We start from the raw sequence: 115,343 nt of genomic DNA on the forward strand, positions 1-115,343 counted from the left end.
GCACCTGCCGTAAAGCTGATTGCCCAGACGAGGCATGAAGCCATGAAAATGTACTCATTATCCATATTGGCACTGCCGAAGCTGCATTAAGAGCTGTTGAAAATTCGTCAGTAGGGGAATTGTTGTTGTAAAGGTTGCTTGTCATGAGGAAACTGTAGGGAGTGCTTGTCAAAAAGTAAGTGTCGTCATTTTTTATATATTAATTGACGGATAAGGGTGGCAAGCTTGGATTAACTGTATATACTCACAGGTACTGTCTATTTATACAGGGTACCTACGATGGACCAAGTGACCCCCGTCTGACTGAAATGATTCAAGACTTTATAGCCGAATTTGGCATGCCACCGACACGCGCCGAGCGGAATCGGTTAACGCGGCTGAAGACCACCTTCGTGCCCTGCAGAGGAGGTGCCATCTGATCGCCCGGTGCATCTGTTAGGGACTCCCTGTGCCATCAGCTGGGTTGCCGCTGGTTGGGCGGGTTGCGGCGGCAGCCCCGATTCTGGCTGACACATCGGACCGTATCGACCCTGCGCTGTTCTGCATCACCTGCTGCGGGTGTACGGCATGAGCATGAAGAACTGGGCACTCTCCTGTTCCGGCGATCTCGTTGCCGTACACCGCACGCCGGAAGTGCGCAGCGGAGATCGTGGTCGCCCGCATCGGAGACGAGGTACGGCGGCTACCGAGGGACGGCAGTGGTTTGGCCGCTGCCGGAGAACGAGTAGTTTGAACCTATCCAGCGTGCAGGCGATGGTCATCGAAGGCGTCGTGGTCGGGGTCAATTCCATGGCCTGTCGCTGACTGAACCTGAACGCCAACGCCCGGTATGAGCGATGACTCCAGGAAACCGTAGCCCGCGCCTGTGGCGAGGGCGGGGCACAGGGCAGGCCCTCCGCCACAGGGTACCCACGCTTTGCAGACCGAGCAGGGCCGGGCGCAGGCCGCGGATGCGCTGACGAAATCCTGCTGGAACAGTACGGGGCAGCGGTGAACTGAAACTGCTGATGCCGGCGCTGGCGCGTCAGCGGGGTGGCGCGAGTTGGATCGCACGCCGTTTTAGCCAGCAGCCGCCCGCCTTGAGCAATGGGGCATGACCGGGAGGGGGAAGTGACGGCGGCTACCGTGGGCGGCTGAGCAGCTTTAAGTTGCGTAATTGCGCGCAGTCTGTTGGTCAGATTGTTTTGCAGTACGTGGCCAGTCGTCGCCTGCAGCTTGCGCCGAACAGGCAAGAGCTGGGCTTATTGCCTTCCGCTCCCTGCCGCGCGCGGCGGCTTTGCGGATAGAGCTGCGGCAGGGCAATGGCGGCACGGATATCCACATTCTGAAAAGCGCGGTGGTATTTCTGAACCCGGCCGTCATTCAGGAGCCTATGCCTGCCGGGGCACTGTCGTGGCGGTTCTCAAAGTCTGCCGTCGGGCCCGACGCCCGCTGTAAAACGTAGACCGGAGTAACAAGTTCTGTCACTGCTGGAGGCCGCCGCTATCGCCTTTACAACGCCAGCCGCTGCTGCGCACGACACCTGACGAGCTCTGGCTCACGGTGATTGCCACTCGAGTTCTGAACGTTGCTGATGACCTGCCTCTGTACGCGGTCGAAGAGCGGCAGGGCAGTACCGGAGATTCTGCAGGCCAGCGTAACGGCGGTGCATCCGGGCTGTCCGTAGATGCGGCACTGGCGCTGTTGCCTGAGCTGCAACTCGAAGAACGCGATGCTATTCGTGAGCACGAGTTGTTGCAGGAACTGGCGGCCTGGGGCTGAACCATCGTTTGTCGTCGTCGAAGCGCCATCGTCGCCGTCACGAGCCAAGCAGCTGTTGTGCGGTTTGAAGCGCCTGCGCAGCGAGATCGTAAAGGCACTCGAGGCGCAAGGTTACAGTGCCTTACCAGCGATTGCGCTGATGCCGCCGGGCGGCTCACCTGGCACGGGCGGGCAGCCGGGTGTCGCAGGGTCACCAGTGACAAGCTGAACAAGAGCGGTGCGCTGTCCTGCCTGGACTGCCGGAAACTGAGCGCCTCTTTGCAGGCCATCCTGGTTGTCGCAGATGCTGCGTCTGCCACGCGGGGTCTACTGCAACTGCTTGCTGGAACTGGATCGGGAGCCGAAAATTTCGCGTGCTGCAATCGTTCGTTGACGGTGAACACAATGACCGCGCCTGGTTGCTGAATGCCTGTGAGCAGTTGCTACAGTAGCTAGAGCGGTTTCTGTTGACGCGGGACATGGAAGTTCGTCGCTCTGCTCTTTCTGACTCCCAGGGACGCGGCCACAGTGCTGACGCTTGGCAGCGCCAGAGCGGAGCGGTAGCAGTGCCCTCTGGCTACAGCTGCTGAACATCCGCTTTGAACAGACTGAATTACCCGCAGGGGTCGCGATTTTGTTTAGAGGCGGCTGATGGCGAGTCACTCACAGCGACAAGCGCATCACTGGGTTTCAGTTCAGGCCCCGATGACGGTGCCGATCGATCACCTTATCGAGCAGTCAGGTGCACGGTATCGATACGGTGGCCGAACACCGGCCGGACAGCCCCTGGCGTCGGCTCATGGAGCGTGTGCCACGCTGCGCAGCACCATCTCGCCGGACCGTTGTTACGGCGTCGGCAATGGCCGACCGGAAGCCTTGCCTCGCAGGGACCGGTCTACCTGGGCCCCGCTTCAGCTTGAACACGGGCCGGAACGGATTGAAAGCGGCTGGTGGGGACGAGGCCAGCTCTCCGCGATTACATCCGGCCGGTACCCTTCCGTGATCGAAGGAGGTGGCTGGTATGTGCACCTTTTCGTGATGAATGCTTATGCAGAACTGCAGCTCAACAACTTCAGTTTTCTGCGTGGCGCTTCGCACCCTGAGGGACGGTCGTACCGCGGCCCGAATCCGGCCATTAGATGGGAGCGTCTGTCTCCGGGTACGGGCGCACACGGCGGCAAAAAAGCACGGTCTGAAGAAAGTGCTATTCGGCGCGGGGTTCGGTTGACGTGCGGACTGCAACTCGTCGCTTTGGCGAGGACGAGTAGCAATCGCGGTCGCACAGGGCCGCGGATAAACTATGTAACGGTGCGAGCCATTTCGCTGATGGCCTGCCGGCTGTCTCTTCTGTCGCTCTGAGTTGTGAGCCTGTCACTTGCTCGAGAGGATCTAATGGGTATGTGTTGCGGGGGCGTGCGGGTGGCGCGGCCGACGGCCTGGATAGGGAACGTTTGGCGAGCCTGCAGGCCGTGGGTAAAATTGGAGTCTTGTGCTCGTCGCCTGTGGTGATGTCCATATGATTGCCGCGGGTGTTGCTTTTTGCAGGGAATCAACGGCCATTCGCGAAGGGGTAACGGTGGCGAATGCGGGTTTTTCCCTGCACGCCAATTGTGAGTGTTACCTGCGGCCAATAAATGCTGAAGCGAATTCTCCCACCCGGCGGCATCGCTGACCGAGAGTGTACGTATAGCCGAACGCGTTAATTTCTCGCTGGATGAACTGCGTTACGAATACCCGCAAGAGCTGGTGCCAGACAACGAAACGCCGGCCAGCTGTGCAACCGAAGCCGGGCACACGCTGGCCGGACCGGTACGCCTGAGCAACAACCATTGTCGAACACGAACTTGCCTCGATGTGAACGAACCCATGGGGGACGGTGCACGAGGGGGCATCGTTGCATTCGCACGTTCGCGAAACATCCTGTCAGGGTCGCGGTTCGGCGGCGAATTGGAGGCCGCGCTCTTGCTTGGATTACGGAGGTGGACCTGGTGAATCGCTGGTCGAGGAAAACCGACGAACCGCTGGATATTGATGTCGACTTCGAACACGAACGCCGTGAAAGGGCTATTCAGTAGGATCACAAGGAAGCGGCCGCTAATGCGCCGCACCGGCGGCGAACCGTGATGACCGCGCACGCAGTGGATTACGCGATATAGGGAAGGCGCTCGGTTTGTCCGCTTTGCAGCGGCGGACGGCAACGAGGTCGACGACAGCCGCGTACGTGAAGGGGCCTCGATCATGATCCGGCGGCTGTTGTGGTTGACGCGACAATTGCTGGCTTCCCCCGGCACCTGTCACAGCATGTCGGTGGTTTCGTTATTGCGAACGGTCCGTTATCCGACCGTGCCGGTTGAAAATGCCTTGATGCCGGATCGCACTGTGATCCAGTGGAAGAAAAATGACCTGGAAGAGAAAGTCGATGTGCTGGGTCTTGGCAGTGCCGACGGCTATCCGCTGCAGCTTTGACCTGATCCACAAATTCGATGGGCGGCGCTACACACTCGCCAGTGTCCCGGCGGATACTGCTCGTTTCGATATGGTGCAGGATCGGCCGTGTTCCAGATTCGAAAACGGTGCAGTTGCCACGACTCCGTCCACGCAGTTACTACGATCTCGTCATTGAAGTGGCTAATGCCTGGGACCGATTCAGGGTGAGATGGCGCATCCCTACCTGCGGCGGGAGGCGGAAGAAAGTGGTTGATTACCCGAGTGGGAAGAAGGTACGTGGAGCGCAACGTCCGGGGTGCCGATTTTTCAATAGCAGGTGATGCAGCTCGCTGTGGTTGCTGCCGGGTTTACGCGGCGAAGCTGATCAGCTGCGCCGTGCGATGGCAGCCTGGAAACGCCGCGGCCGGGCCTCGGGCCGTTCGAGTACAAGCTAATCAATGGCATGCGTGAACGCGGGTCACGAAGAGAGCTTCGCCCTGTTGACAGATCCTGGGCTTCGGTGAATACGGTTTTCCAGAGTCGCATGCTGCTAGTTCAGGTTCCTGTCGGCTGTAGTGCTATGAACCGGCTGCGTTTTGCTGTGCTTTGCTGAACAGCCGATGGGTTTCTACTCCGCGTCGCAACTACAGGATGTGCGTCGCCATGGTGTCGAGGTTCGGCCTGTGGACTTTGTCAGGATTGCAGCCTCGAGTGTGCCGCCAACGGGGAGCCGCGCTTCCTTGGGCTTGCGGCAAGGTCAAAGGCCTGCCCGAGACGGCCGGACGCTTGCACAAGCGCTCGAAATCGTCCTGCTTTTCGTAACTAGGACATGGCAGGGCGGGTTGGTTTGCAGCGCAACGAGTTACTGCACGGCCGCGGCGGGCGCCGACCGCGCTGGATGGTCACCGTCACCGCGCGCGCTCGCAGGTGTCGAGACCGCACCACAGCTTCGCTGACCTCGAGCGCTATGAACCGGCAGCGATGCTCAAAAAACCCACGGAAGGACAGGACCGGCGGCCGACTACCAAGAGTCCGGACTCTCAGATCCGGTCGGCGTTGTTACGAAAGCGCCTTGTCGACGCACGCTATCTCTAGCGATCTCGCCGGTATACCGAGTGGTCGGCATGGTCCGTGTTGCAGGGTTGGTTATTTCCGAAGCAACGGCCGGGTACCGCTGGTGGCGTAACGTTGTCACCCTGGAAGATGAGTCAGGAAACTGGATTGTGTGGAAAAAAACGGCAGAGCAACAACGGGAGGGCGCGGTCGAATGCGCGCCATGGGCGTGGAGGCGGAACTGCAGATAGAGGGAAGGCGATTTATGTCATAGCCTGCGGCTGATTATAGCACGAGTTACTTGGTGATCTGAACAGCCGGATTTCCGCTAATTCGAAACGTAGCTGCTGTCAGTCAGAGATCGCCGTACATGTCGAAAGAGTAGGTGTCGTCAAGGTTGTGACTTTCCTGGATCTCTTCAAGCCGGCGACGAATCTCCTTCTTGCGCATGACATCGTCAACGCCGGTCTTCTCCATTTCCGCCATCAGCTTCTCGACGTTCACTTCCATGGAACGATCCAGGTCGCTATCTTCGTCCGAGCTGTCGCTCGACATTACAACCGTTTCTGTGCCGTCGAATTCTTCGACATCGTCGTCGTCATCGACTTCTGCGGTTCTTCGTTTTCCAAGTCGCTGTCGCGTTTCTTTCCCGGACTGGATTCCGCCCCTCGACTCTAATCCACTTCATCAGGGTGACGTTCATCAGCTGTATACCCGAATCTTGCGGAGGCGCGCAAGATCGTGTTCGGGTCGGCGAAGCAGTGAAATACGTGTCGGTAAGCATTTCACTCGCTGTGTATTGCTTGCTCAGGACCCGATCAGGTTGTTGATTTCAGTATCGGCAAGAGAATTGCGAGCGAACGACGCCACCAGTGTGATGATAATGACCATCAGCGGCGGCATGATGCCCAGACGTGCCGCAATGAGGCCATCGACCTCCCGTTCCCGACCGAGTCGCGGCGCCAGGCATCTCTTCGAGTGCCGCTGGCGATCAAATGCGTCATCATTCGCGGATACGGCCTGCCAGAGACTTGCTGACGCCTTCGCGAGCGCGCAGGCTCGCTTCTTCAACGGCTTCACGCATGGGCAATGTCGACCACGACCTGCGAGGCTAGACGCAGGGAATCGTTGAACCGCCGCTACCGGAGCGGCTCAGGGGTCAAAAGCGTGGAGCAATTCAGACCGCGAGTCAGACGGCGATACGGAAGCCGCAGCAGAACACGGGCGGTACTGACGCTTTGGACCTTCTTTCTCCAGCAGCTTGCCGAAGACAGTGGCGACGACGCCGGCGACGATCAGCGCAAACCAGTGATCCCGCAGAAAAGTCGCGGGTCGCACGGATGGATCTGGTTAGTAACGGAATCGCTGGTCGTAGCTTTCGAAAACATAGACGACCTTCGTAGGCGAGCATAAGCCATGATGGCAACCGCTGTGACGATGGGATAAATAAGCGCATTGCGGACTTGCTGTTGCAGGACCTGGCGGGATTGGGCGAATTCAGCCAGCCTCTCAGACGGCCGTTCGGGTCGCTGGTATATATGTACAACTCGGGAGTTGCCCGCCCGGAAATCGCCGAGCCTGTCGCCAGCGTGTACCCTTCCATGACACGTGCGCGCGCACACCCAGCAAGAGCTCTTGATGCGCGGCGTTTCGCTCTGCTGATTCACTGCCAGTAACGCTTCCTCCAGCGGACCGGATCGTGCCAGTGTAGCGAGCTGGCGGGTGAGTAACGCAAGGTCCGGTGCGGAGATGCCGCGATGTATTCCTGGCGCACGGTTTTCTTGTCCGTCTTGGACGCGATCTCCGTTACCTTGACCGGCAGCAGTTGTCGCGCAGCAGTTGCCGGACATGTTTCGGCGTGTCGCCTTCCGGTCTTGTCGATGGCGACGAGTCGAACGCACCATTAGTCTGTTCCTGGCTTGCTAATCTGCGCGGGTGACGTGCAGAACTTCTTCGAGTGTTGTCTCGCCATCCAGTACCCGTCGACGACCGTCATCGCGAATACTCGGTGCTATGGTTCGTGCGTGCTTTTCAGCTCGCCGTCGCTTGCGCCGTCGTGAATGGTACGCATAGCGTCATCGACGCCGATGACTTCGTAAATGCCGGTACGGCCATGAAGCCCAGCGCTGGCTCACGGTCGGTGGTTCAGCCGGGTCAAGCGTCGAACATTCGTACTCACGGGCGTACGGCGTTTTGGTTTTCGGACTAGCACGCGGACCGGACGTTGCGCAATAACTCCGATGAGACTGGACGAAAGAGGAAACGGTTGATTGGTATGCAATGTGGACAAGACCAGGTGCCCGGTAAGCAGTGGCCTGAACAGCAATTTCCGCTGTCTCCAGATCATGAATTTCGCTGAACCATGCATCCTGCCGAAGGATCGCACGCACTGAAGGTCATGTCAACTTTGGTATTGACCTGTGACTGGCCTATGCCATCGATGAAGTACTCTATCGGGTTTCAACGGTCATGATGTTGCGACTGTTGTCGTTAATTCGTTCCAGTGCAGCGTATAGCGTGGTGGTGGCCCAACCTGTTGCGTAACAAGAATAATGCCGTGAGGCTTGTGAATCAGATCGTCCATCAGCTTCCACTCGCCATGCCCAGTGACTTCAGGCTTCAGCTGTTCGTCGAGTAGTCGTAGCACCACTCGTTCACCGTGTCCAGGGGATGGTGGAACTGCGTGCCCTGCGATACGCAACGATATCTGTCCGTCTGGCAGGTGTTTTTGGTAGTCGACATGACCTTCATTCGGAAACGACGAGTGGTGCCAGGGCGCGACGAGTTTGTAGGATTTCCTGAACACGCCATCAACCCTGCAAGCGCATCCTGCTGTTAAAGCGGTTCTCATAAGGTTCAATGTGCACGTCAGAGGCGTTTTCTTTGACGGCTTCGGTAAACACGGCGTTGATGAAGCGGATAATCGTGCGTCATCGTCGCTCTCGAGCAGTCGTTCCGCAGTTCCTGTGCCACCCCAGAAATCGGTGTGGCTCATTGAGGTTGCCGACCATTTGCATGGCTTTGTGACTGCCTTGCTCGTAAACTTCGTTGCAGCAACGTGTCGAAAGCGGCCGGTGTCACTTTGTCAATCGGGACCCCTCTTGCGGACAACTGTTCGAGTTTGGGACGCCGGCAAGCGTTGCGCCAGCACGGTAGGCCGCTGGAGCGTGTCGCCTTCATCGGACCGAGGAGATGTGTGTCGCTTCGCGAAGGAGAGGGCAGAATCTTGAGATCGCCAACCTGCGGACCGCGGCGATGTCTTCTTCCAGAAACAGTTCCGGTCTTTCTTCCATCGTGTGCTTATCAGTCTTGCGAATCGTTGTCAGACGATTCGTCGGGCAGCGGCCGGTCGTAGCTTTCAAGAGGCGGAATTACGGGGCGTTCGACGCCGCGCATTCGGTTTACGCCACCGCCACCCCACTATGTTCCGAGGATAGTTGTATTTGGCGTCGGTCTCGACTGCCGTCTGGGTGTCGTGTAGTAGGGCGAATGAAGACCATCAGGTTGGTCTTGACCTTAGGTCGCTGCGATTTCGAAACAGTGCTCCGACGACCGGCAGGCTGCCTAAAATGCAAGCCGTCTTCAATCAGACCGCCAAGCACCAGAATGCCGCCGTCTTCAACGATTACCGTTGTTTCGATGATGCGCTCGTTGGTCACCAAGTCCGCGGCGCCGCTTGTCGCCGCTCAGGCTCGAAATTTCCTGTGATATCTTCAGGAGTACGGCGCCGCCTTCATTGATCTGTGGAGTAATCTCGCTCTGACCATCTTCGTTCGCGTCGAACGAAGCAGTTGCACTTACTGCATTTGAGAACGAGCCGGTCAAGAACGGCACTTCTTTACCGACGTTGATGCTGGCTTCTTCGTTGTCGGTCGTGATGGTTTGGTGTGGAAATTATGTTGGTGTCAGCATCGCCTTCAAGTGCGTTCAGGATGGCGGCGAAACTGGTGCCGCGATCGCTGATCCGCCCGACCCCCGTTGTTTACCAATAATGCGTCAGCACTCGTCGGTGTATCGCCGCCCAGCAAGCCGCCAGATCGACAGGATCCGCTACCGGCATTCGAAAAGCGTGTGGCGCCCACGAGGCGCTCGCTGCCATGCCCATCGATGGCCCAGGCCGCGCAGTCCGACGCCTCGCTCCGCTGCTCAGCGACCACGGCCTTCGACCAACGCCTGTGCGCGCCGGGTGGGCGATCAAGGGTTGCATTAGCGATCGCATCATCTTTGGCGGTGCGTTCATGATTAATCATCGGCTTTGCCGATGCCCAAAGTTGTCGCAACTCCCGATGATCTGGAGGCGCTGCCCGGGGAGTGCCGGCTTGCTGTGCGAAATGCTGCTGCAGCTTGCCAGATAGTTCGGCACGCACCCGGCTGACTGTGGTGTGTCGCTGCTGTCTTCGGAAGGGTGTGTCAAAGACGGGCAATCAGCGCCCGCAAGCGCAATCGGGGCCCCGCTGTTCGAGCATCGGGCAACGAGGCTGGTGGTCACGGGCATGCCGTCCGTGCGCGGTGTTTGGGTTAGTGCTGTCAGGCCCCCGGACCATGATGCGGATGCGTGTGATAAAGACACGACTTCAATGTCTTCGTCGTTTGACTGGTCAATGTGCCGATCTATGCTGATGATGCGTGCTACTAATTGTGTGTGTGAAATTATCAGACGTCGAGTGGGGGTGCGCGGGAAGACGCCCGTACTGCGGAATCAGCCGAAGTATGGGAACCAGTTGGGCGGCCGCCCCTGTTGCACCTGTATTACCTGAGTGACTACATGTCATCGGCACCGGCACCCTTGCTCGGACAGGAGCCGGATAATTGGCGAGCACTGGCATTAGGCAGGATTTTGACGAACCTCCTACGTACTGCTACGTAGCCATGCACTTCGAGATTGAATGCTTCGTAAAAACTGCCGGGGGGGTTGCCGACAGCATCGTTACTTTGGCGTCACTCCACTCAATCAGGAAGTTTTTGCCCGTCACTTTCCCGAGATCGTATCTTTGTAATTGGGCCGTGTGACAGTAAGTGTCGGGCTTGTGTGCGGACAGGCGCTCAGTGCCAGCAACAACAGACCAACGGTCCGCCACCCTCTGCCGCGTCCGCTGACTTTGTTCAAACTAGTCCCTATTGGTCGTTGAGTTGTAGCTGATTGGTATTCAGTACCAGCGTTTGTGGCTGGCCGTTGCGTTCAACGGTTACCGATACCTGTTCGGCTGTACCCAAATTCTGGAATATTTGCATGGCTCGTCCGGCGCTGCCGCACCGTCGATGTCTTTTAATCAGGTCACCGTCGGGTACCAAGCGCGGAAACCGCCGCCGGTCTGGGGTACAGACTCATAGCCGTCGGTCAACGAAATACGGTGTCGTGTCGAATGACGTCGGCCAGCTTGGTCATCTGCGTCACATTTTGAATGCTTTGCGTGTCGTCCTCAAGCGCCTCCCTGGTTAACGGCGGCGACGTTTTCGCCGGCTCCGCGGTGCAAGAAATTCTTTCGGCAACTTGAGGACTTCAAGTGCGCCACTTCGATTGAGAACCGACGCGGTCAGTAGGAACCGCATGGAGCGTAGCTCCCGGCGCCACCGTATCCCCGAATGGCTTTTTCTCTTCGTTGCGGTTGTCGGAGATAATGGCGGATAGAGTCAGCTTTCAGCCGGAGCGATGGTGCCTTTCAGGATCAAACTAAGGTTGGTCTCTGCAAGGTCTTGCGTCTCTAACCCGCGAACGGGGGCCTGCTCTGCATTCGCTTCCCCAAACAGGTGATTAGTTGGACGTCAGCCGATTGGGCGCCTTCGCGCTGTTACACTGATGGCAGGGGCCGTACATGTTCGGGTCGCGGTACCGGTGCGGAACCAGCAACCAAAATCAGATGCGGAATGCGAGCAATACCACGATCAGCACGAATGCGAGCCAACGTGACGTCGCCATGTAGAACAGGTGCTGTCTAAGTTTGCTGAAATCGGACCCACTTTGCATTCAATGTCATAACCGGTATCGGGGCGCTGCGTTCCGGGAAGGCGGGCGTGTTTGCCTCCCAGATATAAACGCAAGCCGGGTGATGATACGGTTTAAAACCAGCCGCTAACAAGCCCGCGACCAAATACTATATGGCGCAAGTATATATCGTCACTTGTTCATACTTGTAAGAAGCAGAACCCCGGCGGCTCAGAGTGGCGCTAATGACGAATTTTGCGACCCAGGGTTTAAGTACGCCGGGAACGGCCCAATACAAACGCCTATCCGGATTACCGGGTCATGAACAGGTGCCCGGGCCGCCAATCAACCACTTAACAATGAAGTCTGCACGATAGAATGGACCGAGAACGACGACCCTTCACCGTTGCACGATGATGACCTCGCGGTCGAAGAGCTTCGCGACCTGAAATCAAGCAGCCACCGTTGTACTGCGTCCTGCTACTTAACGACGACTACACACCAGTGCAGTTCGTTGTCGAGTTCTGGAATCGGTGTTCAGGATGGAACGGACGGCGGCGACAAGGGTCATGTTAGAAGCAGGGGTGTTTGCGGCGTTTTTACTTACGAGATTGCCGAGAGCGAAAGTTGCGCAGGTAGTGAGTATCGCGCAGCAGCAACAGCATCCTTTGTTGTGTACGATGGAAGGCGTCGATTTTTTCCGAGGTTGGGCGCTCGAACTAAAACGAAATAAACACACAATGCTAAGCAGTGAACTGGGGTTTTCCTCAACGAAGCGTTCCAAAACGCGCGTGACAAGAGGCATGAATTCATGACCGTCGAACATTTGCTTCTGGCATTGCTCGACATTCCACGTGTGCATGAGATTCTTAAAGCATGCGATTCCAAGCTGATGGCGCGACAGTTAAATCGGACGAAGCGACGCCACGCGTGAGGATGGCGACGACGAGAATGACGTGCAACCAACGCCTGGGTTTCCAGCGAGTCCTGGGCCCCGTTTTTCATGTGCAGTCCAGTGGAAAGAAAGAAGTCCACCGCAGCAATGCGGGCAGCCGCCATTCAGTGAGAAGCAGTCGCAGGCTGTGTACTTTCTTGCGCTGCAGAATATTTTCGCGGCTCGATGTCGTCAATTATATTCGACGGCATGCCAAGCGTTCCCGGCGAGGGCAGCGGTGAGCAACAAGAAACACTGTCCATGCGGACGAATCGAGCGCACTAAGTACGCGACCAACCTATCTCAGCGGGCTATCGAGGTAAGATCGATCCTTTGATCGGCCGCGATTCGGAAATTGAGACCGTGCAGATTCTCTGCCGCCGTCGTAAAATCGCTGTACGTCGGCGATGCCGGCGTGGGCAAGCAACTGCGCTGGCAGGAGGTCTGGCGCGCATGATTTACCGAAGAGCGCGTACCTGAGAGAGCACGATATACGCGTTCTGGACCTGGGCTCATTGATTGCCGGCACCAAGTACCGCGGCGACTAGAAAAGACGAAAGCGGTGCTGTCCGAAATCAAAACATACCGTGCCATACTCTTTATCGACGAGATAGGACACGGCTGTATTCGGCGCCGGCCGCGGCCTCCGGCGGTGTCATGGACGGTGTCGAACAGCCGGTGCTCGCGAACGGTGAACTGCGCTGTATAGGTTCAACGACATGCGAAGTACCGCGGATCTTCGAATCCCACGCGCTTCTGCGTGTTCCGCTTTCAGATCGGACGTGCCTGTTGGCGATTTTGACGGACTTGAAATCGCGCTTCGAAGAGCATTATGGCTAACTATCAGGATTCAGCCGAGGGGGCCTGGCCGCTGAGTCTAGCCGCGAAACACATTAGTTGATACCGGTCGCGGATAAAGCCATCGATGTGATCAGTGCCGGTTGCAGCGGAAGAGAGTCGCGAGAGCGAAGTTACGGTGACGTTGGTGAACTCGTGGCCAACATGATGATCCAGCCAAGAGTGTATCAGCATCCGATAGGGTTGTGTATGTTTGGAGCGTGATTTGAAGTTGTCGATATTTTGGTCTAGGACAGGGCCATCGATGCGCTTAGTCTGCAATCTAGTTTCCGGTTTGGGTGAGGAGGAAAAGCCGATTGGTTCGTTCCTGTTCGCCGTGCACGGGTGTGAAAAAACCAGGCCGTGGACCCGGGCGTGGAGCTCATCCGTTTGACATGTCCGAGTACATGGAGCGGCACACCGTGTCACTGTTTTCCGATCGGTGCACCACCGGGCTACGTGGGGTTTTCGACCAGGGTGGCTTGCTGACAGGCGGTCAACAAGAACCCGCACGTGGTTGCGTTGCTGGATGAAATCGAAAAGGGGCACCGGGAAGTGTTCACCGATCACGGCACGTTGACAAGACATGTTCTGGTTATGACTACCGAACCCCGCTGGCGCGCAGGGAAGTGACAGGCGGGCCATGGAGTTTCGCACCTCAGGATCACTCGAACAGATGATCAATACAAGGCCTTCACCGAACCCACCATGCCATCATTCAGTTTGCCTCCCTCGAGCGTTCGGTCACCGGGTGGGTCGACAAACGCTCGTAGAGCTGGAAGCGAAGCTGAGCGCAACAGATGTAACGCTTGAGTCGACTGCATGCGCGCGGATCGCCGAGCGTGGCTATGACCCGAAAAAGGGGGCGCGGCCGATGGCGAGGGTTATCCAGGAGCACATCAAGCGGCCTGTTGTTGGCCCCCATCGGCCGAAGGTGGCCATGTTCGGGTGGCAGTCGACGCAGACAAGCTGGTGAAGCGAACCGGCAGTGAACTGGAGCATCTGCCAGAAGCGGATACGTGAGAGTAATTGGATCAGAGGCGTAGATCCAGGCGTCCGCTGATAAGAGCTTGGGTGATTGCCGGGCTCTTTTGTTATTCGGGCTGTGGTAGAATCATCCGGCCTTTGCTGAGGCTCGTAGTCCATCGTGTTGGGGTCACTTTGTCGCTGGTTAGTATGCGAATGTAGTTTTTTTCCGTTGCCGGAGATGTGCGCGGTCACATGGTGCTTCTGCAGCTCAACACGAACGCTTTCGTGTTCGGGCAGTGTTTCGGTCACAACGCCTTCCATCTGAAGCGCTCTTGCTTTTCCTGAAGTTCTATGTCTCTGGTAATTCGGGCTCGCTGATTGTGAAACGTTGCCGCTATTCGGCAATGCGGCATCTGTCACTTTTTTCAGGCCGAAATCAGGCCGGGCAGACAGGGACGGGGCTGTTGGCAGGCCATGCTGCCGTGGCTCGCAGGCAACATCCAGCAAAGTGCGGAACTCGGGGCGGCTGTACGAGTGTGAGGCAAGGTGGCTGGATACGACCTGGGGAATTTCAGCAGCGAATTCCCGTCGTTCATGGTATAAAATGTGAGCATGGCCACCTTGAATGCGTTCTCGCTTTCCCGCAGAATATTCGATTCGCCAAAAATAACCGCCGATTGCCAGGCCGTACAGTCCGCCGCTAACCAATCGCCCTGCCATTCCACACTTCGATTGAATGTGCCCAGCCCTCTCGCCAGCGCCTGGTAGGCGCCAGACATAGCCTCTGTGATCCAGGTGCCGTGCTGCCCCATACGCTGTCCCGCACAGCCCGAGAGAACCCTCGCGAAGGCGGAATTGAAACGAATCTCAAACGAGGAAGGTTGACCAGCGGTGTAGCCTCCCGGGGAATATGGACGGAGACGAGAGCGCGGACCACCAGGAGCCGCTCCGTCGTACCAGGAAAAACGCCCGGTGTCGATAGGCGTACAGAAGCGGCTCGCGAGCAGGTCGCCACCGGCTGCGAGTAGGCTGTTGGGCTCTTTACAGGCGCTCTCGATGTTCGGGAACGCCTCGACAGGATCGTTCGCGGCCAGCCAGCGAATACCGGGCGTGTTGCCTTCGCTCATGGGCTTCCCGGTCGAGCGACTGGCGAAAGGCTGGCTCGACATCGTCAATGTAACTGTCGACGTGCGCCTGTTCCTGCTGCAGATAGGACCTGCGCAACGGCAGCGAAAGAACCGATCGGTGCGCAAGCCAGTGAGCCGACCAGGTGCGACTGATTTTGCGCTCACCCTGGGTGCCCGGTTCAAACCGTTGAGGCCCTGTGTCTCGATCCGAATAGTCGATGCCCTGGTAGAGCAAGTCTCAAAACGAGGGCAGTGTCGTCCACGCCTCCCCAATAGCGCCCGTACAGTCGTCCTCAACCGCAGCGGCCGCGATAGCTTGGTCTTGCTGAATAGCGAGAATGACCGGCGGCAAGCTGGCGGCGACACGCATGAAAACGAGGTTGTAATAGGGCATGCCACCGCGGATCAGAAACGTGCGACTGATCAGTTCGTACACAGTCGCCCATAGTTCTGCGGAAAACTTACTGTGGATTCCTGTTCGCAGCAGATCCGGGCCGATCACGCGCGGTTTCGGCGTTTGCGGGAGTGACCGGTCAGGAACGAAAGTTCTGGTAATTGCGGTTGTCTGCCAGAAACGGAACTGCTTGCGCAAGGCTTTATGTGAGGGAGAACCACAGTCGTCTTCGTGCGGACCAGGCCGCAGCGAGAGAACACAGCGTTCTTTGGCAAAGAGCGAGACCCGCTCAAGCACGTGCGCGGGGCTGAATCAGCGACTTCCGCCAGGCACAGACCAGCGGCGTGAACGGAACCGCAGAAACGGAAGCTTGGGGGTCCAGGCCCGCCTGACTGTATGCGCGTGCCCACGCCCAATCAAAGACAAATCTCGCCGAATGAATGGGTCTTCTCATAATAATAGCATGGCGCCACGAGCTGGCCGTCAGATCACGCATGAGCGGCATGGCTGCCAGCCGGTGGCTGAGAGACGCACGCCGTTTTCTTCGCAGTGAAAAGCGTGTTGCAGAAACGGTAGTCGTGACGATTCAGCCGGTTCCATGCATCAGCATCAACCTCCTGCAGTCGCTCGACGCATTCTCGATCGGCATCGTCGGACCTTCTGGTCGTGCGTCCGGCCTTCCGCTCAGGCCGCGGCAGCGCCGGTAGCGGCGGGTTCCGTTCGTTCGAGGATTTTTCCGCATCCACATGTACCGCGCCTGCGGATGGCTTGCCTGTAACGATCCGCGACATCGCCGGCAGCGACGTGCTCGATGTGCTCGCCCGCAGGTGCGTAGATGTAGCCATTACGCATGTCGAGTGTTCGGTGAACAACGCGGTATTCGGTTTGTGGCCAATAGCAATAAACAACCGGCTCAGTTACGAACGGAGCATCGGCGTCCGTGCTGCGGACACGCAAACCGATACCGCGTCGTCACCGAGCACTTCATCGACAACGTGATTCCACAGCAGCTCTCGTCTTTCCTCGAACAGTTTGTCCTGCAGGATTTTCTCCGCCGGCGCAATGTGTCGCGACGATGGACCAGAGTCACTTTCTCCGCAGTATTCGGCTTCCTCGGACGGCTTGTTCGGCGCCGCCAACCACCGCGACCTGCTGATTGCGGTAGAAGCGTCGGGACTGAGAGGCCGCTGCCTTTTGAAATCCTTCGGACGGCAGTCCGAAGTACATGGCAGTGGCGCCCGTGGCGATAATCAGCGCATCGGCTGTGTAGCTGCGTAATTACCTTCCAGCAGAAAGGGGCGCACGCTGAGAATCGCGTTGTGGATATGGTCATTGATGATTTCGGTGTTGTAGCGTTCAACATGTTGCAACATGTGCTGCATCAAGTTCGGCCTCGCAGGCCTTTAAATCGCCCGGCCAGTTATTCGATATTCGGTAGTCGTCATCAACTGACCGCCTTGTTCGATGCCGGTAATGGATCGGGTACGGCGCGCGCCGAGAGCCTGCCGGGCCGGAGCCCAGTATAGGATGCTGAACGTCTGGATTTGCTCATGTATACTTCGCCTGGTTCGTGCCTGACGGCGCACGTCGTGTTATCCGAAGATCAGAGAGTGCGTTCGTTGCGGCGGGATTCAAGTCTGTTCGTGGAAGCGACACCGCGTGTCGCCAGTCGCCAGTGTAGGCAAAAGCGGATCGGCGGGCAAGTCGAGCGAGTGTGCATGGGTGGCCGGATTCGAACCGCCAGGCAGAACGCGACTTCGTCACGAGGGTGTACTAGAATCAGGTCCTTGTCTTTGATATATCGCAAATTACCTTAATACTGGCACGACCCAGTCAAGCTGCCCGTACGGATAGCGGCACCCTCCCATCAAAAGCTTCGCACTTTGCGCGAAGGCGCCCTTTACGTATTCGGGGCATTCGCACGCATCTGTGGTTTGCCCGCTTCACTTACGATTTCTGCTGATCCGAGTCTGTGGAAGTGAACAAAGCCGCCGATCAGGTGAGCAACGGTGTCGGCCGGGTCGGGGCGTACCGGGGACTTGCGGCGTCCGGCGTACCTGTTCACCCTGATGAATCTCAGGATCGCTGGAATCGCGAGCAACGCACGCAACAGGAGCTGAACCCGGCGGATGTCGCGTTGCGAATGCGGCGTTGCACCTTTTTGGGTTTTCGTCAGTCCGCAGGGGCAGTCGGTCAGGTTATTCTCGAATGTAATGAAGCTGTGGGCGCCAGCACGCTCCTGTTTTTCCTCTGGATGGCAGCGATTGTCCTGGGGGTTTCCTGGCTGAAGATCATGGACCGCATAGGCCGCGCATGCCTCGACTGTTGGCATGCTGCTCAAGCGCGTTTGGGTGCCATTCGGGACGAAGGGAAGAAACAAAGTGGCCCGTCAGGATGTCTTCAAGGCTGAGCAGAGGTGCCACTGCGCAATCGTAAGCGCTGCCCCGGCGCATCGAGCCGGGTGACGGCCGGACCCAGCGAACGTGCGGAAACAGCGTCCTACATCCGCCGGATGCGGGCGAGTCGCCAACCGCACCGCAGAGCCGGCTATTCCAAGGAATTGTCGCGACTGGTCGTCAGAAGACTTCGAATCAGTAATTTCCGTCTCGCCAGGCCCGATCTTGCTACCCGCTGGGTGTGAAATCCAGTCAGATATCCAACCTGGCGAAAGACGGCGCGCTCACTGTCTGTCGTCAGTGTTCGCGTGGTCGAGTTTCCCCGGAAAATCCTATATCGGGCTGGAATAGCGAACGAGAACCGGGAAATCGTCTCGCTGGGTGAGATTCTAAAGTCGAAGGCCTACGATCTGACACGGCCTCGCCGAAGGCCGGCGCTCGGCAAGGAACATAGGGCTGTTGTTGCGGATCTGTTCAACAGCCCCGCACTTGTGGATGACCGGCGCGGAAGCGCAATCAACGCCATGGTCTTGAGTCTGTTGGCAAAAGCTCAGCCGCAGGACCGTTCGGGCGATCATGGTCGATCCGAAAATGCTCGAGCTGTTCGGTCTACGAAGCGATCCGGATTCCGCGCGGTCGTAACCGACGAAAAAAGCCGCTGAATGCATTGCGTTGGTGCCGTGGCGGAAATGGACGAACGGCGGCCTCGGGCGTGCCAAACATCGGCGGCTACAACCGAAGGCTCAAAGATGTATCGTGCAGGTAAGCCGATCAAAGTTCCCCACGATCATGCCGCCGCGGCTGGAGGATGACGAAAAAAGCGGATATGACCGCTATTGCCATTTATCGTCATCATCATCGACGAGCTGGCCGACATGATGATGGTAGTGGGCAAGAAGGTGGAAGAGTTGATTGCCCGCCTTGCACAAAAGGCGCACGTGCCGGCGACTCAGCGGCCGTCCGTTCATGTATTCACCGGCCTGATCAAGAAACATACCGTCACGTATCGCTTTCCAGGTGTCGGCGAAAGTGGATTCACGGACGATTCTTGGATCAAATGGGGCGCGGAACACTTCCGTGGGCCACGGTGACATGCCGGATTCGCTGTGACTGTCTCACTGCCCACGCGGGGTCCATGGCGCGTTTGTCATATGTGTCGTTAAACATCTGAAGAAAAGTGGCCAACCGCGCTATATCGATGAAATTCTTGAAGGCCCGTCGGGTGCAGGACTGGCCGGCTACGGGATGCCGGGGCATTCAGCGACAGGATGTATCTACGATCAGGCGGTACAAATCGTTATGGAAAACCCGTAACGCATCAATTTCGGCGTACAGCGCGACTGAAGATCGGTTACAACCGCGCGCGCATGTGGAAACTATGGACAGGCGGGTCTGGTCGGTCCGCGGCACGAACGGTACCCGCGAAATATTGGTGCCCAAGGAACGAAAGAGTAATGGCACGGATACGGGTCTGGGTGAGACCTGTGTTTCGAGCAGCGCGGCACGCAACGTCCTATCGCTCCGTCATGTTGGGCCTGATGCGTCCGGCGAGCTGCCCGCCGTCCTGCACTTTGTTGACGACATGGGCCGCTCTGCCACGTTCGAGCAAACGCTGGTTGACGTCATGGACAACGTGGTCGAAGAGTCTGAGGGTACGGTTGAACGCAGGACCGGGTTCGCGGACGTACACTGCGCCGGTCGGTTGCGGATGGACTCAATATCTGGAGTTACTGACGCCATGTACCGTGACGGGTAAAACCGCAAGCGGAAGTACTCAGCAATACGCCGGCCAGGCCGCTGGGTGGTGGCGGTGACGTCTTTAACGACTTTACGTTGGTGGACAGCTTTAGCGATCGTGGACATGTTGAGATGAACGCCGGCCACCAGTGACGGTGGATTCGAAACGGTTGATCTTGGTTTTCAGGGACGGCATTCTGTCGCGAATGATTTTTCTTGCATGCAATTCAGAGCAATTGATTGCCCTTTTCACAGTTTGAGGTCAGAACCTGTGCTCTCGGCGGAAACTTGTTGCGACCTTTGAGGTTCCCACGACTTCGACCTGGTCGGCGAACCGTTGACTTCGGCCATCGCTCTGAATAGTGCTGCCGTTACGTCACAATGCTTTTGGCGGTTCGCCGGCGCAATTATTGTGGTCGTGTTGCTTGCAACGATGGCGCCTACCGTCGTGTTCGGATGTGTGGCAGTGGCACTCACATGATAAGTGGGGCGCATTTCATTGCTTTTTCTTTCGCGGTGTGGTTCAGTGGGCAGTACGCACGACGATTCGCAGTGGAAACTCGGACCGTCACTTCTGGCGTTCGCGCTTTGATCGAGGTGTGTCAGTACGCCAGCGGATACGGATCTTGCGGCGGACTTTGTCGAATCGGCCCGATGCTTGCGAGCCGGCGGCTGGAGTCTGCGCCTGAAGATTGGCTTCGCGTTCGAAATCGGCGGGTGCTCGATGGCTGATTTATTTACAGCGACGATAGCGAGACCGCTTGCGGACCGCTGCGTCCAACTGGCTACGGCAACACCTGCTGGGCCGAGGGGATGCTGTGTCCGATGAATTCGGGAACCTGTGACAGGGTTGCGGCGTATCGTTGTCATCAACGGATTCACACTTTATCGGCTTGTCGGCCGTGATGGCCGAGTCAAAGACATCCGGGCTGCAGTAGCTGAAGCACGCGAACACCGCGCACAAGACCAGCGACGCACGGGGCGCCGTTCGACGAGGTGCATCGCTTCAACAAGTCACAGCAGGATGCTTTTCTGCCGTTTGTCGAGGACGGCATGTTATCGGCGACCGACCGAGAACCCTTTGTTCGAACTGAAAGCAACGCGCTGTTGTCCCGCGCTCGGGTCATGTTCTGACGGATTGTGGCGCCTAGTGATTGCAACCCGGCTCGGTATGACAGAGTTGAGTCAAGCACCAGGCGTGTCTGCAAGCACAGACTGGAGAGCACAGGCGGGCGTTGAATCTGCTTGAGATCGCAACCGATCTTTCGGCTCCCCAGGGCCGGGGCCGATCAACCACCCTGGCTCGCGAGATGGCGGCGGGTGGTCGTCGCTTCGACAAGGCAGGGAGCATTTTTGGCCCAGAAATCAACTGCCGGGTTCAGCCCCCGATGCGTCTTTGTACTGGATGACCCCATGCTGGATGGCGGTTGTGAGCCTCTTGTACATCGGCTCGCGAACCCCGGGCTGTATAGCCAGCGAAAGACATTGGAAACGCAAGACCTGTGCGCTTTGCGCATCCGAAGTGGTCGGCTCGGCAGCCGGAGGTGGCGTTGGCTCAGGCAGTCTTTTTCCGGCCTGCGGCGGCGAAGCAATGTGTGATGACACGGCTTCGAAGAGTGTGCCCGGCCGACGTGGAGGAGTTCGGTACGCTGGATGTACCCAATAAGCTGCGCAATGCGCCAACAGCGCTGATGAAGGAACTCGGCTACGGCAAAGCGTATCGTTATGCTGCAGGGATGAAAGCCGATGGTTTGCCGCGGCTGGTGAGCGTGATTCCGGGACGACATGCCGGACCGTACGTATTATCATCCGGTCCCCGCGGGCTTGAGGCCAAAATCGGCGAAAAGCTCCGCGATCTCGCTGAGCGACGCGGTCACAAGCGCGACCCGGCGGATAGCGACGAACCCTGAATACACGACTACCGAGCGTCAGATCGATCCGAAGCGTCAGTCCAGCGATGGACGTCAGGCCGAACCTCACGTTTGATGCTGGCGCGTACCTGACGAGTCGGAACGCAAAGAATTGCAGAGGAAAGCGTGCGCAAGGAAATGGAATGCGAGCGCAAGCAGATTGGCCAGGGAAAGTGAAAAGGGAGGATGCAGCTCCGCTGCTGGAAGCGGTCAAGGATCTCGGGACAAAGCTGGATACGCCGGGTTGCAGATTAGCCCGCAGACTCGGACAGGACATTGAATCGAGTCGCCTGACCAACTGCTCATGTTCTGATGGCAAAGGTAAGCGACAATCAGGAAGTCTGTGCCGGGCGAGCCGCCCGCGATGGACTAAGCCTCGCGATCAGGTGGAGCTTGGCAGTCGCTCTGCTGGATTTCGATATGACTGCAGGCATTTCAGGCGCGCGTTTTTCAGCGCGGCCCTGTTACTGCAGCGCGCACTGATTCAGTTCATGCGGACTACACCACCGAACACGGTTACGAGGAAACCTACGTTCCCTACCTCGTACAGGATGCTTCGTCGGGTACGATGCCAAATTCGAGGCCGATCTGTTCAGACGGAAGCTGTATACCACCTGATTCCAACGGCTGAGTCTTCCGTTAACCAATATGGCCCGTGACAGCATCATTGACGCGCAGGATCCTGCCGCGTCGGTTCGTTGCACATACGCCGTGTTTTCGCTCGGAAGCGGGTTCATACGAAACGCGCGGGCACCATTTTGATACAACACCAGTTTGAGAAAGTCGAACCAATCACCAGGCCTGCCGATTCCGAACCGCGCTGATGAACTCACGGTCTGGAAGCAGCACCCGTAACGCTTGGGGCTTGCCTATCGGGTTGTTGTTCTGTGTGCCGGCGATATTGGCTTTGGCTCGCGGAAGACATTCGATATTGAGGTTCGGTTGCCGGGCCAGGAGTGCTATCGGACACGTAATAAAAATTTTGGCGATTTCCAGGCATGCTGCATGCCGCGCTGGCGGAATCCTGAGACAGGAAAGCTGGAATCGCTGCACACATTGACGGTTTAAATACGTGTGGTCGCGCACTCGTTGTGATTATGGAGAATTATCAGAATGCCGACGGGGAAACTTCCGTGCCGGACGCATTGAAGCTGTATATGGCAGGAATCGAAACCCGAGGCTCGGCTACTTTCCGGATAGTCTTTCAGTCGATGAAGGCCTGCTGCCACCGGTCTTCTGCGCGTCGACTTCCGCCGGTTCCGTGGCCGGATGGAATAGCCCTCGATGACCGTCAATTCAGTCTGCGCTTCTTTGCTTGTGCTGATGTTCTTCAGGATGAACGACGGTGATCGGGCCGCAGCCAGCGGTTCAAGCGGTGCCAGACCCAGGCGCATGGGCGGCAAGAAGATATCGATATGCGGCCTTTGAGTTGCGTGTCGTCATGCCAGTCGAACGGCCCGCCGATAAACGGTCGGAATCGTCATTGTAATCGAATCTATATCGGTTATGGCGGCCCATACCACCTCCTCAGGTGTCGCAATGAGCACAAGGTCATCTCGCGGTACCTGCGAGTGACGTGTTCGGGGTGATGCATGATGCGAGTGCGGTCGTCGTCCAGTGGTGCCGATGGGGGCGGAGTGAGTCTGTTTTCGGAGAAGACAGATGGGATCGCGTTGCGGAAACGGAATCTCCTTTCGGCGCGAAACTCACGCTCAATGGCAAAATTTAGGTCGCTCAGTACGTATAACGGCGCTCGATGTGCAGAATGCGAACCCGTAGTTCGAAGTCCAGCGACGAGTTGCCGAGCTTTCCCACGGAATCGCGCCCGCGGTGCGCATGCGCCGTTCCTTTCTAGTGCTCGGAAGCAACGCGTTCGAGAATTTGTTTGACCTTCTCTGTATCGCTGCCATAGGCAACGCCCACGCGCACCAGAAGGTGGCCTTGCGGTTGCGTAGCACCCAGTCGCGACCCGAGACCAGGGAGTTCGGCACGAGGACGTTTCGATTTCTCTCCAAATTCCATTCTGAACGAATCCTTCGGTGTCTCCCACCGAGATACGAATAGGGACGTTCGAAAAGGAGGATCAAACCCGACACGAACCGTTGGCAATTTCCTGCATGCCAAAGCCAATGCCGAGTGCGAGTGCGCCACCGACGATGGCAAGGCCGCCGAAAGATCGACCCCGGCCATGGTAAGGCCGATCAATGCCGCCAGAATGAAACCGACGTAGCCGATCAGAAGCACTGTTCGCGGGCACCCCGTTCGTACGCGCAGCGAGCGCTTGGTCTATCGACTTTTTGATCCAGCCAAGCAGAACGATCACGCCGGCAAATACCAGAATGCCGCCAATGATATTCAATGGGACCAGTTGAATCTGGCCCACGGTGTAACCGACCTCAATTCGGTTGAGCAACTGATCAAGCGTAGTGCCGGATTCGTCCCACACGTAAATCAGGTAGACCGTGAAGCTCAGCCAGAAGACCAGGTCGGCCACTAACGGACCGAAGAGCCGTCTTTGCGAACACCCAGGTTGCGGCGAGTTGTCCGCCCGGTGAACTTTGTTCCTGATCAGGTAGAAATGCCTGATAGACGGTGCCACAGGAGGATCGCAGTACCGGCCAATGCGGTGCGAGCGGCACCGTGGGCGGCCAAGCGGCAAGATTCTGGTAACCCAGCAAGAGGGTGACGATGCTGGTGAGGCGTGAGAGTGCACAGATGCTGCACAGCCCTGGAATTGGTGCCGCAGTCCGGGAATCGGACCGATATAGGCAGATATCAGTGACGTTCGTGACCAGGAAAATCATTGATGCGGCCACCGAGGACCTCGGGTCACGAGTTCCCAAAACGATAAACCGAACCCAAGAACAGAAAAAAAGCGCAGACGCAGGCAAGGTGACGGCGATGGGGAATCAGCTCGCACACGCCGTTGGTGGGGACAGTGGTCCTGTCGCCCAGTCAATGACGGTACAGCCGAGTCCAAATAGATGCAGCCGCGACGTGGAGCCACCAGCAAATCACCGAGAACAAAACCAGCAGCAGGACGAGGCCTTCCAAAATATCGTGAGCGAGCCAAGCAGCGGGGTGGGGAACAAGTACTTCATTGAACATATGTGTAGGGTGGTGCAACAAGAGACCCAGTGCTGCCGCAGGTGACCAGCATCCACAGGAATTCAGCCGGCGTTAATCCGTTGGGTATGTTTGAGCGACCGGCAGCGCGGCGGCCAGGGCAAGCAGAGTCCGCTTCGGTTCTCAGAGGAAATGGCCTCTGAGCGCCGCCAACCGAACGGACTCTGTCTTTGCCCTGGCCGCCGCGCTGCCGGCACGGCTGGCAGCAACCCCGGCCAGGTTGCGCGGAGCCGTTGCACTCGACGTTACCGACGGATTAACGCCGGCTGATTTGCTCTGGATGCTGGTCACCTGTGGTGTGCTGGCGGCAGCACTGGGTCTCATTTGCGCCACCGCTTTACGGTCTGGTTCGAGGCTGGCGGCGGTCACGCGGCAGAGCCGCAAATGAAGTACTTGTTCCCCAAGCCGCTGGCTCAGTACTCACCAATGTCGCTGGAAGGCCTCGTCCTGCTGCTGGTTTTGTTTCTGGGAATTCAAAACGCCAGCTTTGATTTGCTGGCGGTTCTGGATCAGCGGCCGCTGTCCCGTGATTTGGACGGCTGTACCGTCATTGTCATTTCCGGCGACATAACAAGTGCTCCCGTTACCAACAGGCCGACTTCCTGATCACATGCCCACTTCGCCGGCGTTCTGCGCTTTTTTCAGCAAACGCCAACTTCAAACTTTTCTACGTTGTTCTGGAAACCAACTCGTTATCCATTCGCCGGGAGCACCGAGACCAGAGGGTTTGGCCATCAACGACTTCCTGGTCAACCACGTCACCAACGCAGCCTGCGCCTACACCCGTTATTCGCACTGGCGAACCATTGGCGCTGTGCACTCTGTGGCACTCTCACGCTTTTCGCCAGCATCGTCGCCCTCTTGCTGGGTTACCGGAATCTTGCCGGTTTCGTGATCCACGGTGCCACTCGCACCGCATTGGCGCTGATGGTGCTGTGGATCCTCCTGTGGCTCGTCTATCAGGCATTTACCTACCTGATGCAGAACGATTCACCGGGCGCAATTCGCTTTCGCCGCAACCTGGGTGTTCGCAAAGACGGCTCTCGCTCGGGCCTCGGCTTTATGCAGTTAGTGGCCGACCTGGTCCTCTGGCTGAGCTTCACGGTCTACCTGATTTACGTGTGGGACGAATCCGGCACTACGCTTGATCAGTTGCTCAACCGAATTGAGGTCGGTTACACCGTGGGCCAGATTCAACTGGTCCCATTGAATATCATTGGCGGCATTCTGGTATTTGCCGGCGTGATCGTTCTGCTTGGCTGGATCAAACGCTGGATAGACCAACGCTGGCTGCAGCATATCGTCGCCGAACGGGGTGCCCGCGAAGCGGTCATTACTCTGATCGGCTACGTCGGTTTCATTCTGGCGGCATTGATCGGCCTTACCATGGCCGGGGTCAATCTTGGCGGCCTTGCCATCGTCAGTGGCGCACTCGCACTCGGCATTGGCTTTGGCATGCAGGAAATTGCCAACAACTTCGTGTCGGGTTTGATCCTCCTTTTCGAACGTCCTATTCGTGCCGGTGACTTTATCTCGGTGGGAGACACCGAAGGATTCGTTCGCAGAATCCGAATTCGAGCAACCGAGATAGAAACGCAGGGACAATCGAAACGTCCTCGTGCCGAACTCCGAGTGGTCTCCGGGCGGGTCACAAACTGGGTGCTACGCGACCCGCAAGGCCGCCTTCTGGTGCGCGTGGGCGTTGCCTATGGCAGCGATACAGAGAAAGGTCAAACAAATTCTCGAACGCGTTGCTTCCGAGCACTCAGAAGTCATTACCGACGGCCGTGCCCCCGCACCGCGGGCGCTATTCATGAACTTCGGCGACTCGTCGCTGGACTTCGAACTACGGGTTCGCATTCTGCGTATCGAGCGCCGTTATACCGTACTGAGCGACCTAAATTTTGCCATTGATCGTGAGTTTCGCGCCGAAGGTGTGGAAATTCCGTTTCCGCAACGCGATCTGCATATTGTGTCTTCTCCGAAAACAGACTCCGCTCCGCCCCCATCGGCACCACTGGACGACGACCAGACTATTCGCACTCGCATCATGCATCACCCCGAACACGTCACTCGCAGTTTGCGCGATGACCTTGTGCTCATTGCAACACCTGAGGAGGTATGGGCCGCCATAACCGATATAGATTCGATTACAAAGTGGCTTGCCCGCGAAGGCAGTTTCCGACCGTTTATCGGCGGGCCGTTCGAATTGGCATTGCATGACGACACGCAACTCAAAGGCCGTATCGATATCTTCTTGCCGCCAAGACGCATGCGCCTGGTACTGGCGCCGCGGGAAGACGAAGAACCGCTGGCTAGCGGCCCGATCACCGTCGATTTCATCCTGAAAGACATCAGCACAAGCAAAGAAGCGCAGACTGAATTGACGGTCATCGAGGCTGGGATACCCGCCACGGAAGACTGGCAAATGGATTACCGACGCGCAGAAGACCGGTGGCAGCAGGCCTTCATCGAGCTGAAAGACTACTTATCCGGAAAGTAGCCGAGCCTCAGACTGAGACGGTTTCGATTCCTGCCATATACGGCTTCAATGCGTCCGGCACAGAAATACTGCCGTCGGCATTCTGATAATTCTCCATAATCGCAACGAGTGCGCGACCAGCAGCAACGCCTGAACCGTTCAATGTGTGCAGCAATTCCGGTTTGCCTGTCTCAGGATTCCGCCAGCGCGCCTGCATGCGGCGTGCCTGGAAATCGCCAAAACTGCTGCATGACGAAATTTCCCGATAGCGCTCCTGGCCCGGCAACCAAACCTCAATATCGAATGTCTTCCGCGAGCCAAAGCCAATATCGCCGGCACACAGAACAACAACCCGATAGGCAAGCCCCAAGCGTTGCAGGATACTTTCGGCGTGGCCCGTGAGTTCATCCAGCGCACTGTCGGAATCGGCAGGCCTGGTGAATTGCACCAGTTCGACTTTCTCAAACTGGTGTTGTCGAATCATGCCACGCGTGTCTTTGCCGTATGAACCCGCTTCCGAGCGAAAACACGGCGTATGTGCAACGAACCGACGCGGCAGTTCCTGCGCGTCAATGATGCTGTCACGGGCCATATTGGTTAACGGAACTTCAGCCGTTGGAATCAGGTAGTACGGCGTTTCCGTTTCCGTCTTGAACAGATCGGCCTCGAATTCGGGCAATTGCCCGGTACCCAACAAAGCGTCCGCCTGTACGAGGTAGGGAACGTAGGTTTCCTCGTAACCGTGTTCGGTCGTGTGCACATCCAGCATGAACTGAATCAGTGCGCGCTGCAGTCGTGCCAACGGGCCGCGCAATATTGAAAAACGCGCACCTGAAATGCCTGCAGCAGTATCGAAATCCAGCAGACACGGACTGCGTGTCCAAGCTCCACATGATCGCGAGGCTTGAAGCTCCATCGCGGGCGGCTCACCCCAGCGGCGGACTTCCTGATTGTCGCTTTCCTCTTTGCCATCAGGAACGTCGGCGTGCAGTAAGTTGGGCAACCCGAGTTCAATGTCCTGCAACTGCTGCAGCACAATCTGCAACCGGCTGTCTGCGGTATCCAGCTTTGTCCCGAGATCCTTGACCGCTTCCAGCAGCGGAGTTGCATCCTCCCCTTTCGCTTTTGCCTGGCCAATCTGCTTTGCGCTCGCATTCCGTTCGTTGCGCAGCGCTTCTACCTGAACCTGCAATTCTTTGCGTTCCGACTCCAGTGTCAGGTACGCGCCAGCATCGAACGTAAAGCCTCGGCGGGCAAGATTGGCAGCAACATCATCGCTGGACTGACGCAGAATTTTCGGATCGATCATGATCGACGCTCGGTAGTCGTGTATTCAGGGTTCGTCGCTATCCGCCGGGTCGCGCTTGTGGCGCGCGTTTCGCTCAGCGAGATCGCGGAGCTTTTCGCCAATTTTGGCCTCAAGCCCGCGGGGGACCGGATGATAATACGTACGGTCCGGCATGTCGTCCGGAAAATAGCGCTCACCAGCCGCGAAACCGTCGGCTTCATCCTGAGCATAACGATACGCTTTGCCGTAGCCGAGTTCCTTCATCAGCGCTGTTGGCGCATTGCGCAGCTTATTGGGTACATCCAGCGTACCGAACTCCTCCACGTCGGCCGCAGCTGCTTTCGAAGCCGTGTAGACCGCGTTGCTCTTCGCCGCACAGGCCAGAAAAATGACTGCCTGAGCCAACGCCAGTTCGCCTTCAGGGCTGCCGAGCCGATCAACCACTTCCCAGGCATCGAGCGTAATACGCAAAGCGCGCGGGTCTGCGTTGCCAATGTCTTCGCTGGCTATACGGACCAGTCGGCGAGCGATGTACAAGGGCTCGCAACCGCCATCCAGCATGCGGGTCATCCAGTACAAAGACGCATCGGGGGCTGAACCCCGCACTGATTTGTGCAAGGCCGAAATCTGATCATAAAAATGCTCGCCCTGCTTGTCGAAGCGACGACGACCACCCGCCGCGATCTCGCGAGCCAGGGTGGTTGTGATCAGCCCCGCCCCTTCATCGGGCTCGATAAGATCGGTTGCGATCTCAAGCAGATTCAACGCCCGCCTGGCATCTCCGTCTGCTGCTTGCAGAAGCAGTTCACGCGCCTCATCTTCAATACTGAACTCTGTCATACCGAGCCGGGTTGCAATGTCACCTAGCGCACGATTCCAGAATCCCGCTCGAGGGCTTCCGTGTCCAGCGACTTCAGAACATAGACCCGAGCGCGGGACAACAGCGCGTTCGTCGAGTTCGAACGAAGGGTTCTCGGTCGTCGCCCCGATAAAGGTCAGCGTGCCGTCCTCGACAAAACGGGAGACAAGCATCCTGCTGTGACTTGTTGAAGCGATGCACCTCATCGAGAAACAGCACCGTGCGTCGCTGGTACTGTGCGCGGTGTTCGCGTGCTTCAGCTACTGCAGCCCGGATGTCTTTGACTCCGGCCATCACGGCCGACAAGCCGATAAAGCGTGAATCCGTTGATGCAGCAACGATACGCGCCAACGTAGTCTTGCCTGTTCCTGGCGGCACCTCCAAAATCATCGAATGCACGCGGCCGGAACGGATGACCTTTTGCAGAGGTTTGCCCTCGCCCAGCAGGTGTTGCTGCCCGTAGTAGTCATCGAGGCCGGTTGGACGCAGCCGGTCCGCAAGCGGTCTGCCGCTATCGTCGCTCATGGAGTCAAATAAATCAGCCATCAACGACCCGCCCAATTTCGAAACGCGAAGCCAATCTTCAAGGCGCAGACTCCAGCCGCCAACACCTGTCCAGGCGAGCATCAGGCCGACAACAATACCGACAAAGTCCGCCGCAAGATCCAGCCACTCGGCGCTCCGGTATCCGCTGGCGTACTGCACACACCTCGATCAAAGCGCCGAACGCCAGAAGTGACAGTCCGAGTTTCCAGTACGATCGTCGTGCGTACTGCCCACTGAACCACACCGCGAGGAAAAAGAAGGCAATGAAATGCGCCCACTTGTCGTGTGATGCCACTTGCTTGAGCCGCACGTCGAACACGACGGTAGGCGCCATCGTTGCAAGCAACACGACCAGCAGAATAATTGCGCCGGCGAACCGCCAACGACTTGTGTGACGTAACGGCAGCACTATTGGTCAGCGATGGCCGAAGTCAACGGTTCGCCGACCAGGTCGACGTCGTCGGGAACCTCAAAGGTAAACATTTCCGCCGAGACAGGTTCATTGACCTCAACATTGAAAAGGGCAATCAACGTGCTCTGACCGAGTGCATCAAGAAAAATCATTCGCGACAGAATGCCGTCCTGAAAACCAAGATCGACGCTTTCGAATCCACCGTCACTGGTGGCCGGCGTTAATCTCAACCAGTCGACTCCACGATCGCTAAAGCTGTCCACCAACGTAAAGTCGTTAAAGACGTCACCGCCACCACCCAGCAGTACGGCCGGCGTATCGCCGAGTACTTCCGCTTGCGGTTTTACCGTCACTTGCGCCAAATCGGCGTCGTAACTCCAGATATTGAGTCCATCCGCAACCAACAGTTGCTCGTACGGCGCAGTGTACGTCCAGCGAAACCGTCCTGGCCGACTCAGTTCAACCGTACCCTCAGACTCTTCGACCACGTTGTCGTCAGCGTCAACCAGCGTTTGCTCGAACGTGGCAGACAGCGTCTGCATGTCGTCAACAAAGTGGCGCAGCAGGGCTTCACCGTTCAGCGGTTCAGCGGCCGACGCGATCGACGGAGCGATAAACAGTGCGCTGCACAACAGTGCTCGAAACGCAGTTCTCACCCAGACCCGTATCCGTGCCATTACTCTTTCGAACCCTGGGGCACCAATATTTCGCGGGTACCGTTGGATTGCAGCGGGACTCCGACCAGACCCGCCTGCTCCATAGTTTCCACCATGCGCGCCGCGCGGTTGTAACCGATCTTCAGTCGGCGCTGTACGCCGGAAATTGATGCCTTACGGGTTTCCATAACGATTTGTACCGCCTGATCGTAGAGCAGCGTCCTGTTCACCATCACTGGAATCCCCCTGGATCCCGTCGACAGCGGGCGAGTCCTGCACTTTGACCCGACGGGCCTTCAAGAATTTCATCGATATAGCGCGGTTGGCCACTTTTCTTCAGATGTTTAACGACCGCGTGCACTTCGTGATCGGCCACAAACGCGCCATGGACCCGCGTGGGCAGTGACGTCCCCGGCGGCAAATACAGCATGTCACCGTGGCCCAGCAAATGTTCCGCGCCCATTTGATCAAGAATCGTCCGTGCAATCGACTTTCGCCGACACCTGGAAAGCGATACGTGACGGTATGTTTGCTTTGATCAGGCCGGTGATTACGTCAACGGACGGCCGCTGAGTCGCCAGCAGCATGTGGATACCGGATGCGCGCGCCTTTTGTGCAAGGCGGGCAATCAACTCTTCCACCTTCTTGCCGACTACCATCATCATGTCGGCCAGCTCGTCGATGATGATGACGATAAATGGCAATGGCGTCAGCGTCGGGTGCTCCCAGACTTTTTCGTCATCCTCCAGCCGCGGCGGCATGATCGTGGGATCTTTGATCGGCTTACCTGCCGCGATTGCGTCTTTGACCTTGCGGTTGTAGCCGCCAATGTTGCGCACACCAAGGGCCGCCATCAGCCGATAACGTCGGTCCATTTCCACCACGCACCAACGCAATGCGTTCGCGGCTTCTTTCATGTCGGTTACGACCGGCGTGAGCAAATGCGGAATACCTTCGTAGACCGACAGCTCGAGCATTTTCGGATCGACCATGATCAGCCGAACGTGCTCCGGCTGAGCTTTGTACAACAGACTCAAGACCATGGCGTTGATTGCGACCGACTTGCCCGCACCGGTCGTGCCTGCAATCAGCAAGTGCGGCATGCGCGACAGATCCGCAACAACGGAATGGCCGCCTATGTCTTTGCCGAGCGCCAGAGTCAACGGCGAGGCCATGTCATCGTAGGCCTTCGACTTCAGAATCTCACCCAGCGAGACGATTTCCCGGTTCTCGTTCGGTATTTCCAGCCCGATATAGGATTTTCCGGGAATGACTTCGACCACGCGAACACTGACGACTGACAGTGAGCGCGCCAGATCTTTCGCCAGGTTGGATATCTGACTGGATTTCACACCCGGTGCCGGGTCCAGTTCGAAGCGGGTGATGATCGGGCCTGGCGAGACGGAAATTACCTCAACCTGAATACCGAAGTCTTTCAGCTTCAACTCGACCAGTCGCGACATCGCCTCGAGCGATTCCTTGGAATAGCCGGCTTTCTGCGGTGCCGGGTCGTCCAGCAATGACAACGGTGGCAACTCGCCGGCATCCGGCGGATCGAACAGCGGCACCTGGCGCTCTTTCTCCGCACGTTCGCTGGGTTCGGCCGTGGGCATAACCGGCTCGATGCGCGGCGGCGTACGATTCGCAGTGCGCTTCTGCTCAGCCTTGAAGACATCCTGACGGGCCGCTTGTTTGCGCCTTCCTTCCGCCCGGTCCCGAATGGCACCCAAACGCGCTTGAGCAGCATCCCAACCATCGAGGCATGCGCGGCCTATGCGGTCCATGATCTTCAGCCAGGAAACGCCCAGGAAGAGCGAAATCGCTGCCATCCAGAGGAAAAACAGGAGCGTGCTGGCGCCCAGCAGCTTCATTACCGATTCGAGACCACCGCCAATAACCTGACCGACTATGCCCCCTGCGGACTGACGAAAACCCAAGGATGAAAAGTGCAACGTCGCCAGACCACAGCTGGTCACCAGCGTGGCAATGAAGCCGCCGACTCGCAACGCGACATCCGCCCGGGTCAGCTCCTGTTGCGTGCGTTGCTCGCGATAGATCATCCAGCCGATGTAGAACACCATCAGGGTGAACAGGTACGCCGGACGCCCAAACAACGTGAACAGCAAGTCCGCGAGGTACGCCCCGACCCGGCCGACACCGTTGCTCACCTGATCGGCACTGCTGGCTTGCCACAGACTCGGATCGGCGGAATCGTAAGTAAACAGGGCAAACCACAGAATCAGTGCGAATGCCCCGAATACGTAAAGGGCGCCTTCGCGCAAAGTGCGAACGACGTGATCGGAGAGTGCGCTATCCGTACGGGCAGCTTGACTGGGTCGTGCCATATTAAGGTAATTTGCGATATATCAAAGACAAGGACCTGATTCTAGTACACCTGAGTGACGAGGTCGCGTTGTACGCTTGGCAGACGAATCCGGGCCACCCATCGCGGCCACCCTACTCGCTCAACTTTGCCCGCCGAATCGCTTTTGCCTACACTGGCGACTACGGCGACACGCGGTGTCGCTTCCACGAACAGACTTGAATCCCGCCGCAACGAACGCACTCTTCTGATCTTCGGATAACACGACGTGCGCCGTCAGGCACGAACCAGGCGAAGTATACATGAGCAAATCCAGACATTGCCGCGTCCTCATACTGGGCTCCGGCCCGGCAGGCTATTCAGCGGCCGTTTACGCGGCGCGCGCAAATCTCAATCCGGTGATCATTACCGGCATCGAACAAGGCGGTCAGTTGATGACGACTACCGATGTCGATAACTGGCCGGGCGATGTTGAAGGCCTGCAAGGCCCGGACCTGATGCAGCGCATGTTGCAACATGTTGAACGCTACAACACCGAAATCATCAATGACCATATCCACAACGCCGATCTCAGCGTGCGCCCCTTTCTGCTGGAAGGTGATTACGGCAGCTACACAGCCGATGCGCTGATTATCGCCACGGGCGCCACTGCCATGTACCTCGGACTGCCGTCCGAAGAAGCATTCAAGGGCCGCGGCGTCTCTGCCTGCGCAACCTGCGACGGCTTTTTCTACCGCAATCAGCAGGTCGCGGTGGTTGGCGGCGGCAATACAGCCGTCGAGGAAGCCCTTTATCTCAGCAATATTGCGGAGAAAGTGACTCTGGTCCATCGTCGCGACACATTGCGCGCGGAGAAAATCCTGCAGGACAAACTGTTCAAGAAGGCGGAAGAAGGCAAGATTGAGCTGCTGTGGAATCACGTTGTCGATGAAGTGCTCGGTGACGACGCCGGTGTTACCGGTTTGCGTGTCCGCAGCACGGACGCCGATGCTGCAACCCGTGACCTGACTCTGACCGGGGTGTTTATTGCTATTGGCCACAAACCGAATACCGCGTTGTTCACCGAACAGCTCGACATGCGTAATGGCTACATCGTTATTAAATCGGGCCTGCAGGGCGGAGCAACGGAAACCAGCATCGACGGCGTATTCGCTGCCGGCGATGTCGCGGATCAAGTGTACAGGCAAGCCATCACATCGGCAGGCGCCGGCTGCATGGCCGCACTGGATGCGGAAAAATACCTCGACGAACAAACGGAACCCGCCGCTACCGGCGCTGCCGCGGCCTGAGCGGAAGGCCGGACGCACGACCAGAAGGTCCAACAATGCCGATCGAGATCGTCGAGCGACTGCAGGAGGTTGATGCTGATGCATGGAACCGGCTGAATCGTCACGACTACCCGTTTCTGCAACACGCCTTTCTGGTCGCTGCCGAAGAAACGGCGTGCGTCTCTCCAGCCACCGGCTGGCAGCCATGCCACCTGCTCATGCGTGATACTGACGGCCAGCTCGTCGGCGCCATGCTCCTGTATGAGAAGACCCATTCATTCGGCGAGTTTGTCTTTGATTGGGCGTGGGCACGCGCATACAGTCAGGCGGGCCTGGACTACTACCCCAAGCTCGTTTCTGCGGTTCCGTTCACGCCGGCTGGGAGTTCGCGCTTGCTGTGCCTGGCGGAAGTCGCTGATTCAGCCCCGCGCGCGCTGCTTGAGCGGGCTCTCGCTCTTGCCAAAGAACGCTGTGTCTCTTCGCTGCACGTGCAGTTCCCGCACGAAGACGAACTGCCTGTTCTGCAGCAGGCTGGACTGAAGCTGCGCAAGGATTGCCAGTTTCATTGGCACAACCGCAATTACCAGACTTTTGACGATTTCCTCACCCAGTTCAGCTCCCGCAAACGCAAAAAAGTTCGCCGTGATCGGCGTGCTGTCTGCGAACAGGGAATTCGCTTTCAACGTCTGCACGGTAACGAGATTTCCGCAGAACTATGGGCGACTGTGTACGAACTGATCAGTCGCACGTTTCTGATCCGCGGTGGCATGCCCTATTACAACCTCGATTTTTTCATGCGTGTCGCCGCCAGCTTGCCGGCCAGTATTATGGTCATTCTCGCTATTCAGCAAGACCAAGCTATCGCGGCCGCTGTCTTTTTCGTCGGTAAGAACACTTTGTACGGGCGCTATTGGGGCAGCGACGGACAACACGATGCCCTGCATTTTGAGACTTGCTACTACCAGGGCATCGACTATTGCATCGAGCACGGCCTGCAACATTTTGAACCGGGCACTCAGGGTGAGCACAAAATCAGTCGCGGCTTTTTACCGACCAGCACCTGGTCGGCTCACTGGCTTGCGCACGATCAGTTCTTCGCTGCCGTTGGCCAGTATCTGCAGCAGGAACAGGCGCACGTCGACAGTTACATTGACGATGTCGAGGCCCACAGCCCTTACCGCCAGTCGCTCGACCGGGAACCCCAGTGAGCGAAGGCAACACGCCCGGTATTCGCTGGCTGGCCGCGAACGATCCTGTCGAGGCGTTCCCCAACATCGAGAGCGCCTGTAAAGAGCCCGACGGCCTACTCGCAGCCGGTGGCGACCTGTCCGGCGAGCGGCTTCTGTACGCCTATCGACACGGCATTTTTCCCTGGTACGACGAGCAGCAGCCTATCCTGTGGTGGTCCCCGGACCCGCGCTGCGTCCTCCGCCCCGGCCATTTCCATATTGCCCGGAGGCTACGCCGCTGGCTGCAAACCTGTCCGTTTGAGATTCGTTTCAATTCCGCCTTCGCCGAGGTTCTCTCGGGCTGTGCGGGACAGCGTATGGGGCAGCACGGCACCTGGATCACAGAGGCTATGTCTGGCGCCTACCAGGCGCTGCATGACAAGGGCTGGGCACATTCAATCGAAGTGTGGAATGGCAAGGCATTGGTAGGCGGACTGTACGGCCTGGCAATCGGGCGGGTATTTTTCGGCGAATCGATGTTCTCCCGGGAAAGCAACGCATCCAAGGTGGCCATGCTCGCGTTATGCCGTGAACTGGAACGACGGGAATTCGCTGTACTGGACTGCCAGGTCGTATCCAGCCACCTGCTCACGCTCGGCGCTGAAACCGTGAGCCGCCCCGAGTTCCGCACTTTGCTGGATGTTGCCTGCGAGCCACGCACGGCGCTGGACACCCTGCCGACCACCCCAATTGCTGCTACCAGCCTGATTTCGGCCTGAAAACGTGACAGATGCCGCATTGCAATAGCGGCGACGTTTCTGCACAATGCGCGAGCCCGAATTACCAGAGACATAGAACTTGGCGAAGGAAGAAGCACTTCAGATGGAAGGCGTTGTGACCGAAACGCTGCCCAACACGACGTTTCGTGTTGAGCTGCAGAACGGCCATATCGTGACCGCGCACATCTCCGGCAAGATGCGAAAAAACTACATTCGCATACTGACCGGCGACAAAGTGACCGTGGAATTGACTCCGTACGACCTCAGCAAAGGCCGGATCGTCTACCGCGGCCGATAACAAAAGAGCCCGGCAATCGCCGAGCTCTTATCAGCAGACGCCCTGAGTCTGCGCCCTCTAATCCAATTACTCTCACGTATCCGCTTCTGGCAGATGCTCCAGTTCGCGACGTGCCGGTTCCGCTTTCAAGACCAGCTTGTCTGCGTCGACTGCCACCCGAACATGGCCACCTTCGGCCAATGAGCCGAACAACAGCTCTTCAGCCAACGGCCGCTTGATGTGCTCCTGGATAACCCTCGCCATCGGCCGCGCACCCATTTTCGGGTCATAGCCACGCTCAGCAATCCACGCACGGGCCGCATCATCCAACTCAAGCGTTACATTGTTTGCGCTCAGCTTCGCTTCCAGCTCTACAACCAGTTTGTCGACCACCCGGGTGACCGAACGCGCATCGAGGGAGGCAAACTGAATGATGGCATCCAGTCGGTTGCGGAATTCGGGACTGAAGGCCTTGCTGATAATCTCCGAGCCGTCAGACGAGTGATCCTGAGGTGCGAAACCCATGGCCCGCCTGCTCATTTCCTGCGCGCCGGCGTTGGTAGTCATAACCAGAACGACGTTGCGGAAATCCGCTTTGCGGCCGTTATTGTCTGTCAACGTGCCGTGATCCATGACCTGCAGGAGGAGATTGAACACTTCCGGGTGCGCCTTTTCGATTTCATCCAGCAACACAACCGCGTGCGGGTTCTTGTTGACCGCCTCTGTCAGCAAGCCACCCTGGTCGAAACCCACGTAGCCCGGTGGTGCACCAATCAGACGTGACACGGTGTGCCGCTCCATGTACTCGGACATGTCGAAACGGATGAGCTCCACGCCCAGTATCATCGCGAGCTGGCGGGTAACTTCGGTCTTGCCGACACCCGTGGGCCCGGCGAACAGGAACGAACCAATCGGCTTTTCCTCCTCACCCAAACCGGAACGCGACATTTTGATTGCAGAGCTGAGCGCATCGATGGCCGTATCCTGACCAAATATCGACAACTTCAAATCACGCTCCAACGTGCGCAAAGCATCTTTATCGGATGCTGATACACTCTTGGCTGGAATTCGTGCCATCTTGGCCACGATGTTTTCCACCAACGTCACCGTAACTTCGCTCTCGCGACTCTCTTCCGGCTGCAATCGCAAATGAGCGCCAGCTTCATCAATCACGTCGATGGCTTTATCCGGCAACTGCCGATCATTAATGTGTTTCGCGGCTAACTCAGCGGCCACCCGCAACGCTGAATCCTGATAGTTCACACCGTGATGCTCTTCGAAGCGCGATTTCAGTCCATGCAAAATCGCAACGGTTTCGTCTATGCTCGGCTCCGGCACGTCAATCTTTTGAAAGCGACGCGCCAACGCATGGTCTTTTTCGAAGATCCCGCGGTACTCCGCATAGGTCGTTGAACCTATACAGCGCAGTTCGCCGTTCGCGAGCACCGGCTTGATGAGGTTCGACGCATCCATGACACCGCCAGAAGCCGCGCCAGCGCCGATCACCGTGTGTATCTCGTCGATAAAGAGTATGGCACCAGGGTCCTGTTTGATTTCGGACAGCACCGCTTTGAGTCTTTTCTCGAAGTCGCCGCGGTACTTGGTGCCGGCAATCAATGAGCCCAGGTCCAACGCGTATATCGTGCTCTCTCGCAGGATTTCAGGTACGCGCTCTTCAGTAATCATGCGCGCCAGACCTTCTGCCAGCGCCGTCTTACCCACGCCGGCATCGCCAACGTACAGCGGATTATTTTTACGACGGCGGCAGAGAATCTGCACGGTCCGTTCAATTTCCAAATCGCGGCCGATCAAAGGATCGATCTTACCTTCGATAGCCCGCTGATTGAGGTTGGTCGCGTACTTGTCCAGTGCGCTCGATTCGGATTCCGCCTCACCATCAACGGACGGTGCCTCTTGTTGCTCACCGCTGCCCTCGCCGGGAACGCTTGGCATGCCGTGCGAAATATAATTGACGACATCGAGCCGCGAAATATTCTGCAGCGCAAGAAAGTACACAGCCTGCGACTGCTTCTCACTGAAAATGGCAACCAGCACATTGCTGCCGGTGACTTCTTTCTTTCCACTGGACTGCACATGAAAAACAGCGCGTTGCAGGACTCGCTGGAAACCCAGCGTTGGTTGCACGTCATTCTCGTCGTCGCCATCCATACGTGGCGTCGCTTCGTCGATAAAGTCCGTTAACTGTCGGCGCAAATCGGCGATATTGGAATCGCATGCTTTAAGAATCTCATGCACACGTGGAATGTCGAGCAATGCCAGAAGCAAATGTTCGACGGTCATGAATTCATGCCTCTTGTCACGCGCGTTTTGGAACGCTTCGTTGAGGCAGAACTCCAGTTCACTGCTTAGCATTGTGTGTTACCCGTTTAGTTCGAGCGCCCAAGCTCGGAAAAAATCAAACCTCTTCCATCGTACACAACAAAGGATGCTGTTGCTGCTGCGCGATGCTCGTTACCTGCGCAACTTTGGTCTCGGCAATCTCGTAAGTAAAAACGCCACAAACGCCCTGACCTTTGGTGTGTACTTCTAACATGACCCTTGTCGCCGCCGTCCGTTCCATCCTGAACACCGATTCCAGAACTCCGACAACAAACTGCATTGGTGTGTAGTCGTCGTTAAGTAGCAGGACGCGGTACAACGGTGGCTGCTTGATTTCAGGTCGCGACTCTTCGACCGCGAGGTCATCATCGTGCAACGGTGAAGGGTCGTCGTTCTCGGTAGACATATCGTGCGGACTTCATTGTTAAGTGGTTGATTGGCAGCCCGGGGCACCTGTTCATGACCCGGTAATCAGAATGCATTATATATGGGCCGTTCCCGGCGTACTTAAACCCTGGGTCGCAAAATTCGTCATTAGCGCCACTCTGACCGCCGGGCTCTGCTTCTTACAAGTACCTCAACAAGTGACGATATATACTTGCGCCATATAGGTTTTTTTGGTCGCGGGCTTGTTAGCGGCTGGTTTTAAACCGTATCATCACCCAGCTGCGTTTATATCTGGGAGGCAAACACGCCCCACCTTCCGGAACGCAGCGCCCCGAGGCACCAATACCGGTTATGACATTGAATGCAAAGTGGTCCGATTTCAGCAACTTAGACAGCGAGCGCCTGTTAGCCATGGCGACGCGCGAGTTGCCGCGTTGGCTCACATTCGTGCTGATCGTGGTGTTTGGCTGGCAACTGGCCCGTCTGATTTGGTTGCTGGTTCCCGCACCGGCTGCCGGCGACCCGATTACGGCCCCTGCCATGGCAGCTGTTAACAGCGCGAAGAGCGCCCAATCGGCTGACGTCCAACTCATCGCCGCAACGCACCTGTTTGGGGAAGCGAATGCAGAGCAGGCCCCCGTTCAGCAGGTTGAGACGCAACCCGTTGAAGACCTTGCAGAGACCAACCTTAGTTTGATCCTGAAAGGCACCATCGCTGCCGCTGAAACCGCTGACTCTATCGCCATTATCTCCGACAACCGCAACGAAGAGAAAATCTACAGCATTCGGGATACGGTGGCGCCGGGAGCTACGCTGCATGCGGTTTATACTGACCGCGTCGTTCTCAATCGAAGTGGCGCACTTGAAGTCCTCAAGTTGCCGAAAGAATTTCCTGACACTGCACCGCGGAGCCGGCGAAACGTCGCCGCCGTTAACCGGGCGACAGTGACTGAGGACGACACGCAAAGCATTCAAAATGTGGTTGCGCAGAATGTGACCAAGCTGGCCGACGTCATTCGACCGACACCGTATTTCGTTAACGGCCAGCAACAGGGCTATCGTGTGTACCCCGGGCGAGACCGGCGGCAGTTTGCCGCACTTGGTCTCCGACCGGGTGACCTGATTAAAGACATCGACGGTGCGGCACTTACCGATCCGCAACAAGCCATGCAAATATTCCAGAATTTGGGTACAGCCGAACAGGTATCGGTAACCGTTGAACGCAACGGCCAGCCACAAACGCTGGTACTGAATACCAATCAGCTACAACTCGACGACCAATAGGGACTAGTTTGAACAAAGTCAGCATAAAAACGTTGGCGCAAGGGTGGCGGACCGTTGGTCTGTTGTTGCTGGCGCTGAGCGCCCTGTCCGCTGGCACAAGCCCAACAGCCTACTATCACGCCCAATTACAAAGATGCCGATCTCCGACAAATCGTCGAAGCCGTCGGGGAAGTGACGGGCAAAAACTTCCTGATTGATCCGCGAGTTGACGCCAAAGTAACGATGCTGTCGGCAACCCCCATGTCCCCGGCCGCTTTTTACGAAGCATTTCTTTCGATACTCGAAGTGCATGGCTACGTAGCCATACCGTCAGAGGGCCTCATCAAAATCCTGCCTAATGCCAGTGCTCGCCAGTATCCCGGCTTCCTGTCCGGCGAGGGTGCCGGTGCCGATGACATAGTGACTCAGGTAATACAGGTGCAAAACGTGGGCGCCGCCCAACTGGTTCCCATACTTCGGCCGTTGATTCCGCAGTACGGGCATCTTGCCGCGCACCCCGGCTCGAACATGCTGATAATTTCGGACCGCGCGGGCAACGTAGCGCGCATGATCAGCATCATCCGGCGCATTGACCAGTCAAACGACGAAGACATTGAAGTGGTGTCTTTATCACACGCATCCGCATCAGAGATCGTCCGGGTACTGACGGCGCTAACCCAAACACCGCGCACGGACGGCATGCCCGTGACCACCAGCCTCGTTGCCGATGCTCGAACTAACAGCGTATTGATCGGCGGCGACCGCAGCGAACGATTGCGCTTGCGGGCGCTGATTGCCCATCTTGACACACCCTTGGAAGACGGCGGCGACACACAAGTCAGGTACTTGCGGTACGCCGATGCCGAGGAACTATCTGGCAAGCTGCAGCAGCATTTCGCACAGCAACTTGCCGCAACCGGCGCTGCCCAGGGCAGCGCCTCCAGTTCGTCGGAAGTCAGCGTTTGGGCCGATGCGCAAACCAATGCACTAATCATGAACGCACCGCCAAAGATGATGCGATCGCTAATGCAAATTGTTGATCGCCTGGATATCCGGCGCGCACAGGTGTTGGTCGAAGCCATCATCGTTGAGGTAACGGCTGACAAGGCATCGGAGCTCGGCGTCACCTGGGCCATCGATGGCAGTGGCAGCAACAGCCTCGTGGGCGCCACACGCTTTTCGAATGCCGGTAGCAATATCGTCAATCTGGCCGGACTGCTGGGCGGCGACACACCGACGAGTGCTGACGGCATTATTGGTGAAGGTATTACGACGGGGGTCGGGCGGATCAGCGATCGCGGCACCAGTTTCGCCGCCATCCTGAACGCACTTGAAGGCGATGCTGACACCAACATAATTTCCACACCAACGATCGTCACGACCGACAACGAAGAAGCCAGCATCAACGTCGGTAAAGAAGTGCCGTTCTTGACCGGCTCGTTCTCAAATACCGGTACAGGCAGTGGCGGCGGGGTAAATCCGTTCCAGACCATTCAACGCGAACAAATCGGCGTCAAGCTGACGATTACTCCACAGATCAATGAAGGCAGCGCCGTACTCCTGAAGATATCACAGGAAATTTCGAGCCTGAGCGAAACGGCGACAGCCGGCGCCGCGGACTTGGTGACCAACGAGCGCATCATCGAAACAACGGTAATCGTTGAAGACGGCGGCATTCTGGTGCTTGGCGGTCTGATTGAAGACAGCTTGCGCGAGAACACCCAGCGTGTGCCGATTTTAGGCAGCCTGCCGGTCGTCGGAGCACTGTTTCGAAATCGCAGCGTTAGTAAGGTCAAGACCAACCTGATGGTCTTCATTCGGCCTAAAATACTGCGCGACAGCACCCAGACGGCAGTCGAGACCGACGCCAAATACAACTATATTCGGAACATCCAGTCGGGTGGCGGTGGCGTAAACCAAATGCGCGGCGTCGAACGCCCCGTAATTCCGCCTCTTGAAAGCTACGACCGGCCGGTACCGGTTGACGAATCGTCTGACAACGATTCGCAAGACTGATAAGCACACGATGGAAGAAAGACCGGAACTGTTTCTGGAAGAAGACATCGCCGCGGTAGTCGAACCTGCCCTGCCGCAGGTTGGCGATCTCAAGATTCTGCCCTTCTCCTTCGCGAAGCGACACGGCGTTCTTATTCAGTCCGATGAAGGCGACACGCTCCAGGCGGCCTACCGTGCTGGCGCAACGCCTACCAGCATTGCCGAAGCTCGACGGTTCGCTGGCAAGAAGCTGCGATTGACGAGAGTGACACCGGCCGCTTTCGACACGTTGCTGCAACAAACCTACGAGCAAGGCAGTCACAAAGCCATGCAAATGGTCGGCGACCTCGATGACCACACCGATTTATTGCGGGTGGCACAGGAACTGCCGGAACCTTCGGACTTGCTCGAGAGCGACGATGACGCGCCGATTATCCGCTTCATCAACGCCGTGCTTACCGAAGCCGTCAAAGAAAACGCCTCTGACGTGCACATTGAACCTTATGAGAACCGCTTGGGCGTGCGCTTCAGGGTTGATGGCGTGTTGCAGGAAATCCTGCAAACTCGTCGCGCCCTGGCACCACTCGTGGTTTCCCGAATCAAGGTCATGTCGAAACTCGATATTGCCGAAAAACGCCTGCCACAAGACGGACGCATATCGTTGCGTATCGCAGGGCGCGCGGTCGACGTTCGCGTGTCCACCATGCCCTCGGGACACGGTGAACGAGTGGTGCTACGACTACTCGACAAACAGGCAGGTCGACTGAACCTGAAGTCACTGGGCATGGCGAGTGAATCGCTGAATTTGATGGACGATCTGATTCACAAGCCTCACGGCATTATTCTTGTTACCGGCCCGACCGGTTCAGGCAAGACCACCACGCTATACGCTGCACTGGAACGAATTAACGACAACAGTCGCAACATCATGACCGTTGAAGACCCGATAGAGTACTTCATCGATGGCATAGGCCAGTCACAGGTCAATACCAAAGTTGACATGACCTTCGCGCGGGGCTTGCGTGCGATCCTTCGGCAGGATCCCGACGTCGTCATGGTTGGCGAAATTCGTGATCTGGAGACAGCGGAAATTGCTGTTCAGGCCAGTCTTACCGGGCACCTGGTCTTGTCCACATTGCATACCAACACGGCCGTCGGCGCCGTAACCCGTCTGCGCGATATGGGTGTCGAACCGTTTCTGCTTTCGTCCAGTCTCATCGGAGTTATTGCGCAACGACTGGTCCGCGTGCTGGATCCGAAAACCAAAACGCCGTACACCGCCCGTGAGTACGAATGTTCGACGCTGAATTTTGACCCGGCTGAACCACCGACCTTGTACCGGCCGGGCGTTGAGGCCAGCGCTGGCTATCATGGCCGTACCGGCATTTACGAAGTCATCGGCGTCGATGACGCTATGCGTACCATGATTCACGACGGCGCAAGCGAGCAGCAACTCGAAAAGCACGCACGAACCATGACACCGAGTATTCGCGATGACGGTCGTCGACGGGTACTGGATGGCGAGACAACACTCGAAGAAGTTCTGCGCGTCACCCGCGCAGACTAGCAAGGCCGGAACAGACTAATGGGTGCATTCGAGTTCGTCGCCATCGACAAGACCGGAAAGGAGTCCAAAGGCCTCCTCGAAGGCGACACGCCGAAACATGTCCGGCAACTGCTGCGCGACAAGCAACTGCTGCCGGTCAAGGTAACGGAGATCGCGTCCAAGACGGACAAGAAAACCCGTACGCCAGGAATACGTCGCGGCATCTCCGCACCGGACCTTGCGTTACTCACCCGCCAGCTCGCTACACTGGCACAATCCGGATTGCCGCTGGAGGAAGCGTTACTGGCAGTCAGTCAGCAGAGCGAAACGCCGCGCATCAAGAGTATCTTGCTGGGTGTGCGCGCGCGTGTCATGGAAGGGCACACGCTGGCGGACGGGCTCAGCGATTTCCCGCAGGCGTTTCCCGAGTTGTACCGGGCTACGGTGTCTGCCGGCGAGCAATCCGGCCATCTCGACGCCGTGCTTGAGAGGCTGGCTGAATTCACCGAATCCCGCCAGGTCCTGCAACAGCAAGTCCGCAATGCGCTTATTTATCCCATCGCGTTGTTCGTCACAGCGGTTGCCATCATCAGCTTTATGCTCGCCTACGTAGTGCCGAAGGTCGTCTATGTCTTCGAAAGCTACGACCAGCAATTGCCGTTACTAACCAGAATCATGATTGCGACCAGCGACTTTCTGCGGGATCACTGGTTTGCGCTGATCGTCGGCGTCGTCGCCACTGTTTTCGGCATTGGCAAGCTGCTGGAGAAAGAAGGTCCAAAGCGTCAGTACCACCGTGTTCTGCTGCGGCTTCCCATTATCAGCCGTCTGACTCGCGGTATAAATACTGCACGCTTTACTCAGACCCTGAGCATCCTTGCCGGTAGCGGCGTACCGATTCTGGATTCCCTGCGTATAGCCTCGCAGGTCGTGGTCAACATACCCATGCGTGAAGCCGTTGAAGAAGCGAGCCTGCGTATTCGCGAAGGCGCCATGATCAGCAAGTCTCTGGCAGCAAGCCGGGTGTTCCCGCCGATGATGACGCATTTGATCGCCAGCGGTGAAGCCAGCGGCAGACTGGAAGAGATGCTGGGGCGCGCCGCGAACAATCAGGAACGGGAGGTCGATGGCCTCATTGCGGCACTGCTGGGCATCATGCAGCCGCTGATGGTCATTATCATGGCGCTCGTGGTATTGCTCATCGTGCTCGCAATTCTCTTGCCGATCTTTGAAATCAACAACCTGATCGGGTCCTGAGCAAGCAATACGCGGCGAGTGAAATGCTTACCGACACGTATTTCACTGCTTCCGCCAGAACTGCCGAACACGATCTTGCGCGCCTCCCGCAATCCGGGTATACAGCTAATGAACGTCACCAATGTTTGGTAGCTGATGAAGTGGATTAGAGTCGAGGGGCGGATCCATGCCGGGAAAGAAACACAACAGCGACTTGGAAAACGAAGAACCGCAGAAAGCGGCTGTCGATGACGACGACGATGTCGAAGAATTCGACGGCACTGAAACGGTTGTAATGTCGAGCGACAGCTCGGATGACGATGACGACCTGGATGTTTCCATGGAAGTGAACGTCGAGAAGCTGATGGCGGAAATGGAGAAGACCGGCGTTGACGATGTCATGCGCAAGAAGGAGATTCGTCGCCGGCTTGAAGAGATCCAGGAAAGTCGCAACCTTGACGACACCTACTCTTTCGACATGTACGGCGACGACTGACAGCAGCTACGTTTCGATTAGCGGAAATCCCGCGATGTCACTGTCAGATCACCAAGTAACTCGCTGTGATCAATCAGCCGGCGGGCTATGACGTGAATCACCTTGCCCTCTATCTGCAGTTCGCCCTCCACGCCCATCAGGCGCGCATTCAACAGCACCTGCCGTTGTTGCTCTGCCGTTTTTTTCCACACAATCAGGTTCGTATGGCCTGACTCATCTTCCAGGGTGACGAACGTTACGCCACCAGCGGTACCCGGCCGTTGCTTGGTAATGACCAACCCTGCAACACGGACATGCCGACCACTCGGTATACCGGCGAGATCGCTGGACAAGAGATAGCGTGCATCAACAAGGCGCTTTCGTAACAACGCCAACGGGTGTCGGCCCAGTGTGAGTCCCAGACTCTGGTAGTCGGCCACCAGGTCCTGTCCTTCCGTGGGTTTTTTGAGCATCGCTGCCGGTTCATAGCGCTCGAGGTCAGCGAACAACGGTGTTGCAGTCTCGACACCTGCAACCGTCCAGCGCGCGCGGTGACGGTGACCATCCAGCGCGGTCAGCGCCCCCGCCGCGGCCAATGCACCTAACTCGTTGCGCTGCAAACCAACCCGCCCTGCCATGTCCTGCACGTTACGAAAAGCGGCGACCGAGCGCACTTGTGCAAGCTGACGTCCGGCCGTCTCGGGCAGGCCTTTGACCTGCCGCAAACCCAGACGCAACGCAGGCTCCCCGTTGGCGGCACACTCGAGGCTGCAATCCCAATCGCTGTTATTCACGTCCACAGGCCGAACCTCGACACCATGGCGACGCACATCCTGTATTAGTTGCGACGCGGAGTAGAAACCCATCGGCTGGCTGTTCAGCAAAGCACAGCAAAACGCGGCCGGTTCGTGGCACTTCAGCCAACAGGATACGTACACCAGCAACGCGAAACTGGCGGCATGCGACTCTGGAAAACCGTATTCACCGAAGCCCAGGATCTGCTGGAAAAGCTGCCGGGCGAAGCTCTCTTCGTAACCGCGTTCACGCATGCCATTGATTAGCTTGTCTTCGAACGGCCCGAGACCGCCACGGCGTTTCCAGGCTGCCATCGCACGGCGCAGCTGATCAGCTTCGCCCGGCGTAAACCCGGCAGCAACCACAGCGAGCTGCATCACCTGCTCCTGAAAAATCGGCACCCCGAGCGTGCGCTCCAGTACACCACGTACCTCTTCACTCGGGTAATCAACCGCTTCTTCGCCGTTTCTGCGCCGCAGGTAGGGATGCACCATGTCACCCTGAATCGGTCCGGGGCGAATGATGGCCACTTCAATGACGAGATCGTAGTAACTGCGTGGACGGAGTCGTGGCAACATCGCCATCTGCGCACGGGACTCAATCTGGAACACGCCCATCGTGTCGCCGTCACACACCATATCGTAAACGAGCGGGTCCTCCGCCGGGACACTGGCGAGTGTGTAGCGCCGCCCATCGAATTTGTGGATCAGGTCAAAGCTGCGGCGGATAGCCGTCAGCATGCCAAGACCCAGCACATCGACTTTCAGCAGGCCAAGCTCTTCCAGGTCATTTTTCTCCCACTGGATCACAGTGCGATCCGGCATCGAGGCATTTTCAACCGGCACCAGTGCGGATAACGGACCGTTCGCAATAACGAAACCACCGACATGCTGTGACAGGTGCCGGGGGAAGCCCAGCAATTGTCGCGTCAACCACAACAGCCGCCGGATCACCGGGCTGTCAGGATCGAGGCCCGCTTCACGTACGCGGCTGTCGTCAACCTCGTTGCCGTCCCACCACTGCATCGAGCGCGCCAGTCTGTCGAGCTGCAAACCGGACAAACCAAGCACCTTGCCTATATCGCGTAATGCGCTGCGTGCGCGGTAGGTAATAACGGTCGCCGCCAGTGCGGCGCGTTCACGGCCGTACTTCCTGTAGATGTACTGAATAACCTCTTCACGGCGTTCGTGTTCGAAGTCGACATCAATATCCGGCGGTTCATTACGCTCTTTGGAAATAAAACGCTCGACCAGCATCACCATGCGATCCGGGTCCACCTCCGTAATACCAAGGCAAAAACACACAGCCGAATTCGCCGCCGAACCGCGACCCTGACACAGGATGTTTCGCGAACGTGCGAATGCGACGATATCGTGCACCGTCAGGAAATAGGTTTCGTAATTGAGTTCACGAATCAAGGCAAGTTCGTGTTCGACAATGGTTGTTACCTTTGCCGGCGTACCGTCCGGCCAGCGTGTGCGCATGCCGGCTTCGGTTAGCTTGCGTAAATAGCTGGCCGGCGTTTCGTTGTCTGGCACCAGCTCTTGCGGGTATTCGTAACGCAGTTCATCCAGCGAGAAATTAACGCGTTCGGCTATACGTACACTCTCGGTCAGCAATGCGGCCGGGTAGATTCGCTTCAGCACATTGATTGGCCGCAGGTAACGCTCGCCATTGGCGTGCAGGGAAAAACCCGCATTCGCCACCGTTACCCCTTCGCGAATGGCCGTTAACGTATCCTGCAAAGCACGACGCCCGCGGCAATGCATATGGACATCACCACAGGCGACGAGCGGCAAAGTCCATTCTTTACCCACGGCCTGCAGGCTCGCCAAACGTTCCCTATCCAGGCCGTCGGCCAGCAGCTCCACCGCAATCCACAGCCGCCCGGCGAAACGCGTACAAATCCATTGATCCTCTCGAGCAAGTGACAGGCTCCGGCCCGGCAACCAGAGCAACAGACAGCCCGGCAGGCCATCAGCGAAATCGCTCGCACTTACCCGATAGTGACCTTTATCCGCGGCCCTGCGACCGCGACTGATCAAGCCGCACAGCGCGGCGTAGCCCGCACGGCTCGTAGCCAAAGCGACGAGTTGCAGTCCGCACGTCAACCGAAACTCCGCGCCGATAAGCAGCTTCTTCAGACCGTGTTTTTTTGCCGCCGTGTGCGCCCGCACTACCCCGGAGACAGAACACTCATCCGTAATCGCCAGTGCTTCGTAACCGAGTTCGGCGGCGGTTGCGACCAGTTCCTCAGGGTGCGAAGCGCCACGCAGAAAACTGAAGTTGCTGAGCGTGTGCAGTTCTGCATAAGCATTCATCAGCCGAAAAACCCGTGCACATACCAGCCACCTCCTTTGCGATCACGGAAGACCCAAAGACAGGTACCCGCCGGGCTGCTTGCCACGTAGTAATCGCGAGCAATACTGGCCTCGTCCCACCAGCCGCTTTCAATCCGTTCCGGCCCGTGTTCAAGCTGAAGCGGTCCCTGGTAACAGGGTTGACCGTGCTGCAGAGGCAAGGCTTCCGGCAATTCCAGCATCCATAACGGTCGACGCCGTAACAACGGTGCCGGCGATGGTGCTGCGCAGCGTGGCACGCGCTCCATGAGCCGTTGCCGACGCCAGGCGTAGTCCGGCCGGTGTTCGGCCACCGTATCGATACCGTGCACCGCCTGACTGCCCATACGCGCCGCCAGTCGTTCGATAAGGTGATCGATGGGCACCTCGTCATCGGGGCCTGAACTGAAACCCAGTGATGCGCTTGTCGCTGTGAGTGACTGGCCGTCAGCCGCCTGTAAACGAATCGCAATAACCCCTGCGGGTAATTCAGTCTGTTCAAAGCGGATGCTCAGCAGCTGTAGCCAGAGGGCACTGCTACGTTCCGCTCTGGCGCTGCCAAGCGTCAGCACAGTGGCCGCGTGCTGCAGATGGTAGAAACGAAAGAGCAGACGACGACTTGCCATCTGCCGCGTCAACAGAAACCGCTCTAGCTTCTGTAGCAACTGCTCACAGGCATTCAGCAACCAGGCGCGGTCATTGTGTTCACCGTCAAGATCGCAATCGGCCACGAACGATTGCGGCGCGCGAAAATGCGGACGCGGGTCCGGCAGCCTGCCCAGCGCCCGATCCAGTTCCAGCAAGCGTGCGGCGCCGAAGCGCTGAGTGAAACCGTCGCGTGGCAGACGCAGCAAATCACCGATCTGCGACAAACCCATGCCCTGCAAAGAGGCGCTCAGTTTCGCCGGCCATGCCAGGCAGGACAGCGGCAGCACACTCACCGCTCTGTTCAGCTTGTCACTGGTGACAATGCAACGCCGGCTGCCCGCCCGTGCCAGCCAGGTGGCCGCCAGTGGCGTCGGCGCAATGGCTGGTAAGGCACTGTAACCCTGCGCCTCGAGTGCCTTTACGATCTCGCTGCGCAGGCGCTTCAAACCGGCAAAAAGCCGCAGGCTGGCTTTCAGTTCCAGTAACAGCAACGATGGCGCTTCGACGACGACAAACGACGTGTAACGTTCAGCCCAGGCCGCCAGTTCCTGCAACAACTCGTGCTCACGAATAGCATCGCGTTCTTCGAGTTGCAGCTCAGGCAACAGCGCCAGTGCCGCATCTACGGACAGACCCGGATGCACACCCGCCGCCGCCGCCGTTACGCTGGCCTGCAGAATCTGCCGTATGCCCTGCCGCTCTTCAAAGACCGCGTACAGAGGCAGGTCATCAGCAACGTTCGATGACTCGAGTGGCAATCGCGGTAAATACAGGCACAGCCAGAGCTGTTCGTCAGGTGTCGTGCGCAGCAGCGGCTGGCGTTGTAACGGCGATAGCGGCGGCTCCTCCGGCAGTAACGACTGTTGCTCCGGGGTACGCGTTACAGCGGGCGTCGGGCCCGCGTCCCGCAACAGGGCGGACTTTTTACCGGCAACCGCCACGACTTAGTGCCCCGGCAGATCGGCATAGTTGTGAATGACACCCGGTACTGCCGCCGGACGTCCACCACGGCTTTTCAGAATGTGGATATCCGTGCCGCCATTGCCCTGCCGCAGCTCTATGCGCAAAGCAGCCGCCGAAGGTTCCCGCCGCGCGCGCAGGGAGCGGAAGGCAATAACCCAGCTCTTGCCCTGTTCGGCGGCAAGCTGCAGGCGACGACTCGCCGTACTGTCAAAACGATCTGACCACAACAGGACTGCGGCGCAATTACCGCAACTTAAAGCCTGCTCAGCCGCCCACAGCGCCTCGGTAGCCGCCCGTGGTTTCACGATCAGCACCCGTGACAGGTTGATGCCCCATTGCTGCAAGGCGGGCGGGTACGGCTGAAACGGCGGTGCGATCCAACTCAGCCAGCCACCGGCCTCCTGGCTGAGACGCGCCAGCGCCGGCATCAGCAGTTTCAGTTCACCGCTGCCGTACTGTTCCAGCAGGATTTCGGTCAGCGCATGCCGCGGCCAGCCACCGCCTGGCAGGTGCTCGTCAAAGCGTGGGTACCCTGTGGCGAGTCCCTGCCAGGCGCTGCCCTGTGCCCGCCCTCGCCACAGGCGCGGGCTTTGCAACAGTTTGTCGAGTGCATCGCTCATACCGGGCGTTGGCGTTCAGGTTCAGTCAGTGCAGCAACAGGCCATCGCGAATGACCCCGACCACGACGCCTTCGATGACCATCGCCTGCACATCCAGATTGACCTGGATAGGTTCAAACTCTTCGTTCTCCGGCAGCAGCCAAACCACCTTGCCATCCTGCCGGTAGCGCTTCACCGTGACCTCGTCATCGATGCGGGCGACCACGATCTGCCGGCTGCGCACTTCCGGCGTGCGGTGTACGGCAACGAGATCGCCGTCCAGAATACCCGCGTTCTTCATGCTCATGCCGTACACCCGCAGCAGGTAATGCGGCTTCGGCCGAAACAGCGCAGGGTCGATACGGTAATGCGTTTCGATGTGCTCCTCAGCCAGAATCGGGCTGCCCGCCGCAACCCGCCCAACCAGCGGCAAACCCAGCTGATCGCGCAGGGAGTCCTTGAGCTGAATACCGCGCGAAGCACCGGGCAACAAATCCAGCACCCCCTTCCTCTGCAGGGCACGAAGGTGGTCTTCAGCCGCGTTAACCGATTTAAAACCCAGCTCCCGGGCAATCTCGGCGCGTGTCGGTGGCATGCCAAATTCGGCTATAAAGTCTTGAATCATTTCAAGAATCTGTTTTTGACGGGGGGTTAACTGGTCCATCGTAGGTACCCTGTATAAATAGACAGTACCTGTGAGTATATACAGTTAATCCAAGCTTGCCAGCCCTTTTTATCCGTCAATTAATATATAAAAAATGACAAGTTTACTTTACTTTTTGACAAGCACTCTCTACAGTTTCCTCATGACAAGCAACCTTTACAACAGCGGAGCAGATCGTGAACAACAATTCCCCTACTGACGAACCCAGACAGCCTTTCTTATGCAGCTTCGGCAGTGCCAAGGATCGCCGTAATCAGTACATTTTCATGGCTTCATGCCTCGTCTGGGCAATCAGCTTTACCATGGCAAACAGCCTGCTCAGGGAGCACGCAGAACTGACACGCCCCCTGTTCACCCTCCTGCTCGCTGCGCCCAGTCTGCTGGGGATCGGTACCCTGTTCGCCTACCGGCGATTCCTGCGGCAAACCGACGAGCTGCAACGAAAAATTCAAACGGACGCTGCCGGCGTTGCACTGGCCGCGTACCTGTTACTCGCGACCGGTCACACGCTGCTCGAATCCGCTGGCCAACAGGCACCGCAGACCATGGACCTGTTTACCCCTGTCGTCCTGATCTGGTCAGCGGCGCAAATCTACGGCGCCTGGCGGTATCGCTAGACATGGCCCCTCACCGATTCGCAGAGACCAGGATGAACACAACAAGAACCCGCAAACTCCGCCGCCAGCCACTGTCTGTCACAGGCAAGCGCTGTTCCGGCCGGGCCGCAGCAACCGCATGAAGGACGGCCAGTGAAGAATCGACTGAAAATCCTGCGTGCCGAGCGAGATTGGTCACAAGCCACGCTCGCCGAGCAACTCGAAGTATCACGACAGACCATCAATGCCATTGAAACCGGCAAGTACGACCCTGGGCTGCCGCTGGCGTTTCGCATTGCACGACTGTTCGAGCAACCCATCGAAGCCATCTTTGACCCGGAGGAGTAAGAGCACTCCTCCACAACAAGCTACAATCAAGCAACCGGCCAATGCCTGCACAAGGAACCCGCATGATCGACATGACCGATCACGACCGCCGCCGCTTACTGGCGCTGATACTCGCTACAGGTGGCGCTGTCAGTACCGCACCCGCCTTAGCTGCCAGCGTCGACAATGACGACAGCAACCCACTCCTCTGGGCACTGGCCTGGCAGCAAACCGCGGCTGAATTTCAGGCACTGTGTTATCAGGCCTACAGCCTTGCGCAACTGCGGCTGAAGATCGCGCTCGCAGAACGCAGCGCCGACGACCGGCCGCTCGCGGTGATCGCCGATCTCGACAACACGGTCCTGCATGCCAACAGTTACTGGGGCTACCTCGTCAACGAAGGCCGGGATTTTTTTGATGACGCCATCTGGGATGAATGGCTGCCGGAGAACCTGATGACGGCCGTACCCGGTGCGCTCGACTTCCTGGCTTACTGCAAGCAACAAGGAGTCGAGATCTTCTACGTCACAAACCGTGATCAGGGAGAACGCACCTACGAGTACGCACTTCTGCAACTACAGGAACTCAACTTCCCTTACGCCGACAGCGATCACCTGTACGTCTTTCGCGAGACCTCCGACAAAACGCCGGCGCGTGCCTCAATCGAACAGCGTTTCGACATCGCGTTAATGCTGGGCGATAACCTGAACGATTTTCGACGCGATTACTACGTGAAGGATGTCGACGAACGCATGGCATTGATGGAACGCGATCGCGCCGACTGGGGCGACAAATTCATCTTGCTACCGAACCCGACGGATGGTCACTGGGTCCGCGCCATTTTTGGTGAATCCGAACCCATGCCCACGGATGCCAATCGTGCCCGCTTAAAGCAGGCGGCAACACGGCTGGCCTGGAACGGCCGCCACAGGTAGACCGCGGCGTTAGCTACCGCCCGCGGCCGCAATACGTGCCGATATTTCCATCTGCTGTTCCAGCCAGTTGTGTACAGCACGGCAATAGTCGCTCGACTCTACGTTGATCTCGAATATCGGCGCGTACTCCTTCAGCTTCTGATAACCGGCGCCCACCAGCTTCACGCAATACTCTGTCTCCAGCGGAATACTCTCTTCGAACTGCTTCAGCAAGAACAGCATTTCCGGACGCATTTCTTCGCTGCTGCGTGACTGAAATAACTCACAAAGATCATTGGCGAAAACGGCGATATCGCGCAATGCTGCACCTTCATCCTTGGGCCTGCCAACGGACCCCGGTGGCAAGCCGCGTACCGCGTCAATAATCGAACGCGGCAAATTCCAGGTCTTGGCAACCGCCGCACCGAGCTCCGCGTAACTAACGCCCAACACGCCACGTGAAGCCGCCATCTTGCCAAGACCTTTGTCATCTTGCAGAGCCTTGATATCCGCGTATTCATCGGGGAAGTAGTAGATAACGAGATTCTCACCCACGTTCTGGCACATACCGCAGATAAACGCTTCTTCTGCGCGCGGCAGTTTGGCGCGCTGCGCGAGATGCCGTGCGACGAGGCCACTGAAAAACGAACGCGTCAACGAATCTTTCAGCGTTGCAGAGTCACCTTTGAGGTGACCAAAAAAGGTCAGGCTGTTCGCCGTCAAGCGGATCTGCTCCACACCGAGGAACACAACTGCCTGCGAAACGCTGGTGATTTCGTTAGCGCGCGTGCCGTAAAACGCTGAGTTAACCAGCTTAAGAAGCTTGCTGGTCAAAGCAAAGTCGCGAAGAATGACGTTCGCCAGTTTGTCAGCCGAGACACGTGAGTCTTCACCGGTCATCTGATTAATATCGGACAGCGTTCGCGATACAGTCGGGAAGTCGGATTTACGCTGCATGCGCCGCAACAAGAATTCGATAGTGCTGTGGTTGGTATCCGCATTCTCTGCCAGTTCACCGAGGCCGGTTTCCTGCAGAAAAATGGAGAACGCTTCACTCATTACGCCGCAATCGGCATAGCGCCCTTCCCGGTCCCTTTCCAACGCACCTTGCAGAAAGCGAATAAACTCCACGCCGTGCGGGATGCTCTTCAACGCTTCGTAATCAACGTTCGCAGAGATGATCTGCAACTGCACCTGCTCCACCGTCATGCCTTTCATCGCATGATCGCCGGTGATCATCTGATAGAACGTGCCACCCAACGCAAACACGTCTGTCCACGGGCCCAGCGGCTTGTTCAGAAAATGCTCGGGCGCCATGTAGCGCAAGGTACCGGTTACTGTGTCGCTGGATTGATGCGTGAAATTGACGTACTGCGCCAGGCCAAAATCCATCACCCGCGGCACACTGTCACTGTCGATCAAAATGTTTCTGGGGCTGAGATCGAGATGCAAAATCTCCGACTCGTGTGCAGTTGCTAACGCTTTGAGCACTGCCGCGATGACCGGCACCGCTTCTTCAATAGTCATCTTGCCGTGTGATTTCAGCTGCTCAGCCAGTGTCGTGCCTTCCACGAATTCGAACACAAGGTAAGGATCATTGTCGTGTTTGCCCGCGTCGAAAATAGGCACGATGTTCGGGTGTTTCAGTTTGCTGGAGATACGTGCTTCGAGTGGCGTGCCATCGTCACTCAGACTGTTCAGTTCAGAACTGCTCGCGTTGAGCACTTTGATCGCAACAAAGCGATCCAATACAGGGTCCCGAGCCAGGTGTACGGCGCCTTGTGAGCCGCTGCCGATGGGACGGATGATTTCGTAACGCCCTATGCTCTGTAGTTGCTCAGTCATGTGTCTATCTGCGTCTCTGTAAGTTCTTGTTATACCGATGGCTAATCGGCCGCCGACGCGGCTGCGCTCCGCGCCTCACTCGTAAGTCTTTAGCGGCCACGGACAGGCAATCTTTAGGGGGCAAATGAGGCATTCGTGTGAAGTGCGTCACAGGTCACAAATGTCACACCAATCCTGCCGTTTCTGGTCACTTACGACCGAACTCATGATTTGCACGCTAGCGGGATGCGGCGCAAACTCAGGGCAAGCGGCGCAGACAGCCGTATCCCACAAACAAGCCGGGGGGCCCCAATGAACGACAGGATTTATGTCAAACCGACTTCAGCATTCTGGATCATCAGTAGCCTGGCACTGCTTTGGAATTTGCTGGGTGTCGCCACCTATTTGCTGCAAGTGACGGCCAGCCCGGAAGCCCTCAGTACACTGACAGAAGCCGAACGCAACTTGCGCAGCAGCATGCCGGCACTGGTTACGGGGGCAAATGCTTTCGCAGTATTCAGCGGTGCTCTCGGCGGCCTTGCACTGCTATTGCGGAAGAGTTGGGCAATTGCATTGTTCGCGCTGTCATTGCTGGCAGTCGTTGTTCAGATCGGTGCTACGTTCTTGCTCACAGACGCATTCGCTGTCCTCGGCGGACAAGCCGCTGTCTTGCCGGTAGCGATCGTACTGATTGGCATCTACCTGATCGCGTTTTCGCGCGCCGCTAAACGGCAGGGCTACCTCTTCTGAAAGTGCCTTGAAAGCGCACGGCATCGATCATCACCTGACCGACGCCGTGCGCAGTTGCAGCCTGGCTTCCTACAAACGTATCGGCAGGTTTCTCGCGCGCGTACCGGTTGCCGCAAAAATCGCGTTACCAATTGCTGGCGGCACCGGAATCAATGGCGGTTCGCCGAGACCGGTAGGCATCTCGCTGCTAGCCATAAAGCGAATGTCCAGCTCTGGCACATCGGCCATCCTGAGCGGCGTATAGGTGTTGAGATTACGCTCGTTAACCTGACCGTCTTTGAACGCCGCGCCTTCGTGCAGCGCGAGACTCACTCCCCACAATGCCGCACCTTGTGCCTGAGCCAGCGCGCCATCCGGGTGCACGACTGTGCCGCAATCGATCGACTGCCACAGCTTTCTGACCGTCACTTTCTTGCTGCTCTCGTCCACCGCTACATGAGCCACACATGCTACCCACGTAGGCATGTTCCGTTCCTGACCATGACAGACAGCAACTCCCATACCCTCACCTGCCGGGAGATCACGCCCCCAGCCGCTGCGATCTCTTACGTCGCGCAGTGCCGCTGCCAGACGCGCAGCGCCACCAACGGCCGATGGTGCGGAACCCGAATTCTTACCCGCTGCATCGAGCCGGGCCAGGCGAAAGTCAATGGGATCTTCCCCGGCAAGGTTGGCCAGTTCATCCATAAAACTTTCAACGCCCCAACCTATCCAGCCGGGACCGACGGCGCGCAACCAGCCGGGAAGAAACGTCTTCTGCGCGAGATCGTTATTGACCGCGCGGACCCTGTGGCTGGGCAGGCTGTACCAGTGATCCGCGCCACTGACTGAAAACGTATCAAACTTGCCGTTGCCATCGACACCGTCAGCCAGAAAACCGGGTGCCATTGTGAGAGTCGGCCAACCCGCTGCCGCCGCATGTTCAACACCCGTCAACTGGCCCTCGGCATCGAACGAGGCATCAAACTGCTGAACAGAAGCCGAGCGGGTGCAATCGAAGCGGCTGTCATCCTCGCGCTGAAACACGAGTTTGACCGGCTTGCCGAGAGCACGAGCGGCCAATGCCGCCGGAATCATTTGATCGCCATACAGGCGTCGACCGAAGCCACCGCCCAGGTAGTACTGGTGAATGACAATACTGGACTCCGGCATTTCCAGTGCGGCTGCGAGTTGCGGCAATATCAATGATTGCCATTGATTGCCAGCGTGTACATGACAAACACCCTCGGCATCAAATTCGACCAAAGCATTCTGTGGTTCGAGCGTAAAGTGCAGCGCGGTAGCCGTGCGGTAAATCCCCGTATGCGTTTTTGCTGCCGATTCACGAGCGGCGGCAACATCACCGTCATCGACGACCAATACGCCCGTGCTCTTGTCATTCGCCAGACGCTCACCCTCAGCAATCAGGTCGCTCTCGCTGACCTTTGCCGTGGGCCCGGGCGTCCAGTCGACGACAATCGCCGCAGCCGCTTTCATCGCACTGGGAAAACTGTCGGCGATTACCAGTGCCCAGCCCTGAATCACATCGCTCGGGTCATCTATTTCAATAGTTCGCTGATAGCCGGGGATCTCGAGCGCCGCCCTGTCATCGATCGAAAGGATCGAACTGCCGTAGCGGGTTGGCGGAATTAACGGATGAGCGTAGACCATGCCGGGTAACTCGACATCCAGTCCGTAAGTAGCCGCACCGACACTTTTTGCCGGAATATCGAGGGCAGCCACTGGCTTGCCAATGAGGTCGCGACTGGCTGCCGGCTTGATCGGCATGGCCGCCAATTCTTCCTCACTGAAACTGCGACTGATGTCGCCTTTCTGCACGATCTCGGCAAAACTCACGGATTGACCGCCCGCGCTTACCTTGCCATCCCTTGCTACGCAATCCGCTGCAGCAACACCCAACAGCGCGGCACCGGCATCAACCAGCACTGTACGACCTGCAGCACCGGCTTGCGACAACATGACCCAGCTGGTGAATACGGACCATGAACCACCCGTCACCATGAACCCCCACTTGGGGTCAGTATCCACGTGTTTGATGTTAACGCTGTCCCAGGCGGCACCCAGTTCGTCAGCCACGATACGCGCCAGCGCAGTACCAACGTGCTGGCCCATCTCGGCCTTCGCTATGTTGATGACTACGGCGCCATGCGCATCAATCTCAAACCAAACTGCGGGGGAAAAACTCTTCGTCATATCGCCCGCAGCCAAATCACTCGTTGCTTGCTCCTGGCTGCAACCCGGCAACAATGCGCCGAGCCCCATGATCAGACCGGCATTCGCAGTACCTACCAGAAAACGGCGACGACTCAGTTCACTACCAATCGAGTTCACTTTCATAACCATGATCAGGCCTCCCCGCGCTTGGCAGCAACTTTGATTGCCTTTTTTATTCGCACGTACGCCATACAGCGGCACAAATTGCCGTTCATCGCGGCGTTGATATCGTCATCGGAAGGATTCGGCTTGGTATCCAGCAGATTGGCTGCCTGCATAATTTGTCCTGACTGGCAGTAACCGCATTGCGGAACCTGTTCCGCCACCCAGGCCTTTTGCAACGCTTTGCCAGCCGCGCTGTCCAGACCTTCTATGGTCGTCACCTTGCGCCCCGCGGCGACGCTGACCGGTGTCACGCAGGAGCGGATGGCGTTCCCGTCGAGGTGCACTGTGCACGCACCGCACATCGCGATACCGCAGCCAAACTTTGTGCCTTTCAATTTGAGCTCGTCACGAATGACCCACAGCAACGAAGTGTCTTCTGGACTCGCGGCGGTAACAGCCTTGCCATTCAATTCAAATTTGATCACGGTATCCCCCTAAATAGACTAATTGCAGCAGCAACTACCGCCAGTGTAGTACAGAGTCACAAAGAAATGGACAATGGCAGTGCGGCTACTTCAATGCATATTTGTGCTCAAACCCCAGTAAAGGAAGGAAATGAAAACGATTACAGCCTCAGTGATTTTGCTCGTTTGTGCCATAGCCAATGCCCCGGCCGCCATGGCCGACGTGGTTTACATCAAGGCAGGACAACTCCTGAATCCGGTGGACGGCAAGGTTACTCGCAATGCCGTCATCCAGATCGATGGCGAACGAATCAGCAGCGTGAATCAGCAGGCAACGGATATTCCGGCCGATGCGACGGTTATCGACCTGTCTGACCGGTTCGTTATGCCGGGTGTCATGGACATGCACACGCATCTGATGGGCCACCTCGATAACTACTTCTTTGCCGGTTATTTCCAGTCGCCGCATCGCGCTGTCATCGGCGGCGTTGTCAACGCAAGAAAGACTCTGCTGGCCGGATTCACCACGGTTCGTGACGTCGGTGCGTCCGATTATATGGATGTCGCGTTACGAGACTCCATCGAGGCAGGCGATGTGCCGGGGCCGCGCATGGCTGTCGCCGGCCCGGCCCTCGGTATCACCGGTGGCCACGCTGACGGAAACTCACTAAATCACGCGTATCAAGAGCGCGCAGACGGCGTCGCGGACGGCCCCTGGGAAGTTCGGCGGCAGGTCAGGAAGAACGTCAAGTACGGGGTGGACCACATCAAGTTCACTGCCACTGGCGGCGTATTTTCGAAAGGCACAATTCCTGGCCAGACGCAGTACTCGCTCGAAGAAATGCAGGCGCTTGTAGAGGAAGCGCATACCCACAACCGGCGGGTTGTTGCGCACGCGCACGGTACCGAAGGCATCAAGCTTGCCATTCTGGCCGGCGTTGATTCCGTAGACCACGCGAGCTTCCTCGATGACGAAGCCATCCGTTTGGCCAAGAAACATGGCACCTATCTGGCCATGGATATCTACAACACGGAGTACACACTGGCGGAAGGCAAAGCGAACGGTGTACCGGAAGAAAACATCAACAAAGATCGCATGGTCGGCGAGCGGCAACGCGAAAGCTTTTCAATGGCAGTTAAAGCCGGCGCCAACATGGTCTTCGCGACGGACTCCGGCGTATACCCGCACGGTGACAACGGCAAACAGTTCTCACGCATGGTCCGCTTCGGCATGACTCCATTGCAAGCGCTGCAATCGGCGACTGTCAATGCCGCGAAACTGCTGGGCTGGGAAGATCGCGTTGGCCAGATCGCTCCCGGTTACTATGCCGACATCATTGCGGTGAACGGTAATCCGCTTGAGGACATCTCGACGCTCGAAAACGTCGGCTTTGTTATGAAAGGCGGGGTTGTTTACAAGTCCGAATAATCAACCGCGTTCGGCTGGAGCGGGTGATGGGAATCGAACCCACGTTATCTGCTTGGGAAGCAGAAGTTCTACCATTGAACTACACCCGCCCTGTTCGGACTCAGAGGATTCTAAATGCAGTTCGCTACAACTGCCATAACGGTATGCAGCGCGGTGGAAACACGTAGAACAAACCGAAACCACGTCATGCGGTCGTGTGCAACGACCGGAACACTGGGCTAAAGCGCCACTGACTCACGCCGATATATGGGAATAGCAGACGAGATTCGGTAGGTTTATGCGCTCCCGCAAAGCCGCTGCCAGCACTATGGATTGTGCATAAAACCTTAATTTTTAAGGATATAAACTGAAATGAGCTCAGCGCCAATACTGGAAAACGATGCCCAACGAGTTCGTAAACTCGATACCTACTCCATTCTAGATACATTGCCGGAGCGAGACTACGACGACATTACTCGCTTGGCATCGGTCATTTGTGAATCGCCCATTGCATTGATCAGTCTCGTCGACCATCACCGGCAATGGTTCAAGTCTCGAGTCGGACTTGAAGCACAGGAAACACCGCGCGAACACGCGTTTTGTGCACATGCAATCGTGACCCCCGATGATGTCTTCGTGATCAATGATGCGCGCAAAGACGAACGCTTTGAAGAAAACCCTCTGGTTACCGGCGACCCCAACATTCGCTTTTACGCCGGAGCGCCTTTGGTTACGCCGAGTGGCGAAGCACTGGGCACGTTGTGCGTTATCGATAGGAAACCGCGCGAACTCACAATCGCGCAAGCGGATGCGTTACGAATACTTTCCCGATTAGTGGTCAGCCAACTTGAGATGCGCAAGGACATTGAAGGCATCGAACAATCCCTGCTTGATCAAGAGGGTCACGTAGCACGGCTCGAAGAGCATAAACGTAATATGGAAGAATCCCATGCCAACCTCCGGGTGCAATCAGTTACCGATTCGCTGACCGGATTGCTCAATAGACGCGGGCTGCGTCACCGCCTGACTGAAGAATTCAATCGTGCGAAGAGAGAACAGACAGCCATGTCCTTGCTGGTAATCGACGTGGATGAGTTCAAGTCCTTTAACGACACCTACGGTCATAAGGCTGGCGACGATATCCTGGAAATGCTGGGTAAGTTGTTACGAGACGTTACGCGCGATTACGATTCCGTCGGCCGTTTCGGCGGCGAGGAATTTGTCGTCCTACTGCCTGGCTCCGACACGAAAGGTGCACACGTCATAGCAGAACGGACCCGACGTGCGGTACAACGACATGCATGGCCCAACCGCAATATCACCGTTAGCATAGGCATCGCAACACATACAGACAGCATGGACGGCAGCGATGACTTGTTCGAAGCAGCTGATACAGCATTGTACAAAGCCAAAGAAAATGGACGTAATCGTTGCGAGACTGCTACCTAGTCCTAGCGACGTTGGGATTGCCTCGCCAACGGGACCGACGCTACACCCGTCATACTGAAACTGGGATGCGTTGCCCTTCCAATTCAGACTGACTCTGTTATAGTCCGCCGCGTCTTGGCGCACTTCGGTCTGCGCCACTTACTTCAGGCACGCAATCCGCGGCCTGCAGTCACTCAAGAATCCAAGTCTGGACCGAACCCGTCGCGACACTGGTCGCCATTGGTCAGACGATTCGGAGCTACAATCAATGTTATTTAAAGAACTCGGCCTTTCGGCCGAATTGCTGCGTGCTGTAGAAGAACAGGGCTACACGACAGCGACTCCCGTACAGCAACAAGCCATACCGCCGATCCTCGCGGGCAAGGATATTCTTGCCAGCGCACAAACCGGCACCGGCAAAACAGCAGGTTTCACCCTGCCCTTGCTGCAATTAATGCAGCAAAAAGACAGTTCAAAACGTACTATACGCGCCCTGATCCTGACGCCAACCCGCGAACTCGCGGCCCAGGTCGCAGACAGCGTTCGTGACTACGGACGCCACTTGCCTTTCAGATCAACGATGATTTTTGGCGGTGTTAGCATCAATCCGCAAATCACCAAACTGAAACGTGGCGTCGACATCGTTGTCGCTACACCGGGACGCCTGCTGGATCACATGCAGCAAGGCACTATTGATCTTTCCAAGGTTGACCTCCTGGTGCTGGATGAAGCAGATCGCATGCTCGATATGGGCTTCATTCGCGACATGCGCAAGATTTTCAAAGTTTTGCCGAAGAAGCGGCAGACACTGTTGTTCTCAGCAACGTTCTCAGAGGACATTCGCAAACTTGCAGCTGATTTGCTCAGTGCGCCGGTTGAAGTCGAAGTCGCTGCACGCAACACAACAGCTGAACGCGTCAGCCAACTCGTACACCCGGTCGACAAGAGCCGTAAGCGTGAACTGCTGTCGCTACGAATTGGCAAGGAAGACTGGCGCCAGGTGCTGGTATTTGCTCGTACCAAACACGGTGCAAACCGTTTGGCGGAACAATTAAACAAGGACGGTTTGACATCCGCTGCCATCCACGGCAACAAATCTCAGGGCGCTCGTACTCGTGCTCTCGCTGATTTTAAAGCTGGCAAGGTTCGGGTCCTGGTTGCAACGGACATCGCTGCCCGCGGTCTTGATATAGAACGCCTGCCACACGTCGTGAACTACGAGCTACCCAACGTGCCGGAAGACTACGTACACCGTATCGGTCGCACCGCTCGCGCTGGCCAGGACGGTCAGGCGGTCTCGTTAGTGTGCGTGGACGAGCTGAAGCTGTTGCGTGACATCGAGTCGCTCTTGAAGACCAAAATTCCGAAAGAAGTGATTCCCGGTTTTGAAGTCGATCCAAGCATCCGGGCCGAACCCATCAAGAACGGCCGCTCTGCGAATACACGCTCCAGACCGCGCTTTGCACGCGACGACTCCGGTGCCAATCGCTCGGGCAAGCCAGCTGCCACCAAGAAGCGCGGCGCGCCTCGCAACAATCGTTCATCGTCAGGCGCTCGTCGCCGCGCGAGTTAAGCTCGAGAGCTACGGCCGGCTTTATCGCTAAGGTTTGTTGATCATCAGCCGCAGGGTTTGTTCGCTGCGACTGATGGTCATGTTGTTCTTTGGGTGCGGAACCAGTGACAGCAAAGTGAATTCGTAACCGAAAGCGCTGGTCACTTCCGGTTCACTTCCGACTCGCGTACGCAGACTGACCTCTTCCTCTGCGGCATTACCGCGCGAAACCGCTATGACCGCATGCATCTCGCCGGCCCAGACGCAGGTCAGTCCGGTCGCACAACGCGAATCCTCGACCGTTAACAACCGCAGGCGCAAGTCCCGGTAGTCCAGGGCTTCGTCAAACCGAAGTTCAAGCTCCACTGGCACACTTGCCGCGGCGGCTGGCGCTTCTGCATTCACCACCGTTGCACCATTGCAGCCCGCAATCATCACCGCGAGTAACATTAGTAAAGTCTGGGTACGCATGGGCGCTGCACCTTTGTCAAAAATCCAATGTAAATGATTTCAGGTACAACCGGCAAAAGGTGCGGATCTGGGCAACATTCCGATTGTGGCCGGGAAAATGCCCGGCCACAATCGATATGTTAGTTGCGGTGGGCCTGATGATTGCCACCGTTCAGGGTTGACGATACTGTCGCACCGTTCGGCCCGCTGATCGAATACTCTACCCGATCATCGCGCCAGCCCGGCTCGCCAGCATCTGTCAGTTTGAAGCGTATAGTCGCTGGTTCGCCATTGACACGACCACTACCGCTGCCCTCGATGGTATCGAAACCCGCTTCCGGACGGCCCTCGTCAATAAGTGGCCGGTCAGAACACATTACCGAGTCAAGTTCCGTCAACTGGAACAGCCCGAGGTTCCGCCCGTCTCGCCACGTAATCAGCATGTGATTGTGTTTCGCGTCCGCCTCACAGCTCAGTGTAAACGCGTGTATCGAGTAATCACGCCAGCTTTCGCGAACCAGCCCACCGCCTGTCATACGACCACTGAGATTGCAGGCAAGATCAACATCATCAAGCTGCGCATACCAGTCCCAGTCATCGGTGTTTGGGTCGTAATAACGCCAGCGCAACTGGACCTCGTCTTCGCCCAGGTAAGGGGTCAGATCGAGCGTTACGGATTCGCCGGGAAGACTACGGAAGCCACCGTGATCTTCGTTCCAGCTCAACAGGTTCGTCCACGAGGTTCCACCGTCGGTACTGACATCAACATCCAGAAAGTCCAGCGCGGCGAAGTTCTGGTAATTAGCACGAAAGTTGAACGATGCTGCAGTCGCCGTTTTGAGGCTGAACGTGTTGCTACGTAATTCAGTATCAATTTCGGCAGGGCCGAACGCGTCACTCGAAACGGTGGCTGCATCGCCGCTACCGCCGGTGTAATTACCGGATTCGCCGGACGTCGCAATATTGGTCCAAACCAGACCCGAATTCTCGTTGTCGACCAGCGTCCAGCTGTCGGGCACGCCGTCGTCGTAGCTGACACGACCGGCATTGCAGGCCATTTCAAGAGGTATGGCTTCGCAGCGACTGGGTAATCCCTCGGTGGCCACGTTATCGCTGATAACGACATTGTCGACGAAGAAGTTGGAACCGGCCCCATTGGTACCGAAGACTTCCGAGTGAAATTCAATCGTGTGCGCTGAGCCGTCCGCGTAGGCGCTGAGGTCTACACTTTGCTGCGCATAACCCAAGGTCCCACAGAGTGCGTCACTGCCGTCCGATCTGAATTCCTGATTGCCGTCGATCAACACCTCGACATAATCGGCGCCGCTGTCACAGATGATCTGTTCGAGATCGAAGGTCATCACATCGGCTGTCACCGGAATGACAACGGCTTGCGACACTGAGCCCTCTTCCAGGGTGGCGACACCGCCAAACCATGTCCAGAACAGTCCATCGGAAGGCCCGGTACCCGTGCCGGTACCGCAGGTTCCAACATCACAGATCGGGGAACCGAAGTTGGAAGAAAATTCAGTCCACGTGCCGCCAAAAGTGCCCGCTTCGAAACTGCCATCGGCAACCATGTTAGCGCCTGAACTGCCCGGTATCGGCGAGTCGCAACGATAGCCAGCTTCGATCTGGCAGCTGCTGGAACAGCCATCACCACCCGCGCTGTTGCCGTCATCACACATTTCGCCCGGACCCGTCATGCCGTCGCCACACACAGGAAGCTCATCGAGCGAGCAGGAATAGGTTTGCACGTTATCCACGTACCAGCCGATCAAGCCGTTGCAGCCATCCCCGCCGAATTCAAAACGTAACCTTACGCTGTCACCTGGAAGCGCCATGCCCAGCAGATTGACCTGAGACTGTCCCCAGCTTCCGGTCACAGTGCCGGCGTCACTGCCGCTGAACGCTTCCTCACCCGCCAGCGGATTGGTGTTGCCACCCGCGACACTTACGAGGCTCGTGTTGTACGGATTAAAGGAGTAGCTGCTGCCAGGAACTACTGTAAAGGGTCCGCCATTCACACTGATTTTCAGGTTGCCACCGTCCCAACCGGCCTCGGTTGCAACCCAATGATCGAATGCTAGTCGTGGCACTTCATCAAGCGGCAGGTTGATTTCCGGGCTGTCGAGGAAGACCGCACCGGACTCGTCATCGTCCAGGCAATTGCCGACAATAAGGTCTGGTACGAATGCCGCAAACAGGCTGTTCGCGCCGTCCGGCAAATTGCTGCTGACGGCCCAGTTCGGGGTATCGAAGGTCGCTGGATTGGCAACCGCACGTTGACCAACCGTCCAGCCGGCCGGCAATGCGCCAGCCTCGAAGCCCTCAAAGGTTCCCGGTTGAACAGCCCCCAGGTTCTCACACAATGGCGGTGCTTCGTCCGCCAGTAGTGGTTCGAAACCACATTGCGTCGGTAAGGTACGCAACTCGACGGCTGCAATTGCCGTGCTTACTGCTGCACAATCCGCTGCTGAAATAACCTCTCCGGATGAACCGGCATTGCTCGAATCCGTAGACAGCGCTGGCAAGTCGATACCGATCAACGAACTGCAAGCCGCCTCAAGTGCGTCAGCGTGATCAACAAAGTTGCTAACCGGTGTGAGCAATCGTTGCGCGGCCCAATGAATATGTGCGGCCTTGGTCAGCCCAATGGCGTTAACGGTCTGGCCGTTATAATTTCCACCGTCGACCATCAGGGCAAATGCGTGGTTCGGAACTCCAGAATTAAAGTGCACACCACCGGAATCGGCGGTGCTGCAAAAATACTCGCTGTCCGTGACCTTTCCCGGGTCGCCGTAACAGGTCGGATTCCACATGTCGCGAATGGCACCGCCAAATGCCGGGTCATCCTCGCCGGACAACCAGCGGTAGGCATTGTCCACGCTTGGCGTGCCGATACCGAATACCGAACAATTGCCATCACTGCGCATGCTGCCAGCCGCATCGTCGGTGCCACGCCCATTGATCAGGTCAACAACCTCCCCCCAAATATCCGAATAGGACTCACTCAACGCGCCCGACTGCCACTGATAGATCAGGCCATTGGTATATTCGGTGTAGGCGTGGCCCCATTCGTGCGCGACAGTGTCGTCACCGGTAACGCCACTGCAGTAATTGGTGGACGTACCGTTCCAGTTCGCATTCGGGCATGAGATGTTCGGGTCATTGTTGACGGTCCGCATCGTCGAACCGGCATTGTCATACGAGTCGTAGCTACCCGCCGACATGCTCGCAAACAAATTGTAAGTTTCTTTCGCGCCATCAATTTCGTTGTTCCAATCCAGCACCTGCATAGCAGTCCCAGCCGCCCAGCCGTCCGGTATGGGTTCCGGGTCTCCGTTGCTTTCGTCCCAAACCACATTCGCCAATGCGGTTTCAGAAATTTCCCGGTCCAGAGCATGATAGATACCCGTGATCTGATCGATGACTCTGCCGTTGTGTGCGTCCACATAGACAAACTCACGCACCGTGATGGCCGGATTGGTCACCTCAACTTCGTAGGCGAGTCGGTCCTGGCCGGGCGTGCCACGGAGCAGCCCTTCGCGAAACACCATCAGGGTAGTTGCAACGGCCGACAGCCCGGTTGCAACCGTTCCTTGACGGTACGCCCGCTCTCGTGCGCCACCCGGCTGCTTGGCGAACCGTGAGGCACCGTCGGCGACTGCATGGATGGCGATATCACTCGCTTGCTGCTCACTCAGGCGCGGCGTCGTATTGATTTTGATCCCGGCAACGTAGTTGCCGTTCGCCGCAAACATTTCACCGGATGCGTCAAAATGAGCACGAAGTTCTCCGCCAAACACCGGAAGGTTTTCAAAGGTTTGTCGCAGAACAGCATGTTCGCTGCCGGACATATCTCGCATCGTCTTATGCGACTTGAGGTTCTCATCGGGCTTCTCGACGCCGAAAGCAGCACCGTATTCCCGGAAGAACGCTTTCGCCCGGTCGTCAGGCGGAGCACTCCGAGCCATTCTTGCCGCGCCGGGTCTGCTGCGCGCTGGTAGTCGAACGAATTTGACCTGACCGGAATGCCGGTCCACGCGAATATCTGCCATTCCACCGCTGTCATCGAGAAGTTTCTGCGTCACCCGTGACTGTTCGGGTGGTCCTTCAGCCAGTGCAGCCGATACGAAAAAGAGAGCGGTTACCAGGACTAGCGGCAGGCGGACAGAATTCATGTGCATTCCCCGATGTTGACGTGCGTTTTACTTATTAGTCAGTCGATTGGATCTGCTCTTTATTTGGATGGTCCTTGGTTTCACCCTAGTTCATACGATGGCAATGTCAAGAATGGTAATGAATTCCTACTGAGGGACGCCGACAGGGTGGACGTTCCGAGCCACTAGCGGAAATTCGCGCCAGGGAATGCACTGCAATCGTTGCAAGAACGACCGCGGCACCAACAATCTCTTATGAATGCCTGCCCGTACAACCCCAATTCCGCAAATACCAGGATGAACAGAGAGTTAGGATGCGATCGCGCGGATCAGAAGGAAATCGGCTGGTGGCCTCTGCCTGGCCCGCCTGCGCGTCCAGTGGCTGGCCATTGCCCGCCGACCAAGAGTTTCATTGGCCGAGCGGTTCTCGACGACTGCGCGAACAAGCCTTAAGGTTGCCTTTCGTGGCGACCCGTGGAGAACGTCAGGCGCTCGCCTGCATCATCTCGGCCTCGCTGATCATCGGCGCGCCGAATGCGTCCAGAATGTCAGTCAAAGGTTTGGGCTTGCCGATTCGGTAGCCCTGAGCAAAGTCGATGCCGGCTGTGCGTACGCAGTCCAGTATTTTTTCGGTTTCAACGTATTCCGCCACAGTTTGCGCGTTGATAACTTTGCCAATCTTGGCGACTGATTCAACAATCGCCAACGATAAGGGATTGTCCAAAATGTCACGAATAAATGCCCCGTCAATCTTGATGTATTGAACAGGAATATCCTTGAGATAGGCGAAGGAACACTGCCCCGTACCAAAGTCATCAAGTGCAAGCCTGCATCCAAGACGCCGCAAGCGGCGAAGCAAGTCCTGAGCTCTATCCAGGTCCCGAATCACTGAAGTCTCAGTAATTTCAAAGCAAAAGGTATCCGGTGCAATTCCACTCTCTATAACCTGTTGCTCGACAAACCCGGCAAACTCCTCATCCATCATAGACTGCGTCGACACGTTGATACTGAAACTGGCCAGATTAATCTCCAGCTGATTTTCAGCATTACTCAACATATTGGTCGTCTCCCGAACCACCCAGCGATCGATCGACGTCATCATTTGATAACGTTCGGCGGCCGACAGAAAGCGATTCGGCGAGTGCACGTTGCCGCGCTCATCGAGCATTCGTAGCAATACTTCGTAGCGCGGTCGCGCATCTTCTTCCTGCAAAGCAACGATCTGTTGCCCGTACAACACGAAACGGTTATCCAATAATGCAGCCTGCAACTCGCCTACCTGATTCAGGTCTTCGCGCCGACGCATGACGCTGGCATCCAGATCATCAAACACCACGGTTTGGTCGCCGCCGCGGGCTTTCGCAGAGCGTGAGGCGACTTCGGCGATATTCAATGCCGAAGGCGCATCTTCAGCCGCGACCGGCATCGTCGCCACTCCTATACTTGCCGAAATTTCTACTGTCCGACCTTCATATACGGCGGGATTCTTGTGCAAAGAATCACGTATGCCGTCGGCACAAGCTACAGCGTTCTGTTCGTCGGACTCCGGCAGATACAATGCGATAGAGCCACCAGAAATATTGCAGGACAAGCCACTCGCTCCGGCGTGTTTTTTTGCCACTTCAAAAACGCGTGCGATGGCAGCGTCACCGCCGAAATGACCGTGCATTTCGTTAATGACGTGCAACTTGTCGATATCGATCAGCAGCAATGCACGGTATTGGGTGCGATTACTTTGCAGTTGCCTGTCCATTTCCTGCAACAAGTCATGCCTCGTTTCCGGCGCCGACATCGACACCGGCACCTGCCTTTCAATCAGTGCTGCAACTCGCGACGCGACAACGCGAACCAGCCGAACGTCATAACGGGAGAATTTTCTGGTGGCGACGAGACCGAGCACACCGACGACTTCGTCATTGTCGTCAAGTATTGGTGATGACAAGAGATTGGCTTCGCCTTCGATGCGTGCGAATCGCTGCAGGACGCCTGCGGCGTCCGCAATCAGTACACGACCGCGCTGCCGTGCTGCAGCGACAAGACTGGAGAGTATCGGCACCATCGCCTCGCAGTTCGCCGCACTGACATCGCCGTCCGGCCGCCAGGCATGACGAATACCCTGCTTCGGAACCGCCATGACGGCAAGCTCGCTGCGGAAGTGACGCGCAACGGTTTGCAAGGCCTTCTGCAACACATTGCTTTGGTCGCTTTGTCGCTGCAAGTCGTCGAGCTGAGACAGCAACTGCATGTCCTGGCGCTCACGACCGGACTGTTGCCGTACCGCTGACAATTCCAGGCGGATATCGAGTTGTTTGACAATACAGCTGAGTATTTCGCTGATTTCGCCACGGACCTGGGCGAGCAAGAGACCAACGTCTTGCCGCGCCAGTATGGCCAATATGCCGGCTACACCACCGCTGCCCGTCTTCTGCAAACTGAATTGGTAGAGGCGCTTGCCGGAAGCCAGCTCAATGCAACGATCAGCGGCGCTTGCTGGCTCCAGGTGCCCTTCGATTCCGGGCCAAAGGTCCGCATCTTCGGGGCGTGGCCCGCACCAAACCAGCGGACCCGCCGCATCACACACAGCCATCGACTCGGTGTCGGGCAGAATTTCCATGATTCGACTGGCGAACTGACTAAGTGACCCTGCGTCGAGGTACTGCCCTATTCCTGAATGATTCAACATCCGTACGTCCATGTTCTGCGGTATTCCGGTCGTCCGTCCGGAAATCAGACGCCAATAGTAGAGTGTATCGTCATCAAGAACGCTGACGTTGCGCACAGAATTGGCCAGAAAAAGGCCAATCCACGACCCGGCCGACGACTGAAATGCCGGCCACCAGCAAACCGGTTGACCTAGAGATACTGTGTGTTCGCGGGCTCCGCATTCGATTGTTAGTTGTTGAGTTTACGCACAATCTTGCCTGACGGGCCGGCAAGGCCACCACCAGCCCTTTGCGATATCGCGGTACATGACGGCGGTGTGGACTAAGGCTACACTGGCACACCCTCAGCGCAGGCGCAGGAGTCAGGCTTGAGCGATACCGAACAACATCAGCAGCCAATCGACGCTGCCCCATTGAGAATTGCTGTCCTCGAAACCGGCACTACTCGACCAGCATTGCAGGCAGCCCACGGCAGCTACCCGGAGATGTTGATCAACCTGATCAGCGACGAAATGCCGGGAGCATTGTTTAGTTCCATCAGTGTGGTAAACGGCGATTCGGTACCTGACGCCAAAGAGTACGACGGCTATGTCATCATGGGATCCCGGCACAGTGTCCATGACGACTTTCCCTGGATTAACGCCTTAAAAAAACTGTCCCGGGACTGCGCCAGCCGGGCTATTCCCCAGGTCGGCATATGTTTCGGGCATCAGCTGATTGCCGAGGCGCTCGGTGGTCGAGTTGAGCGCTCGGCGAACGGCTGGATTGCCGGACTGCAGACCTACTCAATTCTGTGCGCTCCGGACAACGGGAACCTTGCCACTATATCGAGCCTCGCCTATCACCAGGAGCAAGTTGCCGAAGCCGCGGACGATGCCCGTGTCGTTCTTACCGCCGACACCTGCCCACTTGCCGGCCTTGTCTACGACGACAAAAACGCGTTTTCTGTTCAGTGTCACCCCGAATTTCTTACGGAATATGCCAGCGGATTGATCAAGGCGACAATGGGAGACCCGCTGGAACCGGCATTTGCAGAGCAGGCGCTGAACAGCCTCGCGACGCCGCCGCACCGGCAACGTATGGCACGGGCGATTGCCGCTGCATTGGTCGGCGACGGTACTGCGGCAATTGTACGTGCGCTGGCCGACGACCGACCCCGTGAGCAAATCGACCCATTGAATTGATACTGCTACGCTCTGATCGCAATGACGCAGCAGTGGCACACACATTCCATTCGAATATTGTTACCCGGGAGTAAATCCATGTTGGTCTCTATCAGGCGCTTACCTACCTTGTTGCTGGTTGCTTTGCTGTTCGTGGCGGCCTGTGCGCCGGAACCACCGGCAACGGCAACTAACGACAGAGACCCGGAGCATGCTCGTCTTGAAGCCCGCGCGGCAAATGTTGAGATCTTGCGCGATGATTTCGGGGTTCCGCACGTGTACGGCAAGTCAGATGCCGACACGGTATTCGGCATGTTGTATGCGCAAGCGGAAGACGACTTTCCCCGTATCGAACGAAACTATATCTGGGCGACGGGCAGACTCGCGGAAGTGGAAGGCGAAGAGGCGATATACAGCGACCTGCGCGCCCGCCTTTACATGTCGGTTGAAGATGCCAAGGCAGCGTACGCTGCAGCACCACCGTGGTTACAAGCGTTGTGCGACGCGTTTGCGGATGGTCTGAACTATTACCTGCTGAGCCATCCTGATGTAGAGCCGAAACTGCTCACACGGTTTGAACCGTGGATGCCCATGTTCTTCAGTGAAGGCTCCATTGGCGGTGATATCGAGCAAATTCCACTGGACGGCATCAAGGCATTTTACGGCGAAGGCCGCGCACTGGACGGCATTGAAGCCGCACGCGTAGCCGAACTCGACACAACCGAGCCCGCCGGTTCCAACGGCATCGCGATTTCGCCACCACTCACCCGCAACGGCAATGCGCTGTTGTTGATCAATCCGCACACGTCGTTTTATTTCCGGGGCGAGATGCATGCCGTTAGCGAAGAGGGTCTCAATGCTTACGGCGCGGTGACCTGGGGGCAGTTCTTCATCTATCAGGGTTTCAACGAACACACCGGCTGGATGCACACGTCGACGAACGTTGATTTCATGGACGAGTTCGTGGAAGACATACGCCAGGTCGAAGGCAAGCTCGTATATCGCTACGGTGACGAATTTCGGCCGGTCCAGTCATCGCAGGTGACCTTGAAGTACGCCGATGGCAATGACGTTGGCGAACGCACCTTCACGATGTACCACACTCATCACGGCCCGGTTACGCATAAGACAGGCGATCGCTGGGTCGTGACGCGAATCAATTGGGACCCGGTTAACGCCCTTACCCAGTCCTACGTACGCACAAAACTCAAGAACTACGACGAGTTCCGCGAGATGATGGATATCCGCACAAATTCGTCCAATAACACCGTGTTTGCCGACTCCTCCGGCAACATCGCCTACTTCCACGGCAATTTCATTCCCAAGCGAAATCCAGCGATTGACTTCAGCAAACCCGTCGACGGCAGCGATCCGGCAACCGACTGGCTGGGCCTGCACACGGTTGATGAGATTGTCACGGTCACTAATCCACAGAATGGATGGATTCAGAACACCAACTCAACGCCGTTTACCGCGGCTGCCGAGTTCAGCCCGAAGCGCGAAAACTACCCGGTCTACATGGCGCCTGACCCGGAAAATTTCCGGGGTATTCATGCGCAGCGCGTATTGACCGGCGTTAGCGACCTCACGCTGGATTCCTTGCTTGAACTTGCCTACGACCCTCACCTGCCCGGTTTTGAAAAACTGATTCCGGGCCTCCTCGCTGCGTGGGACGCCAGTGAAAAATCCGCCAGCGATATGGCAGAAGCCATTGCGGAACTGCGCGCTTGGGATATGACTACCAGTGCCGATTCCGTCGCGATGACACTTGCCCACTTCTATGGCATGCACTACGAAGATCAAGGGGCCAACCCGAACAATTTGCAGGGTATGGAGCGGGTCAACTACTTCGGTGAAGGTTCACCGCCCGCCGAACGTCTCCATCTGTTTGCGGAAACACTGGCTGCACTGGAAGCAGATTTTGGTAGCTGGAAGATGCCGTGGGGAGAAGTGAACCGGTTTCAGCGGCTGAACGGTGATATCGACCTACCTTTTGACGACAACAAGCCCAGCCATGCTGTCGGCATGGCGTCCAGCCGTTGGGGCGCATTGGCAGCATACGGTGCCCGTCGCTTTGCGGGCACCAAACGTCTCTACGGCTACCGAGGCAATAGTTTCGTCGCAGTGGTGGAGTTTGGTGACAAGGTAAGAGCGAAATCGGTCCTGGCCGGCGGTCAAAGCAACGACCCTCAATCCGAGCATTTTGACGACCAGGTAAACCGCTATATCGACCGCAATTTTAAGGATATTGCCTACTACCGCGAGGACGTCGAAAAGCGGACTAAAGAACGGTACGTGCCGGGCGCCCGCAACAACTAGCGGTTGTCGAGCCACCAGTCCGCGAACTCGCGAAAACGGACTTTGCCATCCTCGTCTTCGTCAATGGCGGCGAATTCGAGGCTGCGCACTTCGTTGCTTTCGTCGTAGCCCAGGCTATCGAGGATTTTGTGGAATTCCGCTTCTTCGATATAGCCGCTGCCGTCTGTATCGAAACGGCTGAAGATGCGAATCAGCTCGGCTTCCATTTTTGCGGTGATGGTGCCCATCGCGCGTGCTCCAGTTCCCGGCGTCCGCTGCCCGGGAGTGTCAACATGGACCAAAACAACCGCTGACATTCTACACCGTGAGCGGCGGAACTGGCCCACCAAAATCACTATAGCCGTAACTCTTGCAGATCAACTTGCCGCACCCGGCGCCCGGTTCGACACCCGCGGAGCGAACGTGCCCTCTGCTTCTTTACTAGCGCAGGTAACGCCACCCGATCGGAAATCCCGATGCTGCCGGTGTATTCGATTCATCCACCAGGGAAACGCGTCCGGGCCGGGCGCTGACTATACCTCACGTACGAACCGCAAACATTGAACGAACTCGACGGCGGTATCGCCGTCCCAGTAACATGGAGACTCACATACTGGAGAGACAATGCTCAAGCGACTCGCGGAAAGATTGAACAGAACCCTGGCCGGCAATGCGGCCCAAACTGACGACCCCCAACAACGAGAACACGCTATCCGAATGGCAACTGCCGTGCTCATGGTCGATGTCGCACGCGCTGACAATGACTTCCAGGAAGCGGAATTCGAGTTGCTCATCAAACTGATCAAAAAGCACTTTGATCTAAGTACAGAAGAAGCGAATCAACTCGCAAACGCGGCCGATGAAAAGGCCGAGGCAATGGTCGAAGTTCATCAGTTCACGAGGCAACTGCACAACTCACTGAGCGACGACGAGAAAGTCAGGGTGATCGACCTGTTGTGGAAAATCGCTTATGCCGATGGTCGCCTGAGCAGGTACGAAGACTCACTGGTTTTGAAAATTGGCGACTTACTTTACGTAAACCGTGCCAAAGTCATGCGCCTCAAGGACGATGCTGGCCAATCCGTCTGAGCTGGAGATGGATGCCTGCATTGTTTTCGGCTCGATTAGCGCCTGCTTATCCGGCAGAAGATCGGTCTGCTGCCGAAAAGTCGCACTCCAGCCGGACAGAACGCTTATAGTCCGCAGTCTGCCGACACGTTGAGGTCTCGCTGTGCCGCTCAAATTAGACGCTGTAGAAGCCCGCATCATTGGTTGCCTGATAGAAAAATCCATCGTTACGCCCGACCAGTACCCGTTGTCCCTCAATGGGCTAACGAACGCCTGTAATCAGAAATCCGGCCGTAACCCGGCAATGAACCTGAATAAGGGTGAAGTGCAGCGAGCGACACGCTTGCTGGATGGGAAAAGCCTGCTGCGCATCGACGAGAACTTCAAGAGCAGCATCGAGAAGTACTCCCAGCGCTTCTGCAATACCCGCTACAGTGACTTTCATTTCGATGACGCACAGTTAGCTGTGATCTGCGCATTGCTCTTGCGCGGCTCTCAAACGCCTGGGAAACTCCGCACTCACTGTCGCCGCTTGCACGAGTTCGAAGACAACTCAGCCGTTGTTGCAACATTGACGTCCCTAGTGGAGCACGAACGCGGCCCCTTGGTCGTAAAGCTGCCGCGAACACCTGGTCGAAAAGACTCGGAATTCATGCACCTGTTGTCTGGCGAGATTGATATGGCAGCGCATGCCAGCAAGGCAGCCGCCAGCCACGCACCACCTCGCAGCAACATTGCAGATCTGGAGCAGCGGGTAGAACAACTGGAACTTCAGGTTGCAGAACTCCGCTCCATGCTGGGAAAACCAGACTAGATCAACAGCGTTCTGTCGATCGCGTGCCAGCTACTGGCATGTTCGATCAATGAATTGGCGGTCAAAGCGGGCACGCTATAGACCTCGGCGTTGATGCCGTTATTCTTGCGGACCCTCTCCAGCAACAAATCGAAATCGCCGTCCCCCGACAGCAACACCACGGTATCGACTGTCGGCGCAGCGTCCATCATATCGATAGCTATCCCAACGTCCCAGTCACCCTTTGCGGACCCGTCGCGGCGCTGGATGAACGGTTTGAGTTTCACGTCGAAACCGATGCTGCGCAGCGCATCCTGAAACTTACGTTGCTTGTCATCCCCGCGATCGATCGCATACGCCGTCGCCGCAACAATTTCGCCCTGACCGCTTACCCGCTCCCACAATGCCCGGTAGTTAAACTGCCGACCGAACGATTGTTTGGTCGTGTAGTAAATATTTTGTACGTCGGCAAACAGCGCTATCTTTTGCAACACAATCCCTCTGTCAATGAAAGCCTAAGAACAGGCACTAACTTGCTGCAACGCGATCAAGTGCAGGTTTGAGTCCGTATGCCAGCAGCGCTGCTACTACGCAGTAAAACGTCATCACCTGCAGCTGTAATTCCAGTGCCACGCCATGATCCATCAGCATTCCGATAAGGCCGGGGGCAACCGCCGTCGCGCAAACCGTGGCCGCGGTGATGATTGAACGAATTGAACCCAGGTTATCAATGCCGTACAACTCCGCCCACAAGGCAGCGTGTGTGGTTGACGACATTCCCATACTGATGCCAAGCACCATCATCAGGACCGGTAATGCCATTGGATCTGTTGCGTACACAAGGATTCCGGCCCCCAAAGCCAGCGGCGTCAAACTTGCAGCAAGCAGGTGTCGGGCACTGAAACGATCCACAAGTTTGCCCGTGGCCAGTGCCGCGACTACGTGGGTTATAGCCAGCAATGGAAAACTGGCTGCGAAGAGTGAGATATCCCATCCTTTGATCTCCGCTACCGGTACCTGGCTAATAAATATTCCGGTGAGAATAAACGGCGCCGCCAGGGTGATCGGCATGAGCAGATAAAATGTGGGATTCCGCAAGACTTCTGTGCGCGTCCAATGATGCCGAGCAGAAACCCGGGAATCGTGTTCTTTCGCTAACGGACCGCGAGTCGGATGACGCTCGTGTTCTAACAGCATGATCAAAGCAGGAATGCCAATAACGACCAGCAGCGCCGCCGATACCAACCACGTATCCCGCCAGCCAACGAGACTGATCATGCCCACTGCGAACAGCGGCAGCAGCCCTTCACTGAACGGAAGGCCAAGACCCGCTATCGATACGGCCTTGCCACGCTTCAGATTGAACCACCGGCCCATAGCGGTAATTGCTACATGAGTGCACATACCTTGGCCAAAGAAGCGCAAACCAAAAAAGACCAGGCCGAGAGTCAGCATGGAGTCAGCGTGTGCCATGGCAATCGACGTAAGCGCGAGGCCGCACAATACCGCGGCCCCCAGCCAGCGAACGCTGATGTCGTCAGCGTACTTGCCCGCCCAGGTCAGTAATGCCGCGCTGGCAAGCGTCGCGACGCTGTACAGGCTGCCAAACCCGCCGTCTGTCAGCTGCACAGCGGACTTCAGCTGGCCCGCGAATATGGCAATGTAATAGGTCTGGCCGAACCCGGAGAACGCCATAAGCAGAAAACCACTACCGAGCCAGCGCCATTCACCTTGGAGGTCGCGGGAATTCATGAACCTCGTCGTTTGACCCGGTCAACCGGCATGGCAACCCGCGCTAAGTTTCGGCGAGACCAGCGCCGGCCAGCAGAACGGGATAACAGGCGCTGCAGATTTTCGGCCAGTGTGTGCGCAATGCAATGCCACCTCTTGCCTTGAATCCCCAAGAACGGTCCTTCGCATGCGTCCAATCAACGCCGTGAAAGCACTTTGTCAGCAGGGTAAGTAACAGTGTATTCGTGCTGGATCCGCCAGCTTTCATTTGACTGAAGTGTCTTTCTCCACAGAACAACGCCCGGTTGATCGTCAATATTTTTCTCGGTTGGCTCAGTCGAATTACGCGCTACGTCCACTTCAATATCCTTGTTGCGAGACACCGGGTACAAATCGACAACTTCAACCACGGTTTCTGACTGGCGGCGGTTCGTTATCTCAAAAATATAATTCGTGGTTTCTGTCTTTTTACGGCTGACGATCCCGCCACGACCCGTAACGGCACCCTGATCGACGATTTTCACCTCGACGCGCCGATCCTGCCCCATCGGCACTGTCACCTCGGTTTGCGGCAACGCTGTCGGCATCGTGCTCGCACCAGCATAGGCACCGTCCACGTAGACTCGCAGATCACTTTCATAGAGAGGCACGCTGCCTTCGTAGAGAAAACGCGCGGCAAGATAGGCCTGATCGCCATTGCGCGGCACGATGCGGGTAACCAGCATCACGACAGATTCAAATGCCGTCACGTCGAAGGACTGCATCTCGTCGCTGTTATTGGCGACACTGACTCTCCCCGGCAAGTCGTAAGTCACGGCGTAGTTACCCACGCGTGAGGCAACCTCTTTGCTGGCAGCGACACTCACTTCTTCCATCGAGTCCGCCATGGCACCTAGTTGCTGTAACCGACTTCTGACAGGCGCTGCCGGCACGGGCTCATAGAAATCCAGGAATTCGGAATCCAGACTGCCAGGTTCCAGATCCCCTGAGGGATCGCTGGTCGACAATGACAGCTCTACGTTGTTCCAGGATTCATCAGTGCCTTGTGCGACCACCGCCTGCTGAGTCAGACGTAAGGTTCCGTCATTGCTGTCGAGCCGGGCCTCGTACTGTGACTGCCAACCCGCCTCATCCTGAAAGTAGTTCAAGCGCAATTCGGTCGTCGTGGCAGTTGCCGCACGAACGGTAACTTCCAGTACCGTCGAACTCAATGCAGCGCCGCGCTTGCTCGCCAAATTGCGCTGTAACAATGACAGATCGCGCTCGGCGGCCACGCGAGCCGCTTTTTGCGTACGAATGCTGGCATACGCATCAGTCGATGCGGACTCGAGCAATGCCAGCGCCTGCCGCCAGCTGTTGATATCGGCCGCGCCCCTGGCACTGCCAAGCCAGGCTTCTTTTGAGTACCCCGCTGCCAGTCCATCTAGGAATTTCAAACGCAGTTCAGCGCTCTTCACGGAATCGTCAATAGCCGCAATCTTTTCCTGCAACGCTGCGATGTCGGCATTCAGGCTGTCAATTTCTGCGTTGAAAGCATCGCGCTGCTGTTCCCTGTCGATCCGGACCTGACCCAGTTCTACGTTCGCGGCCACGGCTTGCAATTGCAGCTGATCCGGATCGAGATCGTTGACCAGTCCAGTCAGCCGAACCGTCGACGTTCCGGCCGGCAACTCTACGCGCGCCACGCGAGTGACCACCGCGCCGGACGGGTACACCGCCACCGCGTCGATGCGCGATTGAACGTCGGCCGCAAACGCCGGTGTGTGAAACGCCAGCAAGGTCAGTAACAGTAGTGTGGAACGGTTCATATTCGGGGATACCCAGCGTCTAAGTGCCGACATTCTGCCACGCCAAGGCCCGCAAGTGGACCGGTCTCATTCTCGGTCCCGTGATAGTCTGCTGTTCTATTCCCACTACGCGATTTCTGCGGTCGCCGCCAGAGTCAGGTCATGCCGATCAGCCCAGCACGGTACACAGCGTTCGAGGAGCTGTTGCACGCGACCAGCCATGGCGCTGGCGTACTGCTTAGCCTCGCCGGCCTCAGCTGGATGCTTTACCTGTCGATTGGCGCGGACGATCCGTGGCGAATCGCCGCGAGTCTCGTCTACGGCATCAGCCTGATCACACTGTTTCTCGCCTCGACTCTGTACCATGCGCTGCACGCGTCCAAACACACCCATGTATTCAAGCTAATTGATCATTGTGCAATTTACGTGCTGATTGCCGGCACCTACACTCCGTTTCTGCTGGTCTCTATGCGCGACACGACAGGCTGGTGGATGTTCGCGGCAATCTGGACACTGGCGACGGCAGGAGTCATCAGCAAGTTGTGGTTCCGACACCGCTACCCAAAGCTGTCCCTGGGCGGGTACTTGTTAATGGGCTGGCTGGTGATATTGGCGAGCCCGAAGATTGCCGAAGCGATAGGTTCCGAAGGCATGATATGGCTGATCGCGGGCGGTATTGCCTATACGGTCGGTGCTGCCTTTTATGTCGCCCGGCGAATGGCGTATCACCACGCAATCTGGCACTTGTTCGTGCTCGCGGGCGGTGCCTGTCACTTTGTCGCCGTGATTCGCTACGTATTGCCGGCGGTACAAGCGTAAACGCAGGTGCCGCTCATTCGTAGTTTGCGACGTAAGCCGCAAGCTCGTTCGCTGCCTGCCGAACCTCGCGACCGCCAAGCACCTCCGGGGTGTTCTTTATCCACATCGGCAAGGCCTTGGGACTAAGGACCCAGACATCCGCCTCGCTCTGGGTTTCAGCCGAATCTACTGTCCAGCCTGGAAATAACAACACGGCTTTCACTGGCAATTCAACGCCGGTGTGTTCACGCAGCAAGCGCTGCAATTGTTTCGAACGAGCCCCGGCAAACTCAATGACACTCGAATCGTAAGGCCCGCCATTCAGGGATACGGCGGAACCGTCGTAACGAATACGGTTTTCGCCGCCGGCCGTTCTGCGCCGCGCCACGACCTGGATATTGAATACACCGTGCATTGAAATGATAACGTGATCGATATTGCCGCTATCGCCAGGCAGGTTGTGAAAAACCCGGTACCCGAGCCCGCGCAAGCCATCAAGAAACTCGCGCACTGTCGACCGCTCGTTCAATTGTTTTCTCAGCGCGGCAAGGTACGTCCAGTCGAACCAGGTCCGGGCAACAACGTAAACCGTCATCGCGCCCGCCAGTAACGTCACATAGAGCGGATCCGGAATCGCAACCTTCCATACCCAAAGCCATTCAACCAACGCAACGACCCAGAGCACCAGTAACAGGGCGTAGAGTGGCGCCACTTTGTCGACCAGCATGCCGACGTTTGAGACCTGTTTGGGTTTGGGTTTAAGCTCGATGCCGGGCGCTTGTGGCTTGGCCTGTTCTTGGGTCTTGGCGTGCATTGCGACGGACCGGTTGCCGGAATACACCAATTCTAGAGACCCGGCTACAATCGTCTGAGCGCTGCGTCACAAGTTGGCGCCCAGAGGGTGCCATCGACGCGCCAATTCTGCGTCAGCTGGCGATTGGGCTGGCGTTCAGCAGCTCGCCGATCACGGGAAGTCGATTTATGAAACAGATAGCGCGCATGGTTCTTCTTCTTTTGTTCTCAGCAACAATCCATGCGAACGCGGCGAGCACAGCACCTGCCGACAAGTTACATGCTCTGCTCGACGAACATTGGCAAACCGCTTTGCGTGAACAAGTCTACTTTCGCAGCGACCCCGATGCTTTTCGTATGAGCGGTCCACTACCCTCTTTTTCCGCTGACGCGTACGCGCGTCGGCAGGCTTACAATGAATCAGTCCTCGCTCGCTTGAATCAAATCGACTTCGACAGCCTGAGTGGGCAGGACAGAATTTCCTACCGCGTTTTTCGCTATGAGCGCATGACTGAACGCGACAGCTACGAACAGCCGGAACGCTATTTCCCGATCAATGCGCTGTTCGGCTATCACAGTTATTTTGTAGCAGCCCCTGCGAACATGGCATTCATCACCAGCGCAGACTACGAACGCTATCTTGTAAGCCTGGCTGACTTTCCTCGCTACAATGAGGAGCATCTGAAGTTGCTCCGGGAGGCCGCACAACGCGGTTACGCGCAGCAATGCGATGCCATGTCGGACTACGACAAGACCATCTCGAAACTCATAGTAGCAACACCGGAAGACAGTCCTCTGTACGCGCCCTTCAGGCGTTTCCCGGTCGCCATTGCAGAGGATGATCGGCAGCGTTTCGCCACGCGTGGAGCCGAGCTGATACGCGACAGCGTAATGCCGGGGTTCCGCGAGTTGCTTGAGGTGTATACCGAGGAATACATTCCGCATTGCCGGCAAAGTGCTGGCATTATCAGCGTCCATCGCGGGCAGGAATATTACGAATACCTGCTGAATTTTTACACGACGACCGCCATGACGCCCGCCGAGATTCATGAACTTGGCATGGCCGAAATAGCTCGCATTCATGACGAGATGGACGACATTCGTTCGCAAGTAGGTTTCGTCGGCAGCTTGCACGAGTTTTTCGAGCATCTGCGTCGTGCTCCGGAGTTTTTCGCCCGTAGTGAAAAGGAGCTCCTTGGGAATGTCGCACTCATCGCGAAAACCGCCGAAGGAGAATTACCCCGCTTCTTCACCAGGCTTCCACGCGGAACTTACAACATCAAGAGCAATCCGGGCCGCGGTGCTTTCTACGTTGCCTCAACCGGCGACGGGACTACGCCGGGAACGTACTTCATTGACACCACCGACTTGCACGCCGCTCCGTTATACACCCTGACCGCATTGACACTGCACGAGGCCGTGCCCGGACACCACCTGCAGAGCGCGCTCGCGCTCGAATTGGATCTGCCGGCATTTCGCCGTTCGATATACCACTCTGCATTTGGCGAAGGCTGGGGGCTGTACGCCGAGCGGCTCGGTCTCGAGATGGGCATGTATACTGATCCCTATGACGATTTTGGCCGCCTGTCGTACGAATCATGGCGTGCTGCACGACTCGTAGTAGACACCGGTCTGCACATGTTTGGCTGGAGCCGTAATGATGCCATCGACTTCATGCTGCAAAACACCGGCCTCACCCGTACCGAGATTGAGAACGAAATTGACCGCTACATAACCTGGCCGGCTCAGGCCACGGCGTACAAGATCGGTGAACTCCGCATTCGCGCTCTGCGTCAGAAAGCCGAACAGGCACTGGGTAGCGGCTTCGATATCCGGCGCTTTCATGATGTCGTGGTCGGTAACGGCTCACTGCCCATCGCTGTGCTGGAGGAAATAGTGGACGAATGGATTGCGGCACAACTGCCGGATACGACGCATTGATCATTACTGTGTCGCTCCTCGCCCAACGCTGGCTTGTCGCTATATCGCGGCGTTGCCCGCTATGGCAACCGCCACGCCTATGTCCTATCACCTGAACGGCTCAACCTACGTAGTCATCACTGCCGGAGGGGATGTAGTCGGCGATCAACCTGCGACCGACTATGTCGTTGCGTTCAAACTGGACGTCGACAGCAGCAACGAAATTTCCCGCCCGGTGTCCGACACCGAAAACACTCGATAGCCAACCGCACGCAAACGTCGAATGATCGTGGCTCTTACAGAATTCTCTTGTGCGGAATTGCAGTCGTGGGAGCCGAGTAGTAATTGCCCGGGGCGAACGTTAGACAGGACCAGGTCGTCCAGCACCGCACACTGTTGCGTACCGATGTTGATCTTCAACAGGTCGACACGAGCGTGACGCAACTTTTTCATCCAAGTCCGCAAACTGCAGGCCCGCACCCGTGCGCGGGCCAAGTAGGTATTGTCGTCGCGAGCCCCGCGCCGTACAGATAGCTCGCCATCACGATCTGCGGCAGCCCAACGGTCAAAGTGAACTTTGCTGGCAGGGCCTTGCTGGCAATCCAGCCCGCCGTGTCAGGCATCGGATCGAACACGTGCACATCCGCGCCGAACTCGGCAACCATCGCGAGATCGAAACGAATATCGCCGTCAACACCAATGGTATAAACCACGCTGCGGGGGCGATAACGCCGCAGGATAGAATACCCAACGGTGAAGTTCAGCCGTGTTGAGTCGCAGTTCCGGGCGCACATCGCGGCCCTGCCACTGGAGCCGGCGCAGACCACTCCTGAGTTTCGCAAAGGCCGGGCTAGCCTGAATTTGTTGCCAGCCCGGTCCTGTCCTCGCTCCCATCATTTCGCCTATTGTCGACTGAATAGTCATTAGACGAAATTCCGGCAAAACCGGTCGGTCGATCTACTGGGTGCGCCAGGCGGCTTGCGCCCATTCCCGAATGATGCCCGCTTCCTCCCAGCGGTCAGACAGCTCATTCTGTTCAGCATCGGTCATGGCGTACGGCGGCGGCCCGAGCTCGCAGAGAAATATCAAACGAGCATCCGCAGCGCTCCGCGCCCGCCAATTGCGCATGCCTTCCGCCCACCATTCCCGAAACTGTTGGACCCACGGTTGATGCTGTGGAAAGCCGGTTTGAATTTGCACCTGCTCGCGGTTCGCAATTCGCCCCTGAAAGCAGTCCGACCGAGCGAGGATCGTACTCATGTACTCACGATCTTCGTCACGTAGTGGCAAGCGCATTTCCCGATTGACCACAAAGTGCGACAAGTCCGCACATAAACGCATTTCCGGTAGGCGCTTGATGAGTTGCAAGGTATAGAACAGATCGTTAAGCAGTGAATCACGGTGGGTTTCAAAAAGTACCGGAAAACTGAACTCGTCGCTCATGCGTAGCCAGCGCTCAGCCACCGGCACCGCATCCTCTACCGCAACGGGCATTACTCCGCCAATGATGTTTACAAGTTCCGCATCCATTTCTTCGGCCAGCTGCAACAAAGGCTTCAGTTCCGCGACCGTGTGCGGAAAGACGTTCAACATGCACTGCAGCCCGTATTTCTGCAGCAAAGGCAGCAACGCCCTGGTTGCAGGGATTTCCGGCACGCTGGGATCCAGACACACGCCCGTGTACCCCGCTTCGGCGATGCGAGCGACGTTTTCCTCAGCGCACGGCTCCGGTTTGTGTGGATGACGTTGCTCCATTGCCCAAAGTGATTGAAACACGTCCAGAGTTTGCATTCGTTAATCTCCTGAAGCTGTATTTTTTGGAACAACGATCGGTACCCTCACCAAAGGATTGTTACGGCGAATTCGCAATCACGCGAATCTGGAATTCCTGAGCAATTCGACTATTCTTTTCCGTAATCAATGCCAAATAAGAAACTGAGTATGCCAGACACTACATCCGCCAAGCTTGGCAAGTATGAGTTGAACGTTGTTGCTGACGTGCCGGACTTCCGGGACTGGATTTACCAACCTGCTCTCATTCGACTTGCCAATGAAATCGAACGTCCGACCCGATTGCACATTCTGGACCAGGGTAATGAGGGCTGCTGCACAGGCTTCGCCCTGGCTGCGGTCGTCAATCTGCAACGGGCTCAGAGTCGTCGCCGCGGCACGGTCAGCCCACGAATGCTGTACGAAATGGCCAAGCGCCACGATGAATGGCGAGGCGAGAGTTACGACGGTTCCAGTTGCCGCGGCGCCATAAAAGGCTGGTACAACATGGGCGTCTGCCTCGACCGCACCTGGCCTTACAAGGATGGCAAGCAGGGAATGCTAACCATCAAAGCGGCAAAGGAAGCGCGCGAGAATACGTTGGGTGCCTATTACAGGCTCGGCACCCGGGTCTCAGACTTTCACGCTGCCCTGAATGAAACCGGTGTCATCTTCTGCTCCGCGGATATTCACGCCGGGTGGAGTAAGCCTTCAAAGAAAACCGGCGTCATTCCATTGCGCGATGAACCGGAAGGTGCACACGCTTTCTCGATCGTTGGCTACAACGACAAAGGCTTCTGGATACAAAACAGCTGGGGCCGAAAGTGGGGCCAGGAAGGTACTGCCCTGTGGCTGTACGAAGACTGGCAACACCATCTTCTGGATGCATGGGTGCTGAGACTGGCACTGCCGACGCCACAAATCTGGCACTTGCCGCGTGAGGGTGGCTCAGACGCCAGCCGTACCGAAGGCCTGTTCCGCAAGACACCAACACGGGCGGAAATCGCCGGCCATTTTGTCCATATCGACGATGGCCATTTCCATGATGACGGTATTTACTGGAGCAATCTCGACGACGTTCAGCAAACCGCCGAACTCGTCGCCAAGAGTGACAAGTACGATCACCTGTTGCTCTATGCACATGGCGGCCTGAACAGCGTGAAAGATTCCGCTCGACGCATAGCTGCAATGAAAGAAACGTTCAAAGCCAATCGAATCTACCCCTACCATTTCATGTACGACACCGGGCTGCTGGAAGAACTGAAAGACGTCGTGCGCGGCCGGCACGCTGAAGTCAACGAACGTGCCGGCGGACTGCAGCGACTGGACTGACCGGCTTATTGAACGGCTAACCAAAACGACTGGTCGCGCTCTGTGGCGTGAAATGAAATACGGCGCACAGCGCCCCTTTGCCGACGATGGCGCGGGAACTGCGGTACTCATGGCGTTCATCAATGCGTTCGCCGCACACGACTCCGCGATGAAACTGCATATCGTGGGCCACAGTACCGGCGCAATTCTGCACGCGTATTTGCTGGAGGCGGCAATTCGACTGTCGGCACAACTGCGGGTTACCAGCGCCAGCCTGCTCGCACCTGCTGCCACTACCGATTTGTTCCGCAGTCATTACCGTCCGTTGCTAACTTCCCGCAAGGCGTCGGCAGGTATCGACCGAATGGATATTTACAACCTGTCCAGCAAACTTGAGCTGGACGACACTGTGACAGGCGTTTACCGAAAGTCGTTGCTATACCTCGTCAGCCGCGCGTTCGAAGAAGAGCCACACCCGGCATCGATCCTGGGCATGCAGGATTACTGCAAGTCGCTCGCAAGCCGGTTGCCCAAGCTCACTTTGCATGTCAGTGACGGTGATGTACGCGAAACAAGAACTACAAAGAGTGACACCCACGGTGGTTTTGACAACGACCCTGCCACGATGAACAGTGTCCTCAAGCGCGTTCTTGGCAAGAAGCCCTCACAGCCGTTTACCGACAAGTCGTTGAAGTACTGACTCGACAGTTACTCGTAACGGAACCGTCGAATTGCAAACACAGAGACCAGCATTGCACCGACCAGCAAGGCGATGACGTGAGGAACAGTAGCGGCGGCACCCGTCTCAAAGCTGACAAGCTTGTGCAACGCATCCATCGCCCAGCCGGTTGGCAATAGCTTTTGCAACGTTTGCATCCAGTCAGGGGTGATTTCTATTGGCCACCAGCAGCCGCCGAGCGCTGCCAGCAGATTGGCCAGCAACGCTCCCAGGCCGGCGGCCTGGGCCGGAGTTCGCGCGAGACAGCCTAGCAACAGGCCCGCCGATGCACAAAATGACGCCCACGCGACCAGCACAAGCAACACCATGGCGAAGTCCGGGCCCCAGTGCATTGAGAATAACCAGGTTCCCGCAATCAACGCCGCTAGGATCTGTACGCTCGCCAGGCCCATTCGGCCGACCCACTTGCCGGCCACTATCTCTGTGCGGGTCACAGGAGCGTATGCCAATCGACGCAACAAGCCCTGGCTGCGTTCGATAGCAAGCAACGATGCGCCGCTCGTAAGGAGAACAAGCAAGGTGAACATGACCAAAATTCCCGGAATCGCCTGTTCGAAACCGGTCGGAATATCGACACGCTTGCCCGCTGATGTAACTTCCAGCGACCAAACTCTCGCGGAGTTGTTGAGCGCGTCAAGGCTGAGTTGCGACAAGCCACCTGATCCCACCGCTCCAGCGACCACGATATCGGCCAATGCGGTGTACAAGCCGCGCTGTATGCGAATCGCCTCAAAATCCCGGATCAATGCCGATGCACGGGTGTCATAGCTGATGCCAACCTGATCCCCCCGCTCGATTGTCTCCGTCAAACCCGGTGCTATCCGCAGCATTCGGTGCGGTGCACTGCCGTCGTCGAGGATTGCACTGGCTGCGCTTTCATACCATTCCGGCGCAAAATCATTATCCCGCAAGCGCAGATCCAGTTGCTCCCGCAAGTAACCCGGCTGCTCAGCAATAACTGCGACGGACGTTGCATCAGTGCCGCTAATACCGGTCGCAAAGCCACCAGTGACTGTCCCTATGAAATAGAAGAATATCGGCGGCATGACGAACAACCACAACAAGGTTTCACCTTGCTTCAGTTGATGCCGCAGGTCGCGCCAGGCCAGAAACAGGACATTGCGCATCCGACTAACTCCTCGCAAAACCACTGCGAAGGCGCCAGCCAGAACAGACCAAGCCCAGCGTCGAGCCGACGATGAGTATCAGCCAGCTGCTGGAACTGATACTCCACGCACTCGCTGCTGTTATCTCTGTTGTCAGTCGGTCTACAACAAAACCATTTGGCGTCAGGCGGCCAAGAGCGGCTAGGTCATCGGGCATTGCGACAAAAGGGAAAAAGCTGCCGCCAATCATCAGCAGCGGAAACAGCAGAATCGTCGTCAGTAAATTGGCGGCGCGCCGGCTGTTCGCCAGCATCTGCAGAAAACCGAACCACCCGAACAAGGCGACGCCCGCGACAGTGACAAATAACAATGACGGCAGGAAGTGACCAAAAGGTATGCCGTGATACGAAAACCCTGCCAGCAAAGTGAGCCCCGCCAGCAACAGCGTTACCACCCCGGCGGCGCAAGCCTTGCCGATCAGGAAGTGCTGTACGCGGTCTGGCACATACAGCAGGCGACGCAGGGTTCCCTGTTCCCGTTCAGTCCAATAGTCCGCGGCCAGACTGTTGGCCGCGAACAGCACCGCCATTAGGACGATTCCCGGGAGGAACAACAGGGCAATAGGCGGACTGGGTTGTTCCTGCGGTGGCGCAAGAATCTCGAGATCAAATGCCGGTGGGAACATCAGTCCTCCCGCCACCTCCAGCTTCTCATTGATCGCTACAGCAATACTGGCGACCAACAGCTTGTCCGGTGCATCGCCAGCGGCCGATGCTGCTTGAATCTCAGCCGCAAACATTTGTTGTACGTAAAAACCCGCATCAAGCAGCACCTCGACAACATCCGTGATGATCTGCGGCAATATCGTTTGGGCAGGGTTTGTTGTAAGTGATAATTGCAACGGTGTGGCATTCAGCAAGGCTTCACTGAACCCCTCGGGTATCACGAGGAAAGCGCTTGCACCTCCCGCATCAATTCGGGCCTCGCCCTCAGGCAGCGTGACCGTCTCAACGACAATTAATTCGCCGAGCTCACCTTGAGTGAACGCGCCACCAATCGCAGAGCTGAGGAAAGTCTGGTCCTGATCATGAATCAACAACGTGCCGCGAGGCTTTGAGCCTTCCCCACCCATCAACAGCGTCAGCAGCCCCCCGATCAAGAATGGTATGCCCAGCCAGAGCAACACCGAGACGGAATCGCGGCTCCAACGCACGAGGTCTTTGCTGGCGGATGCAATCAGGAAACTCAATGAATCACTCGCGCAGTTCTTTGCCAGTCAGCAACATGAAAAGTGTTTCCAGGTTGGGGCGCCTTAGGCTCGTCTCAGTGATCGTCGCCCCACTGTTATCCAGTACCTGAAAGATGGTGGACAAGTGCTGTGAAGCATCGGGCAAACTGAGAACGAGAGAGCCCTCGTCCTGCGAAACAATTTGCAAATTGTCCAGTACACCCGCCTGTAAATTCTTTATTGCTTGCGCGCAGTTCTCGGTGTCGAAACTGCCGCTGAGTTGCAGCACGTCACGCGCATCAAGTTGCTCGCGCAATTCGGCGACTGTGCCTTGAGCAATGAGGCGGCCGTTGTCAATGATCGCCACGGAATCACACAAGCGCTCTGCTTCCTCCATGTAGTGCGTTGTGTAAACGATGCAGGCACCGTTGGCGCGCTCCGCTTCCACCAGATCAAAAAGCCGCGATCGTGATTGAGGATCGACACCCACCGTTGGCTCGTCCAGCAGCAATACAGCAGGCTGGTGAACAACAGCGCAACCGAAATTCAGGCGTCGTTTCATGCCACCCGAAAATGTCTTGGGCAATTCACGGGCACGGTCTGCCAAGCCGATATAGGTGAGTACGGTCTGTACACGGTCGTTGAGCTCGCGCCCTCGAAGGCCGTAGGCTTGCCCCCAGAAGCGCAAATTGTCGATCGCAGAAAGGTCTTCGTACAATGCGAGGTCCTGTGGCACGACGCCCAGCGATTGCTTCGCCACTTTTGCGTTGCTGACTATATCCGCGCCATTGATGCTTGCGCGTCCCGAACTCGGCGCTAACAAACCCGAAATGCAATTGATAGTCGTCGACTTACCGGCACCGTTGGGTCCCAGCAGGCCGAACACGGCACCTCGTTCGGCGCGAAAGCTGATGCCGTCGACCGCAACCAGGTCTCCATACGACTTACCCAAATTTTCAACTATCAGCACAGTATTCGTCATTGGTATAGCGACAACCGACAATGCCAAAAGACTACTCGAAATGGCGTTTCCAAACACGTTTCAGCGATTCCCGTCCGGCAATCCGCTGCGCTATGGAGGCTATGCCCGGCAACCTCTCGGACCGCCATGCATCGTCCATCGCCCACTGACACAAGACGGCGGCGTAAATATCCAGCACTCCGAATCCGCAGGACAGGAACCAGGGGTCTGCTTCGGCAGCAGCCTCAACCAGCAGCCAACGGCGTTGCCAGATAGTGGTTGCGTGGGTGCGCAATTCATCACGTCGACCCGACGACGTTTGCTCTCCTTCAGGCTGGAACCGCTCCGGGTAGTCATGAAATTCGATAATCGGATACAGCTCTGCCGCCATGAACAGCAACCATCGCATCGCGATAGCGCGATCGCGGGATGCCTCCGGCAACAGGCCAGCTTCGGGATGGCGCTCAGCCAGCGTTAGCAATATGGCAGCAGATTCGGTGAGTGATGTGCCGTCAGGTGTAATCAGGCTGGGGAGCTTGCGTTGAGCATTGACGACCGCATAGTCCGAACCGCTCTGCTGACCGTTATCCAGCGAAACATCGCGCAATTCGACCCCCACACCGATTTCGGCAAGAGCCAGCTCGACTATCGCCGAACCTGAGCCGGGATCACCATAAAGAATGTAGGTCATCGGAATTGCCCTCCTGCCTGTTATCGGCGTCGAATCGTCCCTGCCCATCATAATCCACCCTGACCGTTCGGATGGTGCTTGAATACGCCTGTCAATCGAGACTGAATAGTCTGTCGAAATATGATGACAAGCACACAAAATGGCGTATGCTCGCCACTCGCCGCACTGCCCAATGGGCATTTAGGCGTCGAATGAGCTGTCGCTTATGCCCGACAGGTCACGGATAAATTATGGGTTTTATTGAAGATAAGCGCGCTTTACGAAATAATGCGCGGGCAAACTTATTCCAACAGAGGAAAATTGGATGATGATCAAAAACGCACTCAAAGTGGGCGCAGCCGTGCTGGTCCTCGGTCTGGCCTCTGGTTGTGCCAGCACCGAAGGTATTGATGCCGTACGGGCCACAGCCGACGCCGCCGCTCGTGACGCAGCTTCAGCAAAATCAGCAGCAGAAGCTGCACGTGCAGCTGCAGATAGCGCTGCCCGCGCCGCTGCAAGCGCACAGAGCACAGCAGATCGTGCACTGTCCGCCGCTAACTCGGCCCAATCGTGCTGTGACGCGAATCGGGACCGCCTGGAACGCATGTTCCAGAAATCGATGTCCAAGTAGCGCTAGACTACGAAGCTTTACTCAAACGCCGCGCTTGTCGCGGCGTTTTTTATGCGCCTTCCAACGCTTTGCGGTATACCGCTCGGCTTTGCAACCTGACTTTCTGCCGCAGCCCAGTCGAGCTCACCTTGCTGCGCAGCCGTAACCACCACGAATTGCTCCGTTAGCGCAGTCAGTCCGTCTGCGGTTGTTGTCGCAGCGGGTAATTCGGCGATCGAATCGGGATCCGAGCCGTCATCTATCGCTAACGCCCGATCCGCCTCGCCTGCCAAGACGTCTGCAACGTCGGCCAATACGGCATCTGCAGGCGGTGCAATCACGTCCAGAATTCGGTGCGCTTCCAACACTAACTCGTCGCCATCCCACCCCATTTTCACAGGCGCGTTGATGATGGTGACCTCGGTATTAATGGCGACATGTTCAAACAAGTATTCGATGTCCTCGGGAAACATGCGTATGCAACCATGAGTAACGCGCATGCCAACACCCGCAGGTCGATTGGTGCCATGAATCAGGTAACCTGGAATATCAAGGCGCATCTTCCGTGAGCCCATAGGATTGTCCGGCCCGGCCGGAACCACTCGTGGTAGCGGCCTGCCTTCGGCTGCGTGCTCGGCACGAACCGAGTCCGGCGGGTACCAGACAGGATTTTTGACTTTTTCGGTCACTCGCGTTCTGCCAAGCGGCGTCTCCCAGTCCATGCGGCCAATGCTCATCGGAAACGTCATCACGACCGGCTTCTCGCCCGCCGCGACCTTCGGGTAGTAGTAAAGACGGTATTCAGGCAGGTTAAGTACAACGCCGCGACGGGGGCCAGGTGGCAGCACAAACCGAGTCGGCAATAGAATTTCCGTGCCCTCGCCGGGCAACCAGACATCCACGTCCGGGTTGGCAATGACAATGTCCTCGTAACCGAGTCCATGCCGCCGGGCGATATCTATCAACGTATCGTCCGCCCTTGCCCGTACGGTGGTCACCGCACCGATGACGTCCGTGCCCTCCGGCGGTAGATCGTAAACTTCTGCAGACGACGGTTGCGAAACAAGCAGCAACAACGCGCTCAGCGCGCCCAACGTACCTAACATTCCCTGCTTCATCGTCCAGCCTCGTCCGTTTCAATTACTTCCGTCTCTGACTCTGCGTCAGCCAACCAGTTCTGTAGTGCAATGCTCTTGAGCAAGCGTGCCGGGTAGTGACTCGCCGATTCCGGCAGATTGATGCCGTAGGTTCTGAGGCGCAACACGACCGGTGCATACATGGCGTCCGCAATACTGAATTCGCCAAACAACCAATCACCGCCGTACTGCTTGTGGCAATCGCTCCAGATTGCAAACACGCGGTCAATATCCCGTGTGAGGCCGTCGGACAAAGGGACCTTCCGACCCATCGCCCGGCAATTCATCGGCATCGCCGATCTCAGTGAAGAGAAACCGCTGTGCATCTCAGCACTGACACTTCGTGCGTGAGCGCGTCGCTCCGCATCGGCCGGCCACAATTGCAGTTCCGGAAAACGCTCGGCCACTGTTTCTGCGATTGCCAGCGTGTCCCAGACTGCTTTACCGTCGATCAGCAACACGGGTACACAGCGTGTTGGTGAGTACGGTTTAATCTGGTCCTGATACTCGGGTGTATCCAGGGGTATTCGAATCTCTTCGACCTCGATCCCCTTTTCTGCCAGCAATAGCCAGGCACGTAATGACCACGACGAATAGTTCTTGTTGCCAATGACCAGCTGCAATGCCATGCCCATTCTCGACTAAGTGTTAGTTCGTGGCTTGATCAATAACGCATCAGCACAGAGCCCCAGGTGAAGCCTCCACCGAAGGCCTCCATTAACACCAGCTGCCCTCTTTTGATACGGCCATCGCGTATACCCACATCCAGCGCCATCGGTACTGACGCAGCCGATGTGTTGCCATGGTCCTGCACAGTTAGAATCACTTTATCCATGCTGATATCCAGACGTTTTGCCGTTGCCTGAATAATGCGTAAATTCGCCTGATGCGGTACCAGCCAGTCGAGTTCATCTTTGCTGATGTTGTTCGCCTTCAGAGCTTCTTCAGCAACTCCACCCAGCGTCTTGACGGCTACTTTAAAAACTTCGTTCCCTTTCATGATGATCTTGGCGTCATCACCGGCGGTCTTGTGTAACTGATGCGACGCGCCGTACGGGTAGTACAGCAAGTCTTTGTACTGTCCGTCTGCACCCAGGTGCGTTGAAATAATACCGGCTTCATCTGACGGCTGGAGAATTACAGCACCAGCGCCATCACCGAATAAGACACACGTCGTTCGGTCACTCCAATCGACAATCTTGGACAAAATTTCAGCGCCAATGACAAGCGCACACTTTGCCTCGCCTGCACGCACAAATTTGTCGGCTGTGGACAATGCGTAAATAAAGCCGGTGCACGCAGCCTCAACACTAAATGCTGGACAACCGTGTATACCTAGTTTTTGCTGAATGAGCGTGCCGATATTGGGGAAAATCAGATCCGGTGTCGTCGTACCAACGATGATCAGGTCTATATCGTCGACTCCAACCCCCGCGGCATCCATGGCCTGCTTCGCCGCCTCAATACAAAGATCCGAAGTCGATTGCTCCTCGGCAGCAATATGGCGGCGTTCGACGCCCGTGCGGGTTCGGATCCATTCATCGCTGGTCTCGACCATCTTTTCCAGATCCGCGTTGGTCAAGACGCGTTCCGGCAGATAGCGGCCTGTTCCGGCTATACGTGAATATTTCATGCGGCTTCCTGCTTCAGCAGACTGCCAATCTGCTCCGGCACCTGGTTCTTAACTTCCAGCAACGCAGTCTCAATGGCATGCTGAAATGCAACAGAATCTGCACTACCGTGGCTCTTTATAACGATACCATTTAGTCCGACCAATGACGCACCATTATAGTTTCTGGAGTCCATGCGCACAGCGAGACTTTTCAGTACCGGACTGGCCAGCACTGCTTGCAACCTGCTAAACAGATTACGCTTGAAAGCACTCTTCAAATAATGCGAGGCAAGGCCTACCGTGCCCTCCATCGTCTTGAGGGCGACATTGCCCGTAAAGCCGTCCGTGACCACAACGTCCGTCTTGCCGGCAAAGATTTCATTGCCTTCTATATAGCCTACGTAGTTGAGACTGCTTGCCTGCAGCATAGCGGCAGCCGTTTTCACGGTTTCATGCCCCTTGGTGTCTTCAACGCCGATATTCAGGAGGGCAACGCGCGGCCGTTCAATTGAGCGGATATCGCCGGTAACAATCGACCCCATTACCGCGAACTGGAACAATTGCTCAGCACTGCAGGATGTATTGGCGCCCAGATCGAGCATATGCACCGTGCCGCCAATCGACGGCAACTCGGCCAGAATGGCCGGGCGGTCTATTCCGGGCAGCATCTTCAACACGAATTTGGCCGTGGCCATCAGTGCCCCGGTGTTGCCCGCACTAACGCAGGCAGTTGCGCCACCTTCTTTCACTAGGTCAATGGCGACACGCATGGACGAATCTTTCTTCTTACGGAGGGCGTCCGCTGGCGCTTCGGACATCCCCACCACTTCGCTCGCCGCCCGGATGGACAACCGCGGCTCATCGCCAACAATGCGCGTGACCAAACCTGACAGCAGATCCTGATCACCCACCAGAATCAACTTCAGCTGAGGATGACGTTCAAGACAGGTGCACGCCGCACGCACGACCACCTCGGCACCGAGGTCGCCGCTCATTGCATCGACAGAAATGATGGATTCGTCAGTCACTCAGTCTGTCAGGCTAGGGCCATCAGACGCGTGAAACGCGAAAAGGCGAAGCTTTAGTCTTCGTCTTTGTCGCTGACAGCCGGTTCGATAACCTGGTTGCCACGATAGAAACCATCCGGTGATACCCGATGGCGCAGATGGGTTTCGCCCGAGGTTGGATCGACAGACAATGCCGGTCCTTTCACTTTGTCATGCGAACGGCGCATGCCACGTGTTGACGGTGTTCTACGACTCTTTTGTACAGCCATTTCATTCTCCACAAGTGGGCGATGTGTGCACCGCCCGCATATAATAATTTGTCGGGGTGAATCCTGGATCCCGTTACCGGGACTTCTCAATTTGTGCCTTCAGGTCAGCGAACGGCCGAATTGTGTTCGGTTTTTCTTCTGCCTTCTCGCTGCCCGGCAGCTGGATGCAGTTGTCATCTGACGTGTGCATCGCAGCCAACGGAATTGCCATTACCAGCATTTCTTCGACCACATCCAGCGGCCGTAGCTTGTTATCTTCCACACCCCAGACTTCGAGCGCGTCATCGATCGATCGCGAATCCTTGCTGTTCAACAGCAACATTCTGAACGACGTTGTCAGCGACAGGGTACAGGGTTCAAGGCATCGCTGACAGACAGCCGGCAACCCGGTCTCGGCACTGCCGCGCACCTCTGGCAAACGTTCACGAGCATCAGCCCAGCCGAATTGCAGCTGAACTTTAACTGCTGTGTCCTGCCAGCCCGCCGGCAAGCGGTCAGCTCCCAGCGCGACGAAATCCGCCTGCACAATCTCGGAAAGCCTTTCAAACGTTGATAATTTATCAACAATTTCAAGGACTTGAGTTCTACGCGCGAGATACTCGGGCGCTACGTGATCTAGCAGAGGGTTCGCCATGGCGGGCGCATCATAAGTAGCCTGTCGCGCCCTGTCAAAGCGGATTTCCCGAGCCGGAAGAGTAGCCTGCAGAGGCAAAGCAGGTACACTGGCCGGCCCTTCACCTTAGTGGCTCTCGAACCGTGCAAAATCCGTCTGCCGCACCGATCATTCTGGCCTCAACTTCCCGCTACCGACGGGGCCTGCTAGACCGCTTTCTCAATGAATACGAGGTAGTCGCGCCGGGTGTTGATGAGCAGGCTGTCAGCGCCGCTGACCCGCACAGCCTCGCGGCCAGGCTGGCCCGCAGCAAAGCAGAAGCGGTGTCGAGCCAATACCGCGACGCTGTCATCATCGGTGCCGATCAGGTTGCCGTACTCGACTCAGCCATCATTGGCAAACCCGGCAGCCACGCCAAAGCCATTGAGCAATTAATGGCCGCATCCGGCAAGACTCTGCAATTTCTGACGGCGGTCTGTGTGCTCGACCCGCACGGTCGCAAGCGTTATGAGCACATCGACGAAACCACTGTTCGCTTCCGCAAGTTCGACCGACGCCAGGCCGAGGTTTACCTGCACCACGACGAGCCTTATGACTGCGCAGGCAGTTTCAAAGTCGAAGGCGCCGGCTTTGTTCTGTTTCGCTCAGTCAGCACGGAAGACCCGACAGCACTGATCGGCCTGCCGATGATCTGGCTTGCCGCCACGCTGCGAGAACTCGGCCAACTGCAACCCTGAGCGCACTTACTTTTTTCGAAGATGGTGCGGTTTGCGCTTTTTTCGCGCCGGCAGTCGGCCCTGCAAAAACGATTCAAGGTCATCGGCCAACGGTGCCGTAAAGTGCTGTTCGTTGCCGTTCGTGTCGGGAAATGCGATCGACTGAGCGTGCAGGAACAAGCGCTGCAGACCATTGCTGGCGGCCCGATAATTAACGTCCGGGTCACCGTAACGCTCATCACACAGGATCGGAAAGCCCTCCGCGGCCAGGTGCACGCGAATCTGGTGCGTGCGGCCGGTTTCCGGCTGACATTGCAATAAACTGTAGATGCCATAGGTTCTCGACAGTCTAACTTTGGTAGCGGCCGGCTTACCCTCCGGATCAATGATGACGTGTCGTTCGCCGTTTCGCCGGTGCGTAACCAGCAAAGGCGCGTCAATAATCTGCTCGCCGTACTGCCAGTTGCCGGGTACCAAAGCGAGGTAGTTTTTCTCCACCCGCCCTTCCCGGAACTGCTCGTGCAGCGAACGCAACGCGCTGCGACGCTTGGCCAAAACCAGACAGCCGGACGTTTCCCGGTCGAGCCGGTGAACGAGCGACAAGTCCTTAAGCTCCGGACGTGCAGCACGCAAGAGCTCAATAACCCCGTGACTGATGCCGCTGCCGCCGTGTACCGCAACCCCACCGGGCTTATTGATCACCAGCAGGTACTTGTCTTCAAATATCACCCGCGACGACAAGTCATCGACACGGTGTTGCGGCGGCGGCGCACCGTCCTTGTTAATCCGTACGGGTGGAATGCGCACTTCGTCGCCGGCCTGCAGGCGGTGCTCCGCCCGCACACGACCACCGTTTACCCGCACCTCTCCCTTTCGCAACAAGCGATATAGACGGCTCTTGGGCACGCCCGGCAAATGCCGTCGCAGGAAGTTGTCGATGCGTTGATCGGCGTCGTCAGAGGCCACTGTCACTTTGCGGACACCAACGCTTTGCTCGCTGGAGCCCGCGCCGTTGTTACCGCCCGAGGACGGTGGGGAATTCGGTTGCATAAGCAATCACTTATTTCAGTTTTGGGCAAGAATCGGGATGCAGAGCGGAAATGCTGTGCTATATTACGGCGCTGTGTGGACCACTGGACCTCTGTCTGGCCACACATTCCAAAGAAAGCGACAGTACGGTCAATGACCGTCTTAGCGTTTATTTTATTCATATCCGGCCCGTACAAGCGAGGCCGGACATCCTTTTGGCAGCAAACCGGTTGTCCGGTGAGCGCCAGAGCGGCATGCCGCAGGGTAACAATGATTTTGTTTCTGATTCGCTGGATCTTCGCAGGTCCGGCCTTCAAAGAGTACACGCCAACGAGCTCGGGTGCCCCGCACCCCGGCAGGTTCGTGCTGCTTTCCTGTACCGCTCTTCCCGCCTCATTACACCGACCAACTGTGCTGCCCAATCAACAAGTAGGGCATCATGAAAAGAATGTTAATCAACGCGACTCAGGAAGAAGAGTTGCGCATGGCGATGGTCGATGGCCAACGCTTATTCGACCTCAATATAGAGGCTCCCGCCAGCGAACGTAAGAAAGCCAACATCTACAAAGGCAAGATCACCCGCATTGAGCCCAGCCTCGAAGCAGCCTTTGTTAACTACGGTGCGGAACGTCACGGATTCCTGCCGTTAAAAGAAATTTCCAGCGAGTATTTCGTCAAAGACGCGCCCAGCGGCAAAGTCAACATCAAGGACGTACTGCGCGAAGGTCAGGACATCGTTGTCCAGATCGACAAGGAAGAACGCGGTAACAAAGGTGCAGCGCTCACCACCTTCGTCAGTCTGGCTGGCCGTTTCATTGTCCTGAAACCCAACAAAGAACGTTCTGGCGGCGTATCTCGCCGCATTACAGGTGACGACCGTGATGAAGCGCGGAAATCGCTGAAAAATGTCGATATCCCGGAAGGCATGAGTGTGATTCTGCGCACGGCCGGGATTGACCGAACCAGCGAGGAACTTGCCTGGGACCTCGAAAACCTGCTGAACGTCTGGAACGCCATTCTCAAAGTGGTTGTCGAACGTCCGTCGCCGTTCCTGATTTACCGCGAGAGTAACGCCGTCGTCCGCGCATTGCGCGACTACCTCACCTCTGAAATTGGTGAGATTCTGATCGACGACGAAGCCACTTACATCGAAGCCAGCGAATTCGTGCAGCAGGTGATGCCGCAGAATCAACGCAAGCTGAAGCACTACACCGATCCGGTACCGCTGTTTACACGCTACCAGATCGAAACTCAGATCGAGTCCGCGTTTGCCCACCTGGTCCACTTGCCCTCTGGCGGTAGCCTGGTGATAGACCATACCGAGGCGCTCGTTTCCATTGATATCAACTCGGCGCGCGCGACCAAGGGCGGCGACATCGAGGCAACGGCACTGAATACCAATCTGGAAGCGGCTGACGAAGTTGCTCGCCAGTTACGCCTCCGCGACCTGGGTGGACTCGTCGTGATCGACTTTATCGACATGGGCCCGCAGAAGGCGCAACGTGAAGTTGAAAACCGGCTACGTGAAGCGGTACGTCAGGATCGTGCCAGGGTGCAGATTGGCAAAATCTCGCGATTTGGCCTGATGGAAATGTCACGCCAACGTCTGCGGCCTTCGCTCGGCGAATCAGCCTACCTCACCTGCCCCCGTTGCAGCGGCATTGGCAATATTCGCAGCGTGGAATCGCTGGCGCTTGCCATCCTGCGCATCATCGGTGAAGAGGCGCGCAAAGAACGTACCGCGAAGGTCATCGCGCAGTTACCGGTGGAAGTTGCTACCTACTTGCTGAATGAGAAACGCGACTGGGTTCAGAATCTGGAAGCGCGTAACGACACCCACGTGGTCCTGGTCGCCAACGAAGGACTGGAAACCCCGCACTACCGAATTCGGCGCGTGCGCGACGACCAGGTGGAATTGCCAGAAAACACCGGCAGCAGTTACACGCTGTCTGACCCTGAAGATGAAGATGCCGTTCCCGATAGCCTGCAGGAACGCAAGCCTGCCGAACTGGCGGCGGTTACCACGGTTGTTGCAACGACACCTGCCCCACCGCGACCAATCGCTGTGGCTGAACCAGCACCGCGTGCGCCGGGTTTCCTTGCCCGTCTCGCCGCCTTGTTTGCCGGTTCTTCATCTAGCGAAGAGAAAGAGAAAAAGCCGGCCAAAGGCGGACGAAAACCCTCGTCAGCCAAACGTTCGAGAAAATCATCAGACAGTCGAGGGCGCGGCGGCAAGCGTGACGGTCGTCGAACGGACGAGAGTTCTGACAACAAAGATGGCAACAAGCCAAGAGGCGAAAAGAAGCGCGGTTCCAAGAAACGTGGCAAGAAATCGGACGCGCGGAACGACGAGCGCAAAACTCAGAACGAACAGAACGGCCAGAGTGACACCGCTGAGAAACGCCAGGACCAGAAAGCCCAGACAGACGGCGATGAAGCACGTAACGAGCAACCGCGTAAGAAGCGCCGCAGTCGTGGTGGCCGGCGTCGCCGGAAATCGGCAGACCGGACTGAGAATCAAACTGATAACACGCAACAAACCGCTGAGTCCGCCGATGCAGCGAACAACGAGCAGGCAACTAAAGCGCCTGCCGATCAGAATGCTGGACAGCGCCCCGCGGCCAAGAAAGCAACTGATGAAGCATCCGGGTCAGCTAACACAGCAAACGGCCAGTCGAACGACAGCCAACCCCGGCGCAATACCGCTGCGGAAAAAGCAGCAGCGCCCGCACCTGCGACCAACGAAAAACCGGAAGCTGTAAAAGCGGTCGCCGCTACAACGGTTGTTGCAAGTGCGGCAGCTCCGGCAAGCAAAGCCCGGCCGGCTGACTATGAAGATACACAGCCAGAGTTACCTCGATTGCGAATGACCGATGCCGAAGTCCGCGAGGCTCAACGCAGTGATACCGTGAGTTCAGATACACCAAAGAAACGCGCGGCACCAAAAGCGGAAACAGCTGGCGCCGATTCGAGCAAGGCACCCCGCGAATCCAGCCGTCAGAATTCGGCACCGGCAGAAGCAGTGAAAGAACCGGCAAAACAAGCACCAAGTCCGGAAAGCAAGCCCGTCGAAACGGCCAAACCAGCCACTGACAAGCCGGCCGCAGAAGCCGCGCCGGCCAAGCCGAAACCTGAGGGTAAATTGCTGCCGTGGGATCAACCGCAACCAGCCACACCGACCAAAGCAGAAACTACAGTGAGTGAGGACAAACCCTCACAACCCTAAGGCCGGTTAGCTCGTCTGAACAAGGGGTGGCTGGCAACGCAGAATCAGGCGTTGCCGCCACCCTTTTTCTTTTGCAGCTCGGTCAGTAAGCCAAGAGAAGCGGTTTCAACCAGGTCCAGCACCCGTTCGAAACCGGCTGTGCCACCGTAGTAAGGATCCGGCACTTCAAGCGTATCGGCTTCCGCAAACTCAAGAAACAGTCGAATTTTTTCGTGATGAACAATGCCGCTGCGATCACGCAGCGCGCGCAGATTGTCGTCATCCATCGCCAGTAAGAGATCGTATCGCTCGAAGTCTTCGTCCTGGACGTGCCGGGCAGTAATACCGTCGAGACTGTAGCCGCGCTTCTCCGCCGCAGCCATTGCCCGCCGATCGGCCGGCGCCGCCGTATGGTAAGCATGAGTGCCTGCGGAATCGATATCGATCCAATTGGCCAGGCCTGCATCGGCTACGTGTTTACGAAACACGCCCTCCGCTGTTGGTGAGCGGCAAATGTTGCCCATGCACACGAAAAGTACGCTGGTACGTGAATCTTTAGTCATAAGTATCTGTTTATCTTAGGCATTCTATCCGCACATGGCCGCCGAAATCCAGCCGTGTCCGACACGATTTGTAGCCCGAATTGTACCCAAAGATACGGTCTACAACTCACTCGAACGACTTGGGCCACTTTCTGGACGGGTGATACACCTACAGGATCTGGAACTCTTGCCCTCTGATCCCAAGCGGGACGATTGACGGCACGCCGCCGTTGAATTTCGATCGCTCATACCATTATTGCACCGAAGCAAGCAGATCTAAACGTTTACACTACAGTCCCTTTTTGGCTACGTTTCGTAACTGCAGGTCAACGATTTCTCGACCGGCAGGTACATTAGAATTAGCGCGCCGAACAGCAAAGCAACTGAGGAACACTATGGGTGCATGGATTGAAATGATTGCGGAAGATGACGCGACGGGTGACCTTCGAGAAATGTACGACCAGGCCAGAACGCCACATGGCACTGTCGACAATGTCATGAAAGCTCATTCACTTCGTCCGCACACGATGCAAGGGCACATCGCTTTGTACCGAAGCGTCCTGCACCACCCGGACATCACGCTGCCGCTGTGGTTTCTCGAAGTCGTTGCGTCCTATACCAGCATCAAGAACAACTGTGAGTACAGCCTGACACACCACTTTAAGAACGCGCGACGATTACTGGACGACGACGAACGCGCTGACGACATTCATGCCGCGTTGCAATCTGGCGAGCCACAACGCGTATTCTCAGGGAAATACCTTGCACTCCTTGAGTACGCCGCCAAACTCACTGTCAACGTACGTGGCATGGCGAAGACTGACATCGACGCGCTTATCGCGGCCGGCTGCGATGACGGTGAGATTCTCGAAGTCAACCAGGTCGTTGCCTATTTCAATTACTCGAATCGACTGTTGAACGGTCTTGGCGTCACAACGGAAGGTGACGCCATTGGATACTACAAGTAGCTCGGCAACCGGCTATCTTGTTTGAGAATCTCCCAGGCCATAATCCCGCACTGGTCGTTCGAAAAGCTCTCGTATGCCCGGGTAGTTCGCTTGCAACCTTTGCACTTCCTCCGTTTCAGCGAAGTCCAGCCTACCGTTGCACCATAGTTCCGAACCGTTCACGGATATACTTGGATCAAATACCGAAATACAAATCTCACCCGGCGCATAGTCTCCGCAGGTATGAAAGTGAAGATAGCGAGGATTGCCGAACGCCGAGCCTGACCAACGTGTCAGGTTGTCGGCAGCCAAGCCGGTGTAACCGTTTTGCGGATGAATGCCGGCGTGCCATGAGTGTATGACGTCGCCATCAATACCGTACTTTTTGGCAACGAAATCGTAGTGGGCGCGCACTTTCCTGACTTCGTGCTCGTTGCCTTCAAATCCAACGATTCGTCCCTTGTCGACCAGCGCAATAACCACGCCGTCAATCAACACGCTATCTGGCCGGTAGTAGCGCGAACCTGTCGGACTTAGCCACTTCGAGAGCGCCAGTCGTCCTGAAAACGTACTTGCCGGTACCGGCCGAAACACAGTCAATGGGAACCGTCGGATGAAAACGTCGTCTGCATTGTCGTCACCGGGGTCTGGGGGCGACGTGCCAACAAGATTCGTGCCCGACGGACACGTAATGGTGACTCTGTTTTCGCCGAAAATTGCAGCGTTTATGAGACTCTTCAGGCTAACGAAGAACCGATAATCGGCACTACAAAAAGCGGAACCGAAACTATCCTCATCCAACGCATAGCACATTGTTTTTGTTCCAGCACCGCCGAGATCGGTGAATCTGACCTGATCGCCAATCCTCGCCAGGAACAGGGTGTGGTCCACCGTACCCATTGCGCGCGAAACATCGGCGGGTAGTTCGCTCGCATCTTCGACAAATGTCGTGTCTACAATCTTGACATTCAGCGCACGGTTGCGCCCGTGTACGGCAATAACATCAGCAAGCGTGCTCGAGTAGTAGTCGCCGCCGCCTTGCTCTCTTATAATCGCCAGCGATTCGCCAGCTTTCGCCTCAATACAGTTGAATAGCAGATTGTCGATGCCAGCTCGAATATCGGCCACGATATCCATTCTAGGCGATTTTTTCCGCTGCGATGGCCTTGTCGAGTAACGTCCTGAAACGCAGCGATCCGGCATCGAGGCCCAGGTTCAGGTTGCGGGTCGTCTTGTCTTTCATGCCCAGGTGAACCGCTTCAAGGATCTCGCGATCCTCATTAAACGCGGTAATGGCCCCATTGTTGAGACGCTCCGATACTTCCGGATTGTCCGCGTCGGTGTTGTAGTTTTGAAACCAGTAGTAGGCAGTGTGATCTTCATCAATCGGTGTAATGAAGTTGTAGGACTCCATGACATAGGCTCTATCGTCCAGCTTGTCGACGTCGCCACCGGTACCTGCCGGTGTAAATATGCCGCGATTGATGCATATACTCGGCAGGCGAACTTCGTAGTGCTGTAGGCGATCGCAATTCCCATCGAACTTGACCAATGGCGCGTAGTAAGGTGGCAACGGCTGGTCGCTTATCCATCGAGACACGACGACGCCATCGTCAAATGATTGAATCTCCAAAGGCGTACCGTCGGTACCGGGTGCGGCGAAAGACGACTTGTGCACCCAGGCGACGTGCGATGGATCCAGCAGATTATCGGTTACCCAAAGATAGTGGCAGTCGAATTCCAGCGTACCGCCTGCTGTCACTCCCCAGCCGTCCTTGTCGTAGTTGGGAACATGGACAATTCTAGATTCGTCTGCCAGTTGAAAGTCGCCCATCCAAACCCAGACGAAACCCCATTGCTCTACTACGGGATACGCCCGTACGCCGGCATTGGGCGGAATTCGATCCTGCGTCGGTATAGACACACAGGCTCCTGAAGCATCGAACTGCATACCGTGATAGCCGCACTCGACTTTGTCGCCAAGCAGCCGTCCCTTCGACAGCGGCAACTTTCGATGCGGACAAGCATCCGCCAGCGCAACGACGCTGCCGTCCTGTTGCCGGTACAAGACGAGCTTCTCTGCCAGCAGCATGCGGGCAGACAATGTTTGTTTGATGTCCTCGCTTCGGGCTGCAACGTACCAACAATTCTTGAGAAACAATAGATCAGTCCGTGGTGGATCCGACTGCAATTATAGCCGCTGGATCAAAGTTAAGAGACATTGTAACGTAGCAAAATGAAGGAACCACAAAATCCTCTTTTTCTGCAGTCGGCAATCTGTTTCGGCGGTGTCATTACCATTGTCATTGCCGGACTGTTATGGCTTGAAGTCAGCCTGCACAGTCTGCTGCTGATCGCGCTCGTTTGGGTTGCAGTCCACTCAGCGATTCTCGGTTTTAGTTTCCAGGCCATCAAAGCCGCAATGATCGCCGGCATACACAGGGGCCTCGGCGCCATCTTTATCTTCTTTCTGATCGGCGTGCTGATTGCCGCGCTTATTGAAAGTGGAACGATTGGTGCACTGATCTACTATGGTGTCGACCTGCTGCATCCGGCAATCTTTCTTCCGGCCGGCCTGGTGCTGTGCAGCATCATGTCGCTCGCAACTGGGACAGCCTGGGGAACAATCGGCACGATCGGCGTTGTCCTCATGGGACTTGGCGGCGCGCTTGGCATGCCACTGCCGCTGGTTGCCGGGATGGTTGTTTCTGGCGCCAGCTTCGGCGACAAAATGTCGCCAGTGTCCGATACGACCAATCTCGCTGCGATGAGCGCGGACACGGACCTCTACTCCCACATCCGTTCGATGCTGTACACGACGTTCCCCACCTACATCATCTGCCTGATCATTTTTACCCTCGTCGGGCTAAGTTACGGCGGCCAGGCAACGTCTGAGCAGGAACTGCTATCCCTGAAACACCACCTCGCAATCGAATTCGCGATCGGCCCGCTGACACTGCTGCCGCTGATCGTGTTGTTGGCCCTAAGCCTCAAACGAGTGCCGGCCGAAATCAGCATGCTGGGCAGTGTAGCTACTGCCGCTGTGCTGGCCATTGCGATGCAGGATCGATCCGTTGCGGAGGTACTAAACAGCCTGCACAGCGGCTATTTCGCGGATACCGGCCTTGATCGCCTTGATGTACTGCTGACCCGCGGCGGCATACAAAGCATGATGTGGACGATGTCGCTTGCACTGCTCGCGTTGTCGCTCGGCGGCATACTCGATCGCGCAGGATTCGTGCGAGTACTGTTGAGCGGACTCCTGATCCGCATAAGGCGTGCCGCGAGCCTGATGGCAACCACAATTGCTGCGGGTGTGGTTGCCAATATGAGTATGGGTGAGGCGTATCTTTCCATTATCTTTGGCGGGCAGATTTTCAAGGATGCCTATACGCAACAAAAACTCGAGAACCATATGTTGTCCCGATGCCTGGAAGAAGGCGCGACGCTCAGTACCTCGTTGATCCCATGGACGACATCGGGCGCCTTTATCACTGGAGCACTGGCGATATCGCCGCTGGAGTTCGCGCCCTGGACATTCTTTAACACCATCAATCCGCTGTTATCCATCGCCCTCGCCTACCTGGGCTTCGGAATATTTCGCAAGCAGTGAGGCTTACTCTGGCAACGCAAATGCGATGTAGGCGCTACCTTGCTCGCCCTTCGGATTTCGCGCGTTGCTCGTCAAAATCACAATATACTGTTTGCCGTCGACCATATAGACGGCTGGCGTTGCCATCCCTGAATACGGCATTTTGTACTCCCAAAGCAACTCGCCGGTCGCAGCATCGAATGCTCTCATTTTCTGATCGAACAGTGTCGCGCCGATAAACAACAAGCCGCTTGCAGTTAAGACAGGCCCTCCATAATTCTCACTCCCGGTGTTTTCCATGCCCTCTGCTTTCAGCTCGGGATGCTCACCCAACGGGACTTTCCACAGGTATTCGCCGGTGTTGAGATCTATCGCGTTCAGCGTACCCCAGGGTGGCGCGACGGCCGGATAGCCATCAGGATCGAAGAAGCGATGGTAGCCGGTGAATCGGTAGGGAACGGTGCTCCCATCATCTGACGCAGACGATACCGAGTCTTCCTCAATGCTGCTTGGACCGGCGCTTTCGGGTTTGAGGACAAGATCCGTCAGACCCAGGCGACGGCCTCTGGCGCTAATGCCGGGAACCCGGGCATGCGGCCGACGCCGTTACGAATAATGTTTTCTATCTCGACAGCCGACAATGTCTCGGCCGCAGCTGTCAACGATGGAAACTCCGGCGGGGAGCCTTGCTTGTCGATACCATGACAGACAGCGCACTGCGCTTGATACAGGGCCTCCACGAAGCCCATACCATCAGGACTTGCCGCCAGTTGCCCCGTCCAGGCGATGTCATTACTGTTTGTGTAAATGATGCCCTTGTCGGGGTCGACCGCTGAACCGCCCCATTCGGCTCCACCATCGAAGCCGGGAATAAGGACGACCGGCTGATCGGTTCGAAACGGCGTGAACTCGCCGGCACTCAGGAATGTGCCGAATACTTCTCGCGCCCACGCATTCAATTCCGGCGAGCGCGTCGTCAGCATGTCCGCCGTCAACGTCTGCCTTGCGAATGGCTCTGGGGATGTTGGCAATCGCTGGATAGTTGCGGCACGTTCTTCCGGGATAGGACTGGGCGGTACTTCGAACTCCTTTATGGGAAAGAGTGATTCCCCGGTCTCACGATTGAACAAGTACATATAGCCCTGTTTCGACGGCTGCGCCACAGCGTCGATCGCTTGCCCGTCCCGCTGTACTGTTACCAGGGAGGGCGGCGACGGAAAATCACGGTCCCAAATGTCGTGACGTACGGCCTGAAAGTGCCAGATGCGTTCGCCGGTCGTCGCATCCAGTGCCAGCAGCGAATTGGCAAAAAGGTTATCCCCTTCTCGATCCCCGCCGAAGAAGTCCGGGACAGCAGAGCCCGTCGGCACGTAGACGATGCCACGTTTTTCGTCGAGCGCGAATCCTGCCCAGGCATTGGCGCCGCCCTGCAATTCCCTGGCGTTTTCCGGCCAGGTGTCGGCACCCAGCTCCCCTGCCGCCGGAATAGTGCGAAATGACCAAACCAGCTCCCCGGTCTTGACGTCAAACGCCCGGATGTCGCCGGGTGCTGCGGGCGGATTCTCACCGGTTCTGAATCCGACGATTATGGAATCGTGGAAGATCACGCCCGGTGACGCCAGGGAAATATAGAAGCGGCTGGTATCGCCCGGCAGACCCGTTCGCAAATCCAGCACACCGTCATCGCCGAAATCGGCAATCGGCTGGCCGTTGGCGGGGTCAAGGGCGTAGAGCTTGTCGACGACACCAGCGAACAAGATCGCTTCGTCGCCATGCTTCCACATCGAGAGTCCGCGCGATGGGCCTGCGAAATCACTCGGGCCATCGGGCGCTCTAAATGACCACAGGAGCTCACCTGACGCACCGTTGAGAGCGATAACTTCGAGCGTCGGTGTAAAGCCGTACATCACGCCATCGACGACGATCGGCTGGGTCTGGGGCGCCCCAGGATTATCCATATCGAACTGCCAGGCCGGTGACAACTTGGCAACATTGTCGCGATTTATTTGCTCAAGTGTGGAATAGCGGTTGCCGTCATTTTGCCCACCGTAGGCAGGCCAGTCGCTTGCCGCAAAAGCTGCCGGTTTGCTTTCGGCCGGTTCATCGACAGCCGGTTCCTTGTCCGAGCAGGACGCAAGGAAAGCTCCAGACAAAAAACAGCGACCGAATTAGATTTGAATTTATTCATCTCAGGACACAGCGATCAAAATAAAGTACCGCGGAAAGTACGTAGGATCGCCATTATGCCAGAAGTGAGACCGTCGTCGTTACGGCTCGCATGCTGATGCAAGAACGGATATCTTTAGTTTCATCGAGTACTTCTACAATCGGGAAGGTGGCGAAAAATGGCAGCACTCATTCAGAGGGCGATCAAGGTCCGATCAGCTTTCGCTGAATTTCGCTGACACCGGCACAATAGCGGATGCCGGACAAGACAATTCACAAGGGAACGACGTGACGAAGAAAATTCGAATGGGAATGATCGGCGGCGGCAAGGGCGCACTTATTGGCGCAGTCCACCGGACGTCCGCCGACATCACGGGCGACATCGAACTGGTCGCAGGTGCATTCAGCAGTGATGCAAATGCATCAAGGGCCTTCGGCGTCGACTTAGGGTTGGCACCGAATCGTGCCTACGGAAGCTTCGCCGAAATGCTTGATCGGGAAGCCAGTTTGCCGGAAGACGAACGGATTCAATGTGTGTCGATTGTGACTCCAAACGATTCACACGCAGATGCAGCATGTGCAGCGTTGGCTGCGGGATTCCACGTAATTTGTGATAAACCCCTCGCTGGTCACCTCGAAGATGCACTTCGCATTGAGAATGCGGTCGCAAACAGCGGCCTGCTTTTCGGACTAACACACCCCTACACCGGCCATCCGCTCGCCATTGAGGCGCGTGCACGAATTGCAGCCGGTGAGATCGGTGACATTCGTCGGGTTACCGTCAGCTATCTGCAGGACTGGTTGTCGCGCGAGGAAGATACCAAAGCAAGCAAACAGGCAATGTGGCGCAGCGACCCGGCACGCAGCGGCGAATCTGGCGCGTTTGCCGACATCGGTACTCACGCGTTCCATCTGGTCGAATTTATGACAGGACACAGCATCACCGAAGTTGCGGCGGAGCTGCGTACTGTTGTACCCGGGCGCACGATTGACGACGATGGTGCAGCGATGTTCCACCTCTCCAACGGTGCATCCGGCCTGCTATCCGCCAGCCAGGTGTGCAGCGGCGCGCTGAATGCCCTCCGTATCGAGATTTACGGCGATGTCGGTAGCATTTTCTGGGCACAGGAATCACCCAATTCGATGACAATCAAACTTCGCGGCCAGCCCGACCAGGTTTCGCGTCCCGGCACCAACGCCGCTTATCTGTCGGAGCTGACCATCGCAGCATGTCGCACGCCCGGCGGGCATCCGAAAGGCTATCTCGAAGCTTTTGCGAATCTTTACGCAGGCTTCGCCCGCGCCGTGCGCAACTACCCTGCGCATGGCGACACCGGCTGCGCCACGGTGGAGGGATGGTGTCGCTGGCATGCGCTTCATTCGAGCGGCGTCGATCAGCAGCCGCAACCAATCGACCTGGACCCGACTGGACGGCGTCTCCACCTGACACTTCGATTCACACACTCAGTTAAGGAATATCGGGTTGCTGCGGTACACTAATAATTGTGTCCCGTGGTGGAGGAAACATGCTTCAGGAAGCCAGGCAAAAAGCCAATGCTGCAAACGAGCCCTATCGGGCGCGAATTGTCGAAACCGAGCGTACGCTGCGCGCCCGGATTTACGGACATGCCTACTCGCTTTGCGAGTATCACCGAGTCCGTCGAGTCCCAGATAGAAGAAATCGTTCAGGAACGTGCTCAAGGCATACAACCGGTGCCGGATCTCGATTTCAATCAGCTTGATCAGGTAACGGAAGAGCAGAAGCACAAGATTCGCCAGCGCGGCTGCCTCGTTATTCGCAATGTGTTCGAAGAACAGCGTGTCACTGACTGGAACCGGCAGCTCGAAGACTACCTAACCAGCAACAACTACCTCGAAAAGCTCGCCGCCAGCGGTGCCGTCGACGACTATTTCAGCACCCTGGCGAGCGCCAAGCCCCAGATCTACGGTGTCTACTGGTCGCCGCCGCAAATGGAGGCGCGAACTGATCCTGCAATGGCTGCGGTGAAGCAATTCCTGAACAGACTTTGGCACGCCGACTCGCCGGAGGGACCAGTATTCGACCCCGATCACGACCTCTTGTACGCAGACCGTGTGCGATTTCGCCAGGCGGGCGATGCCTCACTCGGATTGTCGGCGCACGTCGATGCTGGTTCAATCGAGCGATGGATCGACCCCGCGTACCGTGACAAGGTCTATCGTCACGTTTTCGGCGGCGACCTTGCGCAGTACGACCCATTCGAAGCCTGGGGACGGACAGAGATCGAAGAAATTCCGTCACCCGCCGTCTGCCGAATGTTCCGCACGTTTCAGGGTTGGACGGCACTCACATCGCAAGGGCCCAACGACGGCACACTGCAACTGCTTCCTGTCGCCAACGCGATAGTCTGGATGCTGCTCAGGGCCCTGCAAGACGATATTCCGGAGGATGAGTTGTGCGGCGCAGCCGCGTGTCGCGCGATGATGATCGTGAAGGAATACCACGATCTGTTGCTGAGAGGCTACGGATCCATTCCTCAAGTGGAGCCCGGTGACACCGTATTTTGGCATCCTGACGTGTTGCACGGCGTCGAGGATGAGCATCGCGGCAGCGGTTATTCCAGCGTCCTGGACATCGCACCCGTCCCGGACTGCGCCAAGAATCGTGCCTACGCGAAACTGCAGCAGAATGCGTTTGAGGCAGGCCGTTCAGCTCCGGATTTCGCGGCTGAAGATTTCGAAACGGATTTCAAGGGTCGATTCACCAAACAGAATCTGAGTCCGTTAGGACTGCGGCAGATGGGCTACCCAGGACTAAAAAATCTGCAACCGATAACCTGGCCAAACCTCCGCTCACTGGATAGCAATGTCTGGAAACAAGTTTTTCAGTTCTTCTTCTGTCGGCTGCCTGCCATATTCACAGACTTCAAAGGCCTCGGCATACCTGGTTTGTGTGGCGATCTCAGCCCCATACGTATTGTGAATCAGCTCCCTGTATTGATCCGCCTGCTTGCGCCAGACAGGCTTCCATAGACATTGATCAAAAAACTCCTGTTTTCTGTGAGCTCGAGCCTCTGGTTCACCGGGGACAGGACATACGTCGACAAAGTTTTGTTTGTACCAGTAGCTCTCGATTTGCGACTCCAGCCGCCAAAGGGCATCCATTTTCTTATCCATGGCGGAGTCTATGGGAACAGCAATAGAGGGGCTAAAAGGAATGGGTGTTTGAAAGTGATCGTAGGAGAACAGGAACACAGGGTTGTGAGTTAAGGCCGGAACATCGGGAAGCACAAATTTCACGGTCACCATAAATGCTGCGTCCTGCATCAAGACGCCTGTATAGCGGTGATCCGGATGATAGTCATAGGGGCGATGTCCTATTACTATGTCTGCTTCCCATTCACGAATGTATCTCAGAAATATCAAACGATTCTCAAGTGTTGGCATGAGTTCACCGTCGTGAACATCCATTACCGCAGTCTCTATTCCCAAAACTTCGGCGGCTGCTTCCACTTCTTTTTTGCGAATGTCTGCCAGTTCTTTACCGAATTTGAGTGCATGTCCCACATCACCATTGGTTGTCGAAACAAACTTAACTTTGTGTCCCTGAGCTGTCCACATAGCTGCGCAGCCACCGACATTGAGTTCCGCATCATCCGGATGTGCTCCAAAAACCAATATCTTCAAAGAACTCAAGAACTATCTCCTTGCACACATACAGGCTAGTCTGCTGAGCGCTCGACATCGTCCTTAAACGTCAGCATGAACAACACGAGGACAAGCAATGCGAATCCGGCCGGCACCCACCAGAATTCCTGCCAGCGCTCCAGCGTCAGTGTGGTTGCACCATCCAGGAACCGGTTGAAGATCGCACCAGCAATCTGCGCGCCAACAAACATACCGAGTCCGTAGGTCACCAATACGAGAATGCCCTGAGCCTGGCCGCGCACGGCTGGCGTGGATTTCTTGTCAACGTAGATGTGGCCGGTTACGAAAAAGAAGTCATAGCAGATCCCGTGCAACAAGACTCCGCCAGCGACCATCCAGAACACCGCGTCGGGGGCGCCGATGGCGAACAGCGCATAACGCAAGATCCATGCGCTCATGCCTATGGCCAACATCCATTTCACACCAAGGCGCATGAACATCAGCGGCATCAGCAACATGAACGCTATTTCCGACATCTGCCCAATGCTCATCAAAGAAGACGGGTTCGGCAGCACATCGACAAGCGCATTGCTTACGCCCTGATCGTAAACGGCATTCGCGACGAAAATCGGCGCAAAACTAAAGTAAGCAGCGAGTGGGATACAGATCAGGAAAGCACAGCCGAGAAAAATGTAGAAGGATCGGCTGCCAAGCAAGCGGAATGCATCGACGCCCGCGATACTCCGAAATGTCACTGCCTGTCCGGCGGCGGGCGGCGGTGTGTGGGGCAGCGTGAAGCTGTATGCGCCAAGCACCAGGCTTGCGATCGCCGTCGTATACAGCGGCAAGGGCGTCCGGTCGGGCAACTCTTCGCCGCTGAATTGGCCGAGGACAATGCCGATAAAAAGGCCGGCAGCGATCCAGCCAATCGTGCCGAATACGCGGATCATCGGAAACTGCCTTTCTTGACTCTCGATATTATGAAACGCCAGCGAGTTCGACAAACTCAGCGTTGGCATGTAGCACATGTTGTAGAGCAGCAGCAGTAGAACGAACAAACCGGGTGATCCCGTCGCCAGCGGCACCGCGAACATGATAAGTCCACCGAGGATATGCAGGGTACCGAGCATTTTTTCGGCCGGGAAATAGCGATCCGCAACCAACCCCAGGAAGAACGGCGCAATGATGGCAGCGACGGGATTGACGGTGTATGGCCAGTGTGTAAGGTCGGCCATGCCGTGCGCCGCCATATAGTTGCCGATCGTGACGTACCACGCACCCCACACAAAGAACTGCAGGAACATCATTGCGCTGAGTCGCGCCGAAATTACGTTGAACATTTGGCCATATTACGCAGCGCATCAGTTGAACATTTGGCCATGTTACGCAGCGCATCATCGGTAATGCAACCGGTGTTTCGCAATAGTTCTTGCCAGAAGATAGTTTGCATCGACGAGAGTAAGCAGCCGATTGCGGCCGAGCAGGAATCCTGGATCAGCGCCGGCGTACCGTCCATGGCAGTGCCGTCGAAACGATGTCGTAACAACTGCCGTAGGTTTCAACTTGTAGCCAGAATTGAGCCCGGATCACCTGGCTCCCTGATGCAAATAACGAGAGAAACTACTGCCCATGCAGATAAACAGAATAGATAATTTTTCTTTATCTTCCATCATTCAGAACCACATTTCCTGCCTGATATTTTCCCGCACTAGCCGGTGCAATTTGCTGCCTTACTTTGCCGCCGGGCCAGTAAAGACGCTCAGCAGATGCCCAAACATACGTCCAGTTTAGGTACCTACCCCAGATACACGGCCCGATGACAGCAGCGGCCGGCGATGGCCAGGAGAAACGTGTTATCCGCAAACCGCGGCCAGATTTGGCGTACGGCTTGGCTGAAAGGGATTCAGGTACGCTGGTCGCTCTCGCCGAGCGTATCGCAGATACCGAAAGACCTCGTTACCCACCGAAGGGCGCATTCAACTGAACTTTTGGTCAACGAATTATCAAGCTGCAGCCACCAAAACACATCATCAGCGCGCTCATCGCCAACGCTGATACTTGTTTCATGATCGCCCACACGGGCATTAAGGAATGCGATCCTGATACCGGTTATTGCGGTAATAGCCGTAGCTAGCTTTCGTACTTAACAACTACCTGATCGATGCTACCGAAGATAGATGCGCCGGTCTTGTCCTGCATTTCAATGCGCACGCGATCACCGAAGCGCATAAAAGGCGTACTCGGCTTGCCGTGCTCGATCGTCTCGATGGTCCTGATTTCCGCGATACAGGAATAACCCACACCACCTTCGGCAATCGGCTTGCCCGGCCCACCGTCCAGCAAGTTGGAGACCGTGCCGGAACCCACAATACTGCCGGCAACCAGAGGTCGCGACTTAGCCGCATGCGCAATCAATTGACCGAAGTTGAATGTCATATCAACGCCAGCCTCCGGCTTGCCGAATGGCTGGTCATTGAGGAAAGACAGCAGTGGTAAATGAAGCTTGCCATCCTGCCAACGATCACCAAGCTCATCCGGCGTGACTGCAACCGGCGAAAAAGCACTGGACGGCTTCGACTGGAAGAAGCCGAACCCCTTAGCCAATTCGCCGGGAATCAGTCCGCGCAAAGAAACATCGTTGACCAACATGACCATGACGACGTGATCAAGTGCTTCTTCAACAGACACACCCATCGGTACGTCGTCTGTTACGACAGTTACTTCTGCTTCAAAATCGATTCCCCAGGCTTCATCGGCGAGACGAATATCATCCATGGGACCGATAAAGGAATCCGAGCCGCCCTGATACATTAACGGGTCTGTCCAGAACGACTCGGGCAATACCGCCCCGCGTGCTTTACGTACCAGCTCTACGTGATTCACATATGCCGACCCATCTGCCCACTGGTAAGCACGTGGCAAGGGTGACGCACAAGCTTCCGGCTTGAACGGCTCGCCATTGCCTGCCTCAAGCTGGTCCGCGATCGCCTCGAGCGCCGGACGGGAATTGGCCCAGTCATCGAGTGCCGCTTGCAGCGTGGGTGCAACGTTTGTTGCTGACATATAGCGCGAGAGATCTTTGCTGACTACAACAAGCTGGCCATCACGGCCTGCTTTGAGGGATGCAAGTTTCATTTATTCGTCATCCTTAAAATTCAGTTCGTGCAACCAGGCGGCATGCCGTGGCGCCTTCTTGGTTACGCTCCATTCCTCAAGCATTTCAGGAGCGACGCGCCTGAGCTCATCGATCTGATCCTGGGTACACGTGTTGGCGGCCAGCTCCAACCGGTGCCCATTCGGATCGAAGAAATAGATCGATTGAAAGATGCCGTGATTCGTAGGCCCGAGAACGTCAACGCCGTGCGATTCTATGTGCTTTTTCGCCGCCAGCAACGCT

Annotated in this window: 92 protein-coding genes, 1 tRNA gene and 9 pseudogenes (1 of these 102 running past the window's edge); 45 read left to right on the plus strand and 57 right to left on the minus strand. The window is 56.8% G+C overall.

What is annotated here, in order from left to right; genetic code table 11:
- The first annotated feature begins 1,542 nt into the window (after positions 1-1,542).
- From AC0L8N_RS00750 to AC0L8N_RS00760, 3 genes and pseudogenes are all read left to right on the plus strand, one after another.
- Positions 1,543-1,761 (plus strand): hypothetical protein, encoded by a 219-nt coding sequence (locus tag AC0L8N_RS00750; protein WP_473665684.1) that lies wholly within the window; start codon positions 1,543-1,545, stop codon positions 1,759-1,761.
- A gap of 2,234 nt (positions 1,762-3,995) precedes the next feature.
- On the plus strand, positions 3,996-4,094 hold the full coding sequence (locus AC0L8N_RS00755) for a hypothetical protein (protein ID WP_473665685.1): 99 nt from the start codon (positions 3,996-3,998) through the stop codon (positions 4,092-4,094).
- Positions 4,095-4,378: 284 nt separating this feature from the next.
- A pseudogene (locus AC0L8N_RS00760) lies at positions 4,379-4,925 on the plus strand (error-prone DNA polymerase); the annotation flags it as partial.
- Positions 4,926-5,574: 649 nt separating this feature from the next.
- On the opposite strand, the gene AC0L8N_RS00765 reads toward AC0L8N_RS00760, so the two are convergent.
- The 5 genes and pseudogenes from AC0L8N_RS00765 to AC0L8N_RS00785 all read right to left on the minus strand — a co-directional run bounded on the left by AC0L8N_RS00765 (position 5,575) and on the right by AC0L8N_RS00785 (position 9,470).
- Complete coding sequence (locus AC0L8N_RS00765; RefSeq protein ID WP_473665686.1) at positions 5,575-5,775, minus strand: hypothetical protein; 201 nt, start codon at positions 5,773-5,775, stop codon at positions 5,575-5,577.
- Positions 5,776-6,027: 252 nt separating this feature from the next.
- Entirely contained in the window at positions 6,028-6,291 is a 264-nt protein-coding gene (locus AC0L8N_RS00770) for a hypothetical protein (RefSeq protein ID WP_473665687.1), read from the minus strand.
- 851 nt (positions 6,292-7,142) lie between these two features.
- Positions 7,143-8,176: pseudogene (locus tag AC0L8N_RS00775) on the minus strand (GspE/PulE family protein); the annotation flags it as partial.
- A gap of 662 nt (positions 8,177-8,838) precedes the next feature.
- Positions 8,839-9,099 carry a hypothetical protein gene (locus AC0L8N_RS00780; protein WP_473669977.1) on the minus strand — a complete coding sequence of 87 codons (261 nt, stop codon included), beginning with the start codon at positions 9,097-9,099 and terminating at the stop codon, positions 8,839-8,841.
- A gap of 38 nt (positions 9,100-9,137) precedes the next feature.
- The gene (locus tag AC0L8N_RS00785) at positions 9,138-9,470 is read right to left on the minus strand and encodes a hypothetical protein (protein WP_473665688.1); all 333 of its coding nucleotides are present in this window, start codon (positions 9,468-9,470) and stop codon (positions 9,138-9,140) included.
- Positions 9,471-11,549: 2,079 nt separating this feature from the next.
- Between AC0L8N_RS00785 and AC0L8N_RS00790 the strand changes: the two are divergent.
- The 3 genes and pseudogenes from AC0L8N_RS00790 to AC0L8N_RS00800 all read left to right on the plus strand — a co-directional run.
- A pseudogene (locus AC0L8N_RS00790) lies at positions 11,550-11,829 on the plus strand (ATP-dependent Clp protease adaptor ClpS); the annotation flags it as partial.
- Between the two features lie 125 nt (positions 11,830-11,954).
- Entirely contained in the window at positions 11,955-12,077 is a 123-nt protein-coding gene (locus AC0L8N_RS00795) for a hypothetical protein (protein ID WP_473665689.1), read from the plus strand.
- Positions 12,078-13,590: 1,513 nt separating this feature from the next.
- Positions 13,591-13,890, plus strand: a complete 300-nt coding sequence (locus tag AC0L8N_RS00800) for a hypothetical protein (protein WP_473669979.1) — start codon at positions 13,591-13,593, stop codon at positions 13,888-13,890.
- Positions 13,891-14,008: 118 nt separating this feature from the next.
- On the opposite strand, the pseudogene AC0L8N_RS00805 reads toward AC0L8N_RS00800, so the two are convergent.
- The 5 genes and pseudogenes from AC0L8N_RS00805 to AC0L8N_RS00825 form a co-directional block, all read right to left on the minus strand.
- Positions 14,009-14,204: pseudogene (locus AC0L8N_RS00805) on the minus strand (S1 domain-containing protein).
- Positions 14,205-14,308: 104 nt separating this feature from the next.
- On the minus strand, positions 14,309-15,010 hold the full coding sequence (locus AC0L8N_RS00810) for a hypothetical protein (RefSeq protein ID WP_473665690.1): 702 nt from the start codon (positions 15,008-15,010) through the stop codon (positions 14,309-14,311).
- Positions 14,925-15,245 (minus strand): peptidogalycan biosysnthesis protein, encoded by a 321-nt coding sequence (locus AC0L8N_RS00815; protein ID WP_473665691.1) that lies wholly within the window; start codon positions 15,243-15,245, stop codon positions 14,925-14,927. The genes AC0L8N_RS00810 and AC0L8N_RS00815 overlap by 86 nt, the downstream gene beginning before the upstream one ends.
- Before the next feature lie 3 nt (positions 15,246-15,248).
- Positions 15,249-15,446, minus strand: a complete 198-nt coding sequence (locus tag AC0L8N_RS00820; protein WP_473665692.1) for a hypothetical protein — start codon at positions 15,444-15,446, stop codon at positions 15,249-15,251.
- 642 nt (positions 15,447-16,088) lie between these two features.
- Positions 16,089-16,928: pseudogene (locus AC0L8N_RS00825) on the minus strand (FAD-dependent oxidoreductase).
- A 454-nt stretch (positions 16,929-17,382) separates the two neighbouring features.
- Here AC0L8N_RS00825 and AC0L8N_RS00830 point away from each other — a divergent pair.
- The 4 genes from AC0L8N_RS00830 (at position 17,383) to AC0L8N_RS00845 (ending at position 21,447) form a co-directional block, all read left to right on the plus strand.
- Positions 17,383-17,814, plus strand: a complete 432-nt coding sequence (locus AC0L8N_RS00830; RefSeq protein WP_473665693.1) for a hypothetical protein — start codon at positions 17,383-17,385, stop codon at positions 17,812-17,814.
- Between the two features lie 822 nt (positions 17,815-18,636).
- Positions 18,637-18,891, plus strand: coding sequence for an FtsK/SpoIIIE domain-containing protein (locus AC0L8N_RS00835; RefSeq protein WP_473665694.1), 255 nt, complete (start codon positions 18,637-18,639; stop codon positions 18,889-18,891).
- A 287-nt stretch (positions 18,892-19,178) separates the two neighbouring features.
- Positions 19,179-19,556, plus strand: coding sequence for a hypothetical protein (locus AC0L8N_RS00840; RefSeq protein WP_473665695.1), 378 nt, complete (start codon positions 19,179-19,181; stop codon positions 19,554-19,556).
- A 1,525-nt stretch (positions 19,557-21,081) separates the two neighbouring features.
- Positions 21,082-21,447, plus strand: a complete 366-nt coding sequence (locus AC0L8N_RS00845; RefSeq protein ID WP_473669981.1) for an AAA family ATPase — start codon at positions 21,082-21,084, stop codon at positions 21,445-21,447.
- A gap of 1,851 nt (positions 21,448-23,298) precedes the next feature.
- Here AC0L8N_RS00845 and AC0L8N_RS00850 read toward each other — a convergent pair.
- Together AC0L8N_RS00850 and AC0L8N_RS00855 are read right to left on the minus strand one after the other, a co-directional pair.
- Positions 23,299-23,469: a hypothetical protein gene (locus AC0L8N_RS00850; RefSeq protein ID WP_473665696.1), complete on the minus strand. Its 171-nt coding sequence runs from the start codon at positions 23,467-23,469 to the stop codon at positions 23,299-23,301.
- Positions 23,470-23,530: 61 nt separating this feature from the next.
- The gene (locus tag AC0L8N_RS00855; protein WP_473665697.1) at positions 23,531-24,046 is read right to left on the minus strand and encodes a hypothetical protein; all 516 of its coding nucleotides are present in this window, start codon (positions 24,044-24,046) and stop codon (positions 23,531-23,533) included.
- A 911-nt stretch (positions 24,047-24,957) separates the two neighbouring features.
- Here AC0L8N_RS00855 and AC0L8N_RS00860 point away from each other — a divergent pair.
- The 3 genes and pseudogenes from AC0L8N_RS00860 (at position 24,958) to AC0L8N_RS00870 (ending at position 27,076) form a co-directional block, all read left to right on the plus strand.
- On the plus strand, positions 24,958-25,179 hold the full coding sequence (locus AC0L8N_RS00860; RefSeq protein WP_473665698.1) for a hypothetical protein: 222 nt from the start codon (positions 24,958-24,960) through the stop codon (positions 25,177-25,179).
- 849 nt (positions 25,180-26,028) lie between these two features.
- Positions 26,029-26,124: pseudogene (locus AC0L8N_RS00865) on the plus strand (mechanosensitive ion channel domain-containing protein); the annotation flags it as partial.
- A gap of 157 nt (positions 26,125-26,281) precedes the next feature.
- Positions 26,282-27,076 carry an SRPBCC domain-containing protein gene (locus AC0L8N_RS00870; RefSeq protein WP_473665699.1) on the plus strand — a complete coding sequence of 265 codons (795 nt, stop codon included), beginning with the start codon at positions 26,282-26,284 and terminating at the stop codon, positions 27,074-27,076.
- A 7-nt stretch (positions 27,077-27,083) separates the two neighbouring features.
- Here the strand turns inward: AC0L8N_RS00870 and serS are convergent, their stop codons facing one another.
- The 4 genes and pseudogenes from serS to AC0L8N_RS00890 form a co-directional block, all read right to left on the minus strand.
- Positions 27,084-28,364 carry a serine--tRNA ligase gene (gene serS, locus AC0L8N_RS00875; RefSeq protein WP_473665700.1) on the minus strand — a complete coding sequence of 427 codons (1,281 nt, stop codon included), beginning with the start codon at positions 28,362-28,364 and terminating at the stop codon, positions 27,084-27,086.
- Between the two features lie 24 nt (positions 28,365-28,388).
- Positions 28,389-29,748 (minus strand): annotated as a pseudogene (locus tag AC0L8N_RS00880) (replication-associated recombination protein A).
- 408 nt (positions 29,749-30,156) lie between these two features.
- Entirely contained in the window at positions 30,157-30,816 is a 660-nt protein-coding gene (lolA, locus tag AC0L8N_RS00885; RefSeq protein ID WP_473665701.1) for an outer membrane lipoprotein periplasmic chaperone LolA, read from the minus strand.
- 20 nt (positions 30,817-30,836) lie between these two features.
- A pseudogene (locus tag AC0L8N_RS00890) lies at positions 30,837-33,161 on the minus strand (DNA translocase FtsK).
- Between the two features lie 280 nt (positions 33,162-33,441).
- Between AC0L8N_RS00890 and trxB the strand changes: the two are divergent.
- The 4 genes from trxB to infA all read left to right on the plus strand — a co-directional run bounded on the left by trxB (position 33,442) and on the right by infA (position 36,653).
- Positions 33,442-34,428: a thioredoxin-disulfide reductase gene (trxB, locus tag AC0L8N_RS00895; RefSeq protein ID WP_473665702.1), complete on the plus strand. Its 987-nt coding sequence runs from the start codon at positions 33,442-33,444 to the stop codon at positions 34,426-34,428.
- Positions 34,429-34,463: 35 nt separating this feature from the next.
- Positions 34,464-35,615: a GNAT family N-acetyltransferase gene (locus AC0L8N_RS00900; RefSeq protein ID WP_473665703.1), complete on the plus strand. Its 1,152-nt coding sequence runs from the start codon at positions 34,464-34,466 to the stop codon at positions 35,613-35,615.
- The gene (aat, locus tag AC0L8N_RS00905) at positions 35,612-36,355 is read left to right on the plus strand and encodes a leucyl/phenylalanyl-tRNA--protein transferase (RefSeq protein WP_473665704.1); all 744 of its coding nucleotides are present in this window, start codon (positions 35,612-35,614) and stop codon (positions 36,353-36,355) included. The genes AC0L8N_RS00900 and aat overlap by 4 nt, the downstream gene beginning before the upstream one ends.
- 79 nt (positions 36,356-36,434) lie before the next feature.
- Positions 36,435-36,653: a translation initiation factor IF-1 gene (gene infA / locus AC0L8N_RS00910; RefSeq protein ID WP_068619099.1), complete on the plus strand. Its 219-nt coding sequence runs from the start codon at positions 36,435-36,437 to the stop codon at positions 36,651-36,653.
- Positions 36,654-36,725: 72 nt separating this feature from the next.
- On the opposite strand, the gene clpA is transcribed toward infA, so the two are convergent.
- Both clpA and clpS read right to left on the minus strand, forming a co-directional pair.
- Positions 36,726-39,005, minus strand: a complete 2,280-nt coding sequence (gene clpA / locus AC0L8N_RS00915) for an ATP-dependent Clp protease ATP-binding subunit ClpA (protein WP_473665705.1) — start codon at positions 39,003-39,005, stop codon at positions 36,726-36,728.
- 43 nt (positions 39,006-39,048) lie between these two features.
- The gene (clpS, locus tag AC0L8N_RS00920) at positions 39,049-39,378 is read right to left on the minus strand and encodes an ATP-dependent Clp protease adapter ClpS (protein ID WP_473665706.1); all 330 of its coding nucleotides are present in this window, start codon (positions 39,376-39,378) and stop codon (positions 39,049-39,051) included.
- A gap of 338 nt (positions 39,379-39,716) precedes the next feature.
- Here clpS and gspC point away from each other — a divergent pair, with 338 nt between their 5' ends.
- The 5 genes from gspC (at position 39,717) to AC0L8N_RS00945 (ending at position 45,895) form a co-directional block, all read left to right on the plus strand.
- Positions 39,717-40,643, plus strand: a complete 927-nt coding sequence (gspC, locus tag AC0L8N_RS00925) for a type II secretion system protein GspC (RefSeq protein WP_473665707.1) — start codon at positions 39,717-39,719, stop codon at positions 40,641-40,643.
- Between the two features lie 114 nt (positions 40,644-40,757).
- Positions 40,758-42,638: a type II secretion system secretin GspD gene (gspD, locus tag AC0L8N_RS00930; RefSeq protein WP_473669983.1), complete on the plus strand. Its 1,881-nt coding sequence runs from the start codon at positions 40,758-40,760 to the stop codon at positions 42,636-42,638.
- A 10-nt stretch (positions 42,639-42,648) separates the two neighbouring features.
- On the plus strand, positions 42,649-44,184 hold the full coding sequence (gene gspE, locus AC0L8N_RS00935; RefSeq protein WP_473665708.1) for a type II secretion system ATPase GspE: 1,536 nt from the start codon (positions 42,649-42,651) through the stop codon (positions 44,182-44,184).
- Positions 44,185-44,202: 18 nt separating this feature from the next.
- Positions 44,203-45,420: a type II secretion system inner membrane protein GspF gene (gspF, locus tag AC0L8N_RS00940; protein WP_473665709.1), complete on the plus strand. Its 1,218-nt coding sequence runs from the start codon at positions 44,203-44,205 to the stop codon at positions 45,418-45,420.
- A gap of 166 nt (positions 45,421-45,586) precedes the next feature.
- The gene (locus tag AC0L8N_RS00945; protein WP_473665710.1) at positions 45,587-45,895 is read left to right on the plus strand and encodes a hypothetical protein; all 309 of its coding nucleotides are present in this window, start codon (positions 45,587-45,589) and stop codon (positions 45,893-45,895) included.
- A 17-nt stretch (positions 45,896-45,912) separates the two neighbouring features.
- Here the strand turns inward: AC0L8N_RS00945 and AC0L8N_RS00950 are convergent, their stop codons facing one another.
- Genes AC0L8N_RS00950 through lexA form a run of 4 tightly spaced genes read right to left on the minus strand, consistent with a single transcriptional unit; the run spans position 45,913 to position 51,882 of the window.
- Entirely contained in the window at positions 45,913-48,990 is a 3,078-nt protein-coding gene (locus tag AC0L8N_RS00950) for an error-prone DNA polymerase (protein ID WP_473665711.1), read from the minus strand.
- The gene (locus tag AC0L8N_RS00955) at positions 48,990-50,597 is read right to left on the minus strand and encodes a Y-family DNA polymerase (RefSeq protein WP_473665712.1); all 1,608 of its coding nucleotides are present in this window, start codon (positions 50,595-50,597) and stop codon (positions 48,990-48,992) included. Before AC0L8N_RS00955 ends, AC0L8N_RS00950 begins: the two co-directional genes overlap by 1 nt.
- 3 nt (positions 50,598-50,600) lie before the next feature.
- Positions 50,601-51,239, minus strand: a complete 639-nt coding sequence (gene imuA, locus AC0L8N_RS00960) for a translesion DNA synthesis-associated protein ImuA (RefSeq protein WP_473665713.1) — start codon at positions 51,237-51,239, stop codon at positions 50,601-50,603.
- Positions 51,240-51,264: 25 nt separating this feature from the next.
- The gene (lexA, locus tag AC0L8N_RS00965) at positions 51,265-51,882 is read right to left on the minus strand and encodes a transcriptional repressor LexA (RefSeq protein WP_068615263.1); all 618 of its coding nucleotides are present in this window, start codon (positions 51,880-51,882) and stop codon (positions 51,265-51,267) included.
- A 176-nt stretch (positions 51,883-52,058) separates the two neighbouring features.
- Here lexA and AC0L8N_RS00970 point away from each other — a divergent pair, with 176 nt between their 5' ends.
- The 3 genes from AC0L8N_RS00970 (at position 52,059) to AC0L8N_RS00980 (ending at position 53,740) form a co-directional block, all read left to right on the plus strand.
- Complete coding sequence (locus tag AC0L8N_RS00970) at positions 52,059-52,499, plus strand: hypothetical protein (protein ID WP_473665714.1); 441 nt, start codon at positions 52,059-52,061, stop codon at positions 52,497-52,499.
- A gap of 132 nt (positions 52,500-52,631) precedes the next feature.
- Positions 52,632-52,826 (plus strand): helix-turn-helix transcriptional regulator, encoded by a 195-nt coding sequence (locus AC0L8N_RS00975; RefSeq protein WP_068615257.1) that lies wholly within the window; start codon positions 52,632-52,634, stop codon positions 52,824-52,826.
- Between the two features lie 62 nt (positions 52,827-52,888).
- The gene (locus AC0L8N_RS00980; RefSeq protein ID WP_473665716.1) at positions 52,889-53,740 is read left to right on the plus strand and encodes a 5'-nucleotidase, lipoprotein e(P4) family; all 852 of its coding nucleotides are present in this window, start codon (positions 52,889-52,891) and stop codon (positions 53,738-53,740) included.
- A gap of 9 nt (positions 53,741-53,749) precedes the next feature.
- Here AC0L8N_RS00980 and AC0L8N_RS00985 read toward each other — a convergent pair whose 3' ends face one another.
- Positions 53,750-55,564: a protein kinase domain-containing protein gene (locus AC0L8N_RS00985; RefSeq protein ID WP_473665717.1), complete on the minus strand. Its 1,815-nt coding sequence runs from the start codon at positions 55,562-55,564 to the stop codon at positions 53,750-53,752.
- A gap of 291 nt (positions 55,565-55,855) precedes the next feature.
- Between AC0L8N_RS00985 and AC0L8N_RS00990 the strand changes: the two genes are divergently transcribed.
- Positions 55,856-56,293, plus strand: coding sequence for a hypothetical protein (locus AC0L8N_RS00990; RefSeq protein WP_473665718.1), 438 nt, complete (start codon positions 55,856-55,858; stop codon positions 56,291-56,293).
- Between the two features lie 69 nt (positions 56,294-56,362).
- Here AC0L8N_RS00990 and AC0L8N_RS00995 read toward each other — a convergent pair whose 3' ends face one another.
- The gene (locus AC0L8N_RS00995; RefSeq protein WP_473669985.1) at positions 56,363-58,630 is read right to left on the minus strand and encodes a xanthine dehydrogenase family protein molybdopterin-binding subunit; all 2,268 of its coding nucleotides are present in this window, start codon (positions 58,628-58,630) and stop codon (positions 56,363-56,365) included.
- An 8-nt stretch (positions 58,631-58,638) separates the two neighbouring features.
- Entirely contained in the window at positions 58,639-59,097 is a 459-nt protein-coding gene (locus AC0L8N_RS01000) for a (2Fe-2S)-binding protein (protein WP_473665719.1), read from the minus strand.
- Positions 59,098-59,227: 130 nt separating this feature from the next.
- On the opposite strand from AC0L8N_RS01000, the gene AC0L8N_RS01005 reads away from it, so the two are divergent.
- Entirely contained in the window at positions 59,228-60,505 is a 1,278-nt protein-coding gene (locus AC0L8N_RS01005) for a Xaa-Pro dipeptidase (protein ID WP_473665720.1), read from the plus strand.
- A gap of 15 nt (positions 60,506-60,520) precedes the next feature.
- On the opposite strand, the gene AC0L8N_RS01010 is transcribed toward AC0L8N_RS01005, so the two are convergent.
- Positions 60,521-60,594, minus strand: a tRNA-Gly gene (locus AC0L8N_RS01010).
- A gap of 262 nt (positions 60,595-60,856) precedes the next feature.
- On the opposite strand from AC0L8N_RS01010, the gene AC0L8N_RS01015 reads away from it, so the two are divergent.
- Together AC0L8N_RS01015 and AC0L8N_RS01020 are read left to right on the plus strand one after the other, a co-directional pair.
- On the plus strand, positions 60,857-61,933 hold the full coding sequence (locus tag AC0L8N_RS01015; protein WP_473665722.1) for a sensor domain-containing diguanylate cyclase: 1,077 nt from the start codon (positions 60,857-60,859) through the stop codon (positions 61,931-61,933).
- A gap of 247 nt (positions 61,934-62,180) precedes the next feature.
- Positions 62,181-63,485 carry a DEAD/DEAH box helicase gene (locus AC0L8N_RS01020; RefSeq protein WP_473665723.1) on the plus strand — a complete coding sequence of 435 codons (1,305 nt, stop codon included), beginning with the start codon at positions 62,181-62,183 and terminating at the stop codon, positions 63,483-63,485.
- Between the two features lie 27 nt (positions 63,486-63,512).
- Here the strand turns inward: AC0L8N_RS01020 and AC0L8N_RS01025 are convergent, their stop codons facing one another.
- The 3 genes from AC0L8N_RS01025 to AC0L8N_RS01035 all read right to left on the minus strand — a co-directional run bounded on the left by AC0L8N_RS01025 (position 63,513) and on the right by AC0L8N_RS01035 (position 70,856).
- Complete coding sequence (locus AC0L8N_RS01025) at positions 63,513-63,935, minus strand: hypothetical protein (RefSeq protein ID WP_473665724.1); 423 nt, start codon at positions 63,933-63,935, stop codon at positions 63,513-63,515.
- A 119-nt stretch (positions 63,936-64,054) separates the two neighbouring features.
- Positions 64,055-68,098, minus strand: a complete 4,044-nt coding sequence (locus AC0L8N_RS01030) for a M4 family metallopeptidase (RefSeq protein ID WP_473665725.1) — start codon at positions 68,096-68,098, stop codon at positions 64,055-64,057.
- Positions 68,099-68,561: 463 nt separating this feature from the next.
- Positions 68,562-70,856, minus strand: coding sequence for an EAL domain-containing protein (locus tag AC0L8N_RS01035; protein WP_473665726.1), 2,295 nt, complete (start codon positions 70,854-70,856; stop codon positions 68,562-68,564).
- Positions 70,857-71,108: 252 nt separating this feature from the next.
- Between AC0L8N_RS01035 and AC0L8N_RS01040 the strand changes: the two genes are divergently transcribed.
- Both AC0L8N_RS01040 and AC0L8N_RS01045 read left to right on the plus strand, forming a co-directional pair.
- A complete protein-coding gene (locus AC0L8N_RS01040) occupies positions 71,109-71,924 on the plus strand; it encodes a type 1 glutamine amidotransferase (protein WP_473665727.1) in 816 nt (271 codons plus the stop codon).
- A 78-nt stretch (positions 71,925-72,002) separates the two neighbouring features.
- Positions 72,003-74,222 (plus strand): acylase, encoded by a 2,220-nt coding sequence (locus tag AC0L8N_RS01045; RefSeq protein ID WP_473665728.1) that lies wholly within the window; start codon positions 72,003-72,005, stop codon positions 74,220-74,222.
- Here the strand turns inward: AC0L8N_RS01045 and AC0L8N_RS01050 are convergent.
- On the minus strand, positions 74,219-74,449 hold the full coding sequence (locus AC0L8N_RS01050; protein ID WP_473665729.1) for an EF-hand domain-containing protein: 231 nt from the start codon (positions 74,447-74,449) through the stop codon (positions 74,219-74,221). The two genes, AC0L8N_RS01045 and AC0L8N_RS01050, sit on opposite strands and share 4 nt — an antisense overlap.
- Before the next feature lie 376 nt (positions 74,450-74,825).
- Here AC0L8N_RS01050 and AC0L8N_RS01055 point away from each other — a divergent pair, with 376 nt between their 5' ends.
- Together AC0L8N_RS01055 and AC0L8N_RS01060 are read left to right on the plus strand one after the other, a co-directional pair.
- A complete protein-coding gene (locus AC0L8N_RS01055; RefSeq protein WP_473665730.1) occupies positions 74,826-75,290 on the plus strand; it encodes a tellurite resistance TerB family protein in 465 nt (154 codons plus the stop codon).
- Between the two features lie 142 nt (positions 75,291-75,432).
- Positions 75,433-76,083, plus strand: coding sequence for a YceH family protein (locus AC0L8N_RS01060; RefSeq protein ID WP_473665731.1), 651 nt, complete (start codon positions 75,433-75,435; stop codon positions 76,081-76,083).
- Here the strand turns inward: AC0L8N_RS01060 and AC0L8N_RS01065 are convergent.
- The 3 genes from AC0L8N_RS01065 to AC0L8N_RS01075 all read right to left on the minus strand — a co-directional run bounded on the left by AC0L8N_RS01065 (position 76,080) and on the right by AC0L8N_RS01075 (position 79,634).
- Complete coding sequence (locus tag AC0L8N_RS01065; protein ID WP_473669987.1) at positions 76,080-76,553, minus strand: LabA-like NYN domain-containing protein; 474 nt, start codon at positions 76,551-76,553, stop codon at positions 76,080-76,082. The genes AC0L8N_RS01060 and AC0L8N_RS01065 overlap by 4 nt on opposite strands.
- Before the next feature lie 37 nt (positions 76,554-76,590).
- Complete coding sequence (locus AC0L8N_RS01070) at positions 76,591-77,814, minus strand: MFS transporter (protein ID WP_473665732.1); 1,224 nt, start codon at positions 77,812-77,814, stop codon at positions 76,591-76,593.
- Between the two features lie 176 nt (positions 77,815-77,990).
- Positions 77,991-79,634: a DUF4139 domain-containing protein gene (locus AC0L8N_RS01075; RefSeq protein WP_473665733.1), complete on the minus strand. Its 1,644-nt coding sequence runs from the start codon at positions 79,632-79,634 to the stop codon at positions 77,991-77,993.
- A gap of 108 nt (positions 79,635-79,742) precedes the next feature.
- Between AC0L8N_RS01075 and trhA the strand changes: the two genes are divergently transcribed.
- Entirely contained in the window at positions 79,743-80,399 is a 657-nt protein-coding gene (gene trhA, locus AC0L8N_RS01080) for a PAQR family membrane homeostasis protein TrhA (protein ID WP_473665734.1), read from the plus strand.
- Between the two features lie 13 nt (positions 80,400-80,412).
- Here the strand turns inward: trhA and AC0L8N_RS01085 are convergent, their stop codons facing one another.
- Complete coding sequence (locus AC0L8N_RS01085) at positions 80,413-81,192, minus strand: nuclease-related domain-containing protein (protein WP_473665735.1); 780 nt, start codon at positions 81,190-81,192, stop codon at positions 80,413-80,415.
- A 167-nt stretch (positions 81,193-81,359) separates the two neighbouring features.
- Here AC0L8N_RS01085 and AC0L8N_RS01090 point away from each other — a divergent pair, with 167 nt between their 5' ends.
- Positions 81,360-83,111: a DUF885 domain-containing protein gene (locus tag AC0L8N_RS01090; protein WP_473665736.1), complete on the plus strand. Its 1,752-nt coding sequence runs from the start codon at positions 81,360-81,362 to the stop codon at positions 83,109-83,111.
- Positions 83,112-83,270: 159 nt separating this feature from the next.
- On the opposite strand, the gene AC0L8N_RS01095 is transcribed toward AC0L8N_RS01090, so the two are convergent.
- The 3 genes from AC0L8N_RS01095 to AC0L8N_RS01105 all read right to left on the minus strand — a co-directional run bounded on the left by AC0L8N_RS01095 (position 83,271) and on the right by AC0L8N_RS01105 (position 84,881).
- Positions 83,271-83,543, minus strand: a complete 273-nt coding sequence (locus tag AC0L8N_RS01095; protein ID WP_473665737.1) for a hypothetical protein — start codon at positions 83,541-83,543, stop codon at positions 83,271-83,273.
- On the minus strand, positions 83,540-83,803 hold the full coding sequence (locus AC0L8N_RS01100; protein ID WP_473665738.1) for a hypothetical protein: 264 nt from the start codon (positions 83,801-83,803) through the stop codon (positions 83,540-83,542). The genes AC0L8N_RS01095 and AC0L8N_RS01100 overlap by 4 nt, the downstream gene beginning before the upstream one ends.
- Before the next feature lie 244 nt (positions 83,804-84,047).
- A complete protein-coding gene (locus AC0L8N_RS01105) occupies positions 84,048-84,881 on the minus strand; it encodes a sugar phosphate isomerase/epimerase family protein (protein ID WP_473665739.1) in 834 nt (277 codons plus the stop codon).
- Between the two features lie 150 nt (positions 84,882-85,031).
- Here AC0L8N_RS01105 and AC0L8N_RS01110 point away from each other — a divergent pair, with 150 nt between their 5' ends.
- Both AC0L8N_RS01110 and AC0L8N_RS01115 read left to right on the plus strand, forming a co-directional pair.
- Complete coding sequence (locus AC0L8N_RS01110) at positions 85,032-86,192, plus strand: C1 family peptidase (RefSeq protein WP_473665740.1); 1,161 nt, start codon at positions 85,032-85,034, stop codon at positions 86,190-86,192.
- A 52-nt stretch (positions 86,193-86,244) separates the two neighbouring features.
- Positions 86,245-86,871 carry a hypothetical protein gene (locus tag AC0L8N_RS01115; protein ID WP_473665741.1) on the plus strand — a complete coding sequence of 209 codons (627 nt, stop codon included), beginning with the start codon at positions 86,245-86,247 and terminating at the stop codon, positions 86,869-86,871.
- A gap of 8 nt (positions 86,872-86,879) precedes the next feature.
- Here AC0L8N_RS01115 and AC0L8N_RS01120 read toward each other — a convergent pair whose 3' ends face one another.
- From AC0L8N_RS01120 to AC0L8N_RS01135, 4 genes are read right to left on the minus strand one after another with little or no spacing between them, the layout of a single operon-like run.
- Positions 86,880-88,037 (minus strand): ABC transporter permease, encoded by a 1,158-nt coding sequence (locus tag AC0L8N_RS01120; protein ID WP_473665742.1) that lies wholly within the window; start codon positions 88,035-88,037, stop codon positions 86,880-86,882.
- A gap of 4 nt (positions 88,038-88,041) precedes the next feature.
- A complete protein-coding gene (locus tag AC0L8N_RS01125) occupies positions 88,042-89,265 on the minus strand; it encodes an ABC-2 transporter permease (RefSeq protein WP_473665743.1) in 1,224 nt (407 codons plus the stop codon).
- A 4-nt stretch (positions 89,266-89,269) separates the two neighbouring features.
- Complete coding sequence (locus AC0L8N_RS01130; protein WP_473665744.1) at positions 89,270-90,226, minus strand: ABC transporter ATP-binding protein; 957 nt, start codon at positions 90,224-90,226, stop codon at positions 89,270-89,272.
- Between the two features lie 31 nt (positions 90,227-90,257).
- Positions 90,258-90,896 carry a glutathione S-transferase family protein gene (locus tag AC0L8N_RS01135; protein ID WP_473665745.1) on the minus strand — a complete coding sequence of 213 codons (639 nt, stop codon included), beginning with the start codon at positions 90,894-90,896 and terminating at the stop codon, positions 90,258-90,260.
- 304 nt (positions 90,897-91,200) lie between these two features.
- Here AC0L8N_RS01135 and AC0L8N_RS01140 point away from each other — a divergent pair, with 304 nt between their 5' ends.
- A complete protein-coding gene (locus AC0L8N_RS01140) occupies positions 91,201-91,506 on the plus strand; it encodes an Lpp/OprI family alanine-zipper lipoprotein (RefSeq protein ID WP_068615181.1) in 306 nt (101 codons plus the stop codon).
- A 17-nt stretch (positions 91,507-91,523) separates the two neighbouring features.
- On the opposite strand, the gene AC0L8N_RS01145 is transcribed toward AC0L8N_RS01140, so the two are convergent.
- From AC0L8N_RS01145 to AC0L8N_RS01170, 6 genes are all read right to left on the minus strand, one after another.
- Positions 91,524-92,603, minus strand: a complete 1,080-nt coding sequence (locus AC0L8N_RS01145; RefSeq protein WP_473665746.1) for a L,D-transpeptidase family protein — start codon at positions 92,601-92,603, stop codon at positions 91,524-91,526.
- Entirely contained in the window at positions 92,600-93,244 is a 645-nt protein-coding gene (locus AC0L8N_RS01150; RefSeq protein WP_473669989.1) for a glutathione S-transferase family protein, read from the minus strand. The genes AC0L8N_RS01145 and AC0L8N_RS01150 overlap by 4 nt, the downstream gene beginning before the upstream one ends.
- 41 nt (positions 93,245-93,285) lie before the next feature.
- Positions 93,286-94,254 (minus strand): beta-ketoacyl-ACP synthase III, encoded by a 969-nt coding sequence (locus AC0L8N_RS01155; protein ID WP_473665747.1) that lies wholly within the window; start codon positions 94,252-94,254, stop codon positions 93,286-93,288.
- Positions 94,251-95,261 (minus strand): phosphate acyltransferase PlsX, encoded by a 1,011-nt coding sequence (gene plsX / locus AC0L8N_RS01160; protein WP_473665748.1) that lies wholly within the window; start codon positions 95,259-95,261, stop codon positions 94,251-94,253. The genes AC0L8N_RS01155 and plsX overlap by 4 nt, the downstream gene beginning before the upstream one ends.
- Before the next feature lie 53 nt (positions 95,262-95,314).
- Positions 95,315-95,509, minus strand: a complete 195-nt coding sequence (rpmF, locus tag AC0L8N_RS01165) for a 50S ribosomal protein L32 (protein WP_473665749.1) — start codon at positions 95,507-95,509, stop codon at positions 95,315-95,317.
- Between the two features lie 73 nt (positions 95,510-95,582).
- Complete coding sequence (locus AC0L8N_RS01170; RefSeq protein WP_473665750.1) at positions 95,583-96,143, minus strand: YceD family protein; 561 nt, start codon at positions 96,141-96,143, stop codon at positions 95,583-95,585.
- 122 nt (positions 96,144-96,265) lie between these two features.
- Here AC0L8N_RS01170 and AC0L8N_RS01175 point away from each other — a divergent pair, with 122 nt between their 5' ends.
- The gene (locus tag AC0L8N_RS01175) at positions 96,266-96,859 is read left to right on the plus strand and encodes a Maf family protein (protein ID WP_473665751.1); all 594 of its coding nucleotides are present in this window, start codon (positions 96,266-96,268) and stop codon (positions 96,857-96,859) included.
- Between the two features lie 6 nt (positions 96,860-96,865).
- Here AC0L8N_RS01175 and AC0L8N_RS01180 read toward each other — a convergent pair whose 3' ends face one another.
- Positions 96,866-97,888, minus strand: a complete 1,023-nt coding sequence (locus AC0L8N_RS01180; RefSeq protein ID WP_473665752.1) for an RluA family pseudouridine synthase — start codon at positions 97,886-97,888, stop codon at positions 96,866-96,868.
- 418 nt (positions 97,889-98,306) lie between these two features.
- Here AC0L8N_RS01180 and AC0L8N_RS01185 point away from each other — a divergent pair, with 418 nt between their 5' ends.
- Positions 98,307-101,093: an Rne/Rng family ribonuclease gene (locus tag AC0L8N_RS01185; RefSeq protein ID WP_473665753.1), complete on the plus strand. Its 2,787-nt coding sequence runs from the start codon at positions 98,307-98,309 to the stop codon at positions 101,091-101,093.
- A 44-nt stretch (positions 101,094-101,137) separates the two neighbouring features.
- Here the strand turns inward: AC0L8N_RS01185 and AC0L8N_RS01190 are convergent, their stop codons facing one another.
- Positions 101,138-101,635 (minus strand): low molecular weight protein-tyrosine-phosphatase, encoded by a 498-nt coding sequence (locus AC0L8N_RS01190; protein WP_473665754.1) that lies wholly within the window; start codon positions 101,633-101,635, stop codon positions 101,138-101,140.
- 374 nt (positions 101,636-102,009) lie between these two features.
- Between AC0L8N_RS01190 and AC0L8N_RS01195 the strand changes: the two genes are divergently transcribed.
- Positions 102,010-102,582 carry a carboxymuconolactone decarboxylase family protein gene (locus AC0L8N_RS01195; protein WP_473665755.1) on the plus strand — a complete coding sequence of 191 codons (573 nt, stop codon included), beginning with the start codon at positions 102,010-102,012 and terminating at the stop codon, positions 102,580-102,582.
- A gap of 12 nt (positions 102,583-102,594) precedes the next feature.
- Here AC0L8N_RS01195 and AC0L8N_RS01200 read toward each other — a convergent pair whose 3' ends face one another.
- Both AC0L8N_RS01200 and AC0L8N_RS01205 read right to left on the minus strand, forming a co-directional pair.
- Complete coding sequence (locus AC0L8N_RS01200) at positions 102,595-103,689, minus strand: hypothetical protein (protein WP_473665756.1); 1,095 nt, start codon at positions 103,687-103,689, stop codon at positions 102,595-102,597.
- Positions 103,690-103,699: 10 nt separating this feature from the next.
- On the minus strand, positions 103,700-104,722 hold the full coding sequence (locus AC0L8N_RS01205) for an aromatic ring-hydroxylating dioxygenase subunit alpha (RefSeq protein WP_473665757.1): 1,023 nt from the start codon (positions 104,720-104,722) through the stop codon (positions 103,700-103,702).
- Between the two features lie 75 nt (positions 104,723-104,797).
- On the opposite strand from AC0L8N_RS01205, the gene nhaC reads away from it, so the two are divergent.
- On the plus strand, positions 104,798-106,174 hold the full coding sequence (nhaC, locus tag AC0L8N_RS01210) for a Na+/H+ antiporter NhaC (RefSeq protein WP_473665758.1): 1,377 nt from the start codon (positions 104,798-104,800) through the stop codon (positions 106,172-106,174).
- 3 nt (positions 106,175-106,177) lie between these two features.
- Here the strand turns inward: nhaC and AC0L8N_RS01215 are convergent, their stop codons facing one another.
- Positions 106,178-106,729, minus strand: a complete 552-nt coding sequence (locus tag AC0L8N_RS01215; RefSeq protein ID WP_473669991.1) for an outer membrane protein assembly factor BamB family protein — start codon at positions 106,727-106,729, stop codon at positions 106,178-106,180.
- The gene (locus tag AC0L8N_RS01220; RefSeq protein ID WP_473665759.1) at positions 106,699-108,306 is read right to left on the minus strand and encodes an outer membrane protein assembly factor BamB family protein; all 1,608 of its coding nucleotides are present in this window, start codon (positions 108,304-108,306) and stop codon (positions 106,699-106,701) included. Before AC0L8N_RS01220 ends, AC0L8N_RS01215 begins: the two co-directional genes overlap by 31 nt.
- A gap of 301 nt (positions 108,307-108,607) precedes the next feature.
- Here AC0L8N_RS01220 and AC0L8N_RS01225 point away from each other — a divergent pair, with 301 nt between their 5' ends.
- Together AC0L8N_RS01225 and AC0L8N_RS01230 are read left to right on the plus strand one after the other, a co-directional pair.
- Entirely contained in the window at positions 108,608-109,819 is a 1,212-nt protein-coding gene (locus tag AC0L8N_RS01225) for a Gfo/Idh/MocA family protein (protein WP_473665761.1), read from the plus strand.
- A 126-nt stretch (positions 109,820-109,945) separates the two neighbouring features.
- A pseudogene (locus AC0L8N_RS01230) lies at positions 109,946-111,091 on the plus strand (YbiU family protein); the annotation flags it as partial.
- Positions 111,092-111,151: 60 nt separating this feature from the next.
- Here the strand turns inward: AC0L8N_RS01230 and AC0L8N_RS01235 are convergent.
- Positions 111,152-111,994 (minus strand): PIG-L deacetylase family protein, encoded by an 843-nt coding sequence (locus AC0L8N_RS01235; RefSeq protein WP_473665762.1) that lies wholly within the window; start codon positions 111,992-111,994, stop codon positions 111,152-111,154.
- 26 nt (positions 111,995-112,020) lie between these two features.
- Complete coding sequence (locus AC0L8N_RS01240; protein ID WP_473665763.1) at positions 112,021-113,286, minus strand: MFS transporter; 1,266 nt, start codon at positions 113,284-113,286, stop codon at positions 112,021-112,023.
- Between the two features lie 476 nt (positions 113,287-113,762).
- Here AC0L8N_RS01240 and AC0L8N_RS01245 point away from each other — a divergent pair, with 476 nt between their 5' ends.
- Positions 113,763-113,930 (plus strand): hypothetical protein, encoded by a 168-nt coding sequence (locus tag AC0L8N_RS01245; RefSeq protein WP_473665764.1) that lies wholly within the window; start codon positions 113,763-113,765, stop codon positions 113,928-113,930.
- 146 nt (positions 113,931-114,076) lie between these two features.
- Here the strand turns inward: AC0L8N_RS01245 and AC0L8N_RS01250 are convergent, their stop codons facing one another.
- Complete coding sequence (locus AC0L8N_RS01250; RefSeq protein WP_473665765.1) at positions 114,077-115,081, minus strand: fumarylacetoacetate hydrolase family protein; 1,005 nt, start codon at positions 115,079-115,081, stop codon at positions 114,077-114,079.
- Positions 115,082-115,343, minus strand: the final stretch of a protein-coding gene (locus tag AC0L8N_RS01255) for a VOC family protein (protein ID WP_473665766.1). It continues 281 nt past the right edge of the window; only the last 262 of its 543 coding nucleotides appear in the window; the start codon falls outside the window, past its right edge — the gene reads right to left on this strand; it ends in the stop codon at positions 115,082-115,084.

It is taken from the genome of Woeseia sp. D3-10 (genome assembly GCF_055809415.1).

Excerpts from the sequence above, each read along its gene's own strand:
- AC0L8N_RS00765 (WP_473665686.1), bottom strand. The coding sequence starts at position 5,775 with ATGTCGAGCGACAGCTCGGACGAAGATAGCGACCTGGATCGTTCCATG.
- AC0L8N_RS00785 (WP_473665688.1), bottom strand. The coding sequence starts at position 9,470 with ATGATTAATCATGAACGCACCGCCAAAGATGATGCGATCGCTAATGCA.
- AC0L8N_RS00795 (WP_473665689.1), top strand. The coding sequence starts at position 11,955 with ATGACCGTCGAACATTTGCTTCTGGCATTGCTCGACATTCCACGTGTG.
- AC0L8N_RS00800 (WP_473669979.1), top strand. The coding sequence starts at position 13,591 with ATGATCAATACAAGGCCTTCACCGAACCCACCATGCCATCATTCAGTT.
- AC0L8N_RS00810 (WP_473665690.1), bottom strand. The coding sequence starts at position 15,010 with ATGAGCGAAGGCAACACGCCCGGTATTCGCTGGCTGGCCGCGAACGAT.
- AC0L8N_RS00840 (WP_473665695.1), top strand. The coding sequence starts at position 19,179 with ATGGACAGGCGGGTCTGGTCGGTCCGCGGCACGAACGGTACCCGCGAA.
- AC0L8N_RS00850 (WP_473665696.1), bottom strand. The coding sequence starts at position 23,469 with ATGGAATTTGGAGAGAAATCGAAACGTCCTCGTGCCGAACTCCCTGGT.
- AC0L8N_RS00860 (WP_473665698.1), top strand. The coding sequence starts at position 24,958 with ATGAAGTACTTGTTCCCCAAGCCGCTGGCTCAGTACTCACCAATGTCG.
- AC0L8N_RS00870 (WP_473665699.1), top strand. The coding sequence starts at position 26,282 with ATGGCAGCGATACAGAGAAAGGTCAAACAAATTCTCGAACGCGTTGCT.
- serS (WP_473665700.1), bottom strand. The coding sequence starts at position 28,364 with ATGATCGATCCGAAAATTCTGCGTCAGTCCAGCGATGATGTTGCTGCC.
- trxB (WP_473665702.1), top strand. The coding sequence starts at position 33,442 with ATGAGCAAATCCAGACATTGCCGCGTCCTCATACTGGGCTCCGGCCCG.
- AC0L8N_RS00900 (WP_473665703.1), top strand. The coding sequence starts at position 34,464 with ATGCCGATCGAGATCGTCGAGCGACTGCAGGAGGTTGATGCTGATGCA.
- clpA (WP_473665705.1), bottom strand. The coding sequence starts at position 39,005 with ATGCTAAGCAGTGAACTGGAGTTCTGCCTCAACGAAGCGTTCCAAAAC.
- clpS (WP_473665706.1), bottom strand. The coding sequence starts at position 39,378 with ATGTCTACCGAGAACGACGACCCTTCACCGTTGCACGATGATGACCTC.
- gspE (WP_473665708.1), top strand. The coding sequence starts at position 42,649 with ATGGAAGAAAGACCGGAACTGTTTCTGGAAGAAGACATCGCCGCGGTA.
- gspF (WP_473665709.1), top strand. The coding sequence starts at position 44,203 with ATGGGTGCATTCGAGTTCGTCGCCATCGACAAGACCGGAAAGGAGTCC.
- AC0L8N_RS00945 (WP_473665710.1), top strand. The coding sequence starts at position 45,587 with ATGCCGGGAAAGAAACACAACAGCGACTTGGAAAACGAAGAACCGCAG.
- AC0L8N_RS00950 (WP_473665711.1), bottom strand. The coding sequence starts at position 48,990 with ATGAATGCTTATGCAGAACTGCACACGCTCAGCAACTTCAGTTTTCTG.
- imuA (WP_473665713.1), bottom strand. The coding sequence starts at position 51,239 with ATGAGCGATGCACTCGACAAACTGTTGCAAAGCCCGCGCCTGTGGCGA.
- lexA (WP_068615263.1), bottom strand. The coding sequence starts at position 51,882 with ATGGACCAGTTAACCCCCCGTCAAAAACAGATTCTTGAAATGATTCAA.
- AC0L8N_RS00980 (WP_473665716.1), top strand. The coding sequence starts at position 52,889 with ATGATCGACATGACCGATCACGACCGCCGCCGCTTACTGGCGCTGATA.
- AC0L8N_RS00985 (WP_473665717.1), bottom strand. The coding sequence starts at position 55,564 with ATGACTGAGCAACTACAGAGCATAGGGCGTTACGAAATCATCCGTCCC.
- AC0L8N_RS00990 (WP_473665718.1), top strand. The coding sequence starts at position 55,856 with ATGAACGACAGGATTTATGTCAAACCGACTTCAGCATTCTGGATCATC.
- AC0L8N_RS00995 (WP_473669985.1), bottom strand. The coding sequence starts at position 58,630 with ATGAAAGTGAACTCGATTGGTAGTGAACTGAGTCGTCGCCGTTTTCTG.
- AC0L8N_RS01005 (WP_473665720.1), top strand. The coding sequence starts at position 59,228 with ATGAAAACGATTACAGCCTCAGTGATTTTGCTCGTTTGTGCCATAGCC.
- AC0L8N_RS01015 (WP_473665722.1), top strand. The coding sequence starts at position 60,857 with ATGAGCTCAGCGCCAATACTGGAAAACGATGCCCAACGAGTTCGTAAA.
- AC0L8N_RS01020 (WP_473665723.1), top strand. The coding sequence starts at position 62,181 with ATGTTATTTAAAGAACTCGGCCTTTCGGCCGAATTGCTGCGTGCTGTA.
- AC0L8N_RS01025 (WP_473665724.1), bottom strand. The coding sequence starts at position 63,935 with ATGCGTACCCAGACTTTACTAATGTTACTCGCGGTGATGATTGCGGGC.
- AC0L8N_RS01030 (WP_473665725.1), bottom strand. The coding sequence starts at position 68,098 with ATGAATTCTGTCCGCCTGCCGCTAGTCCTGGTAACCGCTCTCTTTTTC.
- AC0L8N_RS01045 (WP_473665728.1), top strand. The coding sequence starts at position 72,003 with ATGTTGGTCTCTATCAGGCGCTTACCTACCTTGTTGCTGGTTGCTTTG.
- AC0L8N_RS01050 (WP_473665729.1), bottom strand. The coding sequence starts at position 74,449 with ATGGGCACCATCACCGCAAAAATGGAAGCCGAGCTGATTCGCATCTTC.
- AC0L8N_RS01055 (WP_473665730.1), top strand. The coding sequence starts at position 74,826 with ATGCTCAAGCGACTCGCGGAAAGATTGAACAGAACCCTGGCCGGCAAT.
- AC0L8N_RS01070 (WP_473665732.1), bottom strand. The coding sequence starts at position 77,814 with ATGAATTCCCGCGACCTCCAAGGTGAATGGCGCTGGCTCGGTAGTGGT.
- AC0L8N_RS01075 (WP_473665733.1), bottom strand. The coding sequence starts at position 79,634 with ATGTCGGCACTTAGACGCTGGGTATCCCCGAATATGAACCGTTCCACA.
- trhA (WP_473665734.1), top strand. The coding sequence starts at position 79,743 with ATGCCGATCAGCCCAGCACGGTACACAGCGTTCGAGGAGCTGTTGCAC.
- AC0L8N_RS01085 (WP_473665735.1), bottom strand. The coding sequence starts at position 81,192 with ATGCACGCCAAGACCCAAGAACAGGCCAAGCCACAAGCGCCCGGCATC.
- AC0L8N_RS01090 (WP_473665736.1), top strand. The coding sequence starts at position 81,360 with ATGAAACAGATAGCGCGCATGGTTCTTCTTCTTTTGTTCTCAGCAACA.
- AC0L8N_RS01095 (WP_473665737.1), bottom strand. The coding sequence starts at position 83,543 with ATGAAAAAGTTGCGTCACGCTCGTGTCGACCTGTTGAAGATCAACATC.
- AC0L8N_RS01105 (WP_473665739.1), bottom strand. The coding sequence starts at position 84,881 with ATGCAAACTCTGGACGTGTTTCAATCACTTTGGGCAATGGAGCAACGT.
- AC0L8N_RS01110 (WP_473665740.1), top strand. The coding sequence starts at position 85,032 with ATGCCAGACACTACATCCGCCAAGCTTGGCAAGTATGAGTTGAACGTT.
- AC0L8N_RS01115 (WP_473665741.1), top strand. The coding sequence starts at position 86,245 with ATGAAATACGGCGCACAGCGCCCCTTTGCCGACGATGGCGCGGGAACT.
- AC0L8N_RS01120 (WP_473665742.1), bottom strand. The coding sequence starts at position 88,037 with ATGCGCAATGTCCTGTTTCTGGCCTGGCGCGACCTGCGGCATCAACTG.
- AC0L8N_RS01130 (WP_473665744.1), bottom strand. The coding sequence starts at position 90,226 with ATGACGAATACTGTGCTGATAGTTGAAAATTTGGGTAAGTCGTATGGA.
- AC0L8N_RS01135 (WP_473665745.1), bottom strand. The coding sequence starts at position 90,896 with ATGACCTACATTCTTTATGGTGATCCCGGCTCAGGTTCGGCGATAGTC.
- AC0L8N_RS01140 (WP_068615181.1), top strand. The coding sequence starts at position 91,201 with ATGATGATCAAAAACGCACTCAAAGTGGGCGCAGCCGTGCTGGTCCTC.
- AC0L8N_RS01145 (WP_473665746.1), bottom strand. The coding sequence starts at position 92,603 with ATGAAGCAGGGAATGTTAGGTACGTTGGGCGCGCTGAGCGCGTTGTTG.
- AC0L8N_RS01155 (WP_473665747.1), bottom strand. The coding sequence starts at position 94,254 with ATGAAATATTCACGTATAGCCGGAACAGGCCGCTATCTGCCGGAACGC.
- rpmF (WP_473665749.1), bottom strand. The coding sequence starts at position 95,509 with ATGGCTGTACAAAAGAGTCGTAGAACACCGTCAACACGTGGCATGCGC.
- AC0L8N_RS01170 (WP_473665750.1), bottom strand. The coding sequence starts at position 96,143 with ATGGCGAACCCTCTGCTAGATCACGTAGCGCCCGAGTATCTCGCGCGT.
- AC0L8N_RS01180 (WP_473665752.1), bottom strand. The coding sequence starts at position 97,888 with ATGCAACCGAATTCCCCACCGTCCTCGGGCGGTAACAACGGCGCGGGC.
- AC0L8N_RS01185 (WP_473665753.1), top strand. The coding sequence starts at position 98,307 with ATGAAAAGAATGTTAATCAACGCGACTCAGGAAGAAGAGTTGCGCATG.
- AC0L8N_RS01190 (WP_473665754.1), bottom strand. The coding sequence starts at position 101,635 with ATGACTAAAGATTCACGTACCAGCGTACTTTTCGTGTGCATGGGCAAC.
- AC0L8N_RS01195 (WP_473665755.1), top strand. The coding sequence starts at position 102,010 with ATGGGTGCATGGATTGAAATGATTGCGGAAGATGACGCGACGGGTGAC.
- nhaC (WP_473665758.1), top strand. The coding sequence starts at position 104,798 with ATGAAGGAACCACAAAATCCTCTTTTTCTGCAGTCGGCAATCTGTTTC.
- AC0L8N_RS01240 (WP_473665763.1), bottom strand. The coding sequence starts at position 113,286 with ATGTTCAACGTAATTTCGGCGCGACTCAGCGCAATGATGTTCCTGCAG.
- AC0L8N_RS01245 (WP_473665764.1), top strand. The coding sequence starts at position 113,763 with ATGACAGCAGCGGCCGGCGATGGCCAGGAGAAACGTGTTATCCGCAAA.
- AC0L8N_RS01250 (WP_473665765.1), bottom strand. The coding sequence starts at position 115,081 with ATGAAACTTGCATCCCTCAAAGCAGGCCGTGATGGCCAGCTTGTTGTA.